Origin of the sequence: Stutzerimonas balearica DSM 6083 (assembly GCF_000818015.1) — a bacterium.
In the GTDB taxonomy this organism is placed as follows: domain Bacteria; phylum Pseudomonadota; class Gammaproteobacteria; order Pseudomonadales; family Pseudomonadaceae; genus Stutzerimonas; species Stutzerimonas balearica.
The window spans coordinates 2300172-2415514 of record NZ_CP007511.1 but is presented as its reverse complement, the minus strand read 5'-3'; the positions used below and the strand labels follow the sequence as shown (position 1 = coordinate 2415514).

Genomic DNA, 115343 nt, shown 5'->3' with positions numbered 1-115343 from the left:
CGCCATGTACGGGCCGAGTTTCTTTACCGGCGCCCTGATCGGCCGCTTCGGTGCGGCGCGTGTCGCCATCGCCGGCCTGCTGCTGACCGGGCTGTCGGCCATCGTGGGCCTTGGCGGGGTTGATCTCGGGCATTTCTGGCTCGCGCTGATTCTGCTCGGTCTGGGCTGGAACTTCGGCTTTCTCGGCGCTTCGGCGCTGGTGCTGGAATGCCATCGCCCGGAGGAGAAGACGCGGGTCCAGTCGCTCAACGACTTCATCGTCTTCGGCATGATGGCCGTCGGCTCGTTTTCGTCGGGCGGGCTGTTGAGCGCCTATGGCTGGAATGCCGTGCTCTGGGTCTCCTTCGCGCCGTTGGCCGTGGCGTTCGCAGCGGTCATCCTGGCCCGGCGGCACGCGCGCGAGGCGGCGGTTCGCCAGGCCTGAGCCGCTCGCGCTGCGGGCCTGGTCACTGAAAATCGCGGCTGCGTACGTCGAGCCCGGTCAGCAAGGGCGAGAGGTCGGTCAGGCGCCCGGCAATCACATGGCGCACACCGCTCTGCGTTTCGAAGCGTCCGTCGACGCGCAGCAGCTGCGATTGCAGCAGGACGCGGCGCTGGCGCTCGGCCAGGTCATACCAGACCACCACGTTGACCAGCCCGTATTCGTCTTCGAGGGTGACGAAAATCACCCCGCTGGCGGTTTGCGGGCGCTGGCGGCCGATCACCAGCCCGGCGACGCTCACCGGCCGGCCATGTTCGACCGCACCCAGCTCGCGTGAACTGCGACAGCGCAGCGCCCGCAGCCGGGGCCGCAGCAGCGTCAGCGGATGAGGGCCAAGGGTAGTGCCAAGCGTGGCGTAGTCGGTCAGCAGGTCTTCGCCAACCGTCGGCGGTGGCAGCGCCACGGGGGCTTCGACCGGCTGTTCCACCTCGGCGAACAAGGGCAGCTGGGGTTCGACGCCGGCCACCGCCCAGCGCGCCCGGTGCCGATTACCGGCCAAACCGCGCAGGGCACCGGCGTCGGCCAGGTGTTCGCGGGCACGAACGTCCAGTCGGGCGCGCTGGCTGAGGTCGTCGACATCGCCGAATGGGCGCTGCCGGCGTGCCGCCTCGATCCGCTGGGCATCCTCCTGGCGAAACCCCCGGACCAGGCGCAGGCCAAGGCGAATCGCCGGCTGCGCCGCGGTGCTCGGCTCCAGGCTGCAATCCCAGTCGCTGTAGCGCACGTCCACCGGGCGCACCTCGATGCCGTGGCGGCGTGCATCCTGCAGCACCTGATCGGGGCTGTAGAAGCCCATCGGCCAGCTGTTCACCAGCGCGCAGGCATAGGCCGCCGGCTCGTGGCATTTCAGCCAGCTGCTGGCATAGCTGAGCAGGGCGAAGCTGGCGGCATGCGACTCGGGAAAGCCGTAGCTGCCAAAACCCTGGATCTGCTTGAAGATGCGTTCGATGAAGGCCTCGGAATAGCGCTTGTCGCGCATGCGCGTGGCCAGGCGCTGGCGGTGCGGCTCCAGCCCGCCGTGGCGCTTCCAGGCGGCCATGCTGCGGCGCAGTTCATCGGCTTCGCCGGGGCTGTAGTTGGCCGCTACCATCGCCAGTTCCATCACCTGCTCCTGGAACAGCGGCACGCCCAGGGTGCGTTCGAGCACCGGGCGCAACTCCTCGGAAGGGTAATCCACCGGCTCCTCCCGGTTTCGCCGGCGCAGGTAGGGATGGACCATGTCGCCCTGGATCGGGCCGGGGCGGACGATGGCGACCTGGATCACCAGGTCGTAGAAGGTCCTGGGTTGCAGGCGCGGGAGCATCGCCATCTGCGCCCGCGATTCGATCTGAAACACGCCGATGGTGTCGGCCCGGCTGACCATGGCATAGGTCGCCGGGTCTTCCTGCGGCAGGCTGGCCAGCGTCCAGCGCGTGCCGCGATAGGCCTCGATCAGGGCAAAGCAGCGGCGCAGCGCGCTGAGCATGCCGAGTGCGAGCACATCGACCTTGAGCAGGCCGACCTGATCGAGGTCGTCCTTGTCCCACTGGATGACGGTGCGTTCGGCCATGCTCGCGTTTTCCACGGGCACCAGGGTTTCCAGCGGCTGCTCGGAAATCACGAAACCGCCCGGGTGCTGCGACAGGTGGCGCGGAAAGCCGATCAGCTCGGCGGTCAGGGCCAGCACGCGGCGCAGCAGCGGGTTGTCGGCGTCGAAGCCGGCTTCGGCCAGGCGCTCGGCGCAAGGGATGCCATCGCTCCAGCGGCCGCAGCAGTCGGCCAGGGCATTGACCTGATCCGGCGGCAGGCCGAGCGCCTTGGCCACATCGCGCACGGCGCCGGCAGCGTGATAGCTGCTGACCACCGCGGTCAGCGCGGCACGCCCGCGGCCGTAGCGGCCGAACACGTACTGGATGACCGCTTCGCGGCGTTCGTGCTCGAAATCGACGTCGATGTCCGGTGGCTCGTTGCGCTCGCGCGAAAGGAAACGCTCGAACAGCAGCTTGCTGCGCGAGGGGTCGAGTTCGGTGATGCCGAGGGCGAAGCACACGGTGGAGTTGGCCGCCGAGCCGCGGCCCTGGCAGAGGATGCCCTGTTCGCGCGCCCAGCGGACGATGTCGTGCACGGTCAAGAAGTAGCTTTCGTAACGCAGCTCGGCGATCAGCGAGAGTTCGTGCTCGATCCGCTCGCGCGCGATGGCCGGGACGCCGTCGGGCCAGCGCCAGCGCGCGCCCTGTTCGGTCAGCCGGCGCAGCCAGGAGGTGGCGTCATAACCGTTGGGAACCAGCTCGCGCGGGTATTCGTAGCGCAGCTGGGCGAGGTCGAAGCGGCAGCGCTCGCTGATGCGCAGCGTCTCGGCGAGCAGCTCGGCGGGGTAGAGCTCGGCCAGTTCCTGGCGACGACGCAGATGCCGTTCGCCATTGGCGAACAGATGCGCGCCGGCCTCGGCCACCGGCAGATGGTGACGGATGGCGGTCATGCAGTCCTGCAGGGCACGCCGGCCACGGGCATGCATGTGGACGTCGCCACAGGCCACCGGCGGCAGGCCGCAGCGGGCCGCCAGGGCAAGTGCCTGACGCAGGCGCTCGGCGTCGTCCGCACCACGGTGCAAGGCGATGCCGAGCCAGCTGCGGCCCGGGAAGTGCGCCTGCAGCCAGTCGGCATGCGCGAGCTGGTGTTCGCCCAGCCAGAGGGCGAGCAGGCCGTCCAGCGGTTCGCTGAAGTCGCTGCTCAGCAGGCGGTAGCTGCCCTTTTCGCTGCGCCGGCGAGCCCTGGTGATCAGCCGGCACAGCGCCTGGTAGCCGGCCAGGTTCTCGGCCAGCAGGACCAGCTTGGGACCTTGTTCGATACGCACCTCGCTGCCGACGATCAGCGGCACGCCGGCGGCCTTCGAGGCCTGCCAGGCGCGGACGATGCCGGCGAGGGTACATTCGTCGGTGATGGCCAGCGCGCGGTAGCCCAGGCGCGCGGCACGTTCGAAGAGTTCGTGGGCGCTGCTGGCACCACGCTGGAAGCTGAAGTTGGACAGGCAGTGCAGCTCGGCGTAATCGCTCATGCGAACCAGCCTTGCAGCCACAGTGGGCCGCCGCCAACCGGGCGGAATGCCCAGCCGCGCTGGCCAGCCCGGGTCTGCACGAGGTAGTAGTCGCGGCGTATGTCGCCGCCGTCCCACCAGCCGCTTTCGATGCGCTCGGGGCCGGCGAGCACTTGCACCGTGGCTTCCTGTAGCGCAATCGGCTGCTGCAGCAGCCAGCCGGGGCGTGCTCCACAGGGTGGCAGCGCCGCATGGCCCGGCTGCTGGCTCCAGGCGTGCTCGGGACGGTGGTCGGCGCAGGCACCCAGGCCCTGCACGGCGTCTTCGCCCAGGCGTGCTCGCAGCCGCTCGCGCAACTGCTCCCAGGGCAGCGATTGCTGAGGGCGCTCGTCGAACAGCTGGCGGCGCTCCGGGGCGAAGGCCGGCAGGTCACGGGCAACCAGGCGGACCGCGAGCACCGGTGCCGGCAGTTGCAGCTGTTCGAGCCGGCCACGGGTCAGCTCGAACAGCATGGCCGCTTCGCGCTCGGCACCGAGCAGGCCGACAACGACCTGGCTGTCGGCGTGGTGACGATGCTCCAGATACAGCACGAAGCGCTGCACACCGCTGTCACGGCCGGCCAGGTAGGCGGCGAGGTCGGCGGTCAGGCGGCGCAGCGGGAACAGCAGCGCCTGGTGGGACTCGACCTCGAAATTCAGCTCGATGCGCGCCTCGAACAGGTCCGGCGGGCGATAGAACGCCAGGGCCAGCGGGCGGCGCCCGAACAGGGTGTCGAGCTGGATCAGCACCTCGGCGGCAAAGCGCTTGGCCAGGCCATCGCGTGGCAATGCCAGCAGCTGCTGCAGGCGGTGCACGCCCATGCGGGCAAAGGCCGTGGCCGCCTCGCGGGGCAGGCCGAGGCGCTCGACCGGCAGCTGGCCGAGCGCCTGCTGCAGCGCGATGTCGTCGGTCACTGCCAGGCCGTCATGGGCGTTGGCCAGCACGCGTGCCGCTGCCGGGTTGGGCGCGAGCGTGATGCGATGGCGAAAGCCCAGTGCCGTCAGCTGCTCGCGCAGGCGCGCCTCGAAGCGTGGCCAGGGGCCGAACAGGCCGAGGCTCGACTGCACTTCCAGGAGCAGGCAACGCGGATAGTGCAGGCTGACCTGGGCGCTGTAGCCATAGGCCCAGGCCGCGAGGAACTGCTGCCAGTGTTGCACGTGCGCGAGGTCGTAATCGGCCACGGCGAAGTCGCGGGTCAGCGCCTGGGCCGCGGTGAGCGATTGCCCCGGTTTGAGGCCGAGCGCGCGGGCGGCTGGGTTGACTGCCTGCAACACGCGGCGCTGCGGCGGCCCGGCGAGCAGTACCAGCGGCGCCTCGGCATCGGTGCGCTGGCGCAGGATGCCGTCCATCGCCAGTTGCGGGAGCAGAATGCAGGCCCAGAGCATGCAGGCCTCACTGCCAGGCCGCTGCGGCCAGCGGGCGTTCCGGTGCCAGGCCACCGCGACACTTGAGTACGCGCAGCTGCAGCGGCTGCGCCTCGAGGGCCAGGCGCAGTGCGGCAGGCGAAGGGTTGAGCGCCTCTTCCAACGGGCGATAGGCGAATGCCAGCGTCTGGCCGGTTTCGGCCGCCACCTGCAGGCGGCGCAGGGCGCGGTCGTCGGCCTGCTTCGGCCAGCACAGCACCGCGCCGCAGCTGCCCGAGCGCAGGCACTGCTCGGCAGCCCACAGGGCCTCGCGTCCCGTTGCCTGGACGATGGCCAGCCGGGTGAGGTCGACGCCAGCCGCCAGCCAGGCGCGCGGGTAGGGAATGTGCGGTGGGCCGACCAGCACCACGCGTTCGCCGGCGCGGGTCAGCCGCGCCAGGGTCGGCCATAGCAGGCGCAGCTCGCCGAGGCCGGGCGCGGCGAGCAGGATTTCGCTGAGTGCCGCCGACGGCCAGCCATGCCCCGGCAGCAGGGCGTCGAGCGCCGCATGGCCGGTAGGGTGCTGGCTCGCCGGAGCGGATATGGCCTGGCCGCGCCAGACGCGGCGCGCATCGAGCAGGCGGTCGAGGGCGACCACGGACGACATGCTGAAGTGACCTGTTGATACTGTATATGGATACAGTATTTGGCCTCAGGCACAGCTCGGTCAAGGTGCAGATGATGAGCTGTACCTGTGTCAGCAGGCGCTGCCGGAAAGGCGCCGAGCCTTGCCCGTGGTCGTCACCGCCGGATGCCAAGGCCGGCGCTGGCCGGCCTGTTCAGCGCTTTTCGATGCGCAGGATCGTCGAGCGCATGCCTGTCGAGCGGAACTCGAAGGCGATACGGTCACCCGGTGCGAGCGAGGCGATCTGCGCGGGCGTCGCCTTGAAGCCCATCGTCATTGCCGGCCAGCCCAGTGCAGGCACCGGGCCGTGGGCAATGACGATCCTGTTCTTTTCGGGCATGAGCTTTTGCACCGTGCCGGTGACGCTGGCTGTCTGCACCGTGGGCTGCTGGTTCACGGCCGGGGTCGTTGCCGTTTCCGCCGCCTGGGCAGTCGGCAGCAGCAGGACAGTGGCCAGGGCGAAATGAGCGAGGTTCATGGGCGTTTCTCCAGGGGGTTGTCGAGGGAGGGGATGGCCTGTCGGCGGCGCATCAGCAGGTACGCCGCCGGCAGGACGAAGAGCGACAGCAGCGGGGCGGTGATCATGCCGCCGACCATGGGGGCGGCGATGCGGCTCATGATCTCGCTGCCCGTACCGCTGGCCAGCAGGATCGGCAGCAGGCCAGCAATGATCACCGCCACGGTCATCGCCTTGGGCCGCACACGCTGCACCGCACCCTCGCGGATGGCGTCGAGCAGCGCCGCCTGGCCGTGGCGGCCGGCAGCGAGGCGCTCGTGCCAGGCGTTCTTCAGGTACAGCAGCATGATCACGCCAAACTCGGCCGAGACCCCGGCCAGGGCGATGAAGCCGACCCCGGTGGCCACCGACAGGTGGTAGCCCAGCAGGTGCAGGAACCAGACGCCGCCGGTGAGGGCGAAGGGCAGCGTGGCCATGATCAGCAGCGCCTCGTCGAGGCGGCCGAAGGTCAGGTAGAGCAGCACGAAGATGATCAGCAGGGTGGCCGGCACCACCAGCTTCAGCCGGGCGTTGGCGCGCTCCATGAACTCGAACTGGCCCGAATAGCTGATGCTCATGCCCGGCTCCAGTTGCACGCCGTCGCCGACCGCCTGGCGCAGGTCGCGCACCACGGCGGCGATATCGCGGCCGCGCACGTCGACATAGACCCAGCCGGAGAGCCGCGCATTCTCGCTCTTGAGCATCGGCGGGCCGTCGCTGACCTCGATGCGCGCCACCGTGCCGAGGGTGATCTGGCTGCCGCCGGGTGTGAGGATCGGCAGTTCGCGCAGGTCGCTCAGCGAGTCGCGCCATTCGCGCCCGTAGCGCAGGTTGATCGGGTAGCGCGCCAGCCCCTCGACGGTTTCGCCGACGTTCTGCCCGCCGATGGCACCGGCGACGATGGCCTGCACGTCGGCGATGTTCAGCCCGTAGCGCGCGGCGGCGGCGCGGTCGATGTCGACATCGACGTAGCGCCCGCCGGTGAGCCGCTCGGCCAGTGCCGAGGTCACGCCGGGCACCTCGCGGGCGATCCGCTCCACTGCCTGGGTGGCACGGTCGATCTGCGCCAGCTCGGTGCCGTAGACCTTCACCCCGATGGGGCTCTTGATCCCGGTGGCGAGCATGTCGATGCGGTTGCGGATCGGCGGGATCCACAGGTTGGCCAGCCCGGGCACCTGCACGGTGCGGTCGAGTTCCTCGACCAGCTTTTCCGGGGTCATGCCGGCGCGCCACTCGCTTCTGGGCTTGAACTGGATGGTGGTTTCGAACATCTCCAGCGGCGCCGGGTCGGTGGCGCTCTCGGCGCGCCCGGCCTTGCCGAACACCCGCGCCACCTCCGGCACGCTGCGGATCAGCCGGTCGGTCTGCTGCAGCAGCGCCGAGGCCTTCTGCGCCGAGAGCCCGGGCAGGGCGGTGGGCATGTAGAGCAGGTCGCCTTCATCCAGCGGCGGGAGAAACTCGCCACCCAGGCGGCTGGCCGGCCAGAAGCCGGAGGCGAACACCAGCAACGCCAGCAGCAGGGTCATTTTCGGCCAGTGCAGCACCACATCCAGCGCCGGCCTGTAGAGGCGGATCAGGCCGCGGTTCAGCGGGTTGCGCTGTTCGTCGGGGATGCGTCCGCGGATCCAGTAGCCCATCAGCACCGGCACCAGGGTGACCGACAGCCCGGCTGCCGCGGCCATGGCATAGGTCTTGGTGAACGCCAGCGGGCCGAACAGCCGGCCTTCCTGTGCCTCGAGGGTGAACACCGGGATGAACGACAGGGTGATGATCAGCAGGCTGAAGAACAGCGCCGGGCCGACCTCGGCGGCCGCCTCGGTCATCACCTGCCAGTGCGCCTGGCCCTTGAGCGTGGCGCCCGGGTGCCGGCGATGCCAGGCTTCGACGTGCTTGTGCGCGTTCTCGATCATGACGATGGCGGCGTCGACCATCGCGCCGATGGCGATGGCGATGCCGCCCAGGGACATGATGTTGGCGTTGATGCCCTGGCGCTGCATGACGATGAAGGCGATGAGGATGCCCACCGGCAGCGAGACGATCGCCACCAGCGACGAGCGCAGGTGCCAGAGGAACAGCGCGCAGACCAGCGCGACGACGATGAACTCCTCGATCAGCTTGTGGCTGAGGTTTTCCACCGCGCGGTCGATCAGCTGGCTGCGGTCGTAGGTGGTGACGATCTCCACGCCCGCCGGCAGGCTGGCTTTCAGCTCGTCCAGCCTCGCCTCGACCGCGGCGATGGTCTGGCGGGCGTTCTTGCCGCTGCGCAGGATCACCACGCCGCCGGCCACCTCGCCTTCGCCATCGAGTTCGGCAATGCCGCGGCGCATCTCCGGGCCGAGCTGGACGTGGGCGACGTCGCCGAGGGTCACCGGCACGCCGTTGGCATCCAGGCGCAGCGGGATCGCGCGAAAGTCGGCAAGGCTCTTCAGGTAGCCGCTGGCGCGCACCATGAACTCGGTTTCGGCCAGCTCCAGTACGCTGCCGCCGGTCTCGCGGTTGGCCTCGTCGATGGCCTGGGCGACCTGCTGCTGGGTGATGCCGCGGCTGGCCATGCGCACCGGGTCAAGCACCACCTGGTACTGCCGGACCATGCCGCCGATGGCCGCAACCTCGGCGACGTTGGGCAGCGTCTTGAGCTCGTAGCGCAGGAACCAGTCCTGCAGCGAGCGCAGCTGCGAGAGGTCGTGGCGGCCGCTGCGGTCGACCAGCGCGTACTGGTAGATCCAGCCGACGCCGGTGGCGTCCGGCCCCAGCGCCGGCCTGGCCGCGGCCGGCAGGCGGCTCTGCACCTGGCTGAGGTATTCGAGCACCCGCGAGCGTGCCCAGTAGAGGTCGGTGCCGTCCTCGAACAGCACGTAGACATAGCTGTCGCCGAAGAACGAATAGCCGCGCACCGTCTTTGCCCCGGGCACCGAGAGCATGGTGGTGGTCAGCGGGTAGGTGACCTGGTTCTCGACGATCTGCGGCGCCTGCCCCGGGTAAGAGGTGCGGATGATGACCTGCACGTCGGAGAGGTCCGGCAGGGCGTCGATGGGGGTGTGCCTGACCGACCAGACGCCCCAGGCGACGGCGAACAGCGTGGCCAGCAACACCAGAAAGCGGTTGGCCACCGACCAGCGGATCAGCGCGGCGATCATGGCTGGCCTCCGAGCTTCTCGATGCGTTCGATGATCAGACCTTCGTCGCTTTGCCGCGCCGCGACACGCACGCGGTCGCCACTCTTCAGGCCGTCGAGCAGGGCTTCGCTGGCGACTGGAAAGGGCATGGTCATGCCCGGCATGTTCAGCGAACGGAACGGCCCGTGGGCCAGCCCGAGCATGCCGTCCTCGATGCCGACCACAGTGCCTTCGGCCTCGTGCAGCTCAGGGGCAGGCGTCGCCGCGGACGCGGCCTCGACAGTCAAGCCGCGTAGGCTGGCCTCGGAATCGAGCAGGAACTGCCCGGAGGCGACCACCTGCTGGCCGGCCTGCAGGCCTTCGAGCACCTCGGTGCTGTCGTCGAATTCGCGGCCGGTACGGATCGCCACCGGGCGGTAGCGGCCCTCACCCTCGGCGAGCATCACCAGGCTGCGCCGGCCGGTGCGGATCACCGCCTCGGTCGGCACCAGCAGCGCCGCTTGCGCCTCGCGCTTGAGCGTCACCTCGGCGGTCATGCCCGGGCGCAGGCGCTGCTGCGGGTTGGGCAGTTCGACCCGCACGCGCACCGTGCGGCTGTCCAGGTTGGCCTGGGGCAGCACGGCCTGGATACGGCCTTCGATGCGTTCGCCGGCAAAGGCGGGCAGACGTGCGATGACCGATTGCTCCGGGGCGAGCTGAGCGGCCTGCGCCTCGGGGATCGCCACCTCCAGCCAGACCTTGTCCAGCCCGTTGATCCGCGCCAACGAGGCGCCGGCCGGCAGGCTCATGCCTTCGCGCACTTCGAGTTCACGCAACACGCCGGCCGTGGGGCTGACCACCGTCCATACCCGTCGCGGCTTGCCCGTGCGCTCCAGTTCGGCGATCAGTGCCGCCGGCATCCCGGCCAGGCGCAGCCGCTGGCGGGCGGCGGCGAGCAGGTCGGGCTGGCCGATGCCGCGCAGCGCCAGGTATTCCTCCTGCGCGGCCGCCCACTCGGGAATCAGCAGATCGGCCAGCGGCGCGCCCTCGGCCAGCACGTCCTCGGGGGCATGCCCGTAGACACGCTCGACGAAGCCGGCGCTGCGCGTCTGCACGATGGCGACGTCACGCTCGTCGAAAGCCAGCACGCCGGACGCCGACAGCGACTGACCGATCGTCTCGCGGCGCACGCTGGCCAGGCGCATGCCGAGGTTCTGGACGACCCGGGCATCGATGCGCAGCGACGCGGCCTGGCCGCCTTCGTCGGCGTAGCGCGGCACCAGGTCCATGTCCATGAAGGGCGACTTGCCGGGCTTGTCGAAGTGCTGCTGCGGTTTCATCGGGTCGTACCAGTAGAGCACCGGGCGCTCGCTCTGCTCGGCGGCCTGAACGGTCGCGGTGAGAAGCGGGCCGGCACAGAGGCCGGCTGCGAGGGCGAGCGTGGCCGCCAGTGGCTTGAGTCGGAAGGTCATGGGCGGGTCTCCTCAAAGGCGAAATGCAGGCGGGCGTTGTTCAGGGCGCGATCACGTGCCAGGTCGATGCGACGCAGGCGGGTTTCGATGCGCTGGCGGCGGGCCTCGACCACGGCCATCTGCTCGCCGCGTCCGGCGCGGTAGTCGGCCATGGCCAGCGCGACCTTTTCTTCGGCGAGCGGCAGCAGGGTGTCGTCCAGGCGCGCCAGGGCCCTGTCGAGGCGCTCGTATTCGGCGAGATCGGCGGCCAGTTCCTGGCGATGCTCGCGCTCCAGCGCTTCGCGTTCGGCTTCCACGGCGACCAGGCGGGCGCGCTCGGCGGCGATCTTCGGCCCCTGCCGCGAGCCAACGAACAGCGGCAGGTCGAAGCTCAGGGTGAGGTTGACCATGTCACCGTACTCGCGGCCGCGGCGCAGGTAGTCCACGCTCCAGCTCCAGTCGGGCGTCTTCTCGGCGACGGCTTCGCGCACGCGGGCCTCGGCCTGGCGGCTCATCGGCTCGTAGGCGAGCAGGGCGGGGTGCTGCGCGAGGCCGTGCCGATAGTGCTCGGGCGCCGCGGACCACTGCGGCCAGTCGCCCTCCAGCGGGTCGTCTGCCGCGCTACCGACCCAGCGGGCCAGCGCGGCGCGGGCGATGCGCTGGTCGCGGCGCAGAGCGTCCTCCTGTTCGGCCAGCAGCGCCTCTTCCTGGCGCGCCAGTACGCCTTCGGCCGTCTGCCCGCGGCCGCCGGCCAGGCGGGCGGCGATGGCGCGGGCGAACAGGCGGTTCTCGTCATAGAGCTGGGCGAACAGCTTCAGCTTGCGCTGTACCGCGAGGGCGGCGATCCAGGCTTCGGCGGCGCGCTGGCGAACCTGCAGTCGCGCCAGGCTGTGCTGGACATCGGCCAGTGCGACGCCGGCCTGCGCCGCCTCGACGCGCGCCTGGCGCTTGGCGCGGTTGGGCACCTCCTGCATGAGGCCGATCATCTGCATGGTCATGCCGTCCTGGTCGACCTGCCAGCGGTTGTCGCCTTCGATCGGCAGGCTCTGGATGCCGAGCTTGAGCTTGGGGTCCGGCAGTTCGCCGGCGGGGGTGAGGGTGCTGCGCGCGGCCTGTGCGTTGGCCGCCTGGGCCTGCAGCGAAGGGGCCTGTTGTTCGGCGATGCCCAGCGTCTGCGCGAGCGTCAGCGCATGCGCACTGCCCGCGAACGCAAGGGCGCCCACGGCGAGGGCCGCCAGCAGGGGGCGTGCCCGATAAAGGGGGTATTTCATTGGCGATGAAGTCCTGATCAGCCATGCGTGCCGACGGGCACGCGTCACCCGCCCGGTCGGTCAGACGCGGGCAGCCTTGGTGAACACAGCGGAATTCAGGCGCGGGGTGGATGCCAGACGGCATCCTTGAGATGGGAGGGGATCAGTGCCGGGTAGGCCGTCGCCTGGGGCGTGGCAGGGAACAGCAGTGGCGCTTTTACCGCGACGACCTGCAGGATGCTGGCCGTCTTGCATTCCTGCCCGCTCTTGCACAGCGTGGCGTGGCCCTGTTGGTGGTCCTGGCAGGGGGCCTCCGCCTGAGGCGCACCCGGATCATGCATCGCATGCATCCGGTGCATCGCCTGCTGTTTCGGGGCGGCTGCCGGCATGAGCAGTTGCGCCATCCCGTTGATGGGCAGCGCAAGCGCGAACAGCAGTACGAGAAACAGGCGGAGGGGCGACTTCATGCGGCGAGTCTAGGCGCAGCGGTCGTTCACGACAATTTCGATCAGCTGGCTTCTTGCGCGCGATCAAGCGCTTGGCGATTTTACCGCCTGGCCGATCACGGCCGATTTGCTGGCAAAAGCATGGCCTGCTGTTTACTCTCTGCCCGGCGCGCCCTCCGGCGCCGCTCTTTCTGTCTTGTCCGTCGATACTCCGCCAGCTGCACGGAACGTCTCCGACGCGCCGCTTTCTTATTCTCAGCTTTTTATCCAGGCACACAGCCCCCAGGGGAGAAGGGGTTTCATGACCAGCCTCAACCATCGCACCGTGGACGTTCTCCGGGGTAATCACGCCGAATTGCTCAAGAACTGGGCCGCTGACCTGGAGACCGCCTCGCAGGCGGCACTCAAGCCCGGCGAACTGCAGCAGCAGATGACCGAATTCCTGCGCCTGTTCATTCGCGGCCTGGAGGCCGGCACGCCCGGCAGTGTGGCCTCGTCCGAGCGTGACGAGATGCGCCATTTCCTCGAAAAGCTTTCCCACGCGTGGGCCGTGAAGGGCGTCGATTCGCAGCAGACGGCCGGCTTCATCTTCTCGCTCAAGCGCCCGGTGATGGTGCTGCTGCAGCGCGAGTTCACCGACGAGCCGATGTTTTTCGTCGAGCAGCTGTGGGCCGTGTCCGAGTTCATCGACACCCTGGCCATGCACACCATCCGTACCTTCCAGAAGTCGCGCGAGGCGGTGATCAAGCGGCAGCAGGAAGAGTTGCTCGAACTGTCGACGCCGGTGGTCAAGCTGTGGGACGGCATCCTCGCCCTGCCGATGATCGGCACCCTCGATTCGCAGCGCACCCAGGTCGTCATGGAGTCGCTCCTGCAGCGCATCGTCGACACCGGCTCGCAGATCGCCATCATCGACATCACGGGCGTTCCGACCGTGGATACGCTGGTCGCGCAGCACCTGCTCAAGACCGTGACGGCGATCCGCCTGATGGGCGCCGACTGCATCATCAGCGGCGTGCGCCCACAGATCGCGCAGACCATCGTCCACCTGGGCCTCGACCTGCAGGAAATCGTCACCAAGGCCAACCTGGCCGACGCGCTGGCGCTGGCGCTGAGCCGGACCGGCCTGACCGTCAACAAGGTGTCCTGATGGAGCGCATCCCAATCCTGCGGATGGGCGAGTTCCTGCTCGTGACCATCCAGGTCGACATGCACGATCAGCTGGCCATGACCCTGCAGGACGACCTGTCCGAACGGATCAGCGCGACTTCGGCGCGTGGCGTGCTGATCGACATTTCGGCCCTCGACATGGTCGATTCCTTCATCGGCCGGATGATCAGCACGATTTCCGGCATCGCCCGGATCATGGATGCCGAGACCGTGGTGGTGGGCATGCAGCCGGCGGTGGCGATCACCCTGGTGGAGCTGGGGCTGACCCTGCCCGGCGTGAGTACGGCGCTCGACGTCGAGCGCGGCATGAACCTGCTGCGCTCGCGCATGGGCCAGGCATGAATACGCTCAGCAGCGGCACCCATCCGGTTCGCATCGAGCAGGACGTGGTGTTGGCGCGCCAGGCGGTGCGCAAGCTGGCCCAGGAGTGCGGGCTGCGCCTGGTCGACCAGACCAAGCTGGTCACTGCGGTCAGCGAGCTGGCGCGCAACACCGTGGTCTACGGTGGTGGCGGCGACATGGATTGGGAGGTGCTCGAAGACGGCCTGCGCAAGGGCATCCGCCTGGTCTTTCGCGACGAGGGCCCCGGCATTCCCGACCTCAAGCTGGCGCTGACCGATGGCTGGACGTCCGGGGGTGGCCTGGGCCTCGGCCTGACCGGCGCGCGGCGCCTGGTGGACGAGTTCGATATCGCCAGCACCCCGGGTGCCGGCACACGCGTCACGATCGTGCGATGGAACTGAGTCTGCCCGGCACCGTGAACGAGGTGCTACCCATCGAGGAAGCCAGCCAGCTCGGCTACGCCCGCCGCGTGGCGCAGCGCCTGGCCGAGTCGGTCGGGCTGGATGAAACCGCCGCCGGACGCGTGGCGCTGGTCACCATGGAACTGGGCACCAATCTGCTCAAGCATGCCGATGCGGGCGTTCTCTACCTGCGCGCCGTGCCGGGGCGCGACTGCCAGGGCGTGGAAGTCCTGGCCGTCGATCGCGGGCCGGGTTTCGATCTCGGCATCTGCCAGGTCGACGGCTATTCCACCCGTGGCACCCAGGGCTCCGGGCTTGGCGCGCTGCAGCGGCAGGCCGATGTGTTCGACGCCTATTCCGAGGGGCGTGGCTCGGTGGTGATGGCGCGGGTGTATCCGCGCGGCGGCGCGCGTGATCTGCCGCTGGGTGTCATGCACCAGGCACTGGAGGGCGAGACGGCCTGTGGTGATGGCTGGCATCTGGTAGCCGATGGCGCACGGCTGAGCGTCGTGCTGATCGACGGGCTCGGCCATGGCGAGGACGCCGAACACGCCGCCAGAGCCGGTACCCGGGCATTTGCCCAGGCGCCCTTCGACTCCCCATCCATGCTCTTCAGCGAAATGAACCAGGCCATGACCTCGACGCGTGGAGGCGCCGTGGCGCTCGCGCAATTCGAGGCCGGGCAGGGGCGCCTGACCTTTGCCGGTATCGGCAATATCGGCGTCACGCTGCTGGGGCCTGGCAAAGCGCGTGGGCTGGTATCGCTGCCGGGCATCGTCGGCGCCCAGTTCCGCAAGGTGCAGAGCTTCGATTACCCGGATATCGCGGGCCAGCTGCTGGTGCTGTTCAGCGATGGTCTGCGTTCGCGCTGGAGTCTGGACGACTATCCGGGGCTGCGGTTTCGGCATCCAGCCGTCATCGCCGCGGTCCTGCACCGCGACTTTCGCCGAGGCCGAGACGACGTGACCGTGATGGCAATCGCCCTGGAGGCCCTGAGTGACTGATTCGAGCGAGCAGCTCATCGAGCGACTGCGCCAGGAGAACGAATCCCTGCGCGCGGAGCTGGACGAAACCAACCAGGGCGTCCTCGCGCTTTACGCCGAGCTCGACATCCAGGCCGAAGCGCTGCGTGAGGCGTCCGACCTCAAGAGTCGCTTTCTCTCCTACATGAGCCATGAGTTCCGCACGCCGCTGGGCTCGATCCTGAGTATCGCGCGGCTGCTCAGCGACGAGCTGGACGGCCCGCTGAACGCGGAGCAGCAAAGGCAGATCGCCTTCATTCGCTCGGCGGCCGGCGAGCTGAGCGACATGGTCGGCGACCTGCTCGACCTGGCCAAGATCGAGGCCGGGCGCATCAGCATCTCGCCGGCCTGGTTCGACATGCTCGACCTGTTCTCCGCCTTGCGTGGCATGTTCCGACCGATCGTCGAAGGCGATTCGGTCGATCTGATCTTCGAAGAGCCGGAGGGCATTCCGCGGCTCTACACCGACGACAAGAAGCTGGCGCAGGTTCTGCGCAACTACATTTCCAACGCGCTGAAATTCACGCCATCGGGCGAAGTCAGGGTATCGGCGCGGATGGAGAACGAGCGCGAAGTGCGTTTCGCCGTCAGCGATACCGGTATCGGCATTCCTGCGGACCTGCAGAGCAATCTGTTCGAGGACTTCAGTCAGATCGATAGCCCCCTGCAGAAGCGCTTGCGCGGCACCGGACTCGGCCTGGCTCTGTGCAAGCGCTTCGCCGAACTGCTCGGCGGCCATGTCGGCGTCGAGAGCGAACCGGGCAAGGGGTCGCTGTTCTATGTGGTGATACCCCATGCCATCGCGGCGGGAGCGGCCGATGAAGCGTGAAGACTGGTTGCTGATCGTCGATGACAACGTCGCGACCCGTTATGCGATGCGCCGCGTGCTGGAGCGCCAGGGCTATCGCGTGCTCGAGGCCGGGACCGGTGGCGAAGGGCTGGCGCACATCGCGCAGTCTCCGGTGAGCGTGGTCATCCTCGATGTCAACCTGCCGGACATGAGCGGTTTCGACGTCGCCCGCCAGCTGCGCGCCGACCCGCAGACCGCGGTATTGCCGATCATCCACGTCTCGGCAGCTTCGGTGGAGACGCGCGACATCATCAGCGGCCTCGATGCCGGAGCCGATGCCTATCTGATCCACCCCATCGACCCCGGTGTACTGCTGGCGACCCTGCGCACCCAGTTGCGCGTGCGCGATGCCGAGCAGGCACTGCGTGACAGTGAAAAACGCTTTCGCGAGATATTCGCCAACATCACCGCGCCCATTGCGGTGATCGACGCCAACCTGAGGGTTCATGAAAGCAACCAGGCCTTCCAGCGTCTGTTGGGCGGCGATGCGGACCTGCAATGCTGCTTTGCACCGGGACAGGCGGCGGTCATTGAAGAGATGCGCGCCCGACTGCGGGCGCGCGAGCGCTGGCGCAGCTCGCTGCGTGTGCAGGTCGACGGCCAACTGCACGAAACCGAATGGCTACTGTCGCCCTACCGGCTGCCGGACCAGGGCCTGCTGCTGGTCGAGGACGTTACCGAGCAGCGCCGCCGCGAGCGCCTGCAGCTCAAGCAGCTGGACGCTGCGCAGCTGCAGCTCGCGCAGGAGGTTGCCGAGCGCGCACGCACCGAGGCGCAGCTGCTGCAGGCCCAGAAGATGGACGCCCTCGGCCAGCTCACCGGCGGCATTGCGCACGATTTCAACAATTTGCTCACCGGCATCATTACCGGCATCGGCCTGCTCAAGCAGCGCGCCGCCTCGGGGCGTATCGAGGACGTGCTGCGCTATGCCGACATGGCTCTCGGTTCGGCGAACAACGCTGCCGCCTTGACCCACCGGCTGCTGGCCTTCGCCCGTCAGCAGCCGCTGGATAGTCGGGCGGTGGACGTCAACGAGCGGGTGCATTCGCTGGAAGACTTCATGCGCCGGACGATCGGCGAGCGCATCCAGCTTTCGCTGGATCTGACCTCGCATCCGGCGGTTGCGCTGGTCGATCCCGTGCAGCTCGACAACGCGCTGCTCAATCTGGTGATCAATGCGCGCGATGCGCTGCCCGAAGGTGGGCACATCCACGTCACCTCCTATGCCGCGCACTCGCAGGGCAGCACGGAGCTGCACGACGGCGACTACGTCGCGCTGAGCGTCCGAGATGACGGCGTCGGCATCGATCCGAAGTTGCTGCACAAGGTCTTCGATCCGTTCTTCACGACCAAGCCGCTCGGCCAGGGCACCGGGCTGGGCCTGTCGACCATCTACGGCTTTGCCCGCCAGTCGGGCGGTGAAGTGCGCATCAGCAGCGTGCTGGGGCAGGGCACCGAAGTCACGCTTCTGCTGCCGGCCGCGGCCGAGGCGGCGGTGAACGGCGTGGACAGGGCGACACAGCGCCACAACAAAGGTGGTAGCGAACATGTGCTCATCGTCGAAGACATGCCTGCCGTACGCTTGCTGGTCACCGAACTGCTGACCGACGCCGGCTATCGCTGCACGCCCCTCGCCGATGCCAGCGAGGCATTGGCCTTGCTCGAGCAGGGCGGCGCCGTCGACCTGCTGCTCACCGACGTCGGCCTGCCCAAGATGGGCGGGACTCAACTGGCGGAAGCTGCGCGCCGCCTCCTGCCAGCATTGCCGGTATTGTTCATGACCGGTTATGCCGAGAAGACGGTCAATCGCAGCAACCTGCTGCAAGCGCGGATGGACGTGTTGACCAAGCCGTTCGAGCCCGCTGCGCTGCTCGAGCAGGTCAGGCAGCTGCTGGACGAGGCGACCGACTGAGCGGCGGCCGTCGCGTTGCGTCAGCTATCCAGCCCCGTCAGGCCTGTGCAACCGGCTGCCGCGGCATGGCAGGCGTCACTGATACATCCAGAAGTTCGGATGCGGCTCCTGCATCGCGGGCTGCGGCTGGCGAGGCGCGCCGGTGAAAGGGCGAAGGAGGCGGGCAAGGCGTTTCATGTGGATGTCCCCGTGTGGATCGAACGATGTGCATAGCTTCATGCAATCGATCCACACGGGGAAATGTAGTGTAGCTATCGTAGCGATTAATCCAGGCGCACCAGCACGCGGCCGGTCTGGCCGCCGGCCAGGATGCGCTCGAGCGCGCCGGGCAGCGTATCCAGCGAGACTTCCTCGGCCAGCTTGTCGAGGTTGTGCAGGCGCCATTGCACGGAGAGCTTGTCCCACATCGAGGCCTTGACCACCAGGGGAATCTCCACCGAATCGACGCCCAGGAGATTCACCCCGCGCAGGATGAACGGCAGCACACTGGCCTGGAACTGAACGCCGGCGGTCAGTCCGCAGCAGGCGACGCTGGCCCCGCGACGCAGCGACTTGACGATGTTGAACAGGATGTCGCCGCCGACCGTATCGATGGCGCCGGCCCACTGCTCCTTGAGCAGCGGTTTTTCCGTGCCGGCCTGCAGTGCCGTGCGGTCGACGATGTCCTGCGCGCCGAGTCGGCGCAGGAAGTCGGCCTGCTCGGCCTTGCCGGTGGCGGCGGTCACCTGATAGCCCAGGCTCGAGAGCAGGGCGACCGCCAGGCTGCCGACGCCGCCACTCGCGCCGCTGACCAGCACCGGGCCGGCGCCAGGTTCGAGCCCGGCCTGTTCGAGCTTGTCCAGGCACAGGGCGGCAGTCAGGCCCGCCGTGCCGAGAATCATCGCGTCGCGTAGCGACAGCCCGTGCGGGCGCTTGATGACCCAGGCCGCCGGCACGCGAATGTACTGGCCGTAGCCGCCGGCGGTATTCATGCCCAGGTCGTAGCCGGTGACGATCACCTCATCGCCTTCGGCGAACTCGCCGACGCTGGATTCGGCCACCACGCCAGCGGCATCGATGCCCGGCGTGTGCGGGTAGGTGCGCGTCACGCCGCGGTTGCCGCTGGCCGACAGTGCATCCTTGTAGTTGAGCGAGGAGTAGTGCACCCGGATCAGCACTTCGCCGGCCGGCAGCTCGTCTAGCTGGCGCTCGATCACACGGGTCTCGAATCCGCCCTGTTCCGTTTCACGGGTTTGCAATGCCTTGAAACTGCCCATGCTGCTTTCTCCTATTGCCAGAATCGGTTTTCGTTGAGCCGGCCGAGGCCTTTGGTCAGGCCCTGGTCGAGCAGGCTTGCGGCCGCAACGCCAAAGCGCTCGGGCAGGCTTTTCTTCTGCGCGTAGCGCAGCTGGAAGAGGTCGGCTTCATGGGCGCGCTCAGCCAGGTACTGGTCGCTGGTCTTGAGCTCGTCCGCCAGATGCATGCCCAGCGCGGCGATGCCGAGCCAGATTTCGCCCGTGGCGACGTCATCGATGCAGACCTGCTGGCGGTAGCGCGCCACGAAGTTCTTGAACAGCTCGTGCGTGGTTTCCAGGTCTTCCTGAAATTTCTCCCGGCCCTTTTCGGTGTTTTCGCCGAACACCGTGAGCGTGCGCTTGTACTCGCCGGCGGTGAGTACCTCGTAATCGACGTCGTGTTTCTTCAGCAGCCGATGAAGGTTGGGCAGCTGCGCGACCACGCCGATCGAGCCGAGAATGGCGAACGGTGCACTGAGGATGCGGTTGCCGATACAGGCCATCATGTAGCCGCCGCTGGCGGCGACCTTGTCGACGCAGACCGTCAGCGGCACGCCGGCATCGCGGATACGTACCAGCTGCGAGGCCGCCAGGCCGTACCCGTGGACCATGCCGCCGCCGCTTTCCAGGCGCAGCACCACCTCATCCTGCGGCGTCGCCAGCGAGAGCAGGGCGGTGACTTCGTGGCGCAGATTGTCGACGGCCGAAGCACGGATATCGCCATCGAAATCGAGCACGAACACCCGCGCCCGGGTCTCGCTCTTCTTCGCCTGCTTCTCGGCCTTGGCCTCGCGCTTGCGCTGGGTCTTGAGCGCATCCTTTTCCAGCACGGCTTGCTCGAGGCGCTCGCGCAGCCCCTTGTAGAAGTCGTTGAGCTTTTCGACCTGCAAATGACCAACGCTGGGCTTGCCGCGGCTGCGGCGCAGGGCGGCGATCGTGATCAGCACCGCCACGATGGCGATCACCACGGTCACGGTCTTGGCCAGAAAGCCGGCATAGTCGAGCAGAAATTCCACGTTAGCTCCTTCTTGAGGCGAAGAGTTTCGACCGCGGCAGAGGCCGTTCGATCATTCGGCCAAGCATACCGAGGCCCTTGAAGACGGCCAATCGCCAGGTTTCAAACAAACGTATGAATTGTCGTTGACACCTCCAGGCGATCCTCCTAACCTCGCCCGGACACGCCAGCCGGAGCAGCAAATGGGCAGCATCTTCCTGATTCGTCACGGCCAGGCCTCGTTTGGCGCGGAGAATTACGACGTACTCTCGCCGCTCGGCCACCAGCAATCGGAAGCGCTTGGCGATCACCTCGGTCAGCTGGGCACCCGTTTCGACCGCTGCCTGAGCGGCCAGCTCAAGCGCCAGCAGGATACCGCCAGGGCCACGCTGGCACGCCTCGCCAGTCACGGTCAGCCACAACCGGATCTCGAGATCGACCCGGCATTCGACGAGTTCGAGGCCGATGCCGTGTTGCGCGCCCATCTGCCGGATCTGCAGGCTTATGAACCCAATGCGCTGCATATCCTGCGCAACGCGGCCTCGCACCGCGCCGAGTTCCAGCGCCTGTTCAGCTACGTGATCGGGCGCTGGGTCTCGGGCGAGCACGAGAAGCCCGGGCTCGAGAGCTGGGCGAGCTTCATCGAGCGTGTCGAAGGCGGCCTGGAGCGCATCCTGGCCCAGGCCGACACGCGTGACCGCATTGCCGTGTTCACCTCCGGCGGCACGATCACCGCACTGCTGCAGCTGGTCATCGGCGTCGCTCCGATCAAGGCCTTCGAGATGAACTGGCAGATCGTCAACACTTCGCTGAGCCTGCTGAAGTTCCGTGGCAGGGAAGTCTCACTGGCCTCGTTCAACAGCCATGCGCACCTGCAGCTGTTGAGGAACCCCGAGCTCATCACGCATCGCTGAGCTCGACATGCACGTTTCAACCCCCAACAACGTTAACAAGGAAATCACCATGAGCAACGTCGCCGATACCATCCAGCGCATGCAGTCCAAGTTCAACCCGAGCGCCGCTGCCGGTCTGGACCTGGTCTTCCAGTTCAACATCACCGATGCCGAGAACTACTACCTGGTCGTCAAGGACGGTACCTGTGACTTCCAGCAGGGCGAGTCGGCCGACGCCAACGTCACCCTGATCATGGACAGCGAAACGATGCAGGGCATCACCAGCGGTGAAACCGATGGCATGCAGGCCTTCATGGCCGGCAAGCTGCGCGCCGAAGGCGACATGATGCTGGCCCTGAAGCTCAGCGAACTGTTCCCTAACTGATCGAAGGCGGCCCGGCCGCCGTTGTGATCGGTTAACAAGAAACCCCGCCTGCGGCGGGGTTTTTTATTGGCTGCGCGAGGGCCCGCCGGCCTTCCTGCGCTGCGGGAGGACGGTCGTTGGTTGCGATTCGGCCGCAAGCCAGCGGCTATAGCCGTTCAATTCATATGGTTTCTCGGCCAGAATGGTGGGGACTGGCCACCGCCAAGGCGGCCGGCCCACCGACGCCGCATCCCTTGCAGAGAGGAACTGCTCAATGCCGACCTACGATTACCGCTGCGAAGCCAATGGCCAGGTTTATGAAGTTCGCCATCCCATGGCCCTGCGCCCGAAAACCTGGGGCGAGTTGCGCACGGCCTGCTCGCTGAGCGCTGATGCCGATATCCCTGACGACGCACCGGTCACCCGGCTGATGACAGCCGCAGGCGTGGTCGACAGCCGGGTGCTCAGGAATCCTGAAGCCCCTGCCTGCGCGCGGGGCGGCTGCGCCGGCAACTGTCGGTAGGTATCAGCAGTAAGAAGCGGCCAGGGCAGATGCCCTGTACCCACGCCTCCCGGCGCGCTTGAAGGCTGACCGCGCGCATGGATGCTCGCAGGTCACGGGGGGTGGACTGATCTTTTTTGTGCTTTTCAAATGAGAAGCATAATCAATACAATGCGCGTTCAACCAATTACAAGGTAGGACGCCATGAAGCATGCTGTCGTTTCGCCCCCTTATCTGTTGCGCCCGGTGATGCTGGGCCTGCCGCTGCTGATGGCGGCTGTGGTCGCCCAGGCGCAGGAGGCACTGGAGCTCGAAGCGCAGCAGATCACCGCGCCGCGTGAGGTGGAGCGGGGCGATGGGCCGGTCGAGGGCTACGTGGCCAAGCGCAGCGTCAGCGCAACCAAGACCGACACGCCGATCATCGAGACGCCGCAGTCGATCAGCGTGATTACCGCCGACCGCATCCGCGACCAGGGCTCGCTGACCATCCAGGACTCGCTGCGCTACGTTTCCGGCATGCGCGGCGAGGCCTACGGTTTTGACAGCCGGGGCGACTTCTCGCTGGTGCGCGGCGTATCGCCGGCCATCTTCCTCGACGGCCTGCAGCAGAGCGTCGGCTCCTACACCAACACGCGCACCGATCCTTTCACGCTTGAGCGGATCGAGGTGATCAAGGGACCGTCGTCGATGCTCTACGGTCAGAGTTCGGTGGGCGGCCTGCTCAATCTGGTCAGCAAGCGTCCGCAGGCCGAGCGCAGGAACGAGCTGCAGCTGCAGTACGGCAGCTTCGACCGCAAGCAGATCGCCTTTGACAGCACCGGCCCGCTCGATGACGACGGCACGCTGCTCTATCGCGTGGTGGCGATCGGGCGTGACAGCCAGACTCAGGTCGATCACACCAAGGACAATCGCCTGGTGTTCATGCCGTCATTGACCTGGCGCCCGAACGAGCAGTTCGAGTGGACGCTGATGGCCAACGTGCAGAAGGACGACGGTGGCACCACCAGTGGGTTCCTGCCGCACCGCGGCACCGTGCTCAGCGCACCCTACGGCGAGATTGGCAGCGAGCGCTTCGTCAGCGAACCCGGCTTCGACGAATATGACACCGAGCAGAAAGCACTGACCTCGCAGATGACCTGGCGTGTCGACGACACCTGGACGCTGCGGCAGAACCTGCGTTGGCAGAAGAGCAAGGTCAGCTACCAGACCATGTATGGCTGGCCACCGGTGCTCGGTGCGGACGACCGCACGGTCAACCGCGTCTGGTCCGTGTCCAAGCCGGAAGTGACGATCTGGAGCGCCGACCATCAGGCGGAGTCGCGCTTCGATACCGGCGCGCTGCAGCACACCCTGCTGATGGGCGTCGATTACCGCCATGCGGTCACCGATAGCCGGTCGGCCCGTGGCGTGGCTACGCCGCTGGACCTCTATGACCCGGTATATGGCACCTTCGATCCGTCGGGCATCACCCTGTCCGATGTGCCCCAGCAGCGCGCCGTGCAGAAAGGCCTGTATGTGCAGGACCAGATTCGTCTCGACAAGTGGCTGACAACTCTGGGCCTGCGCAAGGACTGGGCCGACACCCGTGTCGAGGACGGCAACCGGCAGAAGGACGACGCGGTCACCGGGCGGGTGGGCCTGACCTACCTGTTCGACAACGGCGTGGCGCCCTACATCAGCTACAGCGAATCCTTCACCCCGATCATCGGTTTGAACACCATTACCCAGCAATCCTATAAGCCGCTCGAAGGCGAGCAGTGGGAGCTGGGGATCAAGTATCAGCCGGTGGGCAGCAACACCCTGTTGACCGCAGCCGTTTTCGACCTGCGTGAGAAGAACCGGCAGATGCCCGATCCGGCCAATCCGCTCAGTACCATCCAGGCCGGCGAAGCGCGGGTCAAAGGCCTGGAGTTGGAGGGGCTGGTGGAAGTGGACCCGAACTGGGACCTGATCGCGACCTACAGCTATCTCGACAGCGAGGTGGCCAAAGGGCCGCCGGCCCAGCAGGGCAAGCGCATCGCCAGCGTGCCGGAACACATGGCCTCGCTGTGGTCGCAGCATCGCTTCAGCGTTGCCGGTATTTCCGGCTTCAGCGCCGGTGCCGGCGTGCGCTACGTCGGCGCCAGCTGGGACGGCACCGACAGCCTGAAGACACCGTCGACCACGCTGTTCGACGCCATGCTCGGTTACGCCTACCAGGACTGGTCGTTCACCCTGACTGCGACCAACCTCGAAGACGAGACCTACTACACCACCTGCCTGTCCCGCGGTGACTGCTTTACCGGCAACCGACGCACCGTGGTCGCCACCGCGAGCTACAGCTTTTGAAGCGCTCGGCCCCCGGCAAGGAGCGTCTGATGAGTCGTTCGGCTCCCGTAAGCCCCCTGTCCATTGCCTCGCGGGTGCTTGCCGCGGTGGTCGGTGGCTATGCCGTGGCCTATGCGACGACGGCATTCCTGGCCATCTATCTACCGCTGGCCCGCCCTGATCGCGTGGTCTTTTCGAGCCTGGCCAGCTTTGCCGTGTGGACTGCCGTGGTCATCTACGTGTTCGCCGCTCGCGATCAGGCGCGCCTGTGGATGGTGCTCGTGGGGCTGTGCGCGGTGCTGGGCCTGGCGGCGTGGCTCGCCGGTGACTGGAGCGTGCGCCCATGACGCTGCGTCAACGCATGGCCGAACTGCATACCTGGGGCGGGCTGCTGCCGAGCTGGCTGCTGTTCGTGATTCTGTTTGCCGGCACCGTCGCCTGCTTCGACAAGGAGCTCGACCGCTGGATGCGACCGGAACTGCACAGCGGCGCCGTGACGAGCCTTGGCGCCGATGCGGTGCGCGGCTGGCTGGAGCAGAATGTCAGCGAGAAATTGCACGCGTTCTGGATGCACGGCCCGACCGAGCGCCAGCCCTACTGGCGCCTTGGCTGGGAGGTCGATGGCAGCGAGGCGCGGCATGCGGTGGCCTTCGATCCGCGCAGCGCCCGTGCCGTACCGATGAGCGAAACCGTGGGCGGCGATTTCTTTTTCACGCTGCACTACAACCTCCACGCCGGCGATGTGGGCATGTACATCGTCGGAATCGCCGGCATGTTCATGCTTGTCGCGCTCGTCTCGGGCGTAATCATCCACCGGCGCATCTTCAAGGACTTCTTTACCCTGCGGCCCAATGCCAACGGCCAACGCGCCTGGCTCGATGCGCACAATCTGTTTGGCGTGGTGGGTTTTCCCTTCCATCTGGTGCTGGCCTACACGGGGGTGGCCATCTTCGTCGCCTCGTACATGCCCGCGGCGGCGCAGATCAGCTACGCCGGCAACGCCACCCAGTACTTCGGCGAGGTCATGGGCACCTATCACCGCGAAGAGCTCGGCGAGCCCGCCGGTGCGCCCTGGTCGCTCGATGCATTGATCGCCGAGTCGCGCCGGGAATGGGGGGCGGGAGAGGTCGGCTGGGTAAGCGTCCATCACCCGGGCGACGCCTCTGCCGTGGTCGATGTGCGCCGCCGGGATCGTTCGCGCATCGGCTCGCCACAGGACACGCTCAGCTTCGATGCGACCAGTGGCGAGCGCCTTCACCGCCAGCAGGCGTCGACCGGATATCGCGCGTACATCTGGATGGCCGGGCTGCACATGGCGCAGTTCGGCGGCTCCCTGGTCCGCCTGCTTTATCTGCTGATGGGGCTGTCCGGCTGCGCCATGCTCGTGGCCGGCGTCCAGGTCTGGCTGGCCAAGCGCGAGTCGCGCGCGGGCCGTCTCGATGCCGTCCGCGCGCTCAATGCCGCCGTCTTCGCCGGCCTGCCCCTGGCCAGCCTGGCGCTGCTATGGAGCAATCGGCTGATTCCCTCGGGCATTGCCGAGCGAGCCGCGGCCGAGGGCTGGGCCTTTGCGCTTGCCTGGCTGCTGATCGCTGTCTGGGCGCTGCTGCAGCGCCGCGACAGCCGTCGGCTGCTGCGCCAGCAACTGGTGCTGGGCGCCTTGCTTGCGCTGGGGTTGCCGCTCATCGATGCCGTGGCCGCGCCCGGCGGAAACCTGCTGGCCAGCTTGCAACGAGCTGATTGGGCGTTGGCCTCGGTGGAGGTGTTCTTCATCGCCAGCGGCCTGGCCTGTGCGGCCGGCGCCTGGCGTCTGCGGGGTGACGCGCACGAGGCCGAGGCGAGGCCCCGCCGAACCCCGCGCACAAGGGAGGCATGAGCATGTGGCTTCTGGCATTCGGGCTGGCCTATGTGGCAATGGTGCTGCTGTCGCTGACGCTCTCTCGGCACCGCGGTGCACTGCTGTCGGCCGAGCGACGCGTACCGGGCAGGCTCGCGCTGCAGCTGCAGGCCACTGTATTTCTGGGCTTGGCCCTGTGGGCGTGCGTCGTTCGTCAGGGAAGCGAAATCGGCGCGGTGCTCTGGCTCGGGCAGATCATGCTTGCCGGGCTGCTACTGGCGATCGTCATGGCCTGGCGGGTGCGCTGGGCATTGCCCTTGGCGCCGGTGCTGTTGGCCGGTGGAGGCCTGCAGGCGTTGCTCTAGCAGCGGGGCGAATCGAGGTGGGCGCGTTGGGCGGTCGGTAGGTGGGCGTTGTCCGGCGCACCTCGGCGCGCCGGACGGGCGCAGGCTTACTGCGCGAGCTTGGTGTCCAGAACGCCCTTGCGGCCTTCTTCGTCCGACACTTCGGTGAGCTTGGCGCCACCGACGAACAGCCCCATCTTGATGGATTGGCGGACGTAGTGGTTCTGGCCGGCCTTGGCGTTCAGTTCGAGCGTGTTGTCGCTGAATTCCGACTCGGTCGCCAACAGGTGCGGGCCAGGGGTGACGGTGCGATAGAAGTAGGTATTCGGTGCGGTTTCGCCGATCACCTGGCCATCGATCTTCACGGTCTTCTTCAGCGCTGCACCGAGCATGGAATCGCGGAAGATATACACCCCGGCCTGATCCTGCGGCGGGGTAGGGAAGGCCTTGAATGCCTGGTCCTTTTCCGGCGCTTCCATCGGTACCGACGCACAGCCGGCCATGACCGCGAAGCCCAGTGCTGCGGCGCTCATCATCAAATACTTGAACATGCTTACTCGTTCCTGAGTGTTTGGCAGAGTGCTGTGCCATCAAAAGGCCAGCGTCGGCACGATAACGCCAATCCCTTCAGGCGCAAGCCCGCTCGCCTGGCTTGTGCGCTGCATCTCGCTTTTCGCAGACATCGAGCTTGGGCGACGCGAGAGCCGGGGCGTCTAGGGAGGCGACCGGCGCCGCAGCGATCACGGCCGTCTGCTTCTACGCTCGGGCATGTACCTGCGTCTGGCCCGTGCCAGCCCTGCAACCTGCTCGAGGGAATGTTCATGCCCAGTACCATTCGCCTGCACCGCGTCTTGCGAGCGCCGGCAGAGCGTGTCTATCGCGCCTTTCTCGATCCCGATGCCATGTGCAAATGGCTGCCCCCCAACGGCTTCACCGCCAAGGTGCACGCGAGCGATGCCCGGGTTGGTGGCCATTACCGCATGTCGTTCACCAACTTCACCACCGGCACGACCCACAGCTTTGGCGGCGAATATCTGGAGCTGGTCGAGTACGAACGCATTCGCTATGTCGATCGTTTCGAGGATCCGAACCTGCCCGGGGATATGCAGGTCACCGTCAGCCTGGCGACCCTGGCCTGTGGCACCGAGCTGAACGTCGTGCAGGACGGCATTCCCGATGCCATCCCGGTCGAAGCCTGCTACCTCGGCTGGCAGGAGTCGCTGATCCTGCTCGGCAAGCTCGTGGAGGCCGACATCCCTGACGAATGAGCGTGGCCGCGCAGGGGGCTGACGGGGCGGCCTATCGCGCCGATAGGGAGATTTCATCGTGGCTCTGGGCCTGGTTGCCAGGCGCTCTAGCTAGAGGTTTACAGGGTTTTTACGGGATCGCTGGGAGGCGCCGGCCCAGGGGCGGTGCCCCTGCGGGCCGGCCGGTGGATGCTAGGGTTTTTCTCAGCGGAGCCTGCGCATCACCATCCTGGAGGAAAATGACATGACTACCGAATCCGGAGAACACACCTCTGGCGGCTGCCCCTTCGGCCATGGTGCCGGGCAGCCCCGCAAGCGCATCACCAACCGCGACTGGTGGCCCGAGGCGCTGAGCCTGACGGCGCTGAACCAGCACTCGCCGCGTTCGAACCCCTATGGCGGCGATTTCGACTACGCCGCCGCCTTCAATTCGCTCGATCTCGACGCGGTGATCGCCGACCTGCACGCGCTGATGACCGATTCGCAGGACTGGTGGCCAGCCGATTTCGGCCACTACGGCGGCCTGTTCATCCGCATGGCCTGGCACAGCGCGGGGACCTACCGGATCACCGACGGCCGCGGCGGCGCTGGCGGCGGCCAGCAACGCTTCGCCCCGCTCAACAGCTGGCCGGACAACGCCTCGCTGGACAAGGCGCGGCGCCTGCTCTGGCCGATCAAGCAGAAGTACGGCCGCAAGCTGTCCTGGGCCGACCTGTTCGTGCTCACCGGCAACGTCGCGCTGGAATCCATGGGCTTCAAGACCTTTGGCTTCGGTGGCGGGCGCGCCGATACCTGGGAGCCGGAAGAGCTCTACTGGGGGCCGGAAGGCACCTGGCTGGGCGACGAACGCTACAGCGGTGAACGCCAGCTGCATCCCGGCCTGGGTGCGGTGCAGATGGGGCTGATCTACGTGAATCCGGAAGGCCCCAACGGCAATCCGGACCCGAAGGCCGCGGCCATCGACATCCGTGAAACCTTCGCCCGCATGGCCATGAACGATTACGAGACCGTGGCCCTGATCGCTGGCGGCCATACCTTCGGCAAGACTCATGGCGCCGGCGATCCCTCGCTGATGGGGCCGGAACCGGAAGGCGCGGTGATCGAGGATCAGGGCCTGGGCTGGCGCAGCAGATTCAAGACCGGCATCGGCGCCGATGCGATCACCTCCGGCCTGGAAGTGATCTGGAGCCAGACCCCGACGCGCTGGTCCAACTACTTCTTCGAGAACCTGTTCAACTTCGAATGGGAGCTGACCAAGAGCCCGGCCGGCGCGCACCAATGGGAAGCCAAGGACGCGCCGGAAATCATTCCGGACCCCTTCGACCCGAACAAGAAGCGCAAGCCAACCATGCTGACCACGGACTTGTCGCTACGCTTCGATCCTGAGTACGAGAAGATCTCCCGGCACTTCTTGGAAAACCCCGACGAGTTCGCCGACGCCTTCGCCAAGGCCTGGTTCAAGCTGACCCACCGCGACATGGGCCCCATCGGCCGCTACCTCGGCCCGCTGGTGCCGAAGGAGCCGCTGATCTGGCAAGACCCGATTCCCGAGTGCGACCATCCGCTGATCGACGAGGGCGACATCGCCGCACTGAAGCAACAGCTGTTGGGCATGGGCTTTTCCGTCTCCGACCTGGTGTCGGTGGCCTGGGCTTCGGCCTCGACCTACCGGGGTTCCGACAAGCGCGGCGGCGCCAACGGTGCACGCATCCGCTTCGCCCCGCAGAAGGACTGGGAAATCAACAATCCGCCACTGCTGGCCAAGGTGTTGGAGAAGCTCGGCGAGATCCAGAACGCGTTCAACGCTTCGGCCAGCGGTGGCAAGAAAGTCTCCATGGCCGACCTGATCGTGCTAGCCGGTTGTGCGGCGGTCGAGAAGGCGGCGAAGGACGGCGGCGTGGACATCAGCGTGCCGTTCACGCCAGGTCGGATGGATGCCGAGGAGGCGTGGACCGACGCGCAGTCCTTCGAAGCGCTGCGCCCGGCGGCCGATGGCTTCCGCAACTACCACGAGTCCAGCTTCATGGCGCCGGAGGAAGCGCTGGTGGACAAGGCGCACCTGCTGCGCCTGAGCGCACCGGAGATGACCGTGCTGGTTGGCGGCATGCGCGTGCTGGGCACCAACGCCGGTGGTAGCCAGGAAGGCGTGTTCACCCAGCGCGTCGGCGTGCTGTCCAACGACTTCTTCGTCAACCTGCTGGACATGAAGAACGAGTGGACCGCCACCGAGCACAAGAACCGCTTCCAGGGCCTGGACCGCAAGACTCGCCAGCCCACCTGGACGGCTACCCGCGTCGACCTCATCTTCGGCTCGCAGTCGGAACTGCGTGCCCAGGCCGAGGTGTACGGCATGGCCGATGGCAACGAGAAGTTCGTCCACGACTTCGTCAAGGCCTGGGACAAGGTGATGAACGCCGACCGGCTCGACATCGGCAAGCCGGCCGACAACTTCAGCCAGAAGCTCTCGGCGTAAGAAGGGCGGCGGCGCCTCAGGGCGCCGCTGCTTTGTGCGATTAGCCGTGGTTGGGCGCCGGGGCCCATCAGCACGGGGGAAGCGCATGCAGTTGTCTTGTGCCCGTGCGCAAGGTCCTTGCTCAGCCGAGCGGGCCAGCCCCGAAGGGCTGGCCGTTAACGGTTACTGCGTGCGGAACCGGCCCACCAGCTGCCGAAGTGCGCTGCTGAGTTTGCGCTGTTCCTGCGAGTAGCGTTCGACTTCCGCAGCCTGGGTGGATACCTGGGCAACCGCGTCGCTGATGGCGACCACGTTGCGGTTGATGTCCTCGGTCACCAAGTGTTGTTCCTCGGTGGCGGCGGCGACTTGTGTCGTCATGTCGCGGATCGTCTGAACGGCATTCTCGATTTCTTCGAACGCGCCCATGACGTCGCTGGCCAGCTCGATGGCCTTGCTGGATTCGCTAAGGCTGTGATCCATGCTCGACGTCACCTCGCTGATGCGGCTGACCAGCAGGTTGAGGATCTTGTTGATTTCGCCGGTGGAATCCTGGGTGCGCTTGGCCAGATTGCGCACCTCGTCAGCCACCACGGCGAAGCCGCGTCCCTGCTCTCCGGCACGCGCCGCCTCGATGGCCGCGTTGAGGGCCAGCAAATTGGTCTGCTCGGCGATCTGCTGGATGGTCGACAGAATGGTGTTGATGCTCACCGTCTCGCGCTCGAGCTCCCGAATCACCTCGCTCGAGCCCTGGATACTGGCGCCCAGATCGTTCACCCCTGCGGTACTGCGGGCGATCACTTCCTTACCGTTGCGCGTTGCGTCCAGCCCCTGCGCGGAGACTTCCGCCGTCCTGACGCAGTTGTGCGCCACCTCGTTTGCCGCCGAGGCCATCTCGGTCACCGCGGTGACGATCTGCTCCACCGCGCTCGACTGCCGCTGCAAGCTGTCCGTCATGGCAGTGGTGCGCTCGTTGGTCTGGCTTGAAACGCCATCGATGCTGATGGCGTTTTCCTTGATGACGGTGATCATCGACTGCGTTGACTCGATGAACTGGTTGAACCACTTGGCCAGTTCGCCGGTTTCGTCGCGCGCCAGCACGGGCAGCCGATGCGTCAGGTCACCTTCGCCCTGGGCGATCGTGCGCAGACCGTCCTTGACCAGGTTGATCGGGGTGACGATGCGGTTGGCGAATATCACCCCGGCGACACCGAACAGCACCACCATCACGGCGCAGGCGACCAGCGTCAACCAGGCCAGCCTGTGGGCGCCGGCGAGGATTTCGTCGACTTGCATGAAGCCGATGAATTTCCAGCCCAGGGTCGGTGAGGTGAAGACGTTGGCCAGGTAGTCGACGCCATCGATGGTCACCTCGATCACGCCATTGTCCTTCTGCGCAATGGCCGAGAAATGGTCGCCCGAAAGCTCGCTGAGCTTCTTGAAGTTGTTCTTGGGCTGGTGACCGTCGACCAGCAAGGTGCCGCTGCTCTCCACCAGCATCAAGAAGCCGGTCTCGCCAAAGCGGATTTTCTGCACCATGTCGGTCAGCGCCTTGAGCGACACATCAGTCGCCACGACTCCGGCGAACTGGCCCGCCTGGTCCTTGAAGGCTTTGATCACCGATACGTATACGGCGTCGTCCGGCTCCCAGTAATAGCCATCCAGGCGCGTCAGCTGGAAATTGGCGTCTTTGCCTAGCGTGAACCAGGGGCGCCCGCGCGGATCCCAGTCGCCGTAGTCTGCGGTGCCCGGCCACTCCACGTAGCCACCCTGAGCATCGCCCATGTAGACGTAGCCGAAGTTCGGGTTGTTGTTACCGATGCCGGAGAAGTAATCGAAGATCTGTTTCTCGCGGCCCCCGTTGGCCGTGGCGGTTGCGCCGGGCTTGCGGGGCGCTCCGAAGTAGGTGGTCAGTTCGCCACTCTCCGTATCGCGTACGGCGGCATAGTCGGCCATCGCCGACACGGTGTGATTAACCGAATCGAACAAGGTCTCGAAAGTGTTGTTGACCAGTTTGACGTCCAGGCTGCTGCTTTCCTCGAACTGGACCCTGGCTTCCTCGGTAACGTTGCGAATGGTGAACAGCGCCACGACGAGGACGGGAACAAGCGTCGCGATCAGAAAGCTTGCTAGCAACTTGTGTTTGATTTTCATCGTTCAACGGCCTCTGGCCATTTCATCAAGACACCCACGCCAACTAGCGCTTCGTTCTCAGGGGAGGGCTCGCGCAATCCAATACGCTTTGCGCCCGCGCGCGCCCGACCGAATCGATCGCTGGCAAGTCGCGGCCGGCAAGAGGTTATCGGCATGGGCCTGCCGAGGCTTGAGGTGCAACCAAAGCCGTTCTTCCGATACGTTGGCCGCGTATGGACGCTGTAATGCAGGGCACGCTGGAGCGTTCACGATGCCCGAAATGGACGGGGCGACCAGTTTCTGTTGCCCTTGCGCGCCGTAGCGATAAGTGGGGGCCTGATCTCGCGGCTGCCGCGGTTCAGCCCTACGGTGTCTCGCGGCCAGTTGGCGGCCGCCCGCGGGCCGGCCGGTTATCTGGGCGAACTTATGCGGTGCCCATGGTCTTCGTCGTCCGGTCAGGTGTTCGCCGCCAGACCGTACGTCGCGCTAGCCATGCGGTGCGCGTCGCCATGCTTGGCGTCGGGTCTGCCCATTCTTTGCCGCCGAGCGCCGGGCTATGATGCGCACCCCCAGCGCCCCGTCCAGACAGCAGGTCATCATGCCCGGCACCGCCATCTACACCGACTTGTCGGGTTACTACGACCTCATGTGTGCCGATATCGATTACGGCGCGCAAAGCCACTGCGTCCATCGCCTGCAGCAGCTGTTCGGCAACGGCGGCAGGCGGCACCTGGATCTCGCCTGTGGTACCGGGCCGCATGTGCGGCATTTCATCGATGCCGGCTACGACAGCGCCGGCCTGGATATCAACCAGCCAATGCTGGATCGGGCGAGCCTGCGCTGCCCCGAGGCGCAGTTTTCGCTGCAGGACATGTGCAGCTTCAGCGTGCAGCGGCCGGTCGACCTGATCACCTGCTTTCTTTACTCCATCCACTACAGCGCCGGGCTCGAGCGGCTCGAGGCCTGCATCGCCCGCGTGCATGACGCCCTGGCCGAGCAGGGGCTGTTCTGCTTCAACGCGGTGGACAAGCAGCGGATCGACAACGCCTCGTTCGTTTCGCACAGCGCCTGCCATGCCGATGGTCTGCTCGGCTTCAGTTCGGGCTGGTATTACAGCGGCCATGGCGAGCGGCAATCGCTGCGGTTGCGCATCGAGCGGACGGCGGGTGGGGCCAGCCAGGTCTGGCAGGATGAGCACGCGATGGTGGCGGTGAGCTTCGGCGAGTTGCGCGAACTGCTGGAGCCGTACTTCGACGTAGAGGTGCTCGAGCACGACTATCAGAAGATCCTGCCCTGGGACGGCACGTCCGGTAACGCGATATTCGCCTGCGTGAAGCGTTAGCCGTGCCCGGCGCGAATCAGTGCAGGCGCCCCGTCGACGCCGACGTGGCGAGCAGGTGGCCGGCTTCTCGCGCCAGCTGATCGAGCAACCGATCGCGCTTTCTCTCGGCATCGCGCATGGCCTTGGTGCCGTGTTGCTGCAGCAGGTAATTGTGAATCTGCCGCACCTCCAGGGTCTGGAAGATCGGCTGCAGATCCTGCACCGCGAACAAGCCGTGCGACGCCTGGCTCTGCGTATTGAGCACCACCTGCGGCCCGCGCACCGCCAGCGGATGAAAGCCCAGCGCCTGGAAGTACGGCGCCTTGCCGGCGACGCAGGCCACTTCCGCGTGGGCGTAGCGTGTCAGCATTTCGCCGACCATGGCGCGGCCGATGCCGTGCCGCCGATGGGTAGCCTGCACCGCCAGATAGATCAGCGCGCACGCCTCGGGGTCATCCACCGAGGGCAGGTAGAGTGCGAAGCCGAGCAGGAGGGCCGGGTCTTCGGCATCCAGCGCCAGGATCAGCTCCGGCTGGCCGGGCTGCGCGCCCTCCATGCGCTCCAGATAGCGATGCACCTCCAGGCCCACGACGTACTGATAGAGTGGGTACATGGGGTTGTCGGGCTGCAGCGAGACTGCGCTGATGTCGCTGAAGTAATCCACCACCATCTGCAGCAGCTGGCTTTTCAGAGCTTCCGGCGGCGACGTGACGAGATGGGTGAGGGTGAACATGGCGGCTCCCGAGCGCGGCAAGGAGCGCGCATTGTACCGGCCGGCAGAGGCCAGGCGAGGGCTCGTGGGCGAACCGGCGCCCAGCCGCCGTGAACGGGCCTGGCTCGGCCGGGGCGCCGATGTCGGCTGGCGAGCGGCTCAGCCTGGCGCTGGGCCTGGCTTTTTCTTCCTCGGCTTGCGCGGTGCGGGGACCGGCAGGTACTGCGCCGTCTCGATCACCAGGCGGCGCAGCGCGTCGGCATCGTCCAGTAGCTCGTCGGCCACCGGATACAACTTTGCGCCGGGGTAGGGCGGCCGCTGCGGCAGCTGCGGCGCAAGCGCTGCAGCCGCCGGGGTGGGTTTGATGAACAGGCTGTTGTCGCAGACCAGCGCGACGACCTTTTCATCTAGGTAGACGGCGTACTCGCCGAACATCTTCCGGTAACTCAGCCGGCCGCCAAGGTCGATCTGTTCGGCCACGTATTGCATGAAGCTGTTATCGGTTGCCATGCGTGCTCCGCTGTCTTCACCCGTGTCGGCCGTAGAGCGTAGCGTGGAAAATGGAATGCTTTCCACGCATGGCCCGCTACACCGCAGCGCACTCCGCCCGCCGGTGAGCGTCAGGCAAGGGGGCCTCGACCGTTGCCTGGAGTCTGCTGACCAGCGTATCGACCTGATGCAGCGCCTCGGCCACCGAACTGGCCAGCAGCTCGCCACCGATTTCCTGGCCTTCGATGGCGATCTGATGGATGCGGGTGATGCCGATGAAACCCAGCGCGGTCGCCAGGTTCGGCTCCAGATGGTTCATGTGCGCCATCGCGCCGCCGGGGCCGAAGCCTACGCCGCCCCGGGCGTTGAGGATGACCGCGTGCCGCTCCCGATCCGCCAGCATGGGCACGTAGGGATCGAGCGGGTTGCTCTCGTCCATGCCGACCGTGCGGTTCAGGCGCACCACCTGATCGATCCAGGCCTTGAGCGCCGCCGGCATGCCGAAGTTGTAGAGCGGCGTGCCGATGACCAGCACATCGGAGGCCAGCAGTTCGTCCACCAGCCTGTCGCTTTCGGCCAGCGCGTCGTTCATCCACGGCTCCCGGTGCTCCTCGGCGTGAAGGCCGAGGCGATCCAGTCATGGCTGACGAAGGAGGGCGGGTTCTGGCCGATGTCCCGGTAGGTCACGCCGTCCTGCGGGCGACGGGCCAGCCATTGGCTGGCGAAGCGCTGGCTGAGGTTGCGGCTATGGGAGCCGTGCTCGTCCTTGCCGGCGAGGCCGGGGCGGGCGCTGGCATCGAGGTGCAGAAGGTGCGTCATGGCGAGTCTCCTCTGTAGAAGAATTCATCTATCATTCGCGCCAGAGTCAGCCTAGGGTTAGGCTCTACAGGCGACAAACGACGATTTCTTCCAGATACAGATGAGGAAAACTCAGCCATGGCGCACCGTTGGTTGCCCTCGCTTTCCGCCTTGCGCGCCTTCGAAGCCGCCGCCCGGCACGAGAGCGCCAAGCAGGCTGCCGAGGAGCTGTCTGTAACGGCCACGGCGATCAGCCACCAGATTCGTTCGCTGGAGGAGTCGCTCGGCGTGGCGCTGTTCCTGCGCAAACCACGAAAGTTGGAACTGACCGACCAGGGGCGGGAGCTGCAACAGACGCTGGAAACGGCCTTCGACAGCATCAGCGCCACGATCGAAAGCCTGAGCGCGAAGCCCTGCCGCCAGGCGATCACCCTCAGCACCACACCGGCCATCGCGGTGCGCTGGTTGGTGCCGTGGGTCTGCCTGCTACGCGATTCGCATCCGGATATCGACCTGCGCTTTCACACCTCCCATGAACCGGTGGCGCTGGATGGCGTCACGGCGGATATCGCCATCCGCTACGGCGACGGCCGCTGGCCGGGGCTGGTGGCGGAGAAACTGTTTGACAACACCTTCGTCCCGGTCTGCAGCCCGCACCTCGGCTTGCGGGATATAACCGAGCTGCCCAAACACCCGTGATCCACTTCCGTGCGCAAGCCGCCTTGTCCGCGCCGATTCATTGGGCGTCGTGGCAAAAGCTCGCCAACGTGCCGGGGCTGGATGTGAGTGCCGGGCTGGTGTTCTCCGACGAGACCCACGCCATCTCCGCCGCCATCGGCGCGCAGGGTGTGGCGCTGATGAGTCGGCAGTTGATCGAGGACGAACTGAGGGAAGGGCGGCTGGTGCAGCCATTCGGGCCGGAGATGCCGGGCAAGCCGTTTCACCTCGTGTACCCGGAGAGCCGTCGGGATGATCCGACGGTTCGCGCGGTGAGGGAGTGGGTGATGAAGGTGCCGGGTGGGTTGTGTGAGGTTATGACCTAATCATTGATTAGTGGTGTTCGAAGCTCCTAAAGGGGACGCCGCGTCTCAGTTCGAATATTTTCATTAGTGAGTCTTTGTAAGTTATCTATCGCGGCGAACATCCAGTACTTCGTTCTGGCCTAGTATTTCCTGAATTTTTTGTCTGACTCCGACCTTCGTCTCTTGTAGGGGCTGAAGACCAAAGCGCTGTCGTTCGTTGTCAACCAAACGTCGAGGAAGATTTGCCTCGCAGTAATGTGCGTACTGTTCAAAGAATATTCTGCTGTAAGCGCCGTCCTTAATTTCGGTAGGCTCATTCAACACCTTTCGTTTGTGCTTAACCCAAGGCTCTAGCGAATACCAGCAGGCCAGATACATTGGTCCCCATATGTTCATGAAGTGATTTCTTGAGACGAGATTATGGAGCGCCATGTATCCGATGCGCTGTAGGTTGACACCAACAATCTGTGCTGCTTCAAGCTCTTTGTCTGTCCAGCCATTTGGGTTTTCTTGCGGGTCGTGCGCCTTACCGCAGTAACGATGCCTTTTGTGGGCGTCTGTCAGTAAACGTATCTGAGGCTTGAGCGCATCCATTTCTGACATGGCCCAGCGGAGAATGTCAGCATCCCTCGAAATTGAGGACTCTCGAATGCTCTTGGAGCCTTGCTTTAATCCTGCGAGTAATACAAGGGTGAGTACGACCATGATCACGTCGGACAGTCCGGATACTCCGCTCCAGTCAAATTTGCTGAGCTCAACTTTAATGTCGGTAAACATCGTTATCAATTTCTCAATGAGTTAATCCACGTTATTGCGGGGGCGTTCCCTATCTAGGCGCAGCAGAGAATTCCATCATCCTTGCTATGCTCGGACGCCTTTGCATGCTGGAAAGCGCGAGCACCCCCAAAATGAGCGGCCAGCGTTGCTTCCGCGTTTAGCTTGGCGCTTCACCATCACGGCTTGGCACGTGGGGCAGGTTGGCTGAATGGCTTGATTGGATTGGCCCAATGTGACATCGGAACAAGACTGTGCTGACCCAGAAGTTTGACTTGTCGTGGGATATGGCTGTTGGCGGGCGGACGCGGCGCGACTCTGACGGATCATGTCGTTCAGCTCAGCGCCTTCGATCAATTGCAGATTTTTTCCTTGGGCGAACGCCTTGGCGTCCTCGGTGAACCGACCCGATATAACGACGAAGCCGCCTTTTGCTCCCTCGGCCGTCATGACACCGAACAACTCACGTATTACGTTGACCTGGACCAGCTGGCGGCGCCATTGCTTGCATTGGACTAAGTACTTTTCTCCATCCTTGAGCAGCACCAAGTCGATGCCGCCATCGGCCCCACCTTGGCCAGTCTCCTGAACGGTAAAACCCTTGCGTCGGAACGCTTCGCCTACGAGCAACTCGAACTCGCGCCAGCTTATGGATTCCAGCGTGTTCTCGTTGCTTGCGACGAAGTCGAAGAGCTTCTTGCGCCGCATGCGGCCAAAGATCGAAGCGATAGCTCCGAATACCAGCGCGGCAGGGACCAAGTACTGCGCGGGTACCGCCAATCCGCGAAGCATCATGCCGGACATGTGGCTGCCTAAATCGGCTGAATTGGCTGGCGCCGGTATTGGTGAAGTGACGATGCTGTTGAGCCACAGGTACGCGATGAGCGCCAGTGGAACGGTGATCCACCAGGGCATCAATGCTGCGAGATCGATCAGGTCTTCGAAAGGGGATTGCTTGCGGCGGCGAGCCATATCGCGTCCTTGTGATGGCTAAATGATTGCGTCAGGCAATTTGCCGATAGCCGCGGGGATCGGCAAGCGGTTTGTGCGCTTGGGTGATAGTCGGCGTTTGGGTTGACGACGGGGTGGAAATGGCGAAGCCTTTTCAATCCGTCATATACCGGCCACTCGCTTCAGGGGCGAAACTTCTGTTCCGCCCTGCTGGGCGGGTCACTTTTGTCAGTCGCGACAAAAGTAACCAAAAACGCTTGCCCCGCCATCCGGCCCTGCGCTTCGCTCCGGGTTCGTTCGCTCCATCACCGTTCCAGAGGCACGCCGCGAAGGGCCATCCCTGGCCCATCGCGGCTCTCGCGGCATCCATGCCGCTCAACCCCTTCCACGGCGATTCCGCTCACCCTCCTGAAAGGGGCGGTTGGTGTCGCCTGCCGGTTTGTGCAGAAGAAATAAATAATCCAAAGGACTCTCGTGCGACTCGGACTCCGATCCCCGTCAGGAGGCTGAGTGGAGGTGTTGCGTAGAGGGACTAGCCGCATGGATGCGGCGAGAGGGCTAGGCGCCCCCGCATAAAGGGCCAAGGATGGCCCTTGTAAGCCGACCCCGGAGCAGCGCCGGAGGGAGGTCTGGCCGCAGGTCAGACCCGGATGCCGGGGTGGCCTTCTATTTGGTTACTTTCTTTGCCAGACAAGAGAAAGTGACTCGCCGTGCAAGGCGAAGCCTGTGGGTGGGGCAACGGAAGTGAACTGACCCCGATTTCACGGACACCGACCTAAGAGACAGCGTGCAGGCGTTCATACTCGAACGGCGTCATATACGCCAAATACGAATGCCGTCGCTGTCGGTTGTAAAACACTTCGATGTAGTCGAACAAGCTTTGCCGAGCCTCGTCGAAGGTTCGGTATTTCTGATGCCGCACATGCTCGGTTTTGAGCGTATGGAAAAAGCTCTCCATCGCTGCGTTGTCGTGGCAATTACCTTTACGGCTCATGCTCGGCTGGATATCGTTTTGAGCAAGCAGAGCCTGATAACGAGCGGTTCTGTACTGCACGCCCTGATCGGTATGGAGCAGCAGGCCAACAGGCTTGGCACGCCTGCCCAGGCTCATTTCCAGTGCCAGCGTTGCTAGCTCTTGGCTGGGCTTCTTATCCATTGCCCAGCCAACTATCAGCCGAGAGTAGAGATCCATGATCACCGATAGGTACAGCCATCCTTGAGCGGTCGGAATGAACGTAATGTCCGCCACCCAACGCTCGTTTGGTCGATCCGCATAGAAGCGCCTCAGCAGTCGATGCTCAACGATATGTTCAAACGTTCGCCCGCGACCGGCCTGCTGCCAAACCAAGGTCTGCTTTGTCCTGAGACCGGCCTCTCGCTTCAAACGAGCTATGCGATTGAGGCCTGCACTGTTCCCCTGACTAGTTAGCTCTCGGTGAATACGTATCGGCCCATACGTTTGGCGACTATCACGATGAACCGCCTCGATCTGGCCCAGCAAAATACGGTTTGCCTTCGAACGCCGCGACTCTGCTCGATTGCGCCACGCGTAGTACCCGCTTGGCGAAGCGCCAACCGCTCGGCAAAGCCTGCGGATCGGATACTGGGCAGCATGATCACGAATGAAGGCGTACTTCACACGAGGCTCTTGGCGAAGTACGCAGCCGCCTTTTTTAGGATTTCGTTCTCTTCACGTAATCGCTCCATTTCGCGCTTCAGCTGAGCCACTTCGCTTTCTGGCTCAGCCTGGCGGCCAGAGCCCGGGAACGCGTGGCCCTGCTTCTGGTCAAGCTGCTGCTTCCACTTGTAGAGCTGATTGACCCGGATACCTAGCTCACGCGCAAGCTGCGTGCAGGACTTATCCGAGTCGGTCAGCTGACGGACTGCCTCTCGCTTGAATTCGGGGCTGTAGCGTTGGTACTCGCGTTTGTCTGTCATGGGACACCTTCCTATCTGACGGTATAGTCACATTTGAGGTGTCCGTAAAACCGGGGCTAGATCAATCTGTCCCCTTTTTACTCTGCGAAGCAAGAGAAATGAGTATAGAGGTTTTTCGGCATGGAGGCTCATCCTTGAGCGGCGGCGGGTAGAACGGTGGACAAGCATAGCGTTGTCCACCCTACGCCAGCCGAAGTTACGTGTAGGGTGGAAAACTCGCGGAGCGATTTTCCACCGGGCGGTGTCCAAGCTAGCTCGCTTTAATTCGCCAACACGCGCTCCAAAGCTGCCTTCAAATCCAGTGCAATACGTCCACCTAGCTCATGGGCTTGGATTTTTGCTTCCGAATATGCGCTGCGAGGAACGGCGTTTTTCAATTGCTTGAGAACAAACTTTCCTTTGGCACCTTTTAATGTTCTCTGTTGAAACGCCTGCCAAACATCGTCATTGGTTGGGCTTCCGCCGTGCGCATGAAGTTCTTGGTTGTGAGCGGATCGTTGGCTATCGAATTGCTGTCGGATTGGTATGGACTGGCGGTTAATGACTGAGGTTAAGTATTCTTCGGCTTCTTCCAGTGTGCAAGAAAGAAACGACTGGAGGTATGCTGGCTGGCAAAAATAAGCCTCGAGATCTGACTCCTCTGGGAACCAAATATTAATGCCCTCTGCTTCATATGCCCTGCTTATTCTTTGGATCTCATCGTCAGTCAGGGAATCGCGGTCTCTGTGAACAAGTATCTTGAACTTTCTTCCAAGGCTTTCTGAAAGCTCCTTGGCTTGAGATGGCGTCGCCAAGCTTTTATATCCAGTTCCCGGGTAGAATGCGACAGCTCGGTCAATATCTTTCCATTGTGAAATAAGCTTTCGCAGAAACGTGGTGTCCTGGTCCTCAGAAATTACAATAACTTTCTTTCCAAATGCTCCCCAGCCCAAGGCTAGCTCGACAATTGTTCGATTGTTTGATGCGGTTTTGCCATCTTGGAGCCAGCAGACGTTGGTGCCTGCGGGGGCGCTTCTTACAATGAATGGCGAGTGAGTAGTAAGGATTACTTTTAGCCCTCGTTCGCGCGCCACTAAGCTGAGTGCGCCGGCGAGTTTTTCTTGGACATTCGGGTGCAGGTGAATGTCGGGTTCGTCAATTAAAACTACGCCGGGCTTAAAAAGGAGGACGTAACAAAAAATCTGGATTAGCTGGAGGAATCCGGTTCCGGCAAGTTCTATCGGTTTGGAGTTATTGCCGATGGTTATTTCGCATTTAATCCAAAGGTCCTTGTCTTCATCGTGCGAAACATGAATGCTGATAGGGCCAAGAATCTCCTCAATCCATCTCTCGATTGTCCTGATATTATTCGGGTCGATGTTATGTAGAAGTAGTAGTGCATTCCGAAGGATGATGTTTGAATCTCCGAAGGAGCAAGATTTCAAGATTGATTTCTTAGATTTTCTTTCTTCCTTGTTCGGTATTCCTGATATTCCTGGTATATAGGCGGAGAAAAAGTTGTTTTTGTTTCTAAGAGAGCTTGTTAGTTCTGTTGGTACATTTCCGCTAATCGAAATTCCCGCATTTCTGGCTGATCTAAGGGTGCACTTTGCTTCTTTCGTTATTCCATTGATTGGATCTTCAAAGGTCAAGGTCACGCGAGAGCATGGGCTCTGCTCCTTATTTCCCCAGTTTGCGCCATGGCCTAGGGTTTTGTAATCGTCAGTCGGTAGATAATCAAGCTCCTCAATGCCTACGGTTGCTGTCTTCTTGGGATCGACGCGATCAGCTTGTCTGATTAGGCAGCATGCGAGATGAACCGCTTGGATGATTGAGGACTTGCCTGATCCATTCGCGCCGACAAGAATGTTGACGTCAGAGAGATCAATTTCTATTTCTTCTACGCGTTTGAAAGTTTCGACGCGGAGCTTTGACAGTTTCATAGTCCAGCCTTGGAGTTCCAATCATAAAAAAGGGGCCAATGGCCCCTTAGTATATTTTGAGCTGTCAATCCCAGCTCAAAGCCCCACCCGTCTGATACTCAATCACTCGCGTCTCAAAGAAGTTCTTCTCCTTCTTCAGATCCATGATCTCGCTCATCCACGGGAACGGGTTGGTAGTGCCCGGATACTCTTCCTTCAACCCAATCTGCGTCAGACGGCGGTTGGCGATGAACTTGAGGTAGTCCTCCATCATCGCGGCGTTCATGCCGAGCACGCCACGGGGCATGGTGTCGCGGGCGTATTCGATTTCCAGTTGGGTGCCCTGGAGGATCATCTGGGTCGCTTCGTCCTTCATTTCGGCGTCCCACAGGTGCGGGTTCTCGATCTTGATCTGGTTGATCATGTCGATGCCGAAGTTCAGGTGCATGGACTCGTCACGCAGAATGTACTGGAACTGCTCGGCGGTGCCGGTCATCTTGTTGCGGCGGCCCATGGAGAGGATCTGGGTGAAGCCGCAGTAGAAGAAGATGCCTTCGAGTACGCAGTAGTAGGCGATGAGGTTCTTCAGGAACTGCTTGTCGGTCTCCGGGGTGCCGGTCTGGAAGGTCGGGTCGGAGATGGAGCGGGTGTACTTGAGGCCCCAGCTGGCCTTTTTCGCGACGCTCGGGATCTCGTGGTACATGTTGAAGATCTCGCCTTCATCCATGCCCAGCGATTCGATGCAGTACTGGTAGGCGTGGGTGTGGATCGCCTCTTCGAAGGCCTGGCGCAGGATGTACTGGCGGCACTCGGGGTTGGTGATCAGGCGGTAGGTGGCCAGCACGAGGTTGTTGGCGACCAGGCTGTCGGCGGTAGAGAAGAAGCCGAGGTTGCGTTTGACGATGCGGCGCTCGTCTTCGCTGAGGCCGTCCTTGCTCTTCCACAGGGCAATGTCGGCGTTCATGTTCACTTCCTGCGGCATCCAGTGGTTGGCGCAACCATCCAGATACTTCTGCCAGGCCCAGTCGTACTTGAAGGGGACGAGCTGGTTGAGGTCGGCGCGGGCGTTGATCATGCGCTTCTCGTCGACGCGCACGCGGGCGGCTTCGCCTTCCAGTTCGTTGAGGCCTTCGCGCACGTCCAGTTCGTCCAGCGCGCGCTTGGCGCGGGCGATGGCGTCGGAGTCGTCAGCGGCAACGGCGCGGGCTTCTTCCACGGAACCGGCGGCTTCGTTGTCCAGCTTGGTGGTGGCCTGGCTTGCCGGCTGTGCGGTAGCGGGGGCCGGCGCGGCGGTGGTGGTTTCTTCTTCGTCGAATTCGTCCCAGCTCAGCATGTGCGATTGCTCCTGATCGGGGACCGGGGCTTGGCCGGTCGGGTGTATGGGTGGCTTTTGGTTGTGCACGCAAAAGCGCGGAATTTGTTGGTCGCTGTCGACCTTGGTTGGCCGTATCGGTGGATGCGAAAAGCGGCATCCACCCTACGAATCAGCACCACTCGGTGCGAGGGCGGAGCTGGGCGAGTGAGCGCAAGGCGCCTGTCGAGTCGGAACCCCTGAGCGTACAGTTGTACGTGATGGGGTCCGGCTCGGCAGGCAACGCGGCGATCGCCGTCCAGATGCGTCCGCCTCCCTTTGTTACTGGCAGGCTTCGCAGTCGGGATTATCAATACTGCACGCCAGCGGCACCGGAGCCGGCTTCGGCTCTGCAGCAGCCGGCGCGGCGCTGGCGGAGTTCGCCGCCTCGCTGCCACCACTGGACACGGCGTTCAGCTTGCCGGTGTTGATGGTGGACTTCTCGGTGCTGGTCGCGGCCAGGGCACGGAGGTAGTAGGTGGTCTTCAGGCCACGGTACCAGGCCATGCGGTAGGTCACGTCGAGCTTCTTGCCCGAGGCGCCGGCGATGTACAGGTTCAGCGACTGGGCCTGGTCGATCCACTTCTGGCGGCGGCTGGCGGCATCGACGATCCAGCGGGTTTCCACTTCGAAGGCGGTGGCGTACAGGTCCTTCAGGTCCTGCGGGATGCGCTCGATCTGCTGTACGGAGCCGTCGTAGTACTTGAGGTCGTTGACCATGACCGGGTCCCACAGGCCGCGGGCCTTGAGGTCGTGGACCAGGTAGGGGTTGATCACGGTGAACTCGCCGGAGAGGTTCGATTTGACGTACAGGTTCTGGTACGTCGGCTCGATGGACTGCGACACGCCAACGATGTTGGAGATGGTCGCGGTCGGGGCGATGGCCATGATGTTGGAGTTGCGGATGCCTTTCTTGACGCGCTCGCGGATCGGCGCCCAGTCCAGTGACTCGGACAGGTCGACGTCGATGTACTTCTGGCCACGGGCCTCGATGAGGATCTGCTGCGAATCCAGCGGCAGGATGCCCTTGGACCACAGCGAGCCTTCGAAGCTGGAGTAGGCGCCGCGCTCGTCGGCCAGGTCACAGGAGGCCTGGATGGCGTAGTAGCTGATGGCTTCCATGGACTTGTCGGCGAAGTCGATGGCGGCATCGGAGCCGTAGGCGATGTGCTGCAGGTACAGCGCGTCCTGGAAGCCCATGATGCCGAGGCCCACCGGGCGGTGCTTGAAGTTGGCGTTCTGCGCCTGCGGCACGCTGTAGTAGTTGATGTCGATGACGTTATCGAGCATGCGCACGGCGGTGCGCACGGTGCGCTCCAGCTTGGCCGCGTCCAGCTTGCCGTCGACGATGTGGTTGACCAGGTTGATCGAGCCCAGGTTGCAGACGGCGATCTCGTCCTTGTTGGTGTTCAGGGTGATCTCGGTGCACAGGTTGGAGCTGTGCACCACACCGACGTGCTGCTGCGGGCTGCGCAGGTTGCACGGGTCCTTGAAGGTCAGCCACGGGTGGCCGGTCTCGAACAGCATCGAGAGCATCTTGCGCCACAGATCCTTGGCCGGCAGGGTCTTGAACAGCTTGATCTTGCCGTACTTGGTCAGCTCCTCGTAGTACTCGTAACGCTCCTCGAAGGCGCGGCCGGTGAGGTCGTGCAGGTCCGGTACGTCGGAGGGCGAGAACAGGGTCCACTGGCCGTCGTCGAAGACGCGCTTCATGAACAGGTCCGGAATCCAGTTGGCGGTGTTCATGTCGTGGGTACGGCGACGGTCGTCACCGGTGTTCTTGCGCAGCTCGAGGAATTCCTCGATGTCCAGGTGCCAGGTTTCCAGATAGGCGCAGACCGCGCCCTTGCGCTTGCCGCCCTGGTTGACCGCCACGGCGGTGTCGTTGACCACTTTCAGGAAGGGCACGACGCCCTGGCTCTTGCCGTTGGTGCCCTTGATGTAGGCACCCAGCGCGCGCACCGGGGTCCAGTCGTTGCCCAGGCCGCCGGCGAACTTGGAGAGCAGCGCGTTATCGCGGATGGCGTCGTAGATGCCGCCCAGGTCGTCCGGCACGGTGGTCAGGTAGCAGGAGGACAGCTGCGGACGCAGGGTGCCGGCGTTGAACAGGGTCGGCGTCGAGGCCATGTAGTCGAAGGACGACAGCAGGTTGTAGAACTCGATGGCGCGCGCTTCTTTCTGCTCTTCCTCGATGGCCAGGCCCATGGCCACGCGCATGAAGAAGATCTGCGGCAGTTCGAAGCGAATGTCGTTCTTGTGGATGAAGTAGCGGTCGTACAGGGTCTGCAGGCCGAGGTAGGTGAACTGCTGGTCACGCTCGTGGTTCAGCGCGGCGCCCAGCTTGGCCAGGTCGTAGCTCTTCAGCTTGGAATCGAGCAGCTCGAACTCGACGCCTTTCTCAATGTAGGCCGGCAGGGCCTTGGCGTAGAGGTCGGCCATCTCGTGATGGGTGGCGCTTTCGGCAACGCCGAGGAAGCCCAGGGCTTCGGCACGCAGGGTGTCCATCAGCAGGCGCGCGGTGACCTGGCTGTAGTTCGGCTCACGCTCGACCAGGGTGCGGGCGGTCATCACCAGGGCGGTGTTGACGTCCTTCTCGGCCACGCCGTCGTAGAGGTTCTTCAGCGTCTCGCGCTCGATCAGCGCGCCATCGACTTCGGCCAGGCCTTCGCAGGCCTCCGTGATGATGGTCTGCAGACGGCCCATGTCCAGCGGCTGCTGGCTGCCATCGGCGCGGGTGACGCGGATGCTCGGGTGCGGCTGGGCGATGTCGCTGCTGTCGTTGGCGCTCTTGCGCTTGGCAGCCTGGGCTTCGCGATAGATCACGTAGTCACGGGCGACCTTCTGCTCGCCGGCGCGCATCAGGGCCAGTTCGACCTGGTCCTGGATTTCCTCGATATGGATGGTGCCGCCGGAGGGCATGCGACGACGGAAGGTGGCGGTGACCTGCTCGGTCAGGCGCGCGACGGTGTCATGGATGCGCGAGGAAGCGGCAGCGTTGCCGCCTTCCACTGCGAGAAAGGCCTTGGTGATGGCGACGGTGATCTTGTCGTCGGTGTAGGGGACGACGGTGCCGTTGCGCTTGATCACGCGCAGCTGGCCCGGTGCGGTGGCGGTCAGATCGGGAGCGTCGGCCGACAGCGGGTTCTCGCGAGTGGATGAGTTCTGCATGGGGTCTCCGGCTTTGTCTTGAACGTCGGTATTCGAGTTTGGGCACGCGCGCTCGCGCGGGCTCGGGTCGGTGCTGCATTAACCATGCCCTGGCACGCCGGGCACGGGTGAAACGAAAAAAGGCCCTCGCGGCGCAGTCGGCCGGCGGCGAAAGTCTGGGGAAGAATAGCCAGGCTTGTCTGGCTGTCAACACAATATGTTGTGTTGTTGGTCGGCCCTGTGCACCAGTGCTACTTCCTCTGGTCGCGCCCGCGGCGTGATCGCGTCGGGCTCGGCGTGGCGGCGTAGCGCGGCTTCGGAACGGTGCCGCCGGAGTGCTCGCCTGAGCGATTCCGGTGCAACGGGTGGCCGTTTTATTCGAGTGCGAGGAACCCAACATCTGGGGGGCGCTCGCGAGGGGCGCCACAATAATCGGGGTGCCGGGCAGATGCAAGCCAGGCCGGCCTGAACAAGCTGTGGATAACGTGTGGGTGGTATGTGGGTGATTGGCGAAGGCCATCGGCAACGCCAGACGGGGTCTGGCGTTGCGTGCGTGGCGACGAAATGCGCGCCATTTCAGTGCCTTCCGGAGCGCTCGAACGGCAAAAAGGCAAACACTATATGTTGTGTTTATTGCAAGTGCTTTTCGCCCCCTGCTGCGCGGCGTGGCGTTGAGTACAATGCCCGACGCGTTGACTGGCGCCGACCGGCAGTGAGGAGGCAAGGATGGAGCAACAAGCGTGGCGCATCCTGATCGTCGAGGACGATCAGCGGTTGGCCGAACTGACCCGCGAATACCTGCTGGGGCAGGGCGGTTTCGAGGTCGGCATCGAGACCGACGGCGCGCGGGCAGTCGAACGCATCGTTGCCGAGCAGCCCGATCTGGTCGTGCTCGACGTGATGCTGCCGGGTGAGGACGGCATGGCCATCTGTCGGCGCGCACGCGAGCGCTACGACGGCCCGATCCTCATGCTCACCGCGCGCTCGGACGAGCTCGACCAGGTGCTCGGCCTGGAGACCGGCGCCGACGACTACGTCTGCAAGCCCGTGCGACCACGCCTGCTGCTGGCGCGCATCCGGGCCTTGCTGCGCCGGCGCGAAGGCACCGAGCCGCCGGTAGGCGCGGCCAAGCGCCTGTCATTCGGCCCGCTGCTGATCGATAACGCGTTGCGCGAGGCCTGGCTGCGCGAGCGGCCGATCGAACTGACCGCGGCGGAGTTCGACCTGCTCTGGCTGCTGACCGCCAACGCTGGGCGCATCCTCTCGCGCGAGGAGATCTTCGCCGAGCTGCGCGGTATCGAGTACGACGGCCAGGACCGTTCCATCGACGTGCGCATTTCGCGCATCCGCCCGAAGATCGGTGACGACCCCGAGCATCCGCGGCTGATCAAGACCGTGCGCGGCAAGGGCTATCTGTTCGTCGCCGAAGCCGCCGCTGCGATGGCCTAGGTCCGCCTTCGTGAACGCCATCTTCCTGCGCATCTACGGCGGCGTGCTCGCCGTGCTGGTGCTGGTGGCGGTGCTGGGCGCGGGCGGCCTGCAACTGCTCAACCAGCAGCGTGCCGACAGTTATCGCGAGCGTCTGGCGGCCGGTACCTTCCGCCTGATGGCCTACAACATGAGCAGCATGACGCCGGTCGAGCGCCGCCAGGCGGCCAACCTCTGGGGGCGGCTGCTGGGCATTCCGCTGCGGGTGCGCACGCTTGAAGATGTCAGCCTCGAGCGCAGCCTGGAAACACGCCTGCTGCGTGGCCAGGTGCTGGTCGAGCAGACCCGGCCCAATCGCGTCACGGTCTACAGTCTGGTCAGCGAGCCCGCCGGGCTGGTGCTGACCGGCGAGGTCGAGCAGGTCAGCGAGCAACTCGCACGCGCCACCGTTTATCTGTTGATCGACGAGCTGATCCGCTACCCCGAGGATCTCCAGCCGCAGCAGCTGGCGCGGCTCAAGTCGCGCCATGGCTTCGGCTACGACCTGACGCTGGTGACCCGCGACAGCGCCAATCTCGACGACGACCAGCGCCGGCGCCTCGACGAAGGCGACACGGTGATGGCGCTCGGCCGGGGTGGCGACACCATCCACGTCTTCGCGGCGGTGGCCGGCACGCGCTGGATTCTGCACCTCGGGCCGCTGTTTCCGATGAATCCCTACCCGGCGCACCTGCTGCTGGGCATCGGCTTGCTCGGGCTGACGCTGATCGGGCTGACCGTGTACGTGCTCGTGCGGCGCCTGGAATTTCGCCTCAGTGCGCTGGAGGGCGCGGCGACGCAGATCGCTGCCGGCGACCTGCAGGCGCGCGTGCCGGACGCCGGCCACGATGCGGTGGGGCGGCTGGCGGCAGCATTCAACGGCATGGCGTGCCAGTTGCAGCGCCTGCTCGCCGTGCAGCGCGAGATGACCAGCGGCGTGGCCCATGAGCTGCGCACGCCGGTGGCGCGCCTGCGCTTCGGCCTGGAGATGGCCGAGCAGGCCCAGGAGGCGGACGCGCGCGGCAAGTATCTGGCCGGCATGGACCGTGACATCGACGACCTCGATCGGCTGGTCGACGAGATGCTCGTATATTCACGCCTCGAGCAGGGCGCGCCGATGCTGCGCATGCAGGCGGTGGACCTGGCGCTGCTGGTCGACCAGGTGATCGAGGCGCTCGCGCCGCTGCGTCCCGAAATCGAAATGCGCCGCGGCGACTGCCGCCCGGCAGCCGATGGCAGCGTCTGGGCCGAGGCCGAGCCACATTACCTGCGCCGCGCGCTGACCAACCTGGTCAGCAATGCCATGCGCTACGCCGAGCGCCGCGTGCTGGTGGGGTTTTCCCTTGACGAGGGCCTTGCCCGGCTCGAGGTGCAGGATGACGGGCCAGGCGTGCCGGAGGCGGACCGCGAGCGGGTGTTCGAGCCCTTCCTGCGGCTGGACGACAGCCGCACGCGGGCTTCCGGTGGGCATGGCCTGGGCTTGTCGATCGTACGGCGCATTCTCTATTGGCACGGCGGGCGGGCGCAGCTGGGCGTCAGCGAACTCGGCGGTGCGCGCTTCAGCCTGGTGTGGCCGCGGACTGCTGGCAGCGAGCGGGTGGCGCGCAGCTAGGCCGGCACGCTGACCAGGCTGAGCAGGTAACCGTCGAACTCGCAGAACTGGCCGTTCAGCTCGCTGCCGCGCGACCAGCCGCCGGGCAGGTCGATCAGCAGGCGCAGCCGCGCGAGCCCTTCGTTGCTGTGCACCAGCTCGGCATCGTGGAAATAGAAGCGCGTGCGCACCAGCGGGTAGAGCGCCTTGAACAGGCTCTCCTTGAGCGAGAAGGTCCGGGTGACCCGCGCACTGCGCGCGGCCTCGTCGAGGGCTTCGTAGCCCTCGAACTCGCCGGGCGTGAGGATTTCACCGGCCAGGCGGTCGGCACGCTCGGCCGGAATCAGCGTTTCCACATCGAGCCCGAGGCCGCGCCAATGGGTTTCGTGCCCGACCACCGCCGACGCCCAGCCACCACCATGGGTGATCGAGCCGACCACGCCGGCCGGCCAGATCGGCGCGCGATCCTCGCCCACCTGCGGCACGCCCGCGGTGCCAGTCAGGCATCTGAGCGCCTCGCGCGCGCAGGCCCGGCCGGCGAGAAACTCGCTCTGCCGCTTGGCCACGCCGCGCACCGGCGGCAGCTGGCAGCGGGCGAAATCGTCCGGATCGAAACGGCTGGGATCGAAGCGGGTGCTGAGCAGCCTGGCCCCGGCCAGCGGTTTCGGCAATGGCCAATGGTCTTGCAGAGGCGCGCAGCAGCGCGGCAGATCGCTGGAATTCATGTGCGGCATTGTGCCTCAAAAGCTTGCCTGACCGCCTCCGCGAGGCGCACGCCGTCGAGACGGGCCGGCGCCCGCTACCGGCCGGCCTCTCGCCGCGCGCCGCGCCGGCCTGCTAGGGTTGCGCTCATTGCCCATTGCTGGAGACACCGATGTTCGAATCCGCGGAAATCGGCCATGCCGTCGACAAGGCCACCTACGATGCCGAAGTGCCGGCACTGCGCGAGGCGTTGCTGCAGGCCCAGTATCGGCTGCGCAGCGAAGCGCGCTTTCCGGTGCTGATCCTCATCAACGGCATCGAGGGCGCGGGCAAGGGTGAAACCATCAAGCTGCTCAGCGAGTGGATGGACCCGCGGCTGATCCGCGTCGAGAGCTTCGACACCCCAAGCGACGAGGAACTGGCCCATCCGGCCGCGTGGCGCTACTGGCGCCGCCTGCCGCCCAAGGGCACCACCGGGATCTTCTTCGGTAACTGGTACAGCAAGATGCTGCAGGACCGGGTCAACAAACGGATCAAGGGCGCGGACCTGGCCTTGCAGACGCTCAAGGCGCAGCGCCTGGAACGCATGCTCTGCGACGAGGGCGTGCTGATCTTCAAGTTCTGGTTCCACCTGTCCAAGGCGCAGATGAAGGCGCGCCTGGACTCGCTGAAGAACGACCCGCTGCACAGCTGGCGCATCAGCCCGCTGGACTGGCAGCAGTCCAAGACCTACGACCGCTTCGTGCGCTACGCCGAAACCATCCTGCGCCGCAGCAGCCGGGACTTCGCCCCCTGGTACATCATCGAGGGCGCCGACGAGCGCTATCGCAGCCTGGCGGTCGGGCGCATCCTGCTGCGCGGGCTGCAGGCCGCGCTGGATGCCACCGAGCAGCCGCCGGCACCGGCGCAGCCGCACACCGCGCCGCTGGTCGCCGACATCGAGCGGCTGAGCCTGCTCGACAGCCTCGACCTGACGCAAAAGCTCGACAAGGACAGCTACCAGCACCAGCTGATCGAAGAGCAGGCCCGGCTGTCGCGTCTGCTGCGCGACCGGCGCCTGCGCAAGCGCGGTGTGCTGGCGCTGTTCGAGGGCCATGACGCGGCGGGCAAGGGCAGCGCCATCCGGCGCATCACCGGAGCGCTCGATCCACGCTTGTACCGCACCATCCAGATCGCCGCGCCAACCGAGGAGGAGCGCGCGCAGCCATGGCTGTGGCGTTTCTGGCGCAACGTGCCCGAGCGCGGCAAGTTCACCATCTTCGATCGTTCCTGGTACGGCCGCGTGCTGGTCGAGCGGGTCGAGGGCTTTTGCTCGCCGGCCGACTGGCTGCGCGCCTACAGCGAGATCAACGACTTCGAGGAGCACCTGACCGACGCCGGCATCGTGCTGGTCAAGTTCTGGCTGTCGATCGACAAGCAGACCCAGCTCAAGCGCTTCAAGGAGCGCGAGGACACGCCGTTCAAGCGCTTCAAGATCACCGAGGAAGACTGGCGCAACCGCGAGCGCTGGGATGATTACGCCAGTGCGGTGGCGGACATGGTCGACCGTACCAGTACCGAGATCGCGCCGTGGACGCTGGTCGAGGCCAACGACAAGCGCTTCGCCCGGGTGAAGGTATTGCGCACGCTCAACGAGGCGCTGGAGGCGGCGATCGCCGAGAAATGACGCCCGCCGCGGCGGGCGATGGGCGTGCATACGCTCGCTGAATGGTCGTCGCCAGTGCGAAGCGAGCGCCACTATGCTCGGGTCATCTCCAACAACAAGACCCGAGGTGAACCATGCGCGAAGTGGTAATCGTCGACAGCGTCCGGACCGGCCTGGCCAAGTCCTTTCGCGGCAAGTTCAACATGACCCGCCCCGATGACATGGCGGCCCATTGCGTCGACGCGCTGCTCTCGCGCAACGACCTCGACCCGGCACTGGTGGACGACTGCATCGTTGGCGCCGGTTCCAACGAGGGCGCGCAGGGCTACAACATCGGCCGCAACGTGGCGGTGCTCTCGCGCCTGGGCGTGCAGTGCGCCGGCATGACGCTCAACCGCTTCTGCTCGTCCGGCCTGCAGGCGATCGCCATCGCGGCGAACCAGATCGCCTCCGGCTGCAGTGACGTGATCGTCGCCGGCGGGGTGGAATCAATCACCCTGACGGCCAAGAGCAAGAACACCGATCACCTCTACAACCCGGTCATCCAGCAGCAGGTTCCGGGCATCTATCACAGCATGGGGCAGACCGCCGAGACCGTCGCGCGGCGCTACAACGTGAGCCGCGAGCAGCAGGATCTCTATGCCCTGCAAAGCCAGCAGCGCACCGCGCGCGCGCAGGCCGAAGGGCTGTTCGCCGACGAGATCGTGCCGATGTCGGTGCGCTATTTCACCGAGGACAAGGCGACGGGCGCCCGGACCGAGCACGAGGGTGTGGTCGACCGCGACGACTGCAACCGCCCGGATACCACGCTCGAAGGCCTGGCCTCGCTCAAGCCGGCCTTTGCCGAGGACGGTTCGGTCACCGCTGGTAACGCTTCGCAGCTCTCCGACGGCGCCTCGATGACGCTGGTAATGAGCCTGGAAAAGGCCATCGCACTGGGGCTCAAGCCACGAGCCTTCTTCCGCGGCTTCACCGTCGCCGGCTGCGAGCCGGACGAAATGGGCATCGGCCCGGTGTTCTCGGTGCCGCGCCTGCTCAAGGCCAAGGGGTTGTCGGTCGAGGATATCGACCTCTGGGAACTCAATGAGGCCTTTGCCTCGCAATGCCTGTACTGCCGCGACCGGCTGGGTATCGACAACGAAAAGTACAACGTCAACGGCGGTTCGATCGCTATTGGCCACCCGTTCGGCATGACCGGCTCGCGTACCACCGGGCACCTGATCCGCGAATTGCAGCGACGCAACCTGCGCTACGGGGTCGTGACCATGTGCGTGGGCGGCGGCATGGGTGCGTCGGGCCTGTTCGAGGCGGTGCGCTGAGAGAACAGGCAGGCGGCCCTGCCAGGCGGTGGATGGCTGCGGCCATCCACCCTACGGGCGGAGGATGCGTAGGGTGGATAACCGCGAAGCGTTATCCACCGTCCGGCTCATCGCAGCCTCGTGGGGTGGGCTTCAGCCCACCTTTTTCCTGAGCGCAAGGGCAGGCGACCCTGCCAGGCGGTGGATGGCTGCGGCCATCCACCCTACGCCGCCGCTCAGCCCTGCTGGCCGGATTCGAGCATGCTTTCCGGGCGTACCCACTGGTCGAATTCTTCGTCGCTGAGGTAACCCAGCTCCAGCGCGGCCTCGCGCAGGGTCTTGTTCTCCGCATAGGCCTTCTTGGCGATCTGCGCGGCCTTGTCATAGCCGATGTGCGGATTCAGCGCCGTCACCAGCATCAGCCCGCGCTCTAGATGCTCGGCCATACGCCCGGCATCCGGCTCCAGACCGGCCACGCAATGGGTGTTGAAGTTGCGACAACCGTCGGCGAGCAGACGGATCGACTGCAGCAGGTTGTGGATGATCACCGGCTTGAACACGTTGAGCTGCAGATGGCCCTGGCTCGCGGCGAAGCCGATGGTCATGTCGTTGCCCATGACCTGGCAGGCGAGCATCGACAGCGCTTCGCACTGGGTCGGGTTGACCTTGCCCGGCATGATCGAGCTGCCTGGTTCGTTGGCCGGCAGCCGGACTTCGGCGATGCCGCCGCGCGGGCCGGAACCGAGCAGGCGCAGGTCGTTGGCGAGCTTCATCAGCGCCACGGCCAGGGTTTTCAGCGAACCCGACAGGGCGACCAGCGGCTCGTGACCGGACAGCGCCGCGAATTTGTTCGGTGCCGAAACGAACGGCAGGCCGGACAGCGCTGCCAGCTCGGCGGCGACCGCTTCGGCAAAACCATGCGGCGCATTCAGCCCGGTGCCGACCGCGGTACCGCCCTGGGCCAGTTCGTAGACCGCCGGTAGCGCATTGCGGATCGCCTGCTCGGCGATGTCCAGCTGCGCGACGAAGGCCGAGAGTTCCTGGCCGAAGGTGATGGGTGTGGCATCCATCATGTGGGTGCGCCCGGTCTTGACCAGCTTGCCGTGGCGGGCGGCCTGTTCGGCGAGCCCGCCGGAGAGTTCCGCGATCGCCGGCAGCAGGTCCTGTTGCACCGCCTTGGCCGCGGCGATGTGCATCGCGGTCGGGAAGCAGTCGTTGGAACTCTGCGCGCGGTTGACGTGATCGTTCGGGTGCACCGGGCTCTTGCCGCCGCGTGTGCCGCCGGCCAGCTCGTTGGCGCGGCCGGCGATCACCTCGTTGACGTTCATGTTCGATTGGGTGCCGCTACCGGTCTGCCAGACCACCAGCGGAAACTGGTCGTCATGCTGGCCGTCGAGAATCTCGTCGGCGGCCTGTTCGATCAGGCGCGCCACATCCGGTGGCAGGTCGCCGATCCGGTTGTTCACCCGTGCCGAGGCCTTCTTGATCAGAGCCAGCGCGTGCACCACGGCCAGCGGCATGCGCTGATCGCCGATGGCGAAGTTGCCCAGTGAACGCTGTGTCTGCGCGCCCCAGTAGGCGGCCTCCGGTACCTGCACTTCGCCCAGGCTGTCGGTTTCGATGCGAGTCATGCCGTGCTCCATTGCGTACGAGTCCAGTATAGGCCGCGCCCGGACGGGGCCGGTTCCCCGCCGGTGCCTTGTGGGCATTGGAACTCCGGGCGCAGAATGTGTCCATTCAGGGCTGACTATCGCCCTTCGAAGGAAAAACCAATGCCCAAGATTTCCACCCTCGGCTGCTGCGGCGCGCTGCTGCTCGCCCTGGCGAGCGGCTCTGTCGCGGCCGACCAGGCCAGCCATGCGGCCAAGGCCGAAGCTTTCCTGCAACTGGCCAAGGCCGACCGTCTGGCTGTACCGGTCTACGCCCAGGTGCAGCAGATGTTCGCCCAGCGCTTCGCCGAAGCGAAGGCCCCGCAGGACAAGCGCGCCATGCTCGAGCGCTACCAGGCCAAGGCCAATGCTGCGCTGGATCAGGCTATCGGCTGGGAAAAGCTCGAGCCCGAACTGGTCGCGCTCTACACCGAACAGTTCACCGAACAGGAGCTGGCCGGGCTGATCGATTTCTACCGTTCACCGCTGGGCCGCAAGATGCTCGGCAAGCTGCCGGAGCTCAACGCGCGCTCGGCGCAACTGACCCAGGCGCGCCTGCAGACGGCGGTGCCCGAGGTGAACAAGCTGCTGGCCGACATGACGGCCGAATTCGAACCCGAGAAGAACTGACGGAACCCGCATGAGCAAACTGGACAACATCAAGGTCGCCCTGCAGACGCTGCAACCCGAATACCTGCAGGTCATCGACGAGAGCCACATGCACAGCCGTGGCCAGGAAACCCACTACAAGGCCGTGATCGTCAGCGAGGCGTTTGCCGGGCTGAATGCGGTCAAGCGCCATCAGAAGGCCTACGGCGCCATGGGCGAGCTGATGCAGCAGGTCCATGCGCTGGCGTTGCATACCTACACGCCCGCCGAATGGGCCGAGCAGGGTAGCGCGCCGGCGTCGCCGGTGTGCGCCGGCGGGCACAAGTGAGGCGCCGCCCGGCGCCTGCCTGGCCAGGGTCGTTCTGCTAGAATCCGCCTCCCGCGCCGGCTGTTGCCGGCGCTTCTGTTTCACCACCCCGGTACGCCCTTTGCGCGGGCGGCCACTGGAGGACCTCTTGAAAGAACCCATCGTCGTGGCGGCGCTGTACAAGTTCGTCGGCCTGCCGGACTACGTCGAGCTGCGCCAGCCGTTGCTCGACACCTTGCTGGCGAACGATATCAGGGGCACGCTGCTGCTCGCCGAGGAAGGCATCAACGGCACCGTCTCCGGCACGCGCCAGGGCATCGACCGGCTGCTCGCCTGGCTGCGCAACGACCCGCGCCTGGCCGACGTCGACCACAAGGAGTCGTACTGCGACGAGCAGCCGTTCTACCGCACGAAGGTCAAGCTGAAGAAAGAGATCGTCACCCTCGGCGTGCCGGGCGTGGACCCGAACCGGCGGGTCGGCACCTATGTCGAGCCGCGTGACTGGAACGCGCTGATCGACGATCCCGAGGTGCTGGTCATCGACACGCGCAACGACTACGAAGTCGCGATCGGCAGCTTCGAGGGCGCGGTCGACCCCAAGACCCGCTCGTTCCGTGAATTCCCCGACTATATAAAGGCGCATTTCGACCCGACCCGGCACAAGAAGGTGGCGATGTTCTGCACCGGCGGCATTCGCTGCGAAAAGGCCTCCAGCTACATGCTCGGCGAAGGCTTCGAGGAGGTCTTTCATCTGAAGGGCGGCATCCTCAAGTACCTCGAGCAAGTGCCGCAGGGCGAAAGCCGCTGGCGCGGCGACTGCTTCGTCTTCGACAACCGGGTCACCGTGCGCCACGATCTCTCCGAGGGTGAGTTCGAGCTCTGCCACGCCTGTCGCATGCCGGTGTCGGCCGAAGACCGGGCCTCGGCGCATTTCGTTGCCGGCGTCAGTTGCCCGCATTGCTGGGACCAGCTGCCGGAGAAGACCCGTGCCAGCGCCCGCGAGCGACAGAAGCAGATCGAACTGGCGCGCGAGCGCCACCAGCCGCACCCGATCGGCCGCGACCCGCGGCGCCACGACGCATGAGCCTGGCGCGACAGGGCCGCGGCGATTGAGGCAGGCTGAGCAGAACAGGCGAACCAAGGGCGCGCGCCGTGTGCCCAATGCAGTAATCGGCACGGAGTGAGCATGAGCGCCCGACTGATCTATGTGATGGACCCGATGTGCTCCTGGTGCTGGGGCTTCGCACCGGTCATGCAGGCGCTGGCCGAACAGGCCGCCAACCGCGGCGTGGGGCTGCACCTGGTGGTCGGTGGGCTGCGCCGCGAACGCACGCCGATGGACGAAGCCGGGCGGCGCCGCACGCTGGCTTACTGGCAGGCCGTGCACGAGGCCAGCGGCCAGCCGTTCGATTTCGTCGCCGGGCTGCCCGAGGGGCTGGTTTACGACACCGAGCCGGCCTGCCGGGCCCTGGTCGCGGCGCGACAGCTGGAGGCCGAATGCGCCTGGCCGCTGGCCCTGCTGATCCAGCAGGCGTTTTACACCCGCAGCGAAGACGTCACCCAGCCCGCACGGCTGGTCGAACTGGCCGAGCGCACGGGCCTTGCGCGCGACGCCTTCGCCGAGTGCTTCGATGCCGGCACGACACGCGAAGCCACTGCTGCCGATTTCGCCTGGGCCGGGAACCTCGGCATCGCCGGCTTCCCTACCGTACTGGCCGAGCGTGACGGCCAACTGGCCTTGCTGACCAATGGCTATCAGCCACTGGCGGCGTTGGCGCCATTGCTGGCGCGCTGGCTGGAGCGTGGTGCGCATGGCTGATCAGCTGAGCTGGGCGGAGATCCGCCGCCTCGCCTTGCGCCACCGCAAGGCACTGCTGTTGGCCAACCTGGTCGCGGTGCTGGCCACCCTGTGCAGCGTGCCGATCCCCTTGCTGCTGCCCCTGCTGGTCGACGAGGTGCTGCTGGGGCAGGGCGATGCGGCGCTGCGGGTGATGGACAACTTCCTGCCGCAGGGCTGGCAGACCGCCGTCGGCTACATCGGCCTGATGCTGGCGCTCACGCTGCTTCTGCGCGGCTCGTCGCTGGTGCTCAACGTGCTGCAGGCGCGGTTGTTCGCCCGGTTGTCGAAGGACGTCGTCTATCGCCTGCGGGTGCGGTTGATCGAGCGCCTCAAGCGCATATCGCTGGCCGAGTACGAGAGCCTTGGCGGCGGCACCGTGGCGGCGCATCTGGTGACCGATCTGGACACCATCGACAAGTTTCTCGGCGAGACCCTGAGTCGGCTGTTGGTCGCGCTGCTCTCGATCGTCGGCACGGCGGCGATTCTGGTCTGGATGCACTGGCAGCTGGCGCTGCTGATCCTGCTGTTCAACCCGCTGGTGATCTACGCCACGGTGCAGCTGGGCAAGCGCGTCAAGCACCTGAAGAAGCTGGAGAACGACAGCACGTCGCGCTTCACCCAGGCGCTCACCGAAACCCTCGACGCCATCCAGGAAGTGCGCGCGGGCAACCGCCAGGGCTTCTTTCTCGGTCGGCTCGGGCTCAAGGCTCGGGAAGTGCGCGACTACGCGGTGGCCTCGCAATGGAAGACCGATGCCTCGAACCGCGCCAGCGGCCTGCTGTTCCAGTTCGGCATCGACGTGTTCCGCGCGGCGGCGATGCTCACCGTGCTGTTCTCCGACCTGACCATTGGCCAGATGCTCGCCGTGTTCAGCTACCTGTGGTTCATGATCGGCCCGGTGGAGCAGCTGCTCAGCCTGCAATACGCCTATTACGCCGCCGGCGGCGCGTTGAGCCGGATCAACCAGCTGCTCGCGCGCGCCGACGAGCCGCAGTACGGCACGACGCACGATCCGTTCGCCGGCCACCAGACCGTCGACATCGAGGTCCGCGGCCTGCGCTTTTCCTACCAGGAGGAGCCGGTGCTCGAAGGGCTGGACCTTTCCATCGCCGCCGGCGAGAAGGTCGCCATCGTCGGGGCCAGCGGCGGTGGCAAGAGTACCCTGGTGCAGCTCCTGCTCGGGCTGTATCGGCCGCAGGCCGGCGAGATTCGCTTCGGTGGCGTGCGCCTGGAAGACATCGGCCTGCCGTTGGTGCGTGACAACGTGGCGGTGGTGCTGCAGCACCCGGCGCTGTTCAACGATACGGTGCGCGCCAACCTCTGCATGGGCCGCGAGCGCGATGACGCGGCCTGCTGGCAGGCGCTGGAGATCGCGCAGCTGGCCGACACCGTGCGCCAGCTGCCGCACGGCCTGGACAGCATCGTCGGGCGTTCCGGCGTGCGTCTGTCCGGTGGCCAGCGCCAGCGCCTGGCCGTGGCGCGCATGGTGCTGGCCGAACCCAAGGTGGTAATCCTCGACGAGGCCACCTCGGCCCTCGATGCGGCGACCGAATATGCGCTGCACCAGCAGCTGGCGAACTTCCTCCGGGGCCGCACGACGCTGATCATCGCCCACCGCCTGTCGGCGGTTAAGCAGGCCGACCGGGTGCTGGTATTCGATGGCGGGCGCATCGCCGAGCAGGGCGATCACCAACAGCTGATAGCCGAAGGCGGGCTCTACGCCCGGCTGTACGGGCACCTGCAGCACTAGCACGGCGGTACCCCGCGCGCCGCCGGATGAGTGGCGCCGAAAAATCCTGCCTTTTCGCTCAACTATTGATGAGGGCTGCCGACTGTAAGCTGGATTGCTTTTTAAGGGATTGAATCGATGCACGTTGCCACCAACCCTTTCACCAACCTGCCCGTGGGCCGCAAGCTGGCCATTGGTTTCGGCACGGTGCTGGCGCTGACGCTGGCAGTCACCGCCACCGGCTTCTACGCCGTCGAGGCCACCGTCGCCGGCTCGCAGCGCATCAACAAGCTGGCCGGCATCAATGCCGGCATCCTCGATGCGCGCGGCGACGAGCGCGACTTTGCGCTGACCCGTGAGGAGCGTGCTGCCGCCGAACTGCGTAGCGGGCTCGCGTCGATCGACAGCGAGCTGGACGCGCTGGGCGCCTCCTCGAACGAGGCGGAGCAGGCCGGCCTGACGCGCATTCGCCAGGCAGTCGACGCCTACGCGGCGCAGTTCGACCAATACCGTGAGCTGATCAACCGTGGCCAGCAGCTGCGTGCGCAGATGGGCGAAACCGCGCAGCGCAGCCGGGAGGAGTTCGAGTTCATCGAGCTCGACATGTACGACGCGGTGCGGGCCCTGCGGCTGGAAGGCGACCGCCTGAAGGGCAGCGATCCGCTGACCATCGCCGAGGCGACCTCGGGCCTGACCAAGCAGGTGCTCGACATGCGCACCCTGGAAAATGCCTTCGTCGCCAGCAGCGATCAGCAGTCGGTGACCGATTGGCAGGCCAAGTACAGCGATGTCAGCTCGATCGGCAGCAACCTGAAGATCTGGCTCGACGACGAGCAGAAGACTTCGATGGACGCGGCTCTGGCAGCGCTCGAGCAGTACCGCGCCGCGTTCGATGAATTTCGCCAGAACCGCAGCAATCGCCTGGCGGCCGAACGGCGAATGGCCGAACTCTCCGGCGAGGTGATCGCCGCCGCAGGCCAGACCCTCGAACTGGCCACCGAAACGATGCGCTCGCAGCGCTCGAACGTCTACCTGCTGCTGGCGCTGATTGGCGGCCTGGCGATTGTCATCGGTGCGCTTGCCGCGCTGACCATAACCCGCATGATCGTTGGCCCGCTGCGCGATACCGTCGCCCAGGCCGAACGCGTGGCGGCGGGCGATCTGTCCCACTCCCAGGCCAGTGCCCGGCGTGACGAGGTCGGCCAGCTGCAGAACGCGATGCACCGGATGAACGAAAGCCTGCGCAACCTGATCGGACGGATCGGCGGCGGTGTCAGCCAGATCGCCGCGGCCGCCGAGCAGCTGTCGGCGGTGACCGCGCAGACCAGCGCCGGTGTACAGACCCAGCGCGAGGAAACCGACCAGGTCGCCACCGCCATGAACGAGATGGCCGCCACGGTGCAGGAAGTCGCGCGCAATGCCGAGCAGGCGTCCCTCGCCGCACGCCAGGCCGACCAGCAGGCACGCCAGGGCGACCGGGTGGTGCGCGATGCGATCGGCCAGATCGGAACGCTGTCGTCCGAGGTCGAGCATTCGGCGCAGGCCATCGAGGCGCTGAACGAGCAGAGCGGCCGGATCGGCAGCGTGCTGGAAGTGATCCGCGCCGTTGCCGAGCAGACCAACTTGCTGGCGCTCAACGCCGCGATCGAGGCCGCGCGTGCCGGCGAGCAGGGCCGCGGCTTCGCCGTGGTTGCCGATGAGGTGCGAGCCCTGGCGCGCCGTACCCATGATTCGACCGAGGAGATCGAAGGCCTGATCGGCAGCCTGCAGCAGGTCGCCGGGCAGGCGGTCGAGCAGATGCAGACCAGCCGCGACCTGACGCAGCGTACCGTCGCGCTGGCCAACGAGGCCGGCACGGCGCTCGGCCGGATCACCGACTCGGTATCGACCATCGAGCAGATGAACCAGCAGATCGCCGCCGCGGCCGAGCAGCAGAGCAGTGTGGCCGAAAACATCTCCGAGAGCGTGACGCGCGTGCGGGACATCGGCGAGCAGAGCGCCAGCGGCAGCGAGCAGACCGCCAGTGCGAGCGCCGAACTGGCTCGCCTGGGGATCGAGCTGCAGGAGCTGGTCCGCCAGTTCCGTACCTGACCGCGGTACGCGGCAGCCGGGGCTGAACTCCAGGGGCAGGCGTCGATCTAGTGCAAAGGGCACCGCCGGTGCCATTGCTCAGGGAGCACCGCATGCCACTGGCCGGTTCCGAGGCGAACAGCCACGCCGCGTCCGATTCCGACGCGCAGCAGACCCGCCTGCGCCGGGCCATCACCGGTCCGGCACTGTTTCTCTTCATCCTCGGGGACGTGCTCGGTGCCGGCGTTTACGCGCTGGTCGGCAAGATTGCCGGCGAGGTCGGTGGCGCCGTCTGGGCGCCCCTGCTGCTGGCGCTGTTCTTCGCCTTGCTCACGGCCGGCTCCTACGCCGAGCTGGTGTCCAAATACCCGCGCGCCGGGGGTACGGCCGTGTTCACCGCGCGCGCCTTCGGCAGCCCGCTGCTCTCGTTCCTGGTCGGCTTCGCCATGCTCGCGGCGGGCGTCACCAGTGCGGCCGGGCTGTCGTTGGCATTTGCCGGCGACTACCTGGGCGCCTTTCTCGACCTGCCGACGATACCCACGGCGCTGGGCTTTCTGCTGCTGGTGGGCCTGCTCAATGCGCGCGGCATCCGCGAATCCCTGAGGGCCAATGCGGTGATGACCGTGATCGAGGTCTCCGGGCTGCTGTTCGTGGTGCTTGTCGCGGCGCGCTTGGTGTTGGCCGGAGGCGGCGACCCGGGGCGGGCGATGGCCTTCGCCCCGGGTGTCTCGCCGGCGGCGGCGGTACTCGGCGCGGCGCTGCTGGCGTTCTATTCCTTTGTCGGCTTCGAGGTGTCGGCCAACGTCGCCGAGGAGGTCAGGGACGTGCGCCGCGTGTACCCGCGCGCGCTGTTCGGCGCGCTGCTGGTGGCCGGGCTGATCTATGTCGGGGTCGGCCTGGCGGCTACTGCGGTCCTGACGCCGGAGGCACTTGGCGCCTCGACCGCGCCGCTGCTGGAGGTGGTGCGGGCGACCGGCTTCGCCGTGCCGGACCGGGCGTTCTCGCTCGTCGCGCTGGTGGCGGTGGCCAACGGCGCACTGCTGACCATGATCATGTCCAGTCGCCTGGCCTATGGCATGGCCGATCGCGGCCTGCTGCCGCTGGGCCTGACCCGTGTCCTGCCGGGTCGACGCACGCCGTGGCTGGCGATCGTCGCAACGACGCTGGTGGCGATGCTGCTCACCGTCACCGGCAGCCTGACCGCGCTTGCCGAAACGGTGGTGCTGTTGCTGCTGTTCGTGTTCATCGCGACCAACGCAGCCGTGCTGGCGCTGCGCAAGGAGCGCATCGCCGAAGCGCATTTCCGCACCCCGACGGCGCTGCCGGTACTGGCCATTCTGGCCTGCCTGCTGCTGCTGGCCCAGCAGAGCGGCGAAACCTGGTTGCGCGCCGGCCTGCTGCTCGGGCTCGGTGCGCTGCTGTATGGCGTCGGTCGGCGTCGGGCCAGGCGCGTCAGTGGCGGCTGAGGTCGATCGCCCATTCGCCGAGCGGCACCTCGGGTCGCTGGCTCCAGATCCGTTGCCACAAGAGTTCCAGGCGCGCCAGGTCACCCCGTTCGGCCGGCAGGCGCTCGGCCTCGTCGACCAGCTGCCAGCCACCGGCCTGATGCCGGGCCAGCGGGAAACGGAAGGGGTGATAACCCGTCATGCCGAGGCGCAGATCGGTCACCAGCAGCGCGTCGCCCTCGACGTCGTAGCGCAGGATGCCACCGGTGAACCACTGCAGCCGCGCATGTTGCGGCGAGCCCCTCAGGATCTCTTGCAGGCGGGCGCCGCGGGGCAGGCTCACCAGTTGGGGCGGCCCGTTGTCGAGCCAGCTCACCAGGGCCTCGTGGTAGCGCTCGCCGTCGATCAGGATCACCCGCCAGAGCAGGCTGTTGAACGGCGTAGGGGTACTGAACACGCGCTCGGCCGTGATGCCCTGGCGCGCCATCTCCAGACGCACGCGCTGCTCGGCCATGAGTTTTCCGGCGACGGTAAAGCCCAGGTACAGCGTCGACACCGCCAGCGCCACGGCCGGCCAATGGCGCGCGCGGCCCTGGAAGCCGCTGAAGCCGACGGCGAGCACGGCCAGCAGCAGCGGCAGGCTGTACAGCGGATCGATGATGAAAATGCTCGCCCAGGCCACCGGCGGCGTGTGCAGGGGCCAGAACAGCTGGGTGCCATAGCTGGTGAAGGCGTCGAGCAGTACGTGGGTGACGAGCACCAGCCAGATGGCCAGAAACAGACGCCGGCTCGAATAGCCAGGGTGCGGCCGCAACCGTCGCACCAGCCACGCCAGCAGCATGGCCAGGCCGCTGAGCACGAACAGCGAATGGCTGAAGCCGCGATGATAGGTCATGTTCGCCACGGCATCGCCGTAGTCGATGACCACGTCCAGGTCGGGCAGGGTGCCGAGCGCGGCGCCGAACAGCAGTGCCTTGCGTCCCTGCCAACGGCCCAACACGGCGGTATGAACGGTGGCGCCGAGCAGGGCCTGGGTGATCGAATCCATGAGTGCTCCGGGCGGTGGATGGTTGCGTTTCAAGCGGACCCTACGCCGAAGGCGAACGTTCCGGCAGCGGGAAATTGTTTCAAACCTGTCGGCGGCGGACAGGTCGTAGGACAATCGCGCCTGCTGCGCGCTAGACAGGATCAGGAAGCCCATGCTGGAGATATCGAACAACGTTCACCTCGCCGACAGCGAGGTCGAGCTGACTGCCATCCGGGCGCAAGGTGCCGGTGGGCAGAACGTCAACAAGGTGTCCAGTGCCGTTCACCTGCGCTTCGATATCCAGGCTTCGTCACTGCCGGCGTTCTACAAGGAACGCCTGCTGGCGCTGCGCGACAACCGCATCAGCGACAGCGGGGTGATCGTGCTCAAGGCCCAGCGCTACCGCACCCAGGAGCAGAACCGCGCCGACGCGCTCGAGCGACTGGTGGCGCTGATCCGTAGTGTGACCAAGGTGGAAAAGGCGCGCCGGCCGACCCGGCCGACGCTGGCCTCCAAGACGCGCCGGCTCGAGGGCAAGACGCGCCGCGGTGCGATCAAGGCCGGGCGCGGCCGCGTTGACTTCTGAGGCTCAGGTGCCGGTGCGCGGTTCGGCCGGCTCCTCGGCGGGCGGCAGGTCGTCCAGCTCGTCCAGCTCGTTCAGTTCGTCCTCGTTGGCCGGCGTGTGGGCGGTCGCATCTTCCGGGGTGTCGGGCATCAGCTCCATGACGGTAGGGCTGGTGCGCAGCACGGGGGTGAAGTGCCCGTGCGGTTCGGTCACCAGGTCGACCACCTTGCGCGGCCGGTAGAAGGCGTAAGCCGCCAGCAGAGCCAGGCTGACCGCGAAGAACAGCGGCAGCGCGATCGGCCCGGCCAGGTGCATCAGGCCACCGGCGGCAACCGGCCCAAGTGCCGCGCCAAAACCGTTGGCGAGCAGCAGGCCGCTGGAGCCGGAGAGAATTTCGTCGGGGTTCAGGTGGTCGACCATCTGCGCCACGGCAATCGAGTAGATCGAAAACGCCAGGCCGCCCCAGACGAACATCAGCCCCAGCAGCAGGGCACCGGCCTTCAGCGGCGCCACCGCCAGCGCCAGCAGCGCGGCGAGCGCCACCACCCAGAGCAGCACGATGCGGCGCTCATGCTTGTCGGAAAACAGGCCGATCGGCCATTGCAGCACGGCGCCGCCGAGAATGGTCACGCTCATCAGCAGGCCTACGCCGGAGGCGTCGAAGCCGACCTGGCTGGCATACACCGGCGCCAGGCCCCAGAAGCCGCCGAGTGCGAACCCGGACACGCCGGCGGCCATCAGCGGCAGCGGGGCGATGCGGGCCAGCTGCAGGAGGTCGGTCGGCGGAATGTCCGGCAGGGTCGGTTGCGGCTGGCGGGTGAGGGTGATCGGCATCATCGCGCCGCCGATGAGAATGGTCGCCAGCGCGAAGAGGGTGAATTCCATCGGGCTGTCGAGCCCCAGCAGCTGCTGGGCGGCGGCCAGTGAGCCGAGGTTGACGGCCATGTACACGGCAAATACCTGGCCGCGCTTCTCGCCGCTGACCTGGGCGTTGAGCCAGCTCTCGATGACCATGTACAGGGTCACCAGCGCGACACCGTAGATGACCCGCAATACCAGCCAGACCCAGGGATTGACGATCATCACGTGCAGCAGCACGGCGGTCGCGGCGAGCGAGGCGTAGAAGGAGAAGGTGCGGATGTGGCCGATGCGCCGGATCAGCGAGGGCGCGAGCCAGGTGCCGATCAGGAAGCCGGCGAAGTAACCGGACATCAACAGGCCGACCATCCCGGTCGAGTAACCTTCGGCGACGCCGCGCAGCGTGAGCAGGGTATTGAGCAAGCCGTGCCCGAGCAGCAGCAAGGCCACGCCGCCGAGCAGCGAACTGATGGGAGCGATCAAAGACTTCATGGGCGACACCCTAGGCAACGAAATCGGCTAAAGCAAGTTTCGGCGCGCCGGCCGTGGGGCGGCGAAGTTTCATAACTTGCTGATTTTGAAAGGTAAAAACCTGAGCGAGTGGGGTGGCTCATGGCGACACACCGCTCCCTGTGTTGTCGTTGGGCAGCAGCAAGCGCTCAGGATTCCCGCAGCGGCGCGCGCGACAGCGGCTCGGCATGACGTACCGCCTGGTTCAGTGACTGCACCGCCTCGGCCATCGCCTGGCGATCCAGCGCGCCGGACAGGGTGATCGATGCCTGCTCGACGACCGCTTCGGCATGGCGCAGCAGGATGCGCTCGGTGGCGCTGTCGCCAGCGGCATACAGCAGGTTCTTGCAGGCCTGCAGCAGCGTCAGCAGTACCTGCAGGTCGCTGCTGCCGTAGCGGCGCAGGGGGCCGAACGCCAGCTGCAGCATCGCGTCCAGCTCCAGCTCGCGGATGAACAGGCGTGGCTGGCCCTCGATTGGGGCGACCTCGTGGTTGGGCAGGTGCATGCGTTCGGCCAGGAGCACGCCGAGCATGTCGATCGCCTTGATCGCCGTGCCCGGGTCGTTGATGCCCGGGCTCAAGGCGCGGATGGCGATTTCGACGATCTGCTTGAAGCCGAAGAAGAAGTGCCGGTGGGCGTACTCCTCGACATAGAAGTCGAAGCAGTCCAGCAGCCGGCTCACGCAGGCTTCGTCCAGCTCGCGGTCCAGGCGGATCAGCGGGTGGCCCGGCATGACGAAAAAGCCGTAATGCACCTGCACCGTCATCTGCGCGTCCTGCTCGTCCAGCAATGCCTGCGCCGCCGAGAGGTTCAGCGCCTTGAAGTAGCCCGAACGTTGCGCGCAGATCGTCGTCCAGTGGCTGTCGTCGGGCCAGGGCATCACCTCGTGGTCGTCAGCCTGGCGGCGTCTGGCGTGGAGCTGGGCGAGGGTCTGCTTGTAGACCCGGTTGAGGATGTAGTCGACCTGAATCGACAGTGAAATCGAGCGGATGAAGTAGATGAACAGGCACAGGCAGATCACGCCCAGAAAGAGCGCCAGAAAGACGCCCAGGCTCGGCACATTGATGTCGTCGCCTTCCTGAATGGTGGAAATGAGCATCAGCGAATCGATGATCGTGCCCAGGTAGACGCCGAGCACCAGCTGATGGCTGCGGCTGCTGATCAGCCCCGGAATCACCCGCGGCGACAGCGAGGAGGCCGCCGAATTGAGTACCACCATGACCATCGAGAAGCTGAACACCATCAGCGAGATGATCCCGCCGACCAGGGTGCCGAGAATCAGCCGGGCGTTCTCGGCATTCTTCACCACGCCGAGTTCGAGCTGCTCCTTGTAGGGCTGCAGCCAGGTCAGTTCCAGCACGATGGTGATCAGGCACAGGCAGGCCAGGCCCAGGGCGATAAGTGTCGGGTAGAAGGCGATGCTGCCGATGACTCGGTGATACAGGCGAAACAGCCTGTTGGTCAGTGCGGACATGTCAGCTCCCTGCAGAGGTTCGGCGATGCGTGCCTACCCGCCGTTCGGCAGCAAAGGCCGGGCAACGTTCGCTTCGGTAGCTACATCGGGCGCCAGGGTGGCGATCAGGGCCCGTACCGAACCGGGCAGGGCGTCCAGCTCGCGCACCAGGATGCTGCGTTCGCGCACCGCCCAGGGCTCGTCCAGCTCCACCAGCGCCAGTTGCATGGTGCGGCTGTGCCGCCTCGCCGCGGACTCGGGGATGATGCCGATGCCCACGCCGGCCTCGATCATCCGACACACTGCCTCGAAGCTCGAAACCTGGATGCGCAGCGACAGCTGGCTGCCGAGTTTCTCGACGCGGTCGCGCAGAAAGGTCAGCAGGGTGCTGCCTTCGTGCAGGCCGATGTGCTGATAGGCCAGCGTCTGACGCAGCGTCACCTGCGTTTCGCCGGCCAACGGGTGGCCGATCGGCACGCCGAGCAACAGGCGGTCGGTGCTGAAGTGCAGCACCTGCAGGCCTTCGGCCTGCACCGGGCCGGCGATGATGCCGATGTCCGTGCTGCCGTCGAGCACACCGCGCACGATGTCGCGGCTCAGGCGCTCCTGCAGGTCCACCGTGACGCCGGGGCGCTCGGCGAGAAAACCGGCCAGCACCTCGGGCAGAAATTCGGTCACGGCCGTGGTGTTGGCGAAGATGCGGATGTGCCCGGCCGAATCGGTGCCGTACTCGGTGAACTCGCTTTTCAGGTAATCCACCTGACGCATGATCAGCCGCGCGTGCTGCAGCAGCTTGTGGCCGGCTGGCGTCAGCTCCACTCCGCGACTGTCGCGGTAGAGCAGGCGGCTGTCGAGCCGGCTCTCCAGCGCCTTGATCCGCGCGCTGGCCGCGGCCGGCGAGAGGTGCGCGCGGCGTGCGCCCTGGGTCAGGCTCGGGGATTCGGCGATATGGATGAACAGACGCAGGTCGGCCAGATCGAAATGCATGGCGGTGCTCGAGATGAGGTTGGTGTTCAGCTTAGCCGAACGCTGGTGTCATTAAATACAAATTCACGGAACGCTGGCGGCGCTGCATGCTACGGCCAAACAAGACAACAGCCGGAAGCTCAGCCATGACCGACATCTCTGCCTGGATCGGCCGCACCGAAGAGGCCCACGACCAGCTCAGCCGCAACCTGCTGATGCGCATCGCCGCGACCTTCGGCGAAACCACGCCCGCGCACGGCGAAGCGCTACCACCGCTATGGCAATGGTGCTTCTTCCAGGAGCCGGTCGCCGAAAGCGGCCTCGGCGAGGATGGCCACCCGGCACGCGGTGGCTTCCTGCCGCCTGCGGATAACCGCAACCGCATGTGGGCCGGTGGCCGGGTCGAGTTCCTGCGCCCGCTGGAAGCCGGCGGCGAGGCGCGACGCGTCTCGACCATCAAGCACATCGAGGAAAAACAGGGCCGCACCGGCGCGCTGCTGTTCGTCACCGTGCAGCACGACTACCTGCAGGACAGCCGGCTGGCGATCCGTGAGGAACAGGACATCGTCTACCGCGAGCCGAGCCCGCCGAAGACCAGCAGTGGCGAACCCATGGTCGCCGGTGGCTGGCGCGAGGCGGTCACACCAACGCCGACGCTGCTGTTCCGCTATTCCGCGGTCACCTTCAACGGCCATCGCATCCATTACGACTGGCCCTACGTCACCGAGACCGAAGGCTATGCCGGCCTGGTCGTTCACGGCCCGCTGATCGCCACCTTGAACCTGCGCGCCTTCTGCCGCGCCAATCCCGACGCCCGCCTGCGCCGCTTCGCCTACCGCGGCCTGCGCCCGCTGATCGCGCCGCAGCCGTTCGAGGTCGGCGGCCGCATCGTGGCGCCGGGCAAGGCCGAACTCTGGGCCGGCGACCACAACGGTTTGGCGCAGAGAGCCGAAGTGGAATTCGACTGAGGTGGATGGCGGGACACCGCCCCCTCACCCTAACCCTCTCCCCAAGGGGGCGAGGGGACTGATTTTGCAGGGTGGTCAGGGCCGTGCGAAATAGTCAGCCGGCCGGCTTCAAGGCGATGCGTTAGCAGTCAGGCCAGCCAAACGCCAAAGCAGCCCCTCTCCCTGAGGGAGAGAGCTGGGGTGAGGGGGAAGGTCGAGCTCCACACCATCGCCCGTTTTTCTAAGGAACCGAGATGAACCCGAACAAGACCGAAGAACTGAGCTTCATCCGCGAAGGCGTGCGCGCCCTCTGCGCCGAATTTCCCGCCGAATACTGGCGCAAGATCGATGAGGAAAAGGGCTTCCCGGAAGCCTTCGTCACCGCCATGACCGAGGCCGGCTGGCTGTCGGCGATGATCCCGGAAGAATACGGCGGTTCCGGCCTGGGTCTGGCCGAGGCCTCGGTGATCCTCGAGGAGGTCAACCGTTGCGGTGGCAACTCCGGGACCATCCACGGGCAGATGTACAACATGTTCACCCTGCTCAGAAACGGCAGCGAGGAGCAGAAACGCTACTACCTGCCGAAGCTGGCCAGCGGCGAGCTGCGCCTGCAGTCGATGGGCGTCACCGAGCCGACCACCGGCACCGACACCACCAAGATCAAGACCACCGCCGTGCGCCGGGGCGACAAGTACGTGATCAACGGGCAGAAGGTATGGATCTCGCGCATTCAGCATTCCGACCTGATGATCCTGCTGGCACGCACCACGCCGCTGGCCGAGGTGCAGCGCAAGTCCGAGGGCATGTCGATCTTCCTCGTCGACCTGCGCGAGGCCATCGGCAACGGCCTGACCGTGCAGCCGATCGCCAACATGGTCAACCACGAGACCAACGAGCTGTTCTTCGACAACCTGGAGATTCCCGCCAGCAGCCTGATCGGCGAGGAGGGCAAGGGCTTTCGCTACATCCTCGATGGGCTGAATGCCGAGCGCACGCTGATCGCCGCCGAGTGCATCGGCGATGGCCGCTGGTTCGTCGAGAAGTCCGCGCAGTACGCCCGCGACCGTGTGGTATTCGGCCGGCCCATCGGCCAGAACCAGGGCGTGCAGTTCCCCATCGCCGAAGCGCATATCGAGATCGAGGCCGCGGACCTGATGCGCTGGCGCGCCTGCGAGGAGTATGACGCCGGGCGCAACGCCGGAGCGGCGGCCAACATGGCCAAGTACCTGGCAGCGAAGGCCAGTTGGGAGGCAGCCAACGCCTGCCTGCAGACCCACGGCGGCTTTGGCTTTGCCAATGAATACGACGTCGAGCGCAAGTTCCGCGAGACGCGGCTGTACCAGGTGGCGCCGATCTCGACCAACCTGATCCTCTCGTACGTGGCCGAGCACTTGCTCGAGCTGCCGCGCAGTTTCTGAGGGCGATTGTAGGAGCGAGCTTGCTCGCGAAGCCGTTCTTGCACCTCGTTCGCGAGCAAGCTCGCTCCTACAGGTGAGTAAACGGGACCGTAGGGTGGCAAACGACCGCAGGTCTTTTCCACGCGTATCCGACAGGCGATGCACTTGCTGGGAATGGCGTTCGTTGGCCACCACAGGGGCGCGATGCAGCGGAGCGGATTCGGGCAGACGCCGCGTGGAAAAGGCTTCGCCGTTTTCCACCCTACGACGGCAGGTTCGTAGGGTGGATGTCTCGAAGCACATCCACGCGGGCGTTGAAATGCCGGCGTATCGAATTAGGAGGCACACATGCAGATCGACCACCTCGACCACTTGGTCCTCACCGTTGCCGATCTCGAGGCCGCGGTGGACTTCTACACCCGCGTGCTCGGCATGCAGGCGGTGACCTTCGGCGCAGGGCGCAAGGCGCTGGCCTTCGGCAACCAGAAGATCAACCTGCACCAGGCCGGGCGCGAATTCGAGCCCAAGGCCGAGCGGCCGACCCCGGGTTCGGCGGACCTCTGCTTCATCGTTGCCACACCGCTGGCCGAGGTGATCGCACACCTTCAGGCGCAGCAGGTCGCCATCGTCGAAGGTCCGGTGCAACGCACCGGCGCGACCGGACCGATCCGCTCGGTGTACCTGCGCGACCCCGACCAGAACCTCATCGAACTGTCCAACCCATTCGAGAACCCGTTAGAGAATCCGCTGGAGCCCAACGCATGAGCCAGCACACCCGTGCCCTGACCGAATTCCTCGCCGGGCTTGCCTACGAGCAGATCCCCGAACCGGTACTCGCCCGCACCGAAGACCTCTTTCTCGACTGGCTCGGCTCAGCACTGGCCAGCGCCGGCTCGCATCCGATTCCGCTGTTCGAGCGTTACGCCGAGAAGATGGGCCCGGCCGACGGGCCGGCGCGCGTTCTGATCAACGGCCAGAGCAGCTCGGCCTATTTCGCTGCGCTGGTGAATGCTGCCAGCTCGCATCTGGTGGAGCAGGACGACCTGCACAACAGCTCCGTGTTGCACCCGGCCACCGTGGTGTTTCCCGCTGCGCTGGCGGCAGCGCAGGATCTCGGCAAGTCCGGCCGCGAGCTGTTGGTGGCCTCGGTGGCTGGCTACGAGGCGGGCATCCGCATCGGCGAGTTCCTCGGCCGCTCGCATTACCGCATCTTCCACACCACCGCGACGGTCGGCACCCTGGCCGCGGCGGTGGCCGTTGGCAAGCTGATGGATTTCGACCAGCAGCAGTTCACCCATCTGCTCGGCAGCGCCGGGACGCAAGCGGCGGGGCTGTGGGAGTTTCTCCGTGACGCGGCGGACTCCAAGCAACTGCACACCGCCAAGGCGGCTGCCGATGGCCTGCTCGCCGCCTACCTGACCGCCGATGGCCTGACCGGCGCGCAGAACATTCTCGAAGGCGAGCAGGGCATGGCGGCGGGCATGTCCCGCGATGCCGAGCCGAGCAAGCTGTCCGACCGGCTCGGCAGCCGCTGGGCGCTGGCGGAAACCTCGTTCAAGTTCCACGCCTCCTGCCGGCATACCCACCCGGCGGCCGATGCGCTGCTGGCGCTGATGCAGCGCGAAGGGCTCGGGGCCGATGACATCGCCTCGGTCACCACCCGCGTGCACCAGGGCGCGATCGACGTGCTCGGCCGCGTGACGGTGCCGCAGACGGTGCATCAGGCCAAGTTCTCAATGGGCACCGTGCTGGGGCTGATCGCCCTGTACGGCAAGGCCGGCCTGATCGAATTCCACAGTCATGCGCTCAGCGACCCGCGCGTCGGCGAGTTCCGCGAGAAGGTCTCGATGACGCTCGATCCCGAGGTGGACGGCGCCTACCCGGCACGCTGGCTCGGTCGCGTCGAAGTGATCACCGCCGATGGCCGCACGCTGCACGGCGCCATCGACGAGCCGAAGGGTGACCCGGGCAACACGCTGAGCCGCGCCGAGCTGGAGGACAAGTTCCGCCGCCTGGTGCAGTTCTCCGCGGCGCGCAGCGATGACGAGGCGGGCGCGCTGATCGATACGGTCTGGCGCCTGCGCGAGCTGCAGCGGCTGGACGCATTGGCCTGAACGTAGGGTGGAAAACGACCGCAGGTCTTTTCCACCGATGGTACGCCGTCCCAAGCGCATCGCCTGAGGCCGAGCAGGCCGCAACAAACGCGTGGAAATGGCTTCGGCGATTTCCACCCTACGCCGAATTTGCAGGAACCGAACATGAACGACACCCAAGTCAAACCCCGCCCACTCGATGGCATCACCGTGGTCAGCCTCGAGCACGCCATCGCCGCGCCGTTCTGCACGCGCCAGCTGGCCGACCTCGGCGCACGGGTGATCAAGATCGAACGGCCCGGTGCCGGCGACTTCGCCCGCGGCTACGACGAGCGGGTCGACGGCCTGGCCTCGCATTTCGTCTGGACCAACCGCTCGAAGGAAAGCCTGTGCCTGGACGTGAAGCAGGACGCCGCCGCCCAGGTGCTCGACCAGCTCTTGGCCAAGGCTGACGTACTGGTGCAGAACCTGGCTCCGGGCGCCGCCGCGCGCATGGGGTTGTCCTTCGAGGCGCTGCACGAGCGCTTTCCGCGGCTGATCGTCTGCGACATTTCCGGCTACGGCGAGGGCGGCCCCTACGAGCAGAAGAAGGCCTATGACCTGCTGATCCAGAGCGAGGGCGGCTTTCTCTCCGTCACCGGCGGGCCGGGTGAAACCGAGATGGCCAAGGCCGGCTGCTCCATCGCCGACATTGCCGCCGGCATGTACGCCTACACCGGCGTGCTCTCTGCGCTGATGCTGCGCGACAAGACCGGCGAGGGCAGCCGCGTCGACGTTTCCATGCTCGAAAGCCTGGTGGAGTGGATGGGCTACCCGCTGTATTACGCCTACAAGGGGGCGACGCCGCCGCCGCGTGCCGGCGCCGCCCACGCCACCATCTACCCCTACGGCCCGTTCCCCACTGGCGACGGCGGCACGGTGATGCTCGGCCTGCAGAACGAGCGCGAGTGGCTGGCGTTCTGCGACAAGGTCCTGCTGCAGCCGGGGCTGGCGCAGGACGAGCGCTTCTCCAGTAACGCCCGGCGTTCGGAGCATCGCACCGAATTGCGTGCGCTCATCGTCGAGGCGTTCAGCCACCTGAGCGCCGAAGAGGTGATCGCCCGGCTGGATGCTGCGCCCATCGCCAACGCGCATGTCAACGACATGGCCGGTGTCTGGGCGCATCCGCAGCTCAAGGCCCGCCAGCGCTGGAGCGAGGTGGACAGCCCGGCCGGTCGCCTGCCTGCGCTGCTGCCGCCGGGGCGCAACAGTGCCTTCGCCCCGCGCATGGATCCGATCCCCGCGCTGGGCCAGCACACCGATAGCCTGCTGTCCGAGCTGGGTTACGCCCCCGGCGACATTCAGCGCTTGCACGAGCAGGGCGCGGTATGAGCGCGCCCAGGAGCCAGCCCATGAACTCATCGATCATCCGTAGCGCGCTGTTCGTCCCGGCGACCCGCCCGGAACGCATTCCCAAGGCACTGGCGAGCGGCGCCGACGTGGTCATCGTCGACCTCGAGGATGCGGTCGCGGAGAACCTTAAGGCAGAGGCGAGGGGCAACCTCGATGCCTTCCTCGCGGCCAACCCGGCGGCGCGCCTGCTGGTGCGCATCAACGCGCCAACCCATGCCGAGCAGGCCGCCGACCTGGCGCTCTGTGCCCGTCATGCCGGCGTCGCCGGCGTGCTGCTGCCGAAGGTCGAAAGCGCGGTGCAGGTTGCGCTGGCGGCCAGCTGCGGCAAGCCGGTCTGGCCAATCGTCGAAAGTGCCCGCGGGCTGGCCAATCTGGCGGAAATTGCCCACGCCCAGGGTGTCGAGCGGCTGTCCTTCGGCGCGCTGGACCTGGGCCTCGATCTCGGCCTGGCCAATGGCACCACCGGCGCCGAGCGCATGCTTGACCAGGCACGCTATGCGCTGCTGCTGCAGTCGCGATTGGCCGGGCTGGCAGCACCGCTGGACAGCGTCTTTCCCGACATCAAGAACCTCGAAGGCCTCGCCCGTGCCGCTGCCGACGCGCGTGACATGGGCTTTGGCGGCCTGCTGTGCATCCACCCGAGCCAGGTGGTCGTGGTGCACGAAACCCTGATGCCCAGTGCCGCGGAACTGGACTGGGCGCAACGCATCCTCGCCGCCGGAGCTTCCGGCGATGGGGTATTCGTGGTGGACGGACAGATGGTCGACGCCCCCGTCATCGGCCGTGCCCGTCGCCTGCTGCAACGTGCCGGACAAGCGGTGCCCTGACCGCAACGCTTGCCCGCGAAACGTACCAACCGACAAAAACAAGAGGGTACTTCCATGCTGAGTAACAAGCTCAAGGCACTCGCCTGCGCGCTTTCTTTCACCGTTGCCGGGCTGGTGCATGCCGCCGATCCCGTGACCATCAAATTCGCCCACGTAGTGGCGGACAACACACCGAAGGGGCAGGGCGCCCTGCTGTTCAAGAAACTCGCCGAGGAACGCCTGCCGGGCAAGGTGAAGGTCGAGGTCTACCCCAACTCCTCGCTGTTCGGCGACGGTAAGGAAATGGAGGCGCTGCTGCTCGGCGATGTGCACATGCTGGCGCCGTCGCTGGCCAAGTTCGAGCATTACGCCAAGGCCATCCAGATCTATGACCTGCCGTTCCTGTTCGACGACCTGGCGGCAGCCGATCGTTTTCAGAGCGGCCCGCAGGGCAAGGCACTGCTGCGCGCGATGGAGGACAAGAACATCACCGGCCTGGCCTACTGGCACAACGGAATGAAGCAGCTTTCGGCGAACAAGCCGCTGCGCGAGCCGAAGGATGCCCGCGGGCTGAAGTTCCGCGTACAGGCCTCGGCAGTGCTCGACGAGCAGTTCAAGGCAGTGCGCGCCAACCCGCGCAAGATGAGCTTCGCCGAGGTCTACCAGGGTTTGCAGACCGGCGTGGTCAACGGCACCGAGAACACCTGGTCGAACTACGAAAGCCAGAAGGTGCACGAGGTGCAGCCTTACATGACCGCCTCCGACCACGGCCTGATCGACTACATGGTGATCACCAACACCAAGTTCTGGAACGGCCTGCCGGAAGATGTGCGCGGCGAACTGGAAACGATCATGGAAGAGGTCACCGCCGAGGTGAACCGCCAGGCAGACGACCTCAACCAGCAGGCGCGCCAGGCCATCGCCGCCTCCGGCAAGACCGAGATCATCGAGCTGACCCCCGAGCAGCGCGCCCAGTGGCGCGAGGCGATGAAACCGGTGTGGAAGAAGTTCCAGAACGACATCGGCGCCGAGCTGATCGAAGCGGCGCAGGCGGCCAACCGCTCCTGAGCCTCCAGAGGCACCAAGCGGCGAGAACGAACGGGCCTGTCCGATGTGACCGGCCCGTTTTTTTATGCCTGAAACCAGGCTTATGCTGACCGACCAAAGCGCGCAAGGAGACGCCGGCATGAGTCGTTACGCCACGGTCAGCACACCCGTGCTGGATATCGCTTATCTCGAATGGAACCCCCGCGGCCAGCAGGTGGCCGTGCTTGTACACGGCTGGCCGGATTGCCCCGAAGGCTGGGAGCCCGTGGCCGAGCGCCTGGCCGCAGCGGGCTACCGGGTGCTCTGCCCGACGCTGCGCGGCTTCGGCCAGACGCGCTTCACTGATCCGCTGACCCCACGCAGCGGCCAGCTCGCCGCGCTGGGCCGTGACCTGCTGGATTTCATCGACGCATTGCGCCTCGACCAGCCGGTGCTGGTCGGCCACGACTGGGGCGCACGGGCGGTGGCCAATGCCTGCGGGCTGCGCCATCACGCCGCCGCACGGCTGGTAATGCTCGCGGTGGGCTACGGCACCAATGACCCGAACCAGCACATCTCGCTCAGCCAGGCTCGCAACTACTGGTACCACTGGTACATGGCCACCCCGCGCGGCGAGCAGGCGGTAGTTGAGGATCGCGCGGCCTTCACGCGGCTGCTGTGGGATACCTGGTCACCGGCCGGCTGGTACGCCGAGGCGGATTTCGTCCAGGCACTGGAGGCATTCGACAACCTGGACTGGGCTGCCGTGGTACTGCATTCCTATCGCCACCGCTGGGGCTTCGTCGACGGCGATCCTGCCTATGCATCGGACGAGGCGCTGCTGCAACCGGCCCCGGTGCTCGCCGTGCCGACGCTGGTGCTGCACGGCGAGGCCGATACCTGCAACGCACCGGAAACCTCGGCCGGGCGTGAGGACTCGTTCAGCGGCCCATACCACCGACAGCTGTTGCCCGGCGTCGGCCACTTCCCCCAGCGCGAGGCGCCCGACCAAGTGGCCGAGGCGATCCTCGCGTTCTGTCAGCACGTATAGCTAGTTGGCTCAGATGATCCCGCGTTCGCGTAGGCCCTGGCGTTGTTCATCGGTGAGGCCGAGGCCGGCCAGCACATCGTCGGTGTGCTCGCCCAGTTGCGGGCCGCCTTCGCCGATGCGCCCCGGCGTGCGAGATAGCTTGGGCAGCACACCCGGCACCTTGAGCGGGCCGGCAAAGGTCTGCACCTGCTCGATCATCTGCCGCGCCAGGTAGTGCGGGTCCTTGACGATATCGGCGGCGGTGTAGGGATAGCCGGCCGGCACGCGGGCGCCCTTGAGTGCTTCGATCACCTCGTCGCGGCTGTGCTGGATGGTCCATTCGCCGATGGCGGCATCGATCAGCTCGGCGTGCTGGGCGCGGCCGTCGTTGTGGGCGAAGCGCGGGTCATCGGCGAGGTCCTGGCGGCCCATCAGGGTCATCAGGCGCTTGTAGATGCTGTCGCCATTGCCGGCGATCAGGACGTAAGCGCCGTCGTTGCACAAATAGGAATTGGACGGCGTGATGCCGGGCAGGGCACTGCCAGCCGGCTCGCGTACATAGCCGAAGGCGTCGTATTCGGGTACGAGGCTTTCCATCATGGCGAACACCGACTCGTACAGCGCCACGTCGATCTCCTGGCCCTGGCCGCTACGGTTGCGCTCCTGCAGGGCGAGCAATACACCGATCACGCCATACAGCGAGGACAGCGAATCGCCGATGCTGACGCCGACCCGCACCGGCGGCTGGCCCGGATAGCCGGACAGGTGACGCAGGCCGCCCATGGCTTCGCCGATCACGCCGAAGCCCGGCAGGTCGCGATAAGGTCCGGTCTGTCCGTAGCCGGAAATGCGCAGCATGATCAGCCGAGGGTTCAGCTTCGACAGCTCATCCCAGCCCAGGCCCCATTCTTCCAGCGTGCCGGGGCGGAAGTTCTCCACCAGGATGTCGGCTTCGGCCACCAGCTGGCGGACGATTTCCTGGCCTTCCGCGGCCTTGAGATCCAGCGTTACCGAGCGCTTGTTGCGCGATTGCACATGCCACCAGAGCGAGGTGCCGTCCTTGAGCTTGCGCCACTTGCGCAGCGGGTCGCCGACGCCAGGCGGCTCGATCTTGATCACGTCGGCGCCGAATTCACCGAGCAACTTGCTGGCGAAAGGGCCGGCGATCAGTTGGCCCATCTCTATGACCTTGAGCCCGTGCAGCGGCAGATGCGCTGTTTGCCTGTCGTTCATTTTTCGCCCTGCCGTCGCCATGAAAAGCGTCGAGCATGCCCCAGAGCGAAGGTGGCGAACAATCGAACGAAAGCCCCAGCGTTGTTCTTGACCCTGAACAAGCCTGAGGACATCGATTTGTTAGACCAACGTGCAGTGGCTGAACAGAGGCGGTGCGCCGAGAATTAACCCATCGAATCTGCGTGATCCGATGAACAAGTGCATATCGACCCGAATGGTTGAACAGGCGACCCCATCATGGCGTCGCCTTTTTTTATTCAAGTTTTCGCCGCTAGTGAAGGGACGCCAAACACCGCAGCCGGAGTCGCGCTGCAACGGCAGCCGAGACCCTCCCAAGGGGGCCTGGACGCCCGCTGATGGCCGATCGGTGGGCGACGCGTTTCTCGTCGCGCATGGCCACCTTAATGACGATCGATCTGTCAATCCCTTCGGGCTGTTCAAAGTCTGATCAACGTGCTACAAACGAACGCACCGCAATGATCTAGCCGCTTGAAAACGAAGGGAAAACCATGACCAAGTCGGAGTTGATCGAACGAATCGTGAGCCAGCAGGGCATGCTCTCGTCGAAGGACGTCGAGCTCGCCATCAAGACCATGCTCGAGCAGATGGCCCAGGCCCTCGCCACCGGTGAAAGGATCGAGATCCGTGGCTTCGGTAGCTTTTCCCTCCATTACCGCGCCCCCCGCATCGGCCGCAACCCCAAGACCGGCCAGTCCGTCAGCCTCGACGGCAAGTACGTGCCGCACTTCAAGCCGGGGAAGGAGCTGCGGGATCGGGTGAATGAGGAGTAATTGTTCGAAATGCTCTCCCGCGACAGTACGTCGCGGAATTAGTTCACTAAAAAAATGTGATTAACTCTGGCTTTATTCGACTAGTGTGGCAAAATTTCGCACCAGCGAGGACCGTCGAAGCGTATCGGCGGGTCAAGAGCCTTTCATCATTCGAGACAGCATCCTCAATGGCATTTAGGGATAATGCCCGTCTTTCGCCGACCGGCTAACGAAGCTCACCGCTTGTCGAGCCAGGTTAATCACAAGGACGGTCAGCAATGACCCTGTGGAAGCAGTTTCCATGTGTTACCTATCTATCGAGCGCCGCCCTAGAGAGAGAGTGGTCGGCTCGAATTGCCATGCAATGACAGAGCTGAGTTTGCTGGGCGATCCTCTCCGAGCCATGTGCGCAGTAGACAGGCGGGCCGTACCAGGGCTGCTTACGGTAGGTTTCACGCTTGCCTTCGCTTCCGGTGGTTGCTTCGACCGTATCTGTCGAGCTCTGGTTGATCGCATTGCCGCGCCGCTCTTCCGTCGTGACGCTACCGCCAGACCATCCTTCTTTACACTGAAAGTCCGTTCTAACTCTCCAGCCGAAAGTGGCGGGAAGTTCCCCTTTGTCCATGGTCGACTAGGCGATGCTTGTGTCCGTTGGCATGCTGCGACCTGTGCGGCGTCGCCAAGGGCATATCGCCTTACGGCATCAGAGTTTGTGCCTCAACTGAATCCGTCAGCGACCGATCCTGGGCTGGTGCATGGGGAGAGAATCATCTGGCTCCTTTGCGCCAACCATATGAACCATTATGCGGATTCACGCATCGACCCGCTCGATGAAACCATGAGCCTGCAAGCGCAGTAAGAACTTGATACTTATGCCTAAGCTAACCTGCTTCAAAGCCTACGATATTCGCGGGCGCCTCGGTGACGAACTCAACGACGAAATCGCATATCGCATCGGGCGCGCTTATGCACAGTTCCTTTCCGCCAAGCGTGTGGTTATAGGTGGGGATGTGCGTCTGTCCAGCGAGCCGCTCAAGCGAGCCTTGGCCGCCGGCTTGATGGATGCCGGGTGCGATGTCATCGATCTAGGGATGACCGGCACCGAGGAAGTGTATTTCGCTGCTTTTCATCTTGACGTGGATGGCGGGATCGAAGTCACTGCCAGTCACAATCCCATTGACTTCAACGGTATGAAGTTGGTGCGCCGTGGTGCGCGGCCAATCAGCGGCGATAGCGGGCTAAGGGAGATCCAGCGCCTGGCTGAGGAAAATGACTTCGCTGCGGTTTCAATACGGGGCAGTCTCAGTCAAGCATCCTGCCTCCAGGCCTATACCGACCACTTGCTCGGCTACATCAACGCTCCTGCGCTCAAGCCCCTCAAGTTGGTAGTCAATTCCGGAAACGGTGCTGCTGGCCACGTTATCGACGCGCTGGAACAGCGCTTTGAGAAGCTTGAATTTCCGCTGCAGTTCATAAAGGTGAACCACCAGCCAGACGGCTCCTTTCCCAACGGCATACCGAACCCGCTGCTGCCGGAAAATCGAGCGGCGACCGCCGATGCTGTGAAGGCCCACGCCGCAGACATGGGGATCGCCTGGGATGGCGACTTTGATCGGTGTTTCCTGTTTGACGAAAAGGGCGGATTCATCGAGGGGTATTACATCGTTGGCTTGCTCGCTGAAGCCTTCCTGAAGAAGGAGCCGGGGGCAAAAATCATCCACGACCCGCGGCTGACCTGGAATACCGTCGATATTTGTGAACAGAACGGCGGTCAGGCCGTCCAGAGCAAGACGGGGCATGCGTTTATCAAGGAGCGCATGTGCAAGGAAAACGCCATTTATGGCGGCGAGATGAGCGCCCATCACTACTTTCGCGACTTCGCCTATTGCGACAGCGGCATGATCCCCTGGTTGCTGGTCGCGGAGCTTATGAGTCGTGACTGCAAGCCGCTGTCCGAGCTTGTCGGCGCGCGTATGGCTGCCTACCCCTGCAGCGGGGAGATCAACTACACAGTCGCTGACGCGAAGGCGGTGATCGCCGCCGTCCAGGCGCACTACGAACAGGAATGCCCTCTCCTGGATACTGCCGATGGCCTCAGCCTCGAATTTGCCGACTGGCGAATGAACATGCGCATGTCCAATACCGAGCCACTGCTGCGGCTGAATGTCGAGTCTCGAGCAGATGCCGAGCTTGTAACCAAGCAGGTCGCTGCCATTGAACGGATCATCTCTGCCGGATAATGCGGCAGGCTGTTGAATAGGATTGAAAGAATGAAGTTGATACCTGTAATCATGTCCGGTGGCGTTGGCAGCCGGCTCTGGCCCGTATCGCGCGAGGCACATCCCAAGCCTTTCATGCCTCTGCCGGATGGCCAGAACCTGCTGCATAAAACCTTCGTACGAGCTGCCTCCCTCCCGGGCGTCGTAGAGGTCATGACGGTTACCAATCAGGAACTGTTCTTCAAGACTGAGGACGAATACGGGCAGGCCGGCTTTGCCGATGTCCCCCAGAGCTTCATTCTTGAGCCTTTCGGCCGGAACACCGCGGCGGCCGTAGCGGCCGCGGCGATCCAGTTGGAAGATGCTCATGGCCCAGACGCCCATATGCTTGTGCTGGCGGCGGATCACCTGATTGCCGATCACTCGGCTTTCTCTGAAGCGGTCGGCAAAGCTCAGGCCCTAGCGGCAAAAGGCTGGTTGGTAACCTTCGGCATCAGACCTGAGTATCCGGAAACCGGCTTTGGTTACATCGAAGCTGACAACCAGGCTTCGCTGGGAGAGGGGCTAAAGGTCGCGCGCTTCGTTGAAAAACCGAACCTGACCACTGCACAGGAGTACCTGGCGGCAGGTAATTATTTTTGGAATTCCGGCATGTTCTGCTTCCGGGTAGGAAGCTTGCTGGAGGAGTTGCACAAGCATGCCGCTGATGTGCTCGAGGCGGTGCGCGTCGCGCTCGATCACTCTCGCCTGAGCATCAGCGGTAGTCGCCGCTGTCTCCGCCTCGATGCCAAACAGTTCGCCGCCGTGCCGGACATTTCCATCGACTACGCACTGATGGAGCGCTCGGAGCGGGTCGCCACCGTACCCTGCGACATCGGCTGGAGCGATATCGGCTCCTGGAATGCCATGGGCGAGCTCACCGCGGCGGATGCCAGCGGCAACCGCCTGGAAGGCGAAGTGCTGGTGCATGGGGCGCACAACAACTACGTACAGAGTCCTGAGCGGCTGACCGCCCTGGTCGGCGTGGAAGACCTGATTGTCGTGGATACCCCCGATGCCGTGCTGGTCGCCCACAAGGATCATGCGCAGGACGTCAAGCACATCGTCAGTCAACTGAAGAAGAGTGGCCACGACGCGCACCTGATGCACCGTACCGTCCACCGTCCCTGGGGAACCTATACCACCCTGGAAGAAGGCGAGCGCTTCAAGATCAAGCGCATCGTAGTCAAGCCAGGCGCTTCTCTGTCGCTGCAGATGCACCACCACCGCAGCGAGCACTGGATCGTGGTCAGCGGCATGGCCCGTGTTGTTAATGACGAGCGCGAGCTGCTGCTCGATACCAACGAGTCCACCTTCATTCGGGCCGGGCACAAGCATCGCCTGGAGAATCCGGGGGTGATCGATCTGGTGTTGATCGAAGTGCAGAGCGGCGACTATCTCGGCGAGGACGATATTGTGCGCTTCGAGGATATCTATGGGCGTGCACCGCAAGCGGGTAAGAGCCAATGATCGGAGCCGCCTCCAGCCTATGGCGTTATCGGGGTTTTGTTTTGGGGAGCATCAAGCGCGAGTTTCAATCCAAGTACCGGAACTCCTTGCTTGGCGCTGCCTGGACGGTGATCAATCCACTGGCGATGATCCTGGTCTATACAGTGATTTTCGCCGAAGTGATGAGAGCCAAGTTGCCGGGAGTGGAGAACACGTTCGGCTATAGCATCTACCTTTGCGCAGGTGTGCTGACCTGGGGGCTTTTTGCCGAGATTACCGGGCGTGCCCAGAACGTATTTCTCGAAAATGCCAACTTGCTAAAAAAGCTCAGCTTTCCAAGGCTGTGTCTGCCGGTGGTCGTGGTCGCCAACGCCGCGTTGAACTTCGTCATCATCTTTGGCCTGTTTACCGCGTTCCTGCTGGTATCCGGGAACTTCCCTGGCCTGCCGTTCCTGGCCGTACTGCCATTGCTTGCCTTGCTGGTGGCTTTCGCCATCGGGCTTGGCATCACCCTCGGCGTGCTCAACGTGTTCTTCCGGGATGTCGGACAGTTTTTCGGGATCTTCCTCACCTTCTGGTTCTGGCTGACTCCGATCGTCTATCCCGCCAGCATCCTGCCGGAGGGGCTGAAAGGATTGATGGCGTTCAATCCCATGGCGCCGCTGGTCGGCGGGTTCCAGCAGGTTCTGGTCCACCATCAGTGGCCGGAGTGGCAGGGCTTGTGGCTGGTCACCTTGCTGGCCATCGCCCTCTGTCTGATCGGCATGGGGCTTTTCCGTCGCCATGCCGGCGAAATGGTGGATGAACTCTAATGGGCACTATCTCCGTTTCCAACCTCGGCAAGGCTTACAAGCAGTATCCCACCCGTTGGTCGCGTCTGGCTGAATGGATCACGCCCGGGCACCGGCCACGCCATAGTCTCAAGTGGGTGCTGCAAGGCATCAGTTTCACGGTCAATCCCGGCGAAGCGGTGGGCATCATTGGCATCAATGGCGCGGGTAAGAGCACCCTGCTCAAGATGATCACCGGCACCACCCAGCCCACCACCGGCGAGGTCAGGATGGCAGGCCGGGTTGCGGCCCTGCTCGAGCTGGGCATGGGCTTTCACCCCGACTTCACCGGGCGGCAGAATGCCTTCATGGCCGGCCAGCTGCTGGGTTACAGCGTGGACGAGATTGCCCACCTCATGCCGGAAATCGAGGCCTTCGCCGAAATCGGCGATTACCTCGATCAGCCGGTCAGGGTCTACTCCAGTGGCATGCAGGTGCGTCTGGCGTTCAGCGTGGCAACGGTCATTCGCCCCGATATCCTGATCATCGACGAAGCCCTCTCGGTGGGTGATGCCTACTTTCAGCACAAAAGTTTCGAGCGCATCCGCGAATTCCGCAAGCAGGGCACCACCCTGCTGATCGTCTCCCACGACAAGCAGGCGATCCAGTCCATCTGCGACCGTGCAATCCTCCTGAACGCCGGCAGGCTAGCCATGGAAGGTGAGCCCGAGGCGGTGATGGATTATTACAACGCCCTGTTGGCCGGCCACCAGAACCAGACCGTCAAGCAGGAAGCCACGGCTGACGGCAAGGTTCAGACCATTTCGGGGACTGGCGAGGCTGTGGTCACCGATATTGCTTTGCTGGATGCCAACGGGCAGCGCGTTGAAATGGTCGATGTCGGTCAGTCCGTGACGCTGCAGATCCAAGTCAGGACCCATGCACCTATTGGGCGACTGGTGCTGGGGTACGGCATCAAAGATCGGCTTGGACAGGTTATCTACGGAACCAACACCGACCTCAAGAAGCAGGTACTCAACGACGTGCCGGCGGACAGCAGCATTCGTTTCGATATCGCCTTCCCGGCGAATCTGGGGCCTGGTACCTATTCGGTGCAGACGGCCCTTGTCAGCACGGACACGCACTTGGTCAACAATTACGAGTGGCGTGATCTGGCCTTGCTGTTCAATGTGGTCAATATCAACAAGCCGCATTTTGCGGGGGTTGCCTGGCTCGATCCGAATATTGAGATTACCCGAACATGAGTTTCGTTTCCTACGCACAGAATTTTGAAGATGTCATGCTCTGGCGTGCGCTAAAGCATGTCAAAAATGGCTTTTATATCGATATCGGTGCCCAGCATCCGGTAGTCGATTCGGTTAGCCTCGCATTTTATGAGCACGGCTGGCGTGGCGTGCATGTAGAGCCGACCTTGCAGTACTCTTCCCTGCTGCGAGCAGCGCGCCCGGACGAGTCAGTGTTCCAGTTGGCAATCGGCAATCAGAGCCAACAGTTGACGTTTTTCGAGTTCGAGGATACCGGCCTTTCGACGGCGGATGCCGAAGTAGCACGCAAGCACCAAGAGCGCGGATTCAAGTGCCGGGAAACTTTGGTTCCTATCTTGTCTCTTGATGCCCTGCTTCAGCAAGTTGACGCCCGGGATATTCATTGGCTCAAAGTTGATGTTGAGGGGCTGGAAAAAGAAGTGCTGGAGAGTTGGCAGAGCTCCTCCAAACTTCCGTGGGTGGTTGTAGTCGAAAGCACCTGCCCCATGAGTCAAGAGAAAAGCCACCAGGAGTGGGAGGCTCTGCTCTTGGCGAAGGGCTACAGCTACGTCTATTTCGACGGCCTGAACCGATTTTATGTTTCGCCGGAGCACTCTGAACTCACCGAGGCATTTGATACGCCGCCAAATGTCTTCGATGGCTTTGTTCTGAGTGGAACTGCTTCCCAACCCTTTTACAGCCTGGTCAGTTCAAGAGCCCGGCAAGCCGAGGTCAGAGCTGAGGAGGCCGAAGCCAGGTCCAAGCAAGCCGAGGTCAGAGCTGAGGAGGCCGAAGCCAGGTCCAAGCAAGCCGAGGTCAGAGCTGAGGAGGCCGAAGCCAGGTCCAAGCAAGCCGAGGTCAGAGCTGAGGAGGCCGAAGCCAGGTCCAAGCAAGCCGAGGTCAGAGCTGAGGAAGCCGAAACCAAGGCTCAGCATGCCGAGTCCAATGTTCACGCGCTCCTGTACAGCACGTCTTGGCGAGTAACCGGCCCCTTGCGCCTGGCGAGCCAACTCAGCCATCGCCTCTTGTCTGCGGTTCGCGAGCGCAGAGTCATCGGCGGCCTGAAGCGACGGCTACATCCCGTCATCTTCCGCTCCGGGCATTGGGTCATGCACAACCCCAGACTCAAAAAGTCCGCCCTCTCGCTGCTCAACCGGATGCCCCAGCTGAAAGTGCGCTTGCGCCGCATCATCCTCGGTCCGAGCCCCGTCTCGACAGCAGACTGGTCCGCATCCACTCAGAGCGCAGGAAGCCCCATGTCTCCGAGAACAGCGCGGCTCTACATGGAACTCAAGAACGCGATTGATTCGAGGCAAAATTGATGCGGATTGTAATTGACCTGCAGGCTGCCCAGTCCACGGGCTCTCGAAATCGCGGCATTGGGCGCTACTCGCTCTCGCTCGCACAAGCGATGGCGCGTAATTGCGGCCAGCATGAGCTCCTGATCGTGCTGAGCGGCCTATTTCCCGAGACGGTACAGCCCATCAAGGATGCATTCACAGGGTTGCTGCCCCCAGAAAACATCCATGTCTGGAGCGCTGCGGCCCCCACAGCGGAAATTGACGGTCAGAACCGCTGGCGAATGGACGCTGCGGAACTGATCCGCGAAGCATTCATCGCCAACCTGAAGCCCGATGTCGTCCACGTCGCCAGCTTGTTCGAAGGGCTGGTGGACGACGCGATCACCAGCATCGGGCGTCTGCCATCCGTGTGCCCGGTGGCGGTCACGCTGTATGACCTGATCCCGCTTATCAACAAGAAGCCGTACCTGGATAATCCGCTGGTTGAGTCCTGGTATTATCGAAAGCTGGATTTCCTGCGCCAAGCCGACCTTCTATTGTCGATCTCGGAATCCTCTCGCCAGGAAGCCTTGGAGCATCTGGGCTTCCCCGCTGACAGGGTCCATAACATCTCGACCGATGCCGATGACCACTTCAACTGCCAGCCGGTTGCGCCACAAACCGAGTCGGAGGTACGCGGTAAGTATGGACTGGGCTGGCCATTCGTAATGTATACCGGCGGCATAGACCATAGAAAGAACATCGAGGGGCTGATCCGGGCCTATGCAAGACTCCCTGGTGCGGTAAGAAGCGAGCATCAACTCGCCATCGTTTGCTCGGCACATCCTGAAAGCAGGATGCAGCTGGAGCAGTTGGCCCGTTCGCAGGGACTGGAGGCGCAAGAGGTAGTCTTCGCCGGGTTCGTACCCGAAGAGGATCTGATTTCGCTTTATCGGCTGTGCAAGCTGTTCGTTTTCCCCTCTTGGCATGAAGGCTTTGGCCTTCCTGCCCTTGAGGCGATGCGCTGCGGTGCGGCCGTCATTGCCGCCAACACCTCTAGCCTGCCCGAGGTGATCGGCCTGGATGCGGCTCTATTCGACCCCCGCTCGGATGAGGCGATCGCCTCGGCGATGCTTCGCGGGCTGACCGACGAAGGTTACCGTCAGCAACTGATCGAGCACGGGAAGATCCAATCCGGGAAGTTCTCCTGGGACGAAAGTGCGCGCCGCGCTATTGAGCGGATGGAAGCGAGCCACATATCCAGAAAGGCGAACAGCAGCAGTTCTGCCCCGCCCACGGCTCGCCCACGGCTCGCCTACATTTCGCCGCTGCCACCCGAGCGCAGCGGCATCTCTGACTACAGTGCCGAGTTGCTTCCCGTGCTATCAGAGCACTACGACATTGACGTTATTGTCGCCCAAGACGCGATTGCCGATGACTGGATCAACAGCAACTGCGATTGCCACGATGTCGACTGGTTCCGCAGGAATGCCAGCCAATTCGATCGAGTCCTCTATCACTTTGGCAACTCTCACTTCCACCAGCATATGTTTCCGCTGCTGGAGAGCCATCCGGGTGTTGTTGTCCTGCATGACTTCTTCCTTTCCGGTGTCATCCATCAGATGGACGCACTTGGGATCACCCCGGGAAGCTGGAGGCGGGAGCTGTACCACAGCCATGGCTATCCGGCGCTGGCGGACCTCTATTTGTCGGAAGATGTCTCGAACTCGATCTGGAAGTACCCGGCAAACCTGTCCGTACTCCAGGGGGCCAACGGCCTGATCGTTCACTCCGCCAACTCGTTGCGCCTTGCACAGCAATGGTATGGTGGGCAGAGCGCGGATCGATTCTCCGTAATTCCGCTTTTACGTGCGCCACGCCCCCCTATTTCGCGGGAGCAGGCCCGAGCCGCCCTCGGAATCGACGAAAAGACCTTTGTCGTTTGTTCCTTTGGCCTTCTCGGTCTGCCCAAGCTGAACCACCGGCTGATAGAGGCATGGAACTCCAGCGCATTGGCCGGTGCCCCGGACACGGTCCTAGTTTTCGTGGGGGAGAGTCCTGGTGGTCAATATGAGCAGGTCGTCAACGACTTGATTCAAGCAGGGGGTGCGAAGCGGCAGATCAAAATTACAGGCTGGGCAGATACCGAGCTTTTCAAACATTACCTTGCTGCTGCCGACGTCGGTGTTCAACTTCGCGCCTTGTCACGCGGAGAAACCTCCGCGGCGGTGATGGACTGCATGAACTACGGGCTGGCCACGATCATCAATGCCAATGGCAGCATGGCAGATATTGCTGACGAGGCGGTCTGGAAGCTAGAAGACGAGTTTAGTAACGCCGATCTGGTCACTGCGCTCGAAACCTTATGGAGGGATGCCGACGCCCGCCGTACGCTGGCCGGTAATGCGATGCAAGTGATCGCTGACGAGCATGCCCCGGATAAGTGTGCAGCACAGTATCGAACTGCAATCGAGGGCTTCTACCAGCAGGCCGCACACGGCGTTAATGCACTGACACGCGCCATCGCCTGTTCCTGGCCGCAGCAAGAGGAAAGTCACCTCCTTCGGCTAGCGAACTCGATGGCCCGTTCGTTCCAGCCTTCCGTGGCGCCGCGGCAAGTACTCGTTGACGTATCCGTGCTGGTCCAGACCGACGCCAAAAGCGGCATTCAACGCGTCGTCCGGGCCATCTTGCGCGAGTGGTTGTCGTCATCGCTCGAAGGAGTGAGAATCGAGCCCGTCTATGCTGCTGCCGACGGATATCGCTATGCGAGGGAATTCACTCTACGCTTCCTGGGCTGCCCTGAGGCAGGCTTCGGTGATGAGCCCATCGACTTTGCCAAGGGAGACGTGTTTATCGGGCTGGGCCTGAACCCTCACGGAGCCGTTGCCTGCCGTAACTTCTATCAGGAGCTACGGATGTATGGCGTAGCGGTTCACTTCGTGGTCTATGACCTCCTGCCGGTTTTGATGCCAGAGGCATTTGAGCCCGGCACGCAGGATGTGCATGCCAATTGGCTGAAGGCCATTTCTGAGGCCGATGGAGCGGTCTGCATTTCCAGGTCAGTGGCGGATGAGTTGAAACAGTGGGTTGAAACCCAGGTTCCCGAAGCCGCTCGTCGATTGAGAATCAGGTGGTTCCACTTGGGTGCCGACTTGCTGTCGGCATCGTCAAGGCAGGAGGTCACTGATGTGGGCTCGGAAGCCGTCCTTCAGGCCATTGGGAGGGCGCCCAGCTTCCTGATGGTGGGCACCATCGAGCCTCGGAAGGGGCATGCTCAGGTGCTGGGCGCGTTCGAGGAGCTTTGGCGAGCGGGCCAGAACGTCAATCTGGTCATCATCGGCAAGCAAGGCTGGCAGGTAGATAACCTGATCCAGCGCATCCACGTGCATCCGGAGTCGGGTAAGCGACTCTTTTGGCTGGCTGACGCGAGTGATAGTCTGCTTGAGGACTTCTACAGTCGCAGCACCTGTCTGATTGCTGCCTCGAAAGGGGAAGGTTTCGGACTACCTCTGATCGAAGCAGCTCACCATGGGCTGCCTATCATCGCAAGGGATCTCCCAGTATTTCGGGAGGTCGCTGGAGACAACGCTTTCTACTTTAGTGGGGTAGAGGCAAGCAGTCTTGTCTCTTCCTTGATAAAATGGCTTGATTTTTACGGCAAGAGCGAACATCCACAATCGGTCGGATTGAAGCATTTGTCATGGAGTGAAAGTGCAACTGAGTTACTGGGTGTGCTGCTTGGTAGCAATAGCGCCAAATAACTTATAGCTAGTGCCTAATAGACCTACTTGGAGATTTGAGTTGAAAGCAATTGTTACAGGCGTTACTGGTCAAGATGGCGCTTATCTAGCGCAGCTGCTACTGGAAAAAGGTTATATGGTCTATGGTACTTACCGTCGTACCAGTTCGGTCAACTTCTGGCGCATCGAAGAGCTGGGCATCGATCAGCACCCCAATCTGCACTTAATTGAATATGATTTGACGGATCTTTCTTCTAGTATTCGCCTGCTGCAGACGACTGAAGCGACCGAAGTCTACAATCTCGCTGCTCAGAGCTTTGTCGGCGTGTCCTTCGACCAGCCAGTTACCACTGCGGAAATTACCGGGGTCGGCGCTGTAAACCTGCTCGAAGCAATTCGTATCGTGAATCCTAGGATTCGCTTCTACCAGGCATCCACCTCGGAAATGTTCGGGAAAGTCCAGGCGATTCCTCAGTGTGAAAGCACGCCGTTCTATCCACGTAGCCCGTATGGGGTGGCGAAGCTATATGCGCACTGGATGACAGTGAACTATCGCGAGTCCTACGGTATCTTCGGAACCAGCGGCATTCTGTTCAATCACGAGTCTCCGCTGCGTGGCCGCGAGTTTGTAACGCGTAAGATCACCGACAGCGTAGCCAAGATCAAGCTCGGCAAGCTCGACGTACTTGAGCTGGGCAACATGGATGCCAAGCGTGATTGGGGCTTCGCGAAGGAGTACGTCGAAGGTATGTGGCGCATGCTTCAGGTCGATGAGCCGGATACCTACGTCCTGGCGACCAATCGCACCGAGACAGTGCGCGACTTCGTGTCTCTGGCCTTCAAGGCGGCGGAAATCGATGTCGAGTGGCGCGGCGAAGGCGAAGCTGAACAGGCTGTCGACGTCAACACTGGCAAGGTACTCGTCGCAGTAAACCCGAAGTTCTATCGCCCTGCTGAGGTTGATTTGCTGATCGGCGATCCCGCCAAGGCGAAGGAAAAGCTCGGTTGGGAGGCGAAAACTTCCTTGGAAGATCTCTGTCGGATGATGGTCCAGGCGGATCTTCGTCGTAACGAACAAGGATTTTCTTTCTGATGACTTCTGGCAAGCGTGTGCTGATTACGGGCATCCACGGTTTCACCGGCCGCTATATGGCGGCCGAACTGCGGGAGGCGGGTTACCAGGTATTTGGTTGCGGCAGTCATGCCGGCGACGAGCCTGGATACTTTCAGGCTGATCTCACTGATGCAGCTGCGTTGCGAACGCTGCTGGCGGATGTGCGGCCTGACATGATCGTGCACCTTGCCGCTTTGGCCTTTGTCGGCCACGGTGACGCAAACGCCTTTTATCAAGTCAACTTGCTGGGTACGCGCAATTTGCTTGAGGCTGTTGCAGCCAGTAGTTATGCCCCCGAGTGTGTATTGCTGGCGAGCAGCGCTAACGTTTATGGCAACGTTTCCGAAGGCTTGCTTAGCGAAGACACACTTCCTGCGCCGGCGAATGATTACGCGGTCAGCAAGCTGGCCATGGAATTCATGGCGCGGTTGTGGGTACCAAAACTGCCAATCGTCATTGCCCGCCCCTTCAATTACACAGGGGTCGGCCAGGCGGAGCAGTTCCTGCTCCCCAAGATTACTTCCCATTTCAAAGGGCGCGCCAAGCAGATCGAGCTGGGTAACCTCGATGTTTGGCGCGACTTTAGTGACGTACGTTCTGTCGTGCGTGCGTACCGCGGGCTGCTCGAGGCCAAACCGGTAGGGCAAACATTGAATGTGGCATCTGGGCAGGCCCGCTCGTTACGTGAGGTGCTCGATATATGCCGAAGCATTACGGGGCATGAGTTGGAAGTAAACGTCAACCCCGCGTTCGTGCGGTCGAACGAGGTGAAAACCCTCTGTGGGGACGCCACGCGCCTGCGAAAGGTGCTTGGACAGTGGGACACTCCCAGCCTTGAGGAAACTTTGCGCTGGATGTTGGCGGCCTGACCAAACGTGAACGTAATCCTATCCGTTGAACCGGTTCGCTTTCCGCTTACCGGTATCGGTCGTTACACCTACGAACTGGCGTCGCGTCTGCAGCAGGCCCCGTCGGTTAGCGTCCGGTACTTTTCCAATATACGCTTCCTAGAATCGTTGCCTACTGCGGCTGACCAATCCGATAGTGCCTACGGCCTCAAGCGCTTGGTGCAAAAGAGCACGGCCGCGCTCGAGGCCTATCGGTTGCTCATGCCGTTGCTGCGGCGCCAGGCTCTGAAAGGGAACGGCGATGCGCTTTATCATGGCCCGAATTTTTTTCTTCCGCCGTATGCAGGGCCAAGCATCGCGACCTTTCATGATTTGTCTCCCTTTACGTGGATGGAGTGCCATGCCCCACAACGAGTGCGGTATTGGCAGAAGGAGATGCGCAAAACACTGGACCGTGCCAGTGCGTTGATCACGGATTCCGAATATACCCGCCACGAGCTCGCTGGTTATTTCGGCTGGCCTATAGAGCGAATTCATGCGGTTCCGCTGGCGAGTTCTGCCGAATTCTGCGTGCGCCATTATGAGGACCTCCGACTACCGCTGGCTCGGTATGGATTAGCGCCGGGCAATTACAGCCTGTTTGTCGGCACGATCGAGCCTCGAAAGAATATCGACACCCTACTAGCTGCTTATGGGCGCCTGCCTGTTGCGATACGGAGTCGCTGGCCGCTTATCCTTACGGGTTACGAAGGCTGGCGTAACGAGCAAATCCGGCAACGAATTGAGCAAGCGGAGGCCGAAGGGTGGGCACGCTACCTTGGCTTTGTCCCGGCGTCGGATCTGCCGTTGCTCTTTTCCGGAGCCCGTCTATTCACATTTCCTTCGCTTTACGAGGGTTTTGGCCTGCCGGTCTTGGAGGCGATGAGTTCGGGCGTCCCTGTTGTCTGCTCGAACAGCTCTTCTCTACCCGAGGTCGCCGGTAAAGCTGCGCTGATGTCTGAGCCCCTGGACGTGGAGACCCTGACAGACAATCTGCGGAGGGGCTTGGAAGATGAGCACTGGCGTAGCTCCGCAATTGATAATGGGTTGTCTCATTCCGCTATGTTTTCTTGGCAGCGCTGCGCCAGCGAAACCATCGCCGTGTATAAAACAGTGGCCGGTTGCTGATGCCGAAAATCCTGCATTTTTTCAAGACGTACTATCCCCGCACTATGGGCGGGATCGAGCAAGTGATCTTTCAGTTGGCTGAGGGAGGTGGCACTCACGGTTATACCGGTGAAGTGCTCTATCTTAGCCATCAGGGTAGCGCTCGGGGTGAACCTTATGCCAGTCATATCACGCATCGTTCCAACCTGGATTTCGAGATGGCTTCCACCGGTTTTTCCATTTCAGCACTGCGCGATTTCGCGGAGTTGGCTAGCGAGGCGGATATTGTTCATTACCACTTCCCTTGGCCTTATATGGATGTCGCGCACTTTCTGACGCGTGTCCGCAAACCAACGGTGCTTACCTATCACTCGGATATTGTCAAGCAAAAGACGCTGTTACGTCTTTACAGCCCTTTGATGCACCAGTTCCTCAAGCGTGTCGACCGGATTGTTGCTACGTCGCCAAACTATGTCGAAAGCAGCCAGACACTTCAGCGCTATCGGGATAAAGTTCGGGTCATCCCTATCGGCCTCGATGAGACGACGTACCCAAGCCCGACGGACGAGAGGCTGGCCTACTGGCGAAAGAGAGTGGGTGAGAGATTCTTTCTCTTTGTCGGCGCCCTGCGTTACTACAAGGGCCTTGCGTTTCTGCTCGAGGCGCTGCGCTTAAGTTCTTTTTCCGTAGTAGTGATTGGCACCGGTCCCGAGGAGGCGGAGCTAACGGCGCTTTCGCAGCGGTACGGGTTAATGGGTATCCAGTTCTTAGGCGGGTTGCCTGACGAGGATAAGGTAGCCTTGCTTTCGCTTTGCTACGGCTTGGTCTTCCCTTCCCATTTGCGCTCAGAAGCCTTTGGTATCTCTCTCCTGGAAGGCGCTATGTTTAGCAAGCCGATGATCTCGTGCGAAATAGGTACCGGCACGACCTTTATCAACGTGGCAGGAGAGACCGGGCTGGTAGTGCCGCCAGCTGACCCAACCGCCCTTGCACAGGCGATGCGTTCGCTCTGGGAGCAACCCGATATGGCTGCTCAGATGGGGCGTCGTGCACGGGCGCGCTTTGAGCAACTGTTTACGGCGGACTCGATGGTTTCTTCGTATGCCAAGCTGTATCGCGAACTGCTTTGACGGGCTAGGTGACCTTTGCAAATTCTCTTGACCGGTGCCAACGGCTTTGTTGGCAAGGCGCTCCTCGAATCGTTTTGCCGAGATGGCCATCAGGTCGTTGCTGCGGCACGTCAGCCCGTCGCTTCGGTTGAAGGCGCGCGTTATCTCCCGATCCGTGATATCGACGATCCCCAAGCGTGGCGTCGCGCCGCTCATGGGATTGACGTTGTGGTTCATACCGCCGCTCGGGTCCATATCATGCGCGGTTCCGGTGATGATTTAGGTCTGTATCGACAGGTGAATGTCGCCGGTACGCTTACTGTCGCTCGTGAGGCAGTTGCCGCTGGAGTAAAGCGCTTTGTTTTTATCAGTTCGATCAAGGTAAACGGCGAGGGCACTCCGCCGGGAAGGCCTTTTCTGGCTGACGATACACCTGGGCCGACTGACGCCTACGGGGTGTCCAAATTGGAGGCTGAACAAGCATTAACGAAGCTCGCTTCGGCAACCGGTATGGAAGTCGTGATTGTCCGCCCGCCGCTGATATACGGTCCGGGTGTAAAGGGCAATTTTTCGACCTTGGCCAAACTGGTCGAGGCTGGCATTCCGCTGCCGCTTGGTGCTGTCAAAAACAAGCGTTCGTTCGTTGGCATTGACAATCTGGTATCGCTGATTACTCGTTGCATTGAGCATCCGGCTGCAGCAAACCGAGTCTTCCTGGCAACCGATGGTGAGGACCTTTCTACGGCGGAGCTGTTGAGAAGGCTTGCGGTTGCCTGCGGCCGGCCGTGTCGTTTGATCAGCGTTCCGACCGGTTTGTTGCACGTTGGCGCCACCTTAGTTGGCAAAAAGGCCTTTGCACAACGTCTTCTAGGCTCATTGCAGGCAGATATCACCAAAACGTGCGTGCTGCTCGATTGGGACCCGCCCTATACCGTTGCCCAAGGTTTTCGTCGGTGCTTCGAGAGCCGCATGCCCAAGAGGGAGCAACAGTGATTCGGCTATTCGATGTTTTATTTTCAGCCGTGGGGCTGATTCTTGGCGCGCCGCTTTTGCTGCTGCTTACATTCATCGGCCTCCTCGATACCGGCTCACCCCTTTTTAGGCAGATCAGAGTGGGGCGCGATCAGAAGCCTTTTACGCTGTGGAAATTTCGAACGATGAGACTGGATACCGCATCGGTCGCTACTCATCTCGCGAGCAGGTCCTCAATCACCAGGTTCGGTCATTTCCTTCGCAGAACCAAGCTTGATGAACTGCCGCAATTGTGGAACGTGCTCAAAGGCGAGATGAGCCTCGTCGGGCCAAGGCCAGGACTGTTCAATCAGGAAGAACTCACCCGCGAGAGGGCACGGCGGGGGATTTTTAAAGTGCGGCCGGGAATCACCGGGCTTGCGCAGATTAGCGAGATTGACATGTCTACTCCCGAACTGTTGGCAGAAACCGACCAACGAATGCTTCAACGCCTAACGTTGCGTGCTTATTTCAAGTACATAGTTCTTACGATCTCTGGAAGGGGCGCCGGGGATCGAATAAACGGGTAGTGTTGGCGTGCTGCATTGCTTTCCGGTAACTGGAGCGAAGGTCGTGGAAAATGCTGAGGTACGCTGAGCGCCTACGTGCGCGGTTGGTTGCTTTATCCAGGCGGCAGAAGCGGCTTATTCAAGTTGCCACGGATGTCGTTTTGGTCTGGGTAGCGCTCTGGCTGGCTTTCTTCGTTCGTGTTGGCGAGGCCGATTTCGTCGAGCCCCTTGCCGGACATGCTTGGCTGTTTGTCGTTGCGCCATTGATTTCTGTTCCGTTCTTCATCCGCCTAGGCATGTATCGCGCGGTGATGCGCTATTTCGGTAACGATGCGCTTATGGCTATCGCCAAGGCGGTCACTCTTTCAACATTAGTGTTGGCGCTTGCTGTTTACTGGCGTAGTGATGCTCCCAAACTCATTCCGCGCTCGATGGTTTTCAACTATTGGTGGCTTAGCCTGGTCCTGATCGGTGGCTTGCGATTGGTGATGCGGCAGTACTTCCTTGGAGACTGGTTTTCGCCGGTATCGCTGACGAAGTTCAAAACTCGGGATGCAGGTATTGCCAAGGTAGCGGTATATGGAGCTGGCGCTGCCGGTAATCAATTAGTCGCGGCTGTGAGGCTTGGCCGCGTGATGTCTCCTGTTGCATTTATCGATGACGATCCAAGACTCCAGAATCGTTCAATTGCAGGACTCAAAGTTTATCCGGCTAAGCGTATTGCGCAGATGATCGAAGAAACCGGAGCGGCTCAGATACTACTGGCCATTCCCTCCGCCTCTCGCTCTCGCCGAAGGGAGATCTTGGAAATGCTGGAGCATTTCCCACTGCATGTACGCAGTGTGCCCGGCTTTATGGATCTGGCCAGCGGCAAGGTGCAGGTCGAGGATATTCAGGAAGTAGACATTGCAGATCTTCTTGGGCGCGATGCGGTACCGCCACAGCAGGCGCTGTTCGAGCGGTGTATCCGTGGCCAGGTTGTGATGGTGACGGGTGCAGGCGGTTCGATTGGCTCCGAGCTGTGTCGCCAGATTCTGGCGAATGCACCCCATACGCTGCTGCTGTTTGAACACAGTGAATTCAATCTGTACAGCATCCATATGGAGCTCGAGCGGCGTATCGAGCGCGAGGCGCTCGCGACGCAACTGGTACCTATCCTGGGTTCGATCCGCGACGGCGAGCGCTTGCTGGACGTGCTGCAGACCTGGGGCGTGCAAACCGTTTACCACGCTGCCGCGTACAAGCATGTGCCGATGGTCGAGCACAACGTTGCCGAGGGCGTACTCAACAATGTAATTGGTACGCTCAACACGGCACAGGCGGCGTTGCAGGCGGGCGTCACCAACTTCGTGCTGATCTCCACCGACAAGGCTGTGCGGCCCACCAACGTGATGGGCAGCACCAAACGCATGGCCGAGATGATTCTCCAGGCCTTGAGTCGTGAGCCGGCGCCGGTGCTGTTCGGTAGCCGGGAGGCGGTACACCACGTCAACAAGACGCGCTTTACCATGGTGCGCTTCGGCAATGTGCTGGGTTCGTCTGGTTCGGTGATCCCGCGCTTCTACCAGCAGATTCGGGCCGGCGGGCCGGTAACGGTGACCCATCCCAAGATCACCCGTTATTTCATGACCATTCCCGAGGCTGCGCAGCTGGTAATCCAGGCTGGATCGATGGGACAGGGCGGCGATGTGTTCGTGTTGGATATGGGCCAGCCGGTGCTTATAGCGGAGTTGGCTGAGAAGCTCATCCATCTGTCTGGCCTGAGCGTACGTTCGGAAAAATGCCCGCATGGCGATATCGCAATCGAGTACACCGGGCTGCGTCCGGGGGAGAAGCTCTACGAGGAGCTGCTGATCGGCGACAACGTCAGCCCCACCGAGCACCCGATGATCATGACGGCGAGCGAAGAGTATCTGCCATGGGATCAGCTGAAGCGGTTGCTGAGCCGCCTGATGGGCGCCGTGGACGAGGACGACTATCCGTTGGTGCGTCAGCTGCTGCGCGAGGCAGTCAGTGGCTACAAGCCGGAAGGTGACATCGTCGACTGGATTTACCAGCAGCGCAGAGCGGAGCCGGGGGAGTGACTTCGGCTCCGCGGCCCGAGGCCTGGTTAACCGGCCTTTAATCGGAGGGCAGTGCGGTTTCCTGGGCGGAAACCAACCGATGCCTGAAGACCGGATCTACCGTGGCCTGTGGTAGGGCATTTTTCCAGCGTGGCAAAGGGTAGCGCGGTGCAAAGGGATGTCCCGGGTGCGCGCGTTACGTCCTACGGATTGCAGGGTTTTCGCGGGGCGTGAACGGCAGGTGCTACGGGGCGGAAACTTCGCAGCATTCCGCCCCGGCGGTAGCACGAAGGTTGGGGGGCGCCTACGGCGCACCCGGGTGTCTCAATGCCGCGGGCTTTCTTCCGGCATGCTCAGCAGTTGCTTTTCCTGATTCCAGTCGAACGGCTCGTCGTTCTGCTCGGCCTCGTAGCGGCGCTCTTCCAGTTGCTGGAAGACGGCGATTTCGTCGTCGGGCATGAAGTGCAGGCAGTCGCCGCCAAAGAACCAGAGCAGGTCGCGCGGCACCAGATGGGCGATTTGCGGATAGCGGTGGAACACCTGGCAGATCAGGTCCTGGCCCAGGTGGCGTTCTTCTGGAACGTTCGGCAGGTTCATGACGAGTTCGTCGAAGCGTTCGAGAAACAGCTGATGGCTTTCATCCGTGACCTGTCCGGATTCGCCCATGGCGATGAGAATGCCGCGCAGATGCGCCAGCAGCGCCAGGTTGTGATCTAGGTAGGAATTGGCCATGGATACCTCGTTTCGGTCTGGGCGGGCGATTATAGAGCCGCGTCGAGTCGGTGTGCTTAGTTGATTGACTCGTCGATTCAGGCAGGGTTCGCTCGGCATCGAGGCGGCTGGGCGCCGCCTCGAGCGTTCCGTCAACGCACGTGGCCGGCCGGTTGGACGAGTTCTTCTTTGGCGAAGTCGTCGACGTCAATCACGCGTCGCCTGAGTTGCTCGGCTTCACGCAGTTGCTGCGCTTCGGTCTGCTCGAGCACACCGGCTTCTGTCGCGGCCTCGATCGGGCATTGGCCCGGGGCTGGCTGCAGTTCGCCTGCCTTCAATGCCTTGTGCAGCTTGCCACTGACCTTGCGGCTGGCCGCGAGCCGGTCGAAGGCATGGTGCAACGTGCCCAGCGGCTCGTCGGCATCGGTCGGTCGGTAGAGGCCGTCGAGCAGTTGCTCGAGCGCAGGATCGCCTTCGGCACGCCCCAGTATGCCGGCGACTTCGCTATCGAGTGCGTCGGATGGGCCGGCGTGCCGCGCACCGAACGGAAAGACGACGAGCCGCAGCAGGCCGCCGAGCAGGCGATTGGGGAAGTTGGCGAGAATTTCATCCAGCGCCTGTTCGGCTTTCTGCAGGCAGTCCTCCAGGCCCCAGCGCAGAAGCGCTTCCTGCTCTCTGGGTTCGCCCAGGTCGTGGTAACGCTTGAGCGCGGCAGAGGCGAGGTAGAGCTGGCTGAGTACGTCGCCGAGCCGCGCCGACAAGCGCTCGCGGCGCTTGAGCTCGCCGCCGAGCAGCATCATCGAGAGGTCGGCCAGCATGGCGAAAGCCGCCGCCAGTCGGTTGAGCGAGAGGAAGTAGCCGCGCGACAGGGCATTGCCCGGCGCCTTGCCCAGACGACCAAAGGTCAGCCCGAGCACGAGCGTGCTGGCGGCATTGCTGACGGCGAAGCCGACATGCTGCATGAGCAGCTCGTCGAACTGTCTGACGGCGTGTTCGCGATCGCTTTCGCCGATCAGCGCCATCTCCTTTAGCACGTACGGGTGACAACGAATCGCGCCCTGGCCAAAGATCATCAGGTTGCGCGAGAGGATGTTGGCACCTTCTACGGTGATCGAGATCGGCGCGGACTGCCAGAGCCGGCCCAGGTAGTTGTTCGGGCCAAGAATGATGCCTTTGCCGCCGTGGATGTCCATGGCGTCGCGTATGCATTCGCGGCCGCGTTCGGTCAGGTGGTATTTGAGGATTGCCGAGAGCACCGAGGGCTTCTGCCCGAGATCCACCGCGTTGGCGGTGAGCGTGCGCGCCGCATCCATCAGCCAGGCGTTGCCGCCGATCCGCGCCAGTGGCTCCTGGATGCCTTCGAAGGCGGCCAGGGGCACGTTGAACTGCTCGCGGATCGCCGCATAGCGACCGCTGGTGTAGCTGCACAGTTTGGCTGCGCTGGTCCCGGTGGCCGGTAGCGAAATCGAGCGGCCGACCGACAGGCAGTTCATCAGCATCATCCAGCCCTTGCCGATCATGTCGCGCCCACCGATCACCGCTTCGAGCGGCACGAAGACATCCTTGCCCCAGTTCGGACCGTTCATGAAGGCGGCGCCCAGCGGCACGTGGCGGCGGCCGATTTCGACTCCGGGCGTGTCGGTGGCGATCAGGGCCAGGCTGATGCCGAGCTCTTCATCGCCACCAAGCAGGCCCTCCGGGTCATAGGTCTTGAAGGCGAGGCCGAGCAGCGTGGCGACGGGGCCAAGGGTGATGTAGCGCTTTTCCCAGTTCAGCCGCAGGCCGAGCACTTCCTCTCCCTGCCATTGGCCGCGGCAGATGACGCCGGTATCGGTCATGGCGCCGGCATCGGAGCCGGCGTAAGGGCCGGTGAGGGCGAAGCAGGGGATCTCGCTGCCATTGGCCAGGCGCGGCAGGTAGTGGTTGCGTTGCTCTTCGGTGCCGTAGTGCAGGAGCAGCTCTGCCGGGCCGAGCGAATTCGGGACCATCACCGTGCTGGCCAGGTCGCCACTGCGGGTCGCCAGCTTCATCACGATCTGCGAGTGGGCATATGCCGAGAAGCCCTTGCCACCGTACTCCTTGGGAATGATCAGGGCGAAGAAACCTTGCTCCTTGATGTACTCCCAGGCGGCCGGCGGCAGGTCCATCCGTTGGGCGATGTCCCATTCGCTGACCATGGCGCACAGCGTCTCGGTGGGGCCATCGAGAAATGCCTGCTCTTCTTCGCTGAGCCTGGCCGGCGGGTAGGCGAGCAGGGTGTTCCAGTCCGGCCTGCCGCTGAACAGCTCGCCGTCCCACCACACGGTGCCGGCCTCGATGGCATCGCGCTCGGTGTCCGAAATCGGCGGCAGCACCTTCTTGAACCAGTCGAACATCGGCTCACTGATGTACTTGCGGCGCAGGTCGCCGACCAGCAACGGCACAGCGGTAACGATGAGCACGAGCCAGAGCAACCCGACGAGCCAGCCAGGAACGTCTTCCGCCGCGCCCATCGCCAGCAGATAGACAGCAACCAGCGCCAGCGCGGGTATCAGCGAGAGCCGCAGGTGGGCGATGACGGCGATGCCGAGCAGGAGAACCAGTAACCAGATCAAAGCCATTGAGACCGCTCCCTAGAATGTGTGCATGCCGATGAGCATAGGCGCCATCGCCATGGGTAAAAGCCGCTGGGGTCAATGTAAGGCGATTTTGTCGTGCGGTGGAGGGCAACCAGGGCACTGGAAATCTCCGGTTGCATTCCTGGCTGCCGTCCCCATCTAAGGTGATCCTCTTGCGTTGTGTGCATCTTCCTATGAGTACTGCTCTGTCCATTCGGCAGCTGACCAAGACCTACGGCAACGGCTTCCAGGCGCTCAAGGGCATCGATCTGGACGTCGCCGAGGGCGACTTCTTCGCCTTGCTCGGGCCCAACGGGGCCGGCAAGTCGACCACCATCGGCATTCTGTCCACCCTGGTGAATAAGACCAGCGGGACGGTCAACGTGTTCGGCCACGACCTTGATCGTGACCCGGCGGGCCTCAAGCGCTGCCTGGGCGTTGTGCCGCAGGAATTCAACTTCAACCAGTTCGAGAAGGCCTTCGACATCCTCGTCACCCAGGCCGGCTACTACGGCATTCCGGCAAAGGTGGCCAAGGAGCGCGCCGAGCGGTACCTGAACCAGCTGGGCTTGTGGGACAAGCGCGACGTTTCCTCGCGCATGCTGTCAGGTGGCATGAAGCGTCGCTTGATGATCGCTCGAGCACTGATCCACCAGCCTCGCTTGCTGATCCTCGACGAGCCCACCGCCGGGGTGGATATCGAGCTGCGCCGCTCGATGTGGTCATTTCTCACCGAACTCAATCGTGAAGGCATCACCATCATCCTCACGACGCACTACCTGGAGGAGGCCGAGCAGCTCTGCCGGCATATCGGCATCATCGACCATGGGCAGATCGTCAAGAACACCAGCATGCGCGAGCTGCTCAAGCAGCTGCATGTCGAGACCTTCCTGCTTGACCTGAAGGACGCGCAAACCGTTGCTCCGCAGCTCGCGGGCTACCCGGTGCGCCTGGTCGATGACCATACGCTCGAGATACAGGTGGAGAAGAGCCAGGGCGTCAACGAACTCTTCCGCCTGCTCGCCGCGCAGGGAATCGAGGTGCTGAGCCTGCGAAACAAGACCAATCGTCTGGAGGAGCTGTTCGTGTCGCTGGTGGAAAACAATCTGCAGAAGGTGAACAAATGAGCGCCGAAATTCGCGCCAACCTGGTTGCGCTGCAGACCATCGTTCAGCGGGAGGTCCGTCGTTACACACGCATCTGGCCGCAGACGCTGCTGCCCCCGGCGATCACCATGGTGCTTTACTTCGTCATCTTCGGCAGCCTGATCGGCCGCCGCATCGGCGAGATGGATGGCTTCAGCTACATGGAGTACATCGTGCCGGGGCTGATCATGATGTCGGTGATCACCAATTCCTACAGCAACGTGGTGTCGAGCTTCTTCAGCACCAAGTTCCAGCGCTCCATCGAGGAACTACTGGTTTCGCCGGTCTCGCCGCATGTGATTGTCACGGGCTTCGCGCTCGGCGGTATCACCCGTGGCCTGGCGGTTGCCGTGATCGTGACGCTGCTGTCGATGTTCTTCACCGATCTGCAGGTCCATCACCTGGGCGTGACGCTGCTGGTGATCACCCTGACGGCGACGATCTTCGCGCTGGGGGGGCTGGTCAACGCGGTGTTCGCGCGAAACTTCGATGACATCTCCATCGTTCCGACTTTCATCCTGACGCCGCTGACCTACCTGGGGGGTGTCTTCTATTCGATTCACCTGCTGTCGCCGTTCTGGCAGACGCTGTCGCTGGCCAACCCGATCCTGCACATGGTCAACGCGTTCCGCTACGGCATCCTTGGCGTATCGGATATCCGCATCGGCGTGGCGATCACGTTCATGCTGGTGGCCGCCGTCGTGCTGTATCTGGTCTGCGTCCGGCTGCTGCAGAGCGGCAGGGGTATGCGCCAGTGAGGCAGTGGCCTGCCTCGAGCAGGCCGTGCCGGGAATGTCGAGGCTTTAGGCCGCCTCGCCGTAAGGCTCCTGAAAAAGTCGCGGCGAGGCTATAAACTGCGCAGCGTTTCGTCTTGCAGGTCATCCCGATGCAGCATCCCGCCGAGTTATCCCCGCTGGGCAAATCCAGCGCCTACATCGCCCATTACAGCCCCGAGCTGCTGTTTCCCATCGCCCGTGCGCCGAAATGGGCAGAGCTTGGGCTCACGGCCGAGTCGCTGCCTTATTCGGGCGTCGACATCTGGAACTGCTACGAACTCTCCTGGTTGCTGCCGTCTGGCAAGCCGGTCGTGGCAATCGGCGAGTTCCGCATTCCGGCCGATTCGCCGAATATCATCGAGTCCAAATCGTTCAAGCTGTATCTGAACTCGCTGAACCAGAGCGTGTTCGATAGCGCCGACGCCGTGGCCGAAACCCTGACGCGCGACCTGTCCGCCGCGGTGGGCAAGTCGGTGGAGGTGGCGCTGCGTAGCCTTGACGAAGTGACGGCCGAAGGCGTTGCCGGCTTGCCCGGACGCTGCATCGACGAGCTGAACGTGGCCATCGAGCACTACGACGAGCCGCGCCCGGCGCTATTGAGTTGCGATGCTTCGCGTCAGGTGGACGAGGCCTTGCATAGCCACCTGCTCAAGTCGAATTGCCCGGTTACCGGGCAGCCGGACTGGGGCAGTGTGGTAGTGGAGTATCGTGGACCGGCGCTTTCGGCCGAAGGGCTGCTGGCCTATCTGGTGAGTTTCCGCCAGCACGCGGACTTCCATGAGCAGTGTGTCGAGCGAATTTTCCTTGATCTGCAGCGGCTGCTGCAGCCGGAACGGCTGACGGTATACGCCCGCTACGTGCGCAGGGGTGGGCTGGACATCAACCCGTATCGCAGTACCGGGCCGCTGGCCATCGACAACCGGCGCCTGGTACGTCAATGACCTCAATGCAGGAAAGGCGATCAACCTTTCCTGCCGGACGAGGCGAATGGCGTAACGCTAGATGCCCATGTTCGCCAGGCTTTGCATGATATTGCGCAGGGTCATCGCCATGTTCGGGTGGCTGACCTCGAAGCGCTCTACCGCGAGGTTCACGCCGTCGACCAGCGAATCGCTGTACTCGGTCTCGCCACGGGCGGCAAGACGCAGTTCGATATCCTGTGCCAGGGCCTGCAAGGAGGCACGTTCCTCATCGGTCAGCGGCGTGTCCTGAGCCAGCTGATTGCGCAACTCGAGGAGCTGCGACTGCAATTCACGTTCCGGCATAGTGCTTCCCTCATGATTTACGGAGCGGCAGGGTCAAAGACTGCTGCCTGCTGCCGAGATTAAACCAGCCTTCGGCCATTTGTCTGGTTCTTTGCGGACCGCCTGGCCACGCGATACGCGCGCGGCGGCCGATTGGTTTTATACTGCGCGCCGCGCGGGCGCTGGATGCCCGGTTCCTCACGTTCAACACAGGAGAGTTGCAATGCCTATGATCGGTGCACGTCGATTCGGGCTCGTCAAATCAGGCGTGCTGACCGCTATGGCAGCACTCGTTGTCGCCTTGCCGCTGCAGGCGGCCGAAGAGGACCCGTGGGAAGGGGTTAACCGCGTGGTGTACCGTTTCAACGACACGCTCGATACCTACACGCTCAAGCCGCTCGCCAAGGGCTATCAGAAGGTCACGCCGGATTTCGTCGAGGATCGCATCGGCAATTTCTTCGGCAACCTGGGCGACGTGATCGTCATGACCAACGACCTGCTGCAAGGCAAGCCGCGCGAGGCGGGCATCGACGCCAGCCGGATTCTGTTCAACACCACCTTCGGCGTGCTGGGCCTGTTCGACGTAGCCACGCACATGGGGCTGCAGAAGAACGACGAGGACTTCGGCCAGACGCTGGGCGTCTGGGGCCTGGGCAACGGCCCCTACGTCGTGCTGCCGTTGCTGGGGCCCAGCACGGTGCGTGATGCCGCAGGACGCGTGCCGGATGCCTTCCTCCAGCCCTATCCGTATATGGACGACGTCCCGACGCGCAACCTGACCCGCGGTGTGGGCCTGGTCGATACCCGAGCCGGCCTGCTCTCGGCCGAGAAGCTGATCACCGGCGACGAGTACATCTTCGTGCGCAACGCCTACCTGCAGAATCGTGAGTTCCGCACCCGGGATGGCCAGGTAGAGGACGACTTCTGATCGTGCGCTCGTCGGGTGGCGTTCTCAGTTCATCCTGAGAATGGCCAGCCCGATCCGGTGCTGGCCGTCCGCCAGGTCGGCCACGCGCACGACTTCGGTCTCGGCGTCCAGGCCCCTCAGCTCCGGATGACTCGAGGGGATCAATACCCGCACCTGTTGCCCGGCCTGCAGAGGCTCGCTCAGCACCACCTGCATGCCGGTGCTCGACAGGTCGATGCAGCGGGCTGCCACCTGGCGCTCGCCGATGAGCAACTGCACGTCGGTTTCGACGTGCATGCGGATGAAATCGCGCTTCTCGCTGTACTGACGGTCGTTCTGACTCATTGTGGTCTTCCTTTCTTTATCGGCATTGCGGTTCTTATAGCTCCCGGTAATGGAAGCTGCAAAGCGTTCCGGAGGGCAGGCGGCGTGTGGCTTGAAACCCCCTCCGTATGGGAGTACCGTCTGCGCCTTGAAACCGACCGCACCCATTCGTCGGCGCGGACCATGCTAAGACCATCATCCTGGCGAATCGTCGCCTGGTAGGAACATGCAGAAACCAAGCGCAACGCTGCTGATCATTGATGACGACGATGTGGTGCGGGCGAGCCTCGCGGCCTACCTCGAAGACAGCGGCTTCCGGGTTCTGCAGGCTGCCAACGGCCCCGACGGCATGGCCCTGTTCGACGCCGAGCAGCCCGACCTGGTCATCTGTGACCTGCGCATGCCGCACATGGACGGCCTCGAGCTGATACGCCGGATCAGCGAGCGCCAGCTGGACCTGCCGGTCATCGTGGTCTCTGGCGCCGGTGTCATGAGCGATGCGGTCGAGGCCCTGCGCCTGGGCGCTGCCGATTACCTGATCAAGCCACTCGAAGACCTCGCGATGCTCGAGCACTCGGTGCGTCGCGCGCTTGACCGATCCCGCCTGCGGCTCGAGAACCGCCGCTACCGCGAGCAACTGGAATCGGCCAACCGGGATCTGCAGGCGAGCCTGCACCTGTTGCAGGAAGACCAGGATGCCGGTCGGCAGGTGCAGATGAACATGCTGCCAGTGACGCCCTGGAGCGCCGATGGCTTCGACTTCGCTCACCGCATCATTCCCTCGCTGTACCTGTCCGGGGACTTCGTCGACTACTTTCGCGTCGACGAGCGTCGGATAGGCTTCTATCTGGCGGACGTTTCCGGTCACGGCGCGTCTTCGGCCTTCGTGACGGTACTGCTGAAGTTCATGACCACGCGCCTGCTGTACGAGTCGCGCCGCAGCGGAACTCTGCGTGAGTTCAAGCCTTCCGAGGTGCTCGATCACATCAACCGCGGGCTGATCAACTGCAAGCTGGGCAAGCACGTAACCATGCTTGGCGGTGTGATCGACGTCGAGCGCAACGTGCTGCACTATGCGATTGGCGGTCACCTGCCGTTGCCGGTGCTCTATACCGGCGCAGCGGCACATTATCTGGAAGGGCGAGGGCTGCCCGTCGGGCTGTTCGCCGATGCGGTCTATCAGGATTTCGAGCTGGAGCTGCCGGAGGCCTTCAGCCTGACGCTGCTCTCGGATGGCATTTTGGACCTTTTGCCGGGCGACACACTCAAAGAAAAGGAGTCTGCACTACCAGAGTTGGTCAGCAACGCTGGTGGCACGCTGGACGGTTTAAGCCGTATGTTCGGCCTTGCCGAGTTGGCCGACATGCCTGATGACATTGCCTTGCTGGTGTTGAGCAGGAACCTTGCATGAGTACTGGGAAAATCCAGTTCGCCGAGATGGACGGCACCTTTGTGCTCAAGTTCATCGGTGAAATACGCTTGACGCTGTGTTCGGCGCTGGATGCGACAATCGAGAAGATCTTCTCGTCTCTGAATTTTTCATCGATCGTCATCGATCTGACCGAGAGTCGGAGCGTCGACAGCACCACGCTCGGCCTGCTGGCCAAGCTTTCGATCCTTTCCCGGCAGAAGGTCGGCATGCTGCCGACGTTGGTGACGACGCATCCGGATATTACCCGGCTGCTGCATTCGATGGGCTTCGATCAGGTGTTCAACATCGTTGACCGGCCGTTGCCCTGCCCGGAATGCCTCGCCGATCTGCCGACGCAGGATCAGTCCGAGGAAGTGGTCAAGGCCAAGGTACTCGAGGCCCACCGAATCCTGATGAGCCTCAACGAATCCAACCGCGAGGCCTTCCATGACCTCGTCACCGCGCTGGAGCGGTCCTGATCAGGACTTCGCTGCCAGCAGCGCTTCGAGCTTTTCCTGATCCCGTGCGAACTGCCGGATGCCTTCGGCGAGCTTCTCGGTGGCCATGGCATCCTCGTTCAGCCCCCAGCGGAACGCCTTTTCATCCAGCGTGACGCGGGGCTCGCTCCCCGCACCAGGCGTCAACCGGCGCGCCAGTGTGCCATCGGTTTCGGCCAGCTGGCCCAGCAGCTCGGGGCTGATGGTCAGGCGATCGCAGCCAGCCAGCGCTTCGATCTGGCCGATATTGCGGAAGCTCGCACCCATGACCACCGTCTTGTAGTCATGCGCCTTGTAGTAGTTGTAGATGCGGGTGACCGATTGCACGCCTGGGTCTTCGGCGCCGAGATAATCGCGGCCTTCATGCTTCTTGTACCAGTCGTAGATGCGTCCGACGAAGGGGGAGATGAGGAATACACCGGCTTCGGCACAGGCGACTGCCTGGGTGAAGGAGAACAACAGCGTCAGGTTTGTCTGAATGCCGGCCTTTTCGAGTTCCTCGGCGGCGCGTATGCCTTCCCAGGTGGCAGCAATCTTGATCAGCACGCGCTCGCGCTCGATGCCGGCCTGCTGGTAGAGACCGATGAGGCGCTCGGCGCGCTGCACCATGGCCTGTTTGTCGAACGACAGGCGCGCATCGACCTCGGTCGAGATGCGGCCCGGGATCAGCTTGAGGATTTCATTGCCGACCGCCACCGCGAAGAGATCGCAAGCCAGGCCGACGTCGCCTTGAGCCTGCGCCGTTGCGCTGGCCAAGTGCTCGGCGTAGCGGGGCAGGGCGGCGGCCTTGAGCAGCAACGAAGGGTTGGTGGTTGCGTCCACCGGCTGCAGACGAGCAATGGCGTCCATGTCACCGGTGTCTGCGACCACGGTGGTGAATTGCTTGAGTTGATCCAGCTTGGAAGTCATCAATGGGAACTCCGTCCTGAGGTTGGCACGACCTTACCCGAGCGGTTCGACGGCCTTCAATGGCTACAGTCGTGAGGTGCCATTTGAACGCGCCTGGCGCGGGGTGTTCCCGATTGCAGACGCTCAATGGCCCTCGAGCAAGTCGATCGCCTGGTCGAGCAGGGCGAGTGGGTCTGGCGTCTTGTGCACATCAACGGAAAGCAGTTGGCGGAACCGCCTGGCGCCCGGGAAACCCTGGCCCAGACCGAGCACGTGCCGGGTGATATGGTGCATGGCGCCACCTTCGGCAAGATGACGCTCGATGTAGGGCCGCATGGCGCGTAGCGCCTCGGCGCGGCTGACGCGCGCAGCGCTGCTGCCAAACAGCGCCTGGTCGACGTTGGCCAGCAGGTAGGGGTTCTGGTAGGCCTCACGGCCGAGCATGACGCCGTCGAAGACGCGCAGGTGCGCCTCGCACTGCTCCAGTGTCTTGATGCCGCCGTTGAGCACGATCTCCAGTTCGGGAAAGTCCTGCTTGAGCTGCGCCGCGACCTCGTAGCGCAGTGGCGGAATTTCACGGTTTTCCTTGGGCGAGAGGCCTTCGAGAATCGCGATGCGTGCGTGAACGGTAAAACTGCGGCAGCCAGCCTCGCTGACCTGCCCGACGAAATCGCACAGCTCGGCGTAGCTGTCGCGGCCGTTGATGCCGATCCGATGTTTGACGGTGACCTCGATGCCCACCGCGTCGCGCATGGCCTTCACGCAGTCGGCGACCAGTTGCGGGTGGGCCATCAGGCAGGCACCGATCATGTTGTTCTGCACCCGATCGCTGGGGCAGCCAACGTTGAGATTCACCTCGTCATAACCCGCGGCTTCGGCGAGCTTCGCGCAAGCTGCCAGATCGCCCGGCACGCTGCCACCGAGCTGCAGCGCCAGCGGATGCTCGCTCTCGTCGTGGCGCAGGAAGCGCGACGCGTCGCCATGCAGCAGCGCCCCGGTCGTCACCATCTCGGTGTAGAGCAGAGTGCGCTGCGACAATTGCCGGGCGAAGTAGCGGAAGTGGCGATCCGTCCAATCCATCATCGGCGCGACGGAGAAGCGTCGGAATCCTGAAGTGCCCGTTTTTAAAGGCTTTGAGGTAATATTTGCTTCTTTAGTCATCTACGCGCTACCAACGTATTTTCAGGGGTTTCAGGGCATTTATTAAACCCAGGTGGTACGCTGTACCACCAAGATACCAGTATGTACCACCGGTCAGAGCACTCGCATGGCAACGATTCGAGCCCGTAAACGAGCCGATGGCTCTATGAGCTATACCGCACAGATCCGACTCAAGAAGAACGGGCAGCAGGTTCATACCGAAAGCATGACCTTTTCTCGCAAAAAAGCGGCCGAAGCGTGGGCTAAGCGACGAGAAACGGAGCTAGCTGAGCCAGGTGCCATTCAGCGGGCACGGCATAAGGGCGTTCAACTGTCGGACATAATCGACAAGTATCTAGAGGAGGTGGGCAGAGCCCGCCCGCTGGGTAAGACGAAGAAAGCCACCTTGGCTGCCATTGCGAAGACCACACTGGGTACCAAGACTGATCGCGAGCTCAATAGCCAAGTACTGGTCGATTATGCGCTATGGCGCATGAGTCCTGAAGGGGGAGGCGTCAAACCCCAGACCGTGGGTAATGATTTAGCCCATCTGGGGGCCGTTCTATCGGTAGCGCGGCCCGCATGGGGTTACGAGGTTGATGGTATATGCATGGTAGAGGCCCGTCGTGTCCTCTCCAAGCTAGGCTACAGGCTTAAAAGCCAGGAGCGGGACCGTCGTCCCACTATGGCAGAGCTGGACAAGCTACTTCAGCGTTTCCAAGAAGTGCTTCGCCCGCGCCCTACCTCGATACATATGCCAAAAGTTATGGCGTTTGCTCTATTCTCAACTCGCCGCCAAGAGGAGATTGTTCGGATCCGGTGGGACGATTTAGACCCTTCACGAAAGGCGGTCTTGGTACGGGATATGAAAAACCCGGGAGATAAATGGGGAAATGACGTTTGGTGCCGTCTCCCTGATGAAGCCTGGGCAATAGTTCAGAGCATGCCTCGTGAATACCAAGAGATCTTTCCTTACACCACTGACGCTATCCAAGGGGCCTGGATGCGTGCGGTCGAACGGGCCGGTATAAAAGATCTTCACTTTCACGACTTGCGACATGAAGGGATCAGCCGTCTATTCGAACTGGGGTGGGATATCCCTGCGGTAGCTAGCGTATCAGGCCACAGAGACTGGAACTCGCTCAGACGTTATACGCATCTGCATGGTGACGGAGATCGATATACGGGTTGGTGCTGGCTGCCTACGATTATAGATATGAAGGTTTCTTTTGGGGTTTGGGTGTCGAGAAGAAAGTCAACCAATACGGCGAACACCGTTTAATTTTTGATACTCTTCTAACGCCTCGGCATGCCGCTTATCCAAGTAGGCGGCCAAGTCTGACAAGTGAATACCTTTTGTACTTTTCTGGCTGCATTCTATTCGCATCAAAGGGATTTTGATCTGGCCTGCAAGCACCTTCCGTTGGAACATTTCTGGAGTAAGGTGCATAAAGTAGTCACGGCAGATGTCCTCCAAGGGGATTACAGCTTTGCCGTTGTACTGAGCCATGAGTAGAAAGAAGGTGTTCATTCTGGCGCCTCATGACGAAGTTTGGCGAAACTAGCAAACCAATTGACCTTGTTGGTGCTGCTGGTATAGGTGGGATTGTTCACGTCGCGCTCTAGTTGCTCGATTTTCCTCATTTTTATATGGTTGGAATGAGTCGTTTCCTCTCAAATTAGCCTATCGACGAAATTAGACGTCGATAAGTGCTATTTTTCTGCTTTGGAGCGATTACTGTCCGTTCGTTGCTCCGCGTATGCGGAGATTGGGTTGGGGTTGCCTCAGTACACCAGGAGAACCGATGCGAATTCATATTCTCTCAGACCTGCACAACGAGTTTGAGGTCTTCATGCCGGAGGTGCATAACGCGGATCTGGTCATATTGGCGGGCGACATTGATCTCGGTATCAGAGGAATCGAATGGGCCCAAACTGCTTTCACATGCCCTGTGCTGTATGTGCCTGGAAATCATGAGTACTACCGGGGCCACCTCGAAAAAACGTTTGAGGCGATGCAGGCGGCCGCTGATGAGCGAGTTCGCGTCATGGATCACGATGAAGTTGTGATAGGAGGAGTGCGTTTTTTGGGGGCAACAATGTGGACTGACTTCGCTGCCACAGGGCACCGATCAGTAGCCGCGCGGAGCGCTCAACAGACCTTGAGTGACTTCCGTCAGATTCGGACAGAAAACTTCCGGCGCATCAAGCCGCAAGATTTGATCAAGAAATCTACTGCAACGCGGGAATGGCTTGGCGGCATGCTTGCAAAACGACATGAAGGGCCGACGGTAGTAATCACCCATCACGCACCAACTCTCAGGTCACTTGAGGAAAGTCCATATGCAGGGACGATCTTAGACGCGGCTTTCGCAAACCAATGGGAAGACTTGATGGGCTCTGACCGCGTGGCCCTATGGGTGCATGGTCACACACATACGTCCGTTGATTACATAGTGGAGGGTACCCGGATAGTCTCCAACCAAAGAGGATATCCTAAAGAAGAGTCAGGTTTTCGACCGGCACTTGTTATAGAGCTTTGCTAGTAGACCCTTGCTCTAGTCGCCGTCTATCCGCTGTTAGTTTGCCGTTATTGAGAGTCGTCTACCGTACGTTCTGTCCTGCAAGTGCAAGACTTCGATCGCAACGTGCCGGCCGGCGGTAGCCTTTCTTTGCAAGCGGCTTACCCAAAACCTACATCAATAGCAGTTTCCATGTGGAAATTCTCACTCAGCCCCTAGTCTTCGCGGACACATTGTCCGCGGTCATGAGCGATGACTAAGTATGATCCACTGCTACCCCAGGCATCGCCAGAGAAGGGCGCTAGAAGATATGTGCAGTGGTAGCTATTGCTGTTAGTGGCTTATCCCAAACTGCGGATCAATAGCGGTTTCCATGTGGAAAGTCTCACCCAGCGTGTGGTTGTCGCGGACACGCATCAATTTTCCGTGATGTTGAACGATGGCTGAGTGTGATCCACTGCTACCCTGGGCATCGCCGGAGAAAGGCGTTAGTAGATATGTACAGCGGTAGCTATCGCTGCTAGCGCATTTGCGGCGGTCAGTATGCGCAAAAAATGCACCTGCTTCCCTACTGATATGATGGGCACCTCGCGATCGCGAGGTGGAATTACAATTTGCACTGTAGGGCATCGCGACCGCCCCAATGCACCTGAATTCTGCCCGTAACAACGTATTATTTCGGTCGTAGACCTAAGCCCGCGATATCGCAGGCATCATGACGCTGGATCAAGGAATGGGCACTAAACAAGTAATTATCGAGGACTGGGATGGTGATAGTGCTATCCGCACTCCCGCTGAAGCACTCCAAGAGCTGGGTATCGGCGTTGGCGACACTCTATACGTGATTGAGGAGTACGTTGGCACTACACGATGCATTTTACTCAGCAAAACTCCAAAGATTCCAGATCGTACTGATGAGCTGGTTGCTCACTGGAATCGTGTAGGTAGCGAATAAAGGACGATCACAGTGAGCAGGATTTGGCCAGTAGCTGCTTCGCCAGCTTCCCCCTTCCGGCCAAGAGTAGCCATTTTAGGGCAAGGAATATTAATCCATCCCCTTCGACTCAACAAGCGAAGAAGTCTATCGGATTCGCGCACTGCTTGAGATGGCGACTGGGGGTACTTTTGACACCATCGCAGGCGAAGCACTTGGCTCCTTCGAGAACCACAGCAAATGCCGTAGCGGTAGGGATTGCGAATCGTTGGTTTGAAAGCAACGCTAGCGCAATAACGATCAATTGAATCTTCTACGCTGGATTCTGCATCTGCAATCCACTGGCTGATCTCAAACCGGAAATGGTGGCAGCTTGATATTTCTCCGGGGTAATCTCACTGCTCACGGCAGGGAGAGACCGTATGGATGAAGTCAGTCGGATCGAGTGCGCTAGAATCAAAGCGTTTTACAAGCTGCTTGTTGACCGGCTTGGAGCGGATGTCTGGGCTAAGCGCAAAGCCACCTATGTGAAACGCATCCGAGAGAGGGAGGCGAAGTTCGACATCAAGCTGCCGATCGAGCCCCAGCTCTTCATGCCGGCGGACGATGACATAGATTGGTACATCCTAGCTTCCCACCTAGCCTTTGATATCCCTGTCAGTGACTCCTCCTATAGCAGCAGGCGTGTTTACCCCTATGCCATGGCCATCGGTGCCGCTGCTGATCAGTTGAGAAACGTCCCCAACATAAACGCTGTTCTCGACAAGATGCTGGCGAACAACAATCAGCCAGAAAGGCAGCTATTCGAGCTGCTGACAGCGGCGTTCTACTTGAAGAATGGCTACGAGGTCTCCTTCATCCCTGAAAACAGCATCACTTGGCCGAATGGGAAAAAGAAATCTCCAGATCTACTTGTGAAATTTGGGGACTTGGAGTTCTACGTCGAATGCAAACGGGCTGACAAGCAAACAAGGTATTCGCTGTCCGAGGAAGAAGCTTGGGCAAGCATCTGGGCTAAGTTGAGCCACTACATGCTCAAGGCCGCGCCGTGGAGCATCATCGATCTAACGTTCCATGATGAGATCGCAAATGCGTCAACGGACGAGGTGATCAAGGTGGCGGACTTGGCTAGCAAGGCGGGCGGAGGAGTGAGAGCTGGATCGATTAGCGGAACAATACGCGCTATCGACAAGATGGGGCTCAAGCGCCATTACAAAGACTTCTCTGTCAGGGCCAACTGCCCTCAGCAGGAACTGTTGGTGTTCGGCGATATAGACAGCAATGAAAAGCGAAGCATCGCGACCGTCGGGTCTCGGGTCATTCGACCCGGAACCAACAATGACATTCTCAACATGTTCGTCAAAGACGTTGATCGTTGTGTTGGCGCCCAGTGGCGCTGCGATCACAAGCACTCGCTCTCCGTGCGTTCTAGACATTTTAAAGGCCTAGTCAATGATGGCGTGACCCAGATTCCTCCAGATCGCCCTGGGGTTGTACACGTCTGGTATGAGACTCGAGATGGTGTGGAAATCGAGGAGCTGCGCCGAGACAAGAACATCGACAACATTTCTAACTACGACGCTTCTGACTCAACGGTGCTAGGGGTCTTTGTCCATGCCGTCAATTACTACCCCTTCGAGGACGACTACGAGTGGGCTGAGACAGTACAAGACTTTGCCCGAGTACCAGATCTGAGGGACCTCTTCCCATTTCAGGCCTTGATGTTGTCTGCGGGAACCACAGCAGGGGTGGAGGAAACTACTCATTGGGCCCAAGACAAAGCGGCAAAAGTTTCGAAGTAATAGGTGGATTGGCCCCGATTTTCTAGAAACCTATCTGCCCTTGAAACGTCTGCTTTGTGGCCGGTTGCAGCGGGTGACGATAGGCAGCTACCGGCCAATAGCAGCGTTCGCCTATTCGCCCATAAAATAAATTGACATGTAGTTAGGCTCAATTCCATTTTCTGCACACCACAAATCAAATCGCTCAATCTCCGATGCGACGAATCCTGTCTCATCGTCATTAGTAATAACATAAGTTCGCGGATATATTGGTCTAATGAACTCACCATCACGCATAAACTGTCGAGTCAGAATCAAGGCGTCTGAAACTTGAGCAACAGTCAGGTCGTGATTTTTAGTTAAATATTCATTCATGCCGTTATCTAGGGGGAGATAACCCCCCTGTGCTGCCATTATGTTTATCGCAGATAATTCAGCCTTACCTAGTCGTGAAGGCGACCACAAATTATCATCGCCTCGCACCATGTGTTTTTCATTAAATTCTACTGTTCTATAAGCCCAACCCGCTGCTTCATCGACCTCCCTAGCTTCTGCAATCAATAGAGGTTGAACACTATCCATATGCAGCCCATCATTCCAAGGCATTTTTGCGTTAAAGTATTCGCCAATTTTTGACCAGATTAATTCCAAGATTAATTTGGCTGAATTGTGCCTGGTGGAAAATACAGAGACCCACTCATTTTTATTCTGAACAACTAAGAATGGAATGCCAC

General features: G+C 63.2%; 97 protein-coding genes and 2 pseudogenes (2 of these 99 cut by a window edge). 62 read left to right on the top strand and 37 right to left on the bottom strand.

Annotated elements, in window-relative coordinates:
* On the top strand, positions 1-424 hold the end of the coding sequence (locus CL52_RS10890; protein WP_043220568.1) for an MFS transporter. 806 nt of this gene lie to the left of the window's left edge; 424 of the gene's 1230 nt are visible here — the last part of the coding sequence; the start codon falls outside the window, past its left edge; it ends in the stop codon at positions 422-424.
* 22 nt (positions 425-446) lie between these two features.
* Here CL52_RS10890 and CL52_RS10885 read toward each other — a convergent pair whose 3' ends face one another.
* The 8 genes from CL52_RS10885 to CL52_RS10850 form a co-directional block, all read right to left on the bottom strand.
* On the bottom strand, positions 447-3536 hold the full coding sequence (locus CL52_RS10885; protein WP_162483743.1) for an error-prone DNA polymerase: 3090 nt from the start codon (positions 3534-3536) through the stop codon (positions 447-449).
* Positions 3512-4918 carry a Y-family DNA polymerase gene (locus CL52_RS10880; RefSeq protein WP_041105154.1) on the bottom strand — a complete coding sequence of 469 codons (1407 nt, stop codon included), beginning with the start codon at positions 4916-4918 and terminating at the stop codon, positions 3512-3514. Before CL52_RS10880 ends, CL52_RS10885 begins: the two co-directional genes overlap by 25 nt.
* Before the next feature lie 7 nt (positions 4919-4925).
* On the bottom strand, positions 4926-5543 hold the full coding sequence (gene imuA, locus CL52_RS10875) for a translesion DNA synthesis-associated protein ImuA (RefSeq protein ID WP_043220562.1): 618 nt from the start codon (positions 5541-5543) through the stop codon (positions 4926-4928).
* A 172-nt stretch (positions 5544-5715) separates the two neighbouring features.
* Positions 5716-6039 carry a copper-binding protein gene (locus tag CL52_RS10870; protein ID WP_043220559.1) on the bottom strand — a complete coding sequence of 108 codons (324 nt, stop codon included), beginning with the start codon at positions 6037-6039 and terminating at the stop codon, positions 5716-5718.
* Entirely contained in the window at positions 6036-9194 is a 3159-nt protein-coding gene (locus CL52_RS10865; RefSeq protein ID WP_043220556.1) for an efflux RND transporter permease subunit, read from the bottom strand. The genes CL52_RS10870 and CL52_RS10865 overlap by 4 nt, the downstream gene beginning before the upstream one ends.
* Positions 9191-10624, bottom strand: a complete 1434-nt coding sequence (locus CL52_RS10860; RefSeq protein WP_043220554.1) for an efflux RND transporter periplasmic adaptor subunit — start codon at positions 10622-10624, stop codon at positions 9191-9193. Before CL52_RS10860 ends, CL52_RS10865 begins: the two co-directional genes overlap by 4 nt.
* On the bottom strand, positions 10621-11874 hold the full coding sequence (locus tag CL52_RS10855; RefSeq protein WP_043220551.1) for a TolC family protein: 1254 nt from the start codon (positions 11872-11874) through the stop codon (positions 10621-10623). Before CL52_RS10855 ends, CL52_RS10860 begins: the two co-directional genes overlap by 4 nt.
* 95 nt (positions 11875-11969) lie before the next feature.
* On the bottom strand, positions 11970-12320 hold the full coding sequence (locus CL52_RS10850; RefSeq protein WP_043220548.1) for a hypothetical protein: 351 nt from the start codon (positions 12318-12320) through the stop codon (positions 11970-11972).
* Positions 12321-12600: 280 nt separating this feature from the next.
* Here CL52_RS10850 and CL52_RS10845 point away from each other — a divergent pair, with 280 nt between their 5' ends.
* Genes CL52_RS10845 through CL52_RS10820 form a run of 6 tightly spaced genes read left to right on the top strand, consistent with a single transcriptional unit; the run spans position 12601 to position 17996 of the window.
* A complete protein-coding gene (locus CL52_RS10845; RefSeq protein ID WP_043220545.1) occupies positions 12601-13449 on the top strand; it encodes an STAS domain-containing protein in 849 nt (282 codons plus the stop codon).
* A complete protein-coding gene (locus tag CL52_RS10840) occupies positions 13449-13811 on the top strand; it encodes an STAS domain-containing protein (protein ID WP_041105093.1) in 363 nt (120 codons plus the stop codon). Before CL52_RS10845 ends, CL52_RS10840 begins: the two co-directional genes overlap by 1 nt.
* Complete coding sequence (locus CL52_RS10835; protein ID WP_041105094.1) at positions 13808-14212, top strand: anti-sigma regulatory factor; 405 nt, start codon at positions 13808-13810, stop codon at positions 14210-14212. Before CL52_RS10840 ends, CL52_RS10835 begins: the two co-directional genes overlap by 4 nt.
* A complete protein-coding gene (locus tag CL52_RS10830) occupies positions 14209-15216 on the top strand; it encodes an ATP-binding protein (RefSeq protein ID WP_043223134.1) in 1008 nt (335 codons plus the stop codon). The genes CL52_RS10835 and CL52_RS10830 overlap by 4 nt, the downstream gene beginning before the upstream one ends.
* A complete protein-coding gene (locus CL52_RS10825) occupies positions 15209-16063 on the top strand; it encodes a sensor histidine kinase (RefSeq protein WP_043220543.1) in 855 nt (284 codons plus the stop codon). Before CL52_RS10830 ends, CL52_RS10825 begins: the two co-directional genes overlap by 8 nt.
* Positions 16053-17996 (top strand): PAS domain-containing hybrid sensor histidine kinase/response regulator, encoded by a 1944-nt coding sequence (locus CL52_RS10820; RefSeq protein WP_043220539.1) that lies wholly within the window; start codon positions 16053-16055, stop codon positions 17994-17996. Before CL52_RS10825 ends, CL52_RS10820 begins: the two co-directional genes overlap by 11 nt.
* A gap of 263 nt (positions 17997-18259) precedes the next feature.
* Here the strand turns inward: CL52_RS10820 and CL52_RS10815 are convergent, their stop codons facing one another.
* A complete protein-coding gene (locus tag CL52_RS10815) occupies positions 18260-19252 on the bottom strand; it encodes a YhdH/YhfP family quinone oxidoreductase (RefSeq protein WP_041105100.1) in 993 nt (330 codons plus the stop codon).
* Between the two features lie 11 nt (positions 19253-19263).
* Positions 19264-20286 (bottom strand): protease SohB, encoded by a 1023-nt coding sequence (gene sohB / locus CL52_RS10810; RefSeq protein ID WP_043220537.1) that lies wholly within the window; start codon positions 20284-20286, stop codon positions 19264-19266.
* Between the two features lie 181 nt (positions 20287-20467).
* Here sohB and CL52_RS10805 point away from each other — a divergent pair, with 181 nt between their 5' ends.
* The 7 genes from CL52_RS10805 to CL52_RS10775 all read left to right on the top strand — a co-directional run bounded on the left by CL52_RS10805 (position 20468) and on the right by CL52_RS10775 (position 26529).
* Entirely contained in the window at positions 20468-21178 is a 711-nt protein-coding gene (locus tag CL52_RS10805) for a histidine phosphatase family protein (RefSeq protein WP_043220534.1), read from the top strand.
* Positions 21179-21227: 49 nt separating this feature from the next.
* On the top strand, positions 21228-21542 hold the full coding sequence (locus CL52_RS10800; protein WP_041105107.1) for an SCP2 sterol-binding domain-containing protein: 315 nt from the start codon (positions 21228-21230) through the stop codon (positions 21540-21542).
* A 253-nt stretch (positions 21543-21795) separates the two neighbouring features.
* Complete coding sequence (locus tag CL52_RS10795; RefSeq protein ID WP_043220530.1) at positions 21796-22044, top strand: FmdB family zinc ribbon protein; 249 nt, start codon at positions 21796-21798, stop codon at positions 22042-22044.
* A gap of 183 nt (positions 22045-22227) precedes the next feature.
* On the top strand, positions 22228-24351 hold the full coding sequence (locus CL52_RS10790; protein ID WP_043220527.1) for a TonB-dependent siderophore receptor: 2124 nt from the start codon (positions 22228-22230) through the stop codon (positions 24349-24351).
* A gap of 29 nt (positions 24352-24380) precedes the next feature.
* Positions 24381-24677, top strand: coding sequence for an iron uptake protein (locus CL52_RS10785; protein WP_043220525.1), 297 nt, complete (start codon positions 24381-24383; stop codon positions 24675-24677).
* Complete coding sequence (locus tag CL52_RS10780; RefSeq protein WP_043220524.1) at positions 24674-26203, top strand: PepSY-associated TM helix domain-containing protein; 1530 nt, start codon at positions 24674-24676, stop codon at positions 26201-26203. The genes CL52_RS10785 and CL52_RS10780 overlap by 4 nt, the downstream gene beginning before the upstream one ends.
* 2 nt (positions 26204-26205) lie before the next feature.
* Positions 26206-26529, top strand: a complete 324-nt coding sequence (locus tag CL52_RS10775; RefSeq protein ID WP_043220521.1) for a DUF3325 domain-containing protein — start codon at positions 26206-26208, stop codon at positions 26527-26529.
* A gap of 86 nt (positions 26530-26615) precedes the next feature.
* Here CL52_RS10775 and CL52_RS10770 read toward each other — a convergent pair whose 3' ends face one another.
* Complete coding sequence (locus CL52_RS10770) at positions 26616-27059, bottom strand: DUF2846 domain-containing protein (RefSeq protein WP_052264553.1); 444 nt, start codon at positions 27057-27059, stop codon at positions 26616-26618.
* Between the two features lie 270 nt (positions 27060-27329).
* Here CL52_RS10770 and CL52_RS10765 point away from each other — a divergent pair, with 270 nt between their 5' ends.
* Positions 27330-27776 carry an SRPBCC family protein gene (locus tag CL52_RS10765; protein WP_102847915.1) on the top strand — a complete coding sequence of 149 codons (447 nt, stop codon included), beginning with the start codon at positions 27330-27332 and terminating at the stop codon, positions 27774-27776.
* Between the two features lie 223 nt (positions 27777-27999).
* Positions 28000-30228, top strand: coding sequence for a catalase/peroxidase HPI (gene katG, locus CL52_RS10760; protein WP_043220516.1), 2229 nt, complete (start codon positions 28000-28002; stop codon positions 30226-30228).
* Positions 30229-30390: 162 nt separating this feature from the next.
* On the opposite strand, the gene CL52_RS10755 is transcribed toward katG, so the two are convergent.
* Entirely contained in the window at positions 30391-32358 is a 1968-nt protein-coding gene (locus CL52_RS10755) for a methyl-accepting chemotaxis protein (protein WP_043220513.1), read from the bottom strand.
* Positions 32359-32935: 577 nt separating this feature from the next.
* Between CL52_RS10755 and CL52_RS10750 the strand changes: the two genes are divergently transcribed.
* Entirely contained in the window at positions 32936-33679 is a 744-nt protein-coding gene (locus CL52_RS10750; RefSeq protein ID WP_043220510.1) for a class I SAM-dependent DNA methyltransferase, read from the top strand.
* Positions 33680-33695: 16 nt separating this feature from the next.
* Here the strand turns inward: CL52_RS10750 and CL52_RS10745 are convergent, their stop codons facing one another.
* The 3 genes and pseudogenes from CL52_RS10745 to CL52_RS10735 all read right to left on the bottom strand — a co-directional run bounded on the left by CL52_RS10745 (position 33696) and on the right by CL52_RS10735 (position 35678).
* Positions 33696-34391, bottom strand: coding sequence for a GNAT family N-acetyltransferase (locus CL52_RS10745; protein WP_043220508.1), 696 nt, complete (start codon positions 34389-34391; stop codon positions 33696-33698).
* Between the two features lie 138 nt (positions 34392-34529).
* Positions 34530-34880, bottom strand: a complete 351-nt coding sequence (locus CL52_RS10740; protein WP_043220506.1) for a TfoX/Sxy family protein — start codon at positions 34878-34880, stop codon at positions 34530-34532.
* A 76-nt stretch (positions 34881-34956) separates the two neighbouring features.
* Positions 34957-35678: pseudogene (locus CL52_RS10735) on the bottom strand (FMN-dependent NADH-azoreductase).
* 117 nt (positions 35679-35795) lie between these two features.
* On the opposite strand from CL52_RS10735, the pseudogene CL52_RS10730 reads away from it, so the two are divergent.
* Positions 35796-36700, top strand: a pseudogene (locus CL52_RS10730) (LysR substrate-binding domain-containing protein).
* Positions 36701-36781: 81 nt separating this feature from the next.
* Here the strand turns inward: CL52_RS10730 and CL52_RS10725 are convergent.
* The 7 genes from CL52_RS10725 to CL52_RS10700 form a co-directional block, all read right to left on the bottom strand.
* Complete coding sequence (locus CL52_RS10725; protein ID WP_043220504.1) at positions 36782-37456, bottom strand: hypothetical protein; 675 nt, start codon at positions 37454-37456, stop codon at positions 36782-36784.
* Positions 37457-37540: 84 nt separating this feature from the next.
* On the bottom strand, positions 37541-38425 hold the full coding sequence (locus CL52_RS10720; protein ID WP_043220501.1) for a restriction endonuclease: 885 nt from the start codon (positions 38423-38425) through the stop codon (positions 37541-37543).
* A gap of 754 nt (positions 38426-39179) precedes the next feature.
* Positions 39180-40043, bottom strand: a complete 864-nt coding sequence (locus CL52_RS20410) for an IS3 family transposase (RefSeq protein WP_043220498.1) — start codon at positions 40041-40043, stop codon at positions 39180-39182.
* Positions 40040-40342, bottom strand: a complete 303-nt coding sequence (locus CL52_RS10710) for a transposase (protein WP_042922387.1) — start codon at positions 40340-40342, stop codon at positions 40040-40042. The genes CL52_RS20410 and CL52_RS10710 overlap by 4 nt, the downstream gene beginning before the upstream one ends.
* A gap of 260 nt (positions 40343-40602) precedes the next feature.
* On the bottom strand, positions 40603-42264 hold the full coding sequence (locus CL52_RS20705; RefSeq protein WP_074519888.1) for an ATP-dependent nuclease: 1662 nt from the start codon (positions 42262-42264) through the stop codon (positions 40603-40605).
* A gap of 64 nt (positions 42265-42328) precedes the next feature.
* Positions 42329-43576: a ribonucleotide-diphosphate reductase subunit beta gene (locus CL52_RS10705; RefSeq protein WP_043220494.1), complete on the bottom strand. Its 1248-nt coding sequence runs from the start codon at positions 43574-43576 to the stop codon at positions 42329-42331.
* Positions 43577-43876: 300 nt separating this feature from the next.
* Positions 43877-46762: a ribonucleoside-diphosphate reductase subunit alpha gene (locus CL52_RS10700; protein ID WP_043220492.1), complete on the bottom strand. Its 2886-nt coding sequence runs from the start codon at positions 46760-46762 to the stop codon at positions 43877-43879.
* A gap of 705 nt (positions 46763-47467) precedes the next feature.
* Here CL52_RS10700 and CL52_RS10695 point away from each other — a divergent pair.
* Both CL52_RS10695 and CL52_RS10690 read left to right on the top strand, forming a co-directional pair.
* Entirely contained in the window at positions 47468-48190 is a 723-nt protein-coding gene (locus CL52_RS10695; protein WP_041104690.1) for a winged helix-turn-helix domain-containing protein, read from the top strand.
* 10 nt (positions 48191-48200) lie between these two features.
* A complete protein-coding gene (locus tag CL52_RS10690; protein WP_043220489.1) occupies positions 48201-49820 on the top strand; it encodes an ATP-binding protein in 1620 nt (539 codons plus the stop codon).
* Here the strand turns inward: CL52_RS10690 and CL52_RS10685 are convergent.
* Positions 49817-50524 (bottom strand): 4'-phosphopantetheinyl transferase family protein, encoded by a 708-nt coding sequence (locus CL52_RS10685; protein WP_200889394.1) that lies wholly within the window; start codon positions 50522-50524, stop codon positions 49817-49819. The genes CL52_RS10690 and CL52_RS10685 overlap by 4 nt on opposite strands.
* Positions 50525-50673: 149 nt before the next feature.
* Here CL52_RS10685 and pap point away from each other — a divergent pair, with 149 nt between their 5' ends.
* Positions 50674-52167 carry a polyphosphate:AMP phosphotransferase gene (gene pap / locus CL52_RS10680; protein ID WP_043220486.1) on the top strand — a complete coding sequence of 498 codons (1494 nt, stop codon included), beginning with the start codon at positions 50674-50676 and terminating at the stop codon, positions 52165-52167.
* A gap of 113 nt (positions 52168-52280) precedes the next feature.
* Positions 52281-53465 (top strand): thiolase family protein, encoded by a 1185-nt coding sequence (locus CL52_RS10675; RefSeq protein WP_043220484.1) that lies wholly within the window; start codon positions 52281-52283, stop codon positions 53463-53465.
* 215 nt (positions 53466-53680) lie between these two features.
* On the opposite strand, the gene CL52_RS10670 is transcribed toward CL52_RS10675, so the two are convergent.
* Positions 53681-55075: a class II fumarate hydratase gene (locus tag CL52_RS10670; RefSeq protein WP_043220480.1), complete on the bottom strand. Its 1395-nt coding sequence runs from the start codon at positions 55073-55075 to the stop codon at positions 53681-53683.
* Positions 55076-55216: 141 nt separating this feature from the next.
* Between CL52_RS10670 and CL52_RS10665 the strand changes: the two genes are divergently transcribed.
* From CL52_RS10665 to CL52_RS10635, 7 genes are all read left to right on the top strand, one after another.
* Positions 55217-55723: a DUF2059 domain-containing protein gene (locus CL52_RS10665; RefSeq protein WP_043220479.1), complete on the top strand. Its 507-nt coding sequence runs from the start codon at positions 55217-55219 to the stop codon at positions 55721-55723.
* A gap of 10 nt (positions 55724-55733) precedes the next feature.
* On the top strand, positions 55734-56030 hold the full coding sequence (locus tag CL52_RS10660; RefSeq protein WP_041104699.1) for a BolA family protein: 297 nt from the start codon (positions 55734-55736) through the stop codon (positions 56028-56030).
* 127 nt (positions 56031-56157) lie between these two features.
* Entirely contained in the window at positions 56158-57093 is a 936-nt protein-coding gene (gene trhO / locus CL52_RS10655; protein ID WP_043220477.1) for an oxygen-dependent tRNA uridine(34) hydroxylase TrhO, read from the top strand.
* Between the two features lie 102 nt (positions 57094-57195).
* The gene (locus CL52_RS10650) at positions 57196-57828 is read left to right on the top strand and encodes a DsbA family protein (protein ID WP_041104702.1); all 633 of its coding nucleotides are present in this window, start codon (positions 57196-57198) and stop codon (positions 57826-57828) included.
* Complete coding sequence (locus tag CL52_RS10645) at positions 57821-59599, top strand: ABC transporter ATP-binding protein (RefSeq protein WP_043220476.1); 1779 nt, start codon at positions 57821-57823, stop codon at positions 59597-59599. The genes CL52_RS10650 and CL52_RS10645 overlap by 8 nt, the downstream gene beginning before the upstream one ends.
* A 117-nt stretch (positions 59600-59716) precedes the next feature.
* Entirely contained in the window at positions 59717-61669 is a 1953-nt protein-coding gene (locus CL52_RS10640; protein ID WP_043220473.1) for a HAMP domain-containing methyl-accepting chemotaxis protein, read from the top strand.
* A gap of 92 nt (positions 61670-61761) precedes the next feature.
* Complete coding sequence (locus CL52_RS10635) at positions 61762-63114, top strand: APC family permease (protein WP_082041984.1); 1353 nt, start codon at positions 61762-61764, stop codon at positions 63112-63114.
* Here CL52_RS10635 and CL52_RS10630 read toward each other — a convergent pair.
* Positions 63101-64141, bottom strand: a complete 1041-nt coding sequence (locus CL52_RS10630) for a metal-dependent hydrolase (protein ID WP_043220470.1) — start codon at positions 64139-64141, stop codon at positions 63101-63103. The genes CL52_RS10635 and CL52_RS10630 overlap by 14 nt on opposite strands.
* Before the next feature lie 151 nt (positions 64142-64292).
* On the opposite strand from CL52_RS10630, the gene arfB reads away from it, so the two are divergent.
* Complete coding sequence (gene arfB, locus CL52_RS10625) at positions 64293-64706, top strand: alternative ribosome rescue aminoacyl-tRNA hydrolase ArfB (protein WP_041104708.1); 414 nt, start codon at positions 64293-64295, stop codon at positions 64704-64706.
* A 3-nt stretch (positions 64707-64709) separates the two neighbouring features.
* On the opposite strand, the gene CL52_RS10620 is transcribed toward arfB, so the two are convergent.
* The 3 genes from CL52_RS10620 to CL52_RS10610 form a co-directional block, all read right to left on the bottom strand.
* Positions 64710-66035, bottom strand: coding sequence for an MFS transporter (locus CL52_RS10620; protein WP_043220465.1), 1326 nt, complete (start codon positions 66033-66035; stop codon positions 64710-64712).
* 167 nt (positions 66036-66202) lie between these two features.
* Positions 66203-67528, bottom strand: a complete 1326-nt coding sequence (locus tag CL52_RS10615; protein ID WP_043220463.1) for a DUF2254 domain-containing protein — start codon at positions 67526-67528, stop codon at positions 66203-66205.
* 33 nt (positions 67529-67561) lie between these two features.
* Entirely contained in the window at positions 67562-68494 is a 933-nt protein-coding gene (locus CL52_RS10610; protein WP_043220461.1) for a LysR family transcriptional regulator, read from the bottom strand.
* A gap of 125 nt (positions 68495-68619) precedes the next feature.
* Here CL52_RS10610 and CL52_RS10605 point away from each other — a divergent pair, with 125 nt between their 5' ends.
* The 8 genes from CL52_RS10605 (at position 68620) to CL52_RS10570 (ending at position 77185) form a co-directional block, all read left to right on the top strand.
* Entirely contained in the window at positions 68620-69441 is an 822-nt protein-coding gene (locus tag CL52_RS10605; protein ID WP_043220458.1) for an HTD2 family dehydratase, read from the top strand.
* A gap of 233 nt (positions 69442-69674) precedes the next feature.
* Complete coding sequence (locus CL52_RS10600; protein ID WP_043220456.1) at positions 69675-70838, top strand: acyl-CoA dehydrogenase family protein; 1164 nt, start codon at positions 69675-69677, stop codon at positions 70836-70838.
* 327 nt (positions 70839-71165) lie between these two features.
* The gene (locus CL52_RS10595) at positions 71166-71582 is read left to right on the top strand and encodes a VOC family protein (RefSeq protein WP_043220453.1); all 417 of its coding nucleotides are present in this window, start codon (positions 71166-71168) and stop codon (positions 71580-71582) included.
* Entirely contained in the window at positions 71579-72931 is a 1353-nt protein-coding gene (locus tag CL52_RS10590; RefSeq protein WP_043220451.1) for an MmgE/PrpD family protein, read from the top strand. The genes CL52_RS10595 and CL52_RS10590 overlap by 4 nt, the downstream gene beginning before the upstream one ends.
* A 144-nt stretch (positions 72932-73075) precedes the next feature.
* On the top strand, positions 73076-74281 hold the full coding sequence (locus tag CL52_RS10585; RefSeq protein WP_043220449.1) for a CaiB/BaiF CoA transferase family protein: 1206 nt from the start codon (positions 73076-73078) through the stop codon (positions 74279-74281).
* Between the two features lie 20 nt (positions 74282-74301).
* Positions 74302-75129, top strand: a complete 828-nt coding sequence (locus tag CL52_RS10580) for an HpcH/HpaI aldolase/citrate lyase family protein (RefSeq protein ID WP_043220446.1) — start codon at positions 74302-74304, stop codon at positions 75127-75129.
* Positions 75130-75183: 54 nt separating this feature from the next.
* Positions 75184-76176 (top strand): TRAP transporter substrate-binding protein, encoded by a 993-nt coding sequence (locus tag CL52_RS10575; protein WP_043220444.1) that lies wholly within the window; start codon positions 75184-75186, stop codon positions 76174-76176.
* Positions 76177-76294: 118 nt separating this feature from the next.
* Positions 76295-77185 carry an alpha/beta fold hydrolase gene (locus CL52_RS10570; RefSeq protein WP_043220441.1) on the top strand — a complete coding sequence of 297 codons (891 nt, stop codon included), beginning with the start codon at positions 76295-76297 and terminating at the stop codon, positions 77183-77185.
* 9 nt (positions 77186-77194) lie between these two features.
* On the opposite strand, the gene CL52_RS10565 is transcribed toward CL52_RS10570, so the two are convergent.
* A complete protein-coding gene (locus tag CL52_RS10565; RefSeq protein ID WP_043220438.1) occupies positions 77195-78397 on the bottom strand; it encodes a CaiB/BaiF CoA transferase family protein in 1203 nt (400 codons plus the stop codon).
* A 509-nt stretch (positions 78398-78906) separates the two neighbouring features.
* Between CL52_RS10565 and ihfB the strand changes: the two genes are divergently transcribed.
* From ihfB to CL52_RS10495, 14 genes are all read left to right on the top strand, one after another.
* Complete coding sequence (ihfB, locus tag CL52_RS10560; protein ID WP_043220435.1) at positions 78907-79188, top strand: integration host factor subunit beta; 282 nt, start codon at positions 78907-78909, stop codon at positions 79186-79188.
* 851 nt (positions 79189-80039) lie between these two features.
* On the top strand, positions 80040-81407 hold the full coding sequence (locus CL52_RS10555) for a phosphohexomutase domain-containing protein (RefSeq protein WP_043220433.1): 1368 nt from the start codon (positions 80040-80042) through the stop codon (positions 81405-81407).
* Between the two features lie 30 nt (positions 81408-81437).
* The gene (locus CL52_RS10550; RefSeq protein ID WP_043220431.1) at positions 81438-82895 is read left to right on the top strand and encodes a mannose-1-phosphate guanylyltransferase/mannose-6-phosphate isomerase; all 1458 of its coding nucleotides are present in this window, start codon (positions 81438-81440) and stop codon (positions 82893-82895) included.
* The gene (locus tag CL52_RS10545) at positions 82892-83686 is read left to right on the top strand and encodes an ABC transporter permease (protein ID WP_043220430.1); all 795 of its coding nucleotides are present in this window, start codon (positions 82892-82894) and stop codon (positions 83684-83686) included. The genes CL52_RS10550 and CL52_RS10545 overlap by 4 nt, the downstream gene beginning before the upstream one ends.
* Complete coding sequence (locus tag CL52_RS10540) at positions 83686-84909, top strand: ABC transporter ATP-binding protein (RefSeq protein WP_043220428.1); 1224 nt, start codon at positions 83686-83688, stop codon at positions 84907-84909. Before CL52_RS10545 ends, CL52_RS10540 begins: the two co-directional genes overlap by 1 nt.
* Entirely contained in the window at positions 84906-86231 is a 1326-nt protein-coding gene (locus CL52_RS10535; RefSeq protein ID WP_043220426.1) for an FkbM family methyltransferase, read from the top strand. Before CL52_RS10540 ends, CL52_RS10535 begins: the two co-directional genes overlap by 4 nt.
* Positions 86231-89953 (top strand): glycosyltransferase, encoded by a 3723-nt coding sequence (locus CL52_RS10530; protein WP_043220423.1) that lies wholly within the window; start codon positions 86231-86233, stop codon positions 89951-89953. Before CL52_RS10535 ends, CL52_RS10530 begins: the two co-directional genes overlap by 1 nt.
* A gap of 40 nt (positions 89954-89993) precedes the next feature.
* Positions 89994-91025, top strand: a complete 1032-nt coding sequence (gene gmd / locus CL52_RS10525) for a GDP-mannose 4,6-dehydratase (RefSeq protein ID WP_043220419.1) — start codon at positions 89994-89996, stop codon at positions 91023-91025.
* Complete coding sequence (locus CL52_RS10520) at positions 91022-91915, top strand: GDP-mannose 4,6-dehydratase (protein WP_143008639.1); 894 nt, start codon at positions 91022-91024, stop codon at positions 91913-91915. The genes gmd and CL52_RS10520 overlap by 4 nt, the downstream gene beginning before the upstream one ends.
* Positions 91916-91921: 6 nt before the next feature.
* On the top strand, positions 91922-93061 hold the full coding sequence (locus CL52_RS10515) for a glycosyltransferase family 4 protein (protein WP_043220413.1): 1140 nt from the start codon (positions 91922-91924) through the stop codon (positions 93059-93061).
* Positions 93061-94170 (top strand): glycosyltransferase family 4 protein, encoded by a 1110-nt coding sequence (locus tag CL52_RS10510; protein WP_043223128.1) that lies wholly within the window; start codon positions 93061-93063, stop codon positions 94168-94170. Before CL52_RS10515 ends, CL52_RS10510 begins: the two co-directional genes overlap by 1 nt.
* Before the next feature lie 15 nt (positions 94171-94185).
* On the top strand, positions 94186-95142 hold the full coding sequence (locus tag CL52_RS10505) for a UDP-glucose 4-epimerase family protein (RefSeq protein ID WP_074519884.1): 957 nt from the start codon (positions 94186-94188) through the stop codon (positions 95140-95142).
* On the top strand, positions 95139-95690 hold the full coding sequence (locus tag CL52_RS10500; RefSeq protein ID WP_043220411.1) for a sugar transferase: 552 nt from the start codon (positions 95139-95141) through the stop codon (positions 95688-95690). The genes CL52_RS10505 and CL52_RS10500 overlap by 4 nt, the downstream gene beginning before the upstream one ends.
* Before the next feature lie 50 nt (positions 95691-95740).
* Complete coding sequence (locus CL52_RS10495) at positions 95741-97753, top strand: polysaccharide biosynthesis protein (protein WP_043220409.1); 2013 nt, start codon at positions 95741-95743, stop codon at positions 97751-97753.
* Positions 97754-98056: 303 nt separating this feature from the next.
* Here CL52_RS10495 and CL52_RS10490 read toward each other — a convergent pair whose 3' ends face one another.
* Both CL52_RS10490 and CL52_RS10485 read right to left on the bottom strand, forming a co-directional pair.
* Positions 98057-98464 carry a PA2817 family protein gene (locus CL52_RS10490; RefSeq protein WP_043220406.1) on the bottom strand — a complete coding sequence of 136 codons (408 nt, stop codon included), beginning with the start codon at positions 98462-98464 and terminating at the stop codon, positions 98057-98059.
* Positions 98465-98595: 131 nt separating this feature from the next.
* Positions 98596-101043 carry an acyl-CoA dehydrogenase gene (locus CL52_RS10485; RefSeq protein ID WP_043220404.1) on the bottom strand — a complete coding sequence of 816 codons (2448 nt, stop codon included), beginning with the start codon at positions 101041-101043 and terminating at the stop codon, positions 98596-98598.
* A 191-nt stretch (positions 101044-101234) separates the two neighbouring features.
* Between CL52_RS10485 and CL52_RS10480 the strand changes: the two genes are divergently transcribed.
* From CL52_RS10480 to queF, 3 genes are all read left to right on the top strand, one after another.
* Positions 101235-102167, top strand: coding sequence for an ABC transporter ATP-binding protein (locus tag CL52_RS10480; RefSeq protein WP_041104753.1), 933 nt, complete (start codon positions 101235-101237; stop codon positions 102165-102167).
* Positions 102164-102943, top strand: a complete 780-nt coding sequence (locus CL52_RS10475) for an ABC transporter permease (RefSeq protein ID WP_041104755.1) — start codon at positions 102164-102166, stop codon at positions 102941-102943. The genes CL52_RS10480 and CL52_RS10475 overlap by 4 nt, the downstream gene beginning before the upstream one ends.
* A gap of 128 nt (positions 102944-103071) precedes the next feature.
* Positions 103072-103902, top strand: coding sequence for an NADPH-dependent 7-cyano-7-deazaguanine reductase QueF (gene queF, locus CL52_RS10470; protein ID WP_043220402.1), 831 nt, complete (start codon positions 103072-103074; stop codon positions 103900-103902).
* A 57-nt stretch (positions 103903-103959) separates the two neighbouring features.
* Here queF and CL52_RS10465 read toward each other — a convergent pair whose 3' ends face one another.
* A complete protein-coding gene (locus tag CL52_RS10465; RefSeq protein WP_041104757.1) occupies positions 103960-104226 on the bottom strand; it encodes a DUF4404 family protein in 267 nt (88 codons plus the stop codon).
* Positions 104227-104485: 259 nt separating this feature from the next.
* Here CL52_RS10465 and CL52_RS10460 point away from each other — a divergent pair, with 259 nt between their 5' ends.
* Positions 104486-105133, top strand: coding sequence for an MlaA family lipoprotein (locus tag CL52_RS10460; RefSeq protein ID WP_425288334.1), 648 nt, complete (start codon positions 104486-104488; stop codon positions 105131-105133).
* A gap of 24 nt (positions 105134-105157) precedes the next feature.
* Here the strand turns inward: CL52_RS10460 and CL52_RS10455 are convergent, their stop codons facing one another.
* Positions 105158-105457 (bottom strand): PilZ domain-containing protein, encoded by a 300-nt coding sequence (locus CL52_RS10455; RefSeq protein ID WP_041104760.1) that lies wholly within the window; start codon positions 105455-105457, stop codon positions 105158-105160.
* A gap of 205 nt (positions 105458-105662) precedes the next feature.
* Between CL52_RS10455 and rssB the strand changes: the two genes are divergently transcribed.
* Entirely contained in the window at positions 105663-106847 is a 1185-nt protein-coding gene (gene rssB, locus CL52_RS10450) for a two-component system response regulator RssB (RefSeq protein ID WP_043220397.1), read from the top strand.
* A complete protein-coding gene (gene rssC / locus CL52_RS10445) occupies positions 106844-107326 on the top strand; it encodes an anti-sigma factor antagonist RssC (RefSeq protein WP_041104763.1) in 483 nt (160 codons plus the stop codon). Before rssB ends, rssC begins: the two co-directional genes overlap by 4 nt.
* On the opposite strand, the gene tal is transcribed toward rssC, so the two are convergent.
* Together tal and dusA are read right to left on the bottom strand one after the other, a co-directional pair.
* On the bottom strand, positions 107327-108253 hold the full coding sequence (tal, locus tag CL52_RS10440) for a transaldolase (protein WP_043220393.1): 927 nt from the start codon (positions 108251-108253) through the stop codon (positions 107327-107329).
* Between the two features lie 123 nt (positions 108254-108376).
* A complete protein-coding gene (dusA, locus tag CL52_RS10435; protein WP_074519882.1) occupies positions 108377-109393 on the bottom strand; it encodes a tRNA dihydrouridine(20/20a) synthase DusA in 1017 nt (338 codons plus the stop codon).
* A gap of 106 nt (positions 109394-109499) precedes the next feature.
* Between dusA and CL52_RS20700 the strand changes: the two genes are divergently transcribed.
* Entirely contained in the window at positions 109500-110654 is a 1155-nt protein-coding gene (locus CL52_RS20700) for a site-specific integrase (protein ID WP_024162551.1), read from the top strand.
* On the opposite strand, the gene CL52_RS10430 is transcribed toward CL52_RS20700, so the two are convergent.
* Positions 110628-110903 carry a pyocin activator PrtN family protein gene (locus CL52_RS10430; RefSeq protein ID WP_003288343.1) on the bottom strand — a complete coding sequence of 92 codons (276 nt, stop codon included), beginning with the start codon at positions 110901-110903 and terminating at the stop codon, positions 110628-110630. The genes CL52_RS20700 and CL52_RS10430 overlap by 27 nt on opposite strands.
* A gap of 274 nt (positions 110904-111177) precedes the next feature.
* Between CL52_RS10430 and CL52_RS10425 the strand changes: the two genes are divergently transcribed.
* The 3 genes from CL52_RS10425 (at position 111178) to CL52_RS10420 (ending at position 114630) form a co-directional block, all read left to right on the top strand.
* On the top strand, positions 111178-111918 hold the full coding sequence (locus tag CL52_RS10425) for a metallophosphoesterase (RefSeq protein WP_043220389.1): 741 nt from the start codon (positions 111178-111180) through the stop codon (positions 111916-111918).
* A 691-nt stretch (positions 111919-112609) separates the two neighbouring features.
* Positions 112610-112849: an AbrB/MazE/SpoVT family DNA-binding domain-containing protein gene (locus CL52_RS20695; protein WP_235366370.1), complete on the top strand. Its 240-nt coding sequence runs from the start codon at positions 112610-112612 to the stop codon at positions 112847-112849.
* 401 nt (positions 112850-113250) lie between these two features.
* Positions 113251-114630: a hypothetical protein gene (locus tag CL52_RS10420; protein WP_043220386.1), complete on the top strand. Its 1380-nt coding sequence runs from the start codon at positions 113251-113253 to the stop codon at positions 114628-114630.
* Between the two features lie 111 nt (positions 114631-114741).
* On the opposite strand, the gene CL52_RS20690 is transcribed toward CL52_RS10420, so the two are convergent.
* Positions 114742-115343 carry the 3' portion of a DUF6602 domain-containing protein gene (locus tag CL52_RS20690; RefSeq protein ID WP_074519878.1) on the bottom strand. The gene runs 721 nt beyond the window's last position, so only the last 602 of its 1323 coding nucleotides appear in the window; its start codon lies beyond the right edge, outside the window — the gene reads right to left on this strand; it ends in the stop codon at positions 114742-114744.

Bases quoted from the DNA above. Each gene is read 5' to 3' on its own strand.
- CL52_RS10880 (WP_041105154.1), bottom strand. From the start codon at position 4,918: ATGCTCTGGGCCTGCATTCTGCTCCCGCAACTGGCGATGGACGGCATC.
- imuA (WP_043220562.1), bottom strand. From the start codon at position 5,543: ATGTCGTCCGTGGTCGCCCTCGACCGCCTGCTCGATGCGCGCCGCGTC.
- CL52_RS10870 (WP_043220559.1), bottom strand. From the start codon at position 6,039: ATGAACCTCGCTCATTTCGCCCTGGCCACTGTCCTGCTGCTGCCGACT.
- CL52_RS10865 (WP_043220556.1), bottom strand. From the start codon at position 9,194: ATGATCGCCGCGCTGATCCGCTGGTCGGTGGCCAACCGCTTTCTGGTG.
- CL52_RS10860 (WP_043220554.1), bottom strand. From the start codon at position 10,624: ATGACCTTCCGACTCAAGCCACTGGCGGCCACGCTCGCCCTCGCAGCC.
- CL52_RS10855 (WP_043220551.1), bottom strand. From the start codon at position 11,874: ATGAAATACCCCCTTTATCGGGCACGCCCCCTGCTGGCGGCCCTCGCC.
- CL52_RS10850 (WP_043220548.1), bottom strand. From the start codon at position 12,320: ATGAAGTCGCCCCTCCGCCTGTTTCTCGTACTGCTGTTCGCGCTTGCG.
- CL52_RS10845 (WP_043220545.1), top strand. From the start codon at position 12,601: ATGACCAGCCTCAACCATCGCACCGTGGACGTTCTCCGGGGTAATCAC.
- CL52_RS10840 (WP_041105093.1), top strand. From the start codon at position 13,449: ATGGAGCGCATCCCAATCCTGCGGATGGGCGAGTTCCTGCTCGTGACC.
- CL52_RS10835 (WP_041105094.1), top strand. From the start codon at position 13,808: ATGAATACGCTCAGCAGCGGCACCCATCCGGTTCGCATCGAGCAGGAC.
- CL52_RS10820 (WP_043220539.1), top strand. From the start codon at position 16,053: ATGAAGCGTGAAGACTGGTTGCTGATCGTCGATGACAACGTCGCGACC.
- CL52_RS10815 (WP_041105100.1), bottom strand. From the start codon at position 19,252: ATGGGCAGTTTCAAGGCATTGCAAACCCGTGAAACGGAACAGGGCGGA.
- CL52_RS10805 (WP_043220534.1), top strand. From the start codon at position 20,468: ATGGGCAGCATCTTCCTGATTCGTCACGGCCAGGCCTCGTTTGGCGCG.
- CL52_RS10800 (WP_041105107.1), top strand. From the start codon at position 21,228: ATGAGCAACGTCGCCGATACCATCCAGCGCATGCAGTCCAAGTTCAAC.
- CL52_RS10795 (WP_043220530.1), top strand. From the start codon at position 21,796: ATGCCGACCTACGATTACCGCTGCGAAGCCAATGGCCAGGTTTATGAA.
- CL52_RS10790 (WP_043220527.1), top strand. From the start codon at position 22,228: ATGAAGCATGCTGTCGTTTCGCCCCCTTATCTGTTGCGCCCGGTGATG.
- CL52_RS10785 (WP_043220525.1), top strand. From the start codon at position 24,381: ATGAGTCGTTCGGCTCCCGTAAGCCCCCTGTCCATTGCCTCGCGGGTG.
- CL52_RS10780 (WP_043220524.1), top strand. From the start codon at position 24,674: ATGACGCTGCGTCAACGCATGGCCGAACTGCATACCTGGGGCGGGCTG.
- CL52_RS10775 (WP_043220521.1), top strand. From the start codon at position 26,206: ATGTGGCTTCTGGCATTCGGGCTGGCCTATGTGGCAATGGTGCTGCTG.
- CL52_RS10770 (WP_052264553.1), bottom strand. From the start codon at position 27,059: ATGTTCAAGTATTTGATGATGAGCGCCGCAGCACTGGGCTTCGCGGTC.
- CL52_RS10765 (WP_102847915.1), top strand. From the start codon at position 27,330: ATGCCCAGTACCATTCGCCTGCACCGCGTCTTGCGAGCGCCGGCAGAG.
- katG (WP_043220516.1), top strand. From the start codon at position 28,000: ATGACTACCGAATCCGGAGAACACACCTCTGGCGGCTGCCCCTTCGGC.
- CL52_RS10755 (WP_043220513.1), bottom strand. From the start codon at position 32,358: ATGAAAATCAAACACAAGTTGCTAGCAAGCTTTCTGATCGCGACGCTT.
- CL52_RS10750 (WP_043220510.1), top strand. From the start codon at position 32,936: ATGCCCGGCACCGCCATCTACACCGACTTGTCGGGTTACTACGACCTC.
- CL52_RS10745 (WP_043220508.1), bottom strand. From the start codon at position 34,391: ATGTTCACCCTCACCCATCTCGTCACGTCGCCGCCGGAAGCTCTGAAA.
- CL52_RS10740 (WP_043220506.1), bottom strand. From the start codon at position 34,880: ATGGCAACCGATAACAGCTTCATGCAATACGTGGCCGAACAGATCGAC.
- CL52_RS10725 (WP_043220504.1), bottom strand. From the start codon at position 37,456: ATGTTTACCGACATTAAAGTTGAGCTCAGCAAATTTGACTGGAGCGGA.
- CL52_RS10720 (WP_043220501.1), bottom strand. From the start codon at position 38,425: ATGGCTCGCCGCCGCAAGCAATCCCCTTTCGAAGACCTGATCGATCTC.
- CL52_RS10710 (WP_042922387.1), bottom strand. From the start codon at position 40,342: ATGACAGACAAACGCGAGTACCAACGCTACAGCCCCGAATTCAAGCGA.
- CL52_RS20705 (WP_074519888.1), bottom strand. From the start codon at position 42,264: ATGAAACTGTCAAAGCTCCGCGTCGAAACTTTCAAACGCGTAGAAGAA.
- CL52_RS10705 (WP_043220494.1), bottom strand. From the start codon at position 43,576: ATGCTGAGCTGGGACGAATTCGACGAAGAAGAAACCACCACCGCCGCG.
- CL52_RS10700 (WP_043220492.1), bottom strand. From the start codon at position 46,762: ATGCAGAACTCATCCACTCGCGAGAACCCGCTGTCGGCCGACGCTCCC.
- CL52_RS10695 (WP_041104690.1), top strand. From the start codon at position 47,468: ATGGAGCAACAAGCGTGGCGCATCCTGATCGTCGAGGACGATCAGCGG.
- CL52_RS10685 (WP_200889394.1), bottom strand. From the start codon at position 50,524: ATGAATTCCAGCGATCTGCCGCGCTGCTGCGCGCCTCTGCAAGACCAT.
- pap (WP_043220486.1), top strand. From the start codon at position 50,674: ATGTTCGAATCCGCGGAAATCGGCCATGCCGTCGACAAGGCCACCTAC.
- CL52_RS10675 (WP_043220484.1), top strand. From the start codon at position 52,281: ATGCGCGAAGTGGTAATCGTCGACAGCGTCCGGACCGGCCTGGCCAAG.
- CL52_RS10670 (WP_043220480.1), bottom strand. From the start codon at position 55,075: ATGACTCGCATCGAAACCGACAGCCTGGGCGAAGTGCAGGTACCGGAG.
- CL52_RS10665 (WP_043220479.1), top strand. From the start codon at position 55,217: ATGCCCAAGATTTCCACCCTCGGCTGCTGCGGCGCGCTGCTGCTCGCC.
- CL52_RS10660 (WP_041104699.1), top strand. From the start codon at position 55,734: ATGAGCAAACTGGACAACATCAAGGTCGCCCTGCAGACGCTGCAACCC.
- CL52_RS10650 (WP_041104702.1), top strand. From the start codon at position 57,196: ATGAGCGCCCGACTGATCTATGTGATGGACCCGATGTGCTCCTGGTGC.
- CL52_RS10645 (WP_043220476.1), top strand. From the start codon at position 57,821: ATGGCTGATCAGCTGAGCTGGGCGGAGATCCGCCGCCTCGCCTTGCGC.
- CL52_RS10640 (WP_043220473.1), top strand. From the start codon at position 59,717: ATGCACGTTGCCACCAACCCTTTCACCAACCTGCCCGTGGGCCGCAAG.
- CL52_RS10635 (WP_082041984.1), top strand. From the start codon at position 61,762: ATGCCACTGGCCGGTTCCGAGGCGAACAGCCACGCCGCGTCCGATTCC.
- CL52_RS10630 (WP_043220470.1), bottom strand. From the start codon at position 64,141: ATGGATTCGATCACCCAGGCCCTGCTCGGCGCCACCGTTCATACCGCC.
- arfB (WP_041104708.1), top strand. From the start codon at position 64,293: ATGCTGGAGATATCGAACAACGTTCACCTCGCCGACAGCGAGGTCGAG.
- CL52_RS10620 (WP_043220465.1), bottom strand. From the start codon at position 66,035: ATGAAGTCTTTGATCGCTCCCATCAGTTCGCTGCTCGGCGGCGTGGCC.
- CL52_RS10615 (WP_043220463.1), bottom strand. From the start codon at position 67,528: ATGTCCGCACTGACCAACAGGCTGTTTCGCCTGTATCACCGAGTCATC.
- CL52_RS10610 (WP_043220461.1), bottom strand. From the start codon at position 68,494: ATGCATTTCGATCTGGCCGACCTGCGTCTGTTCATCCATATCGCCGAA.
- CL52_RS10605 (WP_043220458.1), top strand. From the start codon at position 68,620: ATGACCGACATCTCTGCCTGGATCGGCCGCACCGAAGAGGCCCACGAC.
- CL52_RS10600 (WP_043220456.1), top strand. From the start codon at position 69,675: ATGAACCCGAACAAGACCGAAGAACTGAGCTTCATCCGCGAAGGCGTG.
- CL52_RS10595 (WP_043220453.1), top strand. From the start codon at position 71,166: ATGCAGATCGACCACCTCGACCACTTGGTCCTCACCGTTGCCGATCTC.
- CL52_RS10590 (WP_043220451.1), top strand. From the start codon at position 71,579: ATGAGCCAGCACACCCGTGCCCTGACCGAATTCCTCGCCGGGCTTGCC.
- CL52_RS10585 (WP_043220449.1), top strand. From the start codon at position 73,076: ATGAACGACACCCAAGTCAAACCCCGCCCACTCGATGGCATCACCGTG.
- CL52_RS10580 (WP_043220446.1), top strand. From the start codon at position 74,302: ATGAACTCATCGATCATCCGTAGCGCGCTGTTCGTCCCGGCGACCCGC.
- CL52_RS10575 (WP_043220444.1), top strand. From the start codon at position 75,184: ATGCTGAGTAACAAGCTCAAGGCACTCGCCTGCGCGCTTTCTTTCACC.
- CL52_RS10570 (WP_043220441.1), top strand. From the start codon at position 76,295: ATGAGTCGTTACGCCACGGTCAGCACACCCGTGCTGGATATCGCTTAT.
- CL52_RS10565 (WP_043220438.1), bottom strand. From the start codon at position 78,397: ATGAACGACAGGCAAACAGCGCATCTGCCGCTGCACGGGCTCAAGGTC.
- ihfB (WP_043220435.1), top strand. From the start codon at position 78,907: ATGACCAAGTCGGAGTTGATCGAACGAATCGTGAGCCAGCAGGGCATG.
- CL52_RS10555 (WP_043220433.1), top strand. From the start codon at position 80,040: ATGCCTAAGCTAACCTGCTTCAAAGCCTACGATATTCGCGGGCGCCTC.
- CL52_RS10550 (WP_043220431.1), top strand. From the start codon at position 81,438: ATGAAGTTGATACCTGTAATCATGTCCGGTGGCGTTGGCAGCCGGCTC.
- CL52_RS10545 (WP_043220430.1), top strand. From the start codon at position 82,892: ATGATCGGAGCCGCCTCCAGCCTATGGCGTTATCGGGGTTTTGTTTTG.
- CL52_RS10540 (WP_043220428.1), top strand. From the start codon at position 83,686: ATGGGCACTATCTCCGTTTCCAACCTCGGCAAGGCTTACAAGCAGTAT.
- CL52_RS10535 (WP_043220426.1), top strand. From the start codon at position 84,906: ATGAGTTTCGTTTCCTACGCACAGAATTTTGAAGATGTCATGCTCTGG.
- CL52_RS10530 (WP_043220423.1), top strand. From the start codon at position 86,231: ATGCGGATTGTAATTGACCTGCAGGCTGCCCAGTCCACGGGCTCTCGA.
- CL52_RS10510 (WP_043223128.1), top strand. From the start codon at position 93,061: ATGCCGAAAATCCTGCATTTTTTCAAGACGTACTATCCCCGCACTATG.
- CL52_RS10495 (WP_043220409.1), top strand. From the start codon at position 95,741: ATGCTGAGGTACGCTGAGCGCCTACGTGCGCGGTTGGTTGCTTTATCC.
- CL52_RS10490 (WP_043220406.1), bottom strand. From the start codon at position 98,464: ATGGCCAATTCCTACCTAGATCACAACCTGGCGCTGCTGGCGCATCTG.
- CL52_RS10485 (WP_043220404.1), bottom strand. From the start codon at position 101,043: ATGGCTTTGATCTGGTTACTGGTTCTCCTGCTCGGCATCGCCGTCATC.
- CL52_RS10480 (WP_041104753.1), top strand. From the start codon at position 101,235: ATGAGTACTGCTCTGTCCATTCGGCAGCTGACCAAGACCTACGGCAAC.
- CL52_RS10475 (WP_041104755.1), top strand. From the start codon at position 102,164: ATGAGCGCCGAAATTCGCGCCAACCTGGTTGCGCTGCAGACCATCGTT.
- queF (WP_043220402.1), top strand. From the start codon at position 103,072: ATGCAGCATCCCGCCGAGTTATCCCCGCTGGGCAAATCCAGCGCCTAC.
- CL52_RS10465 (WP_041104757.1), bottom strand. From the start codon at position 104,226: ATGCCGGAACGTGAATTGCAGTCGCAGCTCCTCGAGTTGCGCAATCAG.
- CL52_RS10460 (WP_425288334.1), top strand. From the start codon at position 104,486: ATGGCAGCACTCGTTGTCGCCTTGCCGCTGCAGGCGGCCGAAGAGGAC.
- CL52_RS10455 (WP_041104760.1), bottom strand. From the start codon at position 105,457: ATGAGTCAGAACGACCGTCAGTACAGCGAGAAGCGCGATTTCATCCGC.
- rssB (WP_043220397.1), top strand. From the start codon at position 105,663: ATGCAGAAACCAAGCGCAACGCTGCTGATCATTGATGACGACGATGTG.
- rssC (WP_041104763.1), top strand. From the start codon at position 106,844: ATGAGTACTGGGAAAATCCAGTTCGCCGAGATGGACGGCACCTTTGTG.
- tal (WP_043220393.1), bottom strand. From the start codon at position 108,253: ATGACTTCCAAGCTGGATCAACTCAAGCAATTCACCACCGTGGTCGCA.
- dusA (WP_074519882.1), bottom strand. From the start codon at position 109,393: ATGACTAAAGAAGCAAATATTACCTCAAAGCCTTTAAAAACGGGCACT.
- CL52_RS20700 (WP_024162551.1), top strand. From the start codon at position 109,500: ATGGCAACGATTCGAGCCCGTAAACGAGCCGATGGCTCTATGAGCTAT.
- CL52_RS10430 (WP_003288343.1), bottom strand. From the start codon at position 110,903: ATGAACACCTTCTTTCTACTCATGGCTCAGTACAACGGCAAAGCTGTA.
- CL52_RS10425 (WP_043220389.1), top strand. From the start codon at position 111,178: ATGCGAATTCATATTCTCTCAGACCTGCACAACGAGTTTGAGGTCTTC.
- CL52_RS20695 (WP_235366370.1), top strand. From the start codon at position 112,610: ATGACGCTGGATCAAGGAATGGGCACTAAACAAGTAATTATCGAGGAC.
- CL52_RS10420 (WP_043220386.1), top strand. From the start codon at position 113,251: ATGGATGAAGTCAGTCGGATCGAGTGCGCTAGAATCAAAGCGTTTTAC.